Annotated in this window: 98 protein-coding genes (1 of these 98 only partly in view); 54 read left to right on the top strand and 44 right to left on the bottom strand. The window is 59.9% G+C overall.

Annotated elements, in window-relative coordinates:
* The 7 genes in view from GIW69_RS06795 to GIW69_RS06825 are tightly spaced (at most 3 nt apart) and all read right to left on the bottom strand, a layout consistent with a single transcriptional unit that may run on beyond the window.
* On the bottom strand, nt 1-897 hold the 5' portion of the coding sequence (locus tag GIW69_RS06795; RefSeq protein WP_236481364.1) for a glycosyltransferase family 4 protein. 234 nt of this gene lie to the left of the window's left edge; 897 of the gene's 1131 nt are visible here — the first part of the coding sequence; its start codon is at nt 895-897; its stop codon lies beyond the left edge, outside the window.
* Nucleotides 881-2245, bottom strand: a complete 1365-nt coding sequence (locus GIW69_RS06800) for a glycosyltransferase family 4 protein (RefSeq protein WP_236481365.1) — start codon at nt 2243-2245, stop codon at nt 881-883. The genes GIW69_RS06795 and GIW69_RS06800 overlap by 17 nt, the downstream gene beginning before the upstream one ends.
* Nucleotides 2242-3495, bottom strand: a complete 1254-nt coding sequence (locus tag GIW69_RS06805; protein WP_236481366.1) for an ABC transporter ATP-binding protein — start codon at nt 3493-3495, stop codon at nt 2242-2244. The genes GIW69_RS06800 and GIW69_RS06805 overlap by 4 nt, the downstream gene beginning before the upstream one ends.
* Nucleotides 3495-4292 carry an ABC transporter permease gene (locus GIW69_RS06810; RefSeq protein WP_236481367.1) on the bottom strand — a complete coding sequence of 266 codons (798 nt, stop codon included), beginning with the start codon at nt 4290-4292 and terminating at the stop codon, nt 3495-3497. Before GIW69_RS06810 ends, GIW69_RS06805 begins: the two co-directional genes overlap by 1 nt.
* Nucleotides 4293-5735, bottom strand: a complete 1443-nt coding sequence (locus GIW69_RS06815; protein WP_236481368.1) for a mannose-1-phosphate guanylyltransferase/mannose-6-phosphate isomerase — start codon at nt 5733-5735, stop codon at nt 4293-4295.
* A 3-nt stretch (nt 5736-5738) separates the two neighbouring features.
* Nucleotides 5739-6710, bottom strand: coding sequence for a GDP-mannose 4,6-dehydratase (gene gmd, locus GIW69_RS06820; RefSeq protein ID WP_236481369.1), 972 nt, complete (start codon nt 6708-6710; stop codon nt 5739-5741).
* Complete coding sequence (locus GIW69_RS06825) at nt 6707-7621, bottom strand: GDP-mannose 4,6-dehydratase (protein ID WP_236481370.1); 915 nt, start codon at nt 7619-7621, stop codon at nt 6707-6709. The genes gmd and GIW69_RS06825 overlap by 4 nt, the downstream gene beginning before the upstream one ends.
* Before the next feature lie 426 nt (nt 7622-8047).
* Here GIW69_RS06825 and GIW69_RS06830 point away from each other — a divergent pair, with 426 nt between their 5' ends.
* Genes GIW69_RS06830 through GIW69_RS06860 form a run of 7 tightly spaced genes read left to right on the top strand, consistent with a single transcriptional unit; the run spans nt 8048 to nt 17081 of the window.
* Nucleotides 8048-9607 (top strand): glycosyltransferase, encoded by a 1560-nt coding sequence (locus GIW69_RS06830; RefSeq protein WP_236481371.1) that lies wholly within the window; start codon nt 8048-8050, stop codon nt 9605-9607.
* Nucleotides 9601-10893 (top strand): glycosyltransferase, encoded by a 1293-nt coding sequence (locus GIW69_RS06835; protein WP_236481372.1) that lies wholly within the window; start codon nt 9601-9603, stop codon nt 10891-10893. Before GIW69_RS06830 ends, GIW69_RS06835 begins: the two co-directional genes overlap by 7 nt.
* A complete protein-coding gene (locus GIW69_RS06840) occupies nt 10890-11774 on the top strand; it encodes a class I SAM-dependent methyltransferase (protein WP_236481373.1) in 885 nt (294 codons plus the stop codon). The genes GIW69_RS06835 and GIW69_RS06840 overlap by 4 nt, the downstream gene beginning before the upstream one ends.
* Complete coding sequence (locus GIW69_RS06845) at nt 11771-12928, top strand: acyltransferase family protein (RefSeq protein WP_236481374.1); 1158 nt, start codon at nt 11771-11773, stop codon at nt 12926-12928. The genes GIW69_RS06840 and GIW69_RS06845 overlap by 4 nt, the downstream gene beginning before the upstream one ends.
* The gene (locus tag GIW69_RS06850) at nt 12922-13737 is read left to right on the top strand and encodes a class I SAM-dependent methyltransferase (RefSeq protein ID WP_236481375.1); all 816 of its coding nucleotides are present in this window, start codon (nt 12922-12924) and stop codon (nt 13735-13737) included. The genes GIW69_RS06845 and GIW69_RS06850 overlap by 7 nt, the downstream gene beginning before the upstream one ends.
* Before the next feature lie 46 nt (nt 13738-13783).
* Entirely contained in the window at nt 13784-14965 is a 1182-nt protein-coding gene (locus GIW69_RS06855; protein ID WP_236481376.1) for a DUF3142 domain-containing protein, read from the top strand.
* On the top strand, nt 14952-17081 hold the full coding sequence (locus GIW69_RS06860) for a hypothetical protein (protein WP_236481377.1): 2130 nt from the start codon (nt 14952-14954) through the stop codon (nt 17079-17081). The genes GIW69_RS06855 and GIW69_RS06860 overlap by 14 nt, the downstream gene beginning before the upstream one ends.
* Here the strand turns inward: GIW69_RS06860 and GIW69_RS06865 are convergent.
* The gene (locus GIW69_RS06865; protein ID WP_236481378.1) at nt 17078-17707 is read right to left on the bottom strand and encodes a LysE family translocator; all 630 of its coding nucleotides are present in this window, start codon (nt 17705-17707) and stop codon (nt 17078-17080) included. The genes GIW69_RS06860 and GIW69_RS06865 overlap by 4 nt on opposite strands.
* Nucleotides 17708-17850: 143 nt before the next feature.
* Between GIW69_RS06865 and GIW69_RS06870 the strand changes: the two genes are divergently transcribed.
* Complete coding sequence (locus GIW69_RS06870; protein ID WP_236481379.1) at nt 17851-18324, top strand: Lrp/AsnC family transcriptional regulator; 474 nt, start codon at nt 17851-17853, stop codon at nt 18322-18324.
* Nucleotides 18325-18362: 38 nt separating this feature from the next.
* Here GIW69_RS06870 and lpdA read toward each other — a convergent pair whose 3' ends face one another.
* The gene (gene lpdA, locus GIW69_RS06875) at nt 18363-19763 is read right to left on the bottom strand and encodes a dihydrolipoyl dehydrogenase (protein WP_236481380.1); all 1401 of its coding nucleotides are present in this window, start codon (nt 19761-19763) and stop codon (nt 18363-18365) included.
* A gap of 205 nt (nt 19764-19968) precedes the next feature.
* On the opposite strand from lpdA, the gene hflK (GIW69_RS06880) reads away from it, so the two are divergent.
* The 5 genes from hflK (GIW69_RS06880) to cfaB all read left to right on the top strand — a co-directional run bounded on the left by hflK (GIW69_RS06880) (nt 19969) and on the right by cfaB (nt 27331).
* Nucleotides 19969-21927, top strand: coding sequence for a protease modulator HflK (hflK, locus tag GIW69_RS06880; RefSeq protein ID WP_236481381.1), 1959 nt, complete (start codon nt 19969-19971; stop codon nt 21925-21927).
* A complete protein-coding gene (gene hflC / locus GIW69_RS06885; protein ID WP_236481382.1) occupies nt 21924-22958 on the top strand; it encodes a protease modulator HflC in 1035 nt (344 codons plus the stop codon). Before hflK (GIW69_RS06880) ends, hflC begins: the two co-directional genes overlap by 4 nt.
* Nucleotides 22955-24016 (top strand): protease modulator HflK, encoded by a 1062-nt coding sequence (hflK, locus tag GIW69_RS06890; protein ID WP_236481383.1) that lies wholly within the window; start codon nt 22955-22957, stop codon nt 24014-24016. The genes hflC and hflK (GIW69_RS06890) overlap by 4 nt, the downstream gene beginning before the upstream one ends.
* Complete coding sequence (locus tag GIW69_RS06895) at nt 24013-25917, top strand: heavy metal translocating P-type ATPase (RefSeq protein ID WP_236481384.1); 1905 nt, start codon at nt 24013-24015, stop codon at nt 25915-25917. The genes hflK (GIW69_RS06890) and GIW69_RS06895 overlap by 4 nt, the downstream gene beginning before the upstream one ends.
* Nucleotides 25918-26143: 226 nt before the next feature.
* Nucleotides 26144-27331 (top strand): C17 cyclopropane fatty acid synthase CfaB, encoded by a 1188-nt coding sequence (gene cfaB, locus GIW69_RS06900; protein ID WP_236481385.1) that lies wholly within the window; start codon nt 26144-26146, stop codon nt 27329-27331.
* A 1-nt stretch (nt 27332) separates the two neighbouring features.
* On the opposite strand, the gene cls is transcribed toward cfaB, so the two are convergent.
* Entirely contained in the window at nt 27333-28772 is a 1440-nt protein-coding gene (cls, locus tag GIW69_RS06905; protein ID WP_236481386.1) for a cardiolipin synthase, read from the bottom strand.
* 130 nt (nt 28773-28902) lie between these two features.
* On the opposite strand from cls, the gene GIW69_RS06910 reads away from it, so the two are divergent.
* Complete coding sequence (locus GIW69_RS06910) at nt 28903-29424, top strand: DUF3617 domain-containing protein (RefSeq protein WP_236481387.1); 522 nt, start codon at nt 28903-28905, stop codon at nt 29422-29424.
* Between the two features lie 6 nt (nt 29425-29430).
* Here GIW69_RS06910 and GIW69_RS06915 read toward each other — a convergent pair whose 3' ends face one another.
* Genes GIW69_RS06915 through folE2 form a run of 4 tightly spaced genes read right to left on the bottom strand, consistent with a single transcriptional unit; the run spans nt 29431 to nt 32742 of the window.
* Entirely contained in the window at nt 29431-30306 is an 876-nt protein-coding gene (locus GIW69_RS06915) for a metal ABC transporter substrate-binding protein (RefSeq protein WP_236481388.1), read from the bottom strand.
* Nucleotides 30307-30317: 11 nt separating this feature from the next.
* Complete coding sequence (locus GIW69_RS06920; RefSeq protein ID WP_236481474.1) at nt 30318-31184, bottom strand: metal ABC transporter permease; 867 nt, start codon at nt 31182-31184, stop codon at nt 30318-30320.
* Nucleotides 31181-31849, bottom strand: coding sequence for an ATP-binding cassette domain-containing protein (locus GIW69_RS06925; RefSeq protein WP_236481389.1), 669 nt, complete (start codon nt 31847-31849; stop codon nt 31181-31183). Before GIW69_RS06925 ends, GIW69_RS06920 begins: the two co-directional genes overlap by 4 nt.
* Nucleotides 31846-32742 (bottom strand): GTP cyclohydrolase FolE2, encoded by an 897-nt coding sequence (gene folE2 / locus GIW69_RS06930; RefSeq protein WP_236481390.1) that lies wholly within the window; start codon nt 32740-32742, stop codon nt 31846-31848. Before folE2 ends, GIW69_RS06925 begins: the two co-directional genes overlap by 4 nt.
* Nucleotides 32743-32895: 153 nt before the next feature.
* Between folE2 and zigA the strand changes: the two genes are divergently transcribed.
* Together zigA and GIW69_RS06940 are read left to right on the top strand one after the other, a co-directional pair.
* Complete coding sequence (zigA, locus tag GIW69_RS06935; RefSeq protein ID WP_236481391.1) at nt 32896-34101, top strand: zinc metallochaperone GTPase ZigA; 1206 nt, start codon at nt 32896-32898, stop codon at nt 34099-34101.
* Nucleotides 34101-34745, top strand: a complete 645-nt coding sequence (locus tag GIW69_RS06940) for a DUF1826 domain-containing protein (protein ID WP_236481392.1) — start codon at nt 34101-34103, stop codon at nt 34743-34745. The genes zigA and GIW69_RS06940 overlap by 1 nt, the downstream gene beginning before the upstream one ends.
* A 4-nt stretch (nt 34746-34749) precedes the next feature.
* Here the strand turns inward: GIW69_RS06940 and GIW69_RS06945 are convergent, their stop codons facing one another.
* Nucleotides 34750-35106 (bottom strand): NADH:ubiquinone oxidoreductase, encoded by a 357-nt coding sequence (locus tag GIW69_RS06945; protein ID WP_236481393.1) that lies wholly within the window; start codon nt 35104-35106, stop codon nt 34750-34752.
* A 26-nt stretch (nt 35107-35132) separates the two neighbouring features.
* Here GIW69_RS06945 and GIW69_RS06950 point away from each other — a divergent pair, with 26 nt between their 5' ends.
* Nucleotides 35133-36098 (top strand): CobW-like GTP-binding protein, encoded by a 966-nt coding sequence (locus GIW69_RS06950; RefSeq protein WP_236481394.1) that lies wholly within the window; start codon nt 35133-35135, stop codon nt 36096-36098.
* 59 nt (nt 36099-36157) lie between these two features.
* On the opposite strand, the gene GIW69_RS06955 is transcribed toward GIW69_RS06950, so the two are convergent.
* Nucleotides 36158-36571 (bottom strand): DUF3301 domain-containing protein, encoded by a 414-nt coding sequence (locus GIW69_RS06955; protein ID WP_236481475.1) that lies wholly within the window; start codon nt 36569-36571, stop codon nt 36158-36160.
* A 117-nt stretch (nt 36572-36688) separates the two neighbouring features.
* Here GIW69_RS06955 and pdxY point away from each other — a divergent pair, with 117 nt between their 5' ends.
* Nucleotides 36689-37561 carry a pyridoxal kinase PdxY gene (gene pdxY / locus GIW69_RS06960; protein ID WP_236481395.1) on the top strand — a complete coding sequence of 291 codons (873 nt, stop codon included), beginning with the start codon at nt 36689-36691 and terminating at the stop codon, nt 37559-37561.
* 101 nt (nt 37562-37662) lie between these two features.
* On the opposite strand, the gene GIW69_RS06965 is transcribed toward pdxY, so the two are convergent.
* Complete coding sequence (locus GIW69_RS06965) at nt 37663-38145, bottom strand: acyl-CoA thioesterase (protein WP_236481396.1); 483 nt, start codon at nt 38143-38145, stop codon at nt 37663-37665.
* Nucleotides 38146-38426: 281 nt separating this feature from the next.
* Between GIW69_RS06965 and GIW69_RS06970 the strand changes: the two genes are divergently transcribed.
* Nucleotides 38427-40190 (top strand): cation:proton antiporter, encoded by a 1764-nt coding sequence (locus GIW69_RS06970; protein ID WP_236481397.1) that lies wholly within the window; start codon nt 38427-38429, stop codon nt 40188-40190.
* Between the two features lie 21 nt (nt 40191-40211).
* Here the strand turns inward: GIW69_RS06970 and GIW69_RS06975 are convergent, their stop codons facing one another.
* The 3 genes from GIW69_RS06975 to uvrD form a co-directional block, all read right to left on the bottom strand.
* Nucleotides 40212-40619 (bottom strand): SMI1/KNR4 family protein, encoded by a 408-nt coding sequence (locus GIW69_RS06975; RefSeq protein ID WP_003187120.1) that lies wholly within the window; start codon nt 40617-40619, stop codon nt 40212-40214.
* A 137-nt stretch (nt 40620-40756) separates the two neighbouring features.
* Nucleotides 40757-41629, bottom strand: coding sequence for a Tim44 domain-containing protein (locus GIW69_RS06980; protein WP_236481398.1), 873 nt, complete (start codon nt 41627-41629; stop codon nt 40757-40759).
* Nucleotides 41630-41813: 184 nt separating this feature from the next.
* Nucleotides 41814-43997: a DNA helicase II gene (gene uvrD / locus GIW69_RS06985; protein WP_236481399.1), complete on the bottom strand. Its 2184-nt coding sequence runs from the start codon at nt 43995-43997 to the stop codon at nt 41814-41816.
* 257 nt (nt 43998-44254) lie between these two features.
* Here uvrD and GIW69_RS06990 point away from each other — a divergent pair, with 257 nt between their 5' ends.
* The 3 genes from GIW69_RS06990 to GIW69_RS07000 all read left to right on the top strand — a co-directional run bounded on the left by GIW69_RS06990 (nt 44255) and on the right by GIW69_RS07000 (nt 48567).
* A complete protein-coding gene (locus GIW69_RS06990) occupies nt 44255-47128 on the top strand; it encodes a GGDEF domain-containing phosphodiesterase (RefSeq protein ID WP_236481400.1) in 2874 nt (957 codons plus the stop codon).
* A gap of 136 nt (nt 47129-47264) precedes the next feature.
* Complete coding sequence (gene hexR, locus GIW69_RS06995; RefSeq protein ID WP_007927594.1) at nt 47265-48131, top strand: transcriptional regulator HexR; 867 nt, start codon at nt 47265-47267, stop codon at nt 48129-48131.
* 223 nt (nt 48132-48354) lie between these two features.
* The gene (locus GIW69_RS07000) at nt 48355-48567 is read left to right on the top strand and encodes a PA3496 family putative envelope integrity protein (RefSeq protein ID WP_236481401.1); all 213 of its coding nucleotides are present in this window, start codon (nt 48355-48357) and stop codon (nt 48565-48567) included.
* Here GIW69_RS07000 and GIW69_RS07005 read toward each other — a convergent pair.
* Nucleotides 48509-49471, bottom strand: coding sequence for a LysR family transcriptional regulator (locus GIW69_RS07005; RefSeq protein WP_236481402.1), 963 nt, complete (start codon nt 49469-49471; stop codon nt 48509-48511). The genes GIW69_RS07000 and GIW69_RS07005 overlap by 59 nt on opposite strands.
* A gap of 191 nt (nt 49472-49662) precedes the next feature.
* Here GIW69_RS07005 and GIW69_RS07010 point away from each other — a divergent pair, with 191 nt between their 5' ends.
* Complete coding sequence (locus GIW69_RS07010) at nt 49663-51078, top strand: acetyl-CoA carboxylase biotin carboxylase subunit (RefSeq protein ID WP_236481403.1); 1416 nt, start codon at nt 49663-49665, stop codon at nt 51076-51078.
* A 100-nt stretch (nt 51079-51178) separates the two neighbouring features.
* Nucleotides 51179-52987 (top strand): sodium-extruding oxaloacetate decarboxylase subunit alpha, encoded by a 1809-nt coding sequence (gene oadA, locus GIW69_RS07015; protein WP_236481404.1) that lies wholly within the window; start codon nt 51179-51181, stop codon nt 52985-52987.
* Between the two features lie 133 nt (nt 52988-53120).
* Here oadA and GIW69_RS07020 read toward each other — a convergent pair whose 3' ends face one another.
* Nucleotides 53121-55418, bottom strand: a complete 2298-nt coding sequence (locus tag GIW69_RS07020; RefSeq protein WP_236481405.1) for an autotransporter outer membrane beta-barrel domain-containing protein — start codon at nt 55416-55418, stop codon at nt 53121-53123.
* Between the two features lie 201 nt (nt 55419-55619).
* Complete coding sequence (locus tag GIW69_RS07025) at nt 55620-58577, bottom strand: autotransporter outer membrane beta-barrel domain-containing protein (RefSeq protein WP_236481406.1); 2958 nt, start codon at nt 58575-58577, stop codon at nt 55620-55622.
* 204 nt (nt 58578-58781) lie between these two features.
* Between GIW69_RS07025 and GIW69_RS07030 the strand changes: the two genes are divergently transcribed.
* Nucleotides 58782-59060, top strand: coding sequence for a helix-turn-helix domain-containing protein (locus tag GIW69_RS07030; RefSeq protein WP_236481407.1), 279 nt, complete (start codon nt 58782-58784; stop codon nt 59058-59060).
* Nucleotides 59061-59148: 88 nt separating this feature from the next.
* Here GIW69_RS07030 and GIW69_RS07035 read toward each other — a convergent pair whose 3' ends face one another.
* The 3 genes from GIW69_RS07035 to GIW69_RS07045 are packed head-to-tail and all read right to left on the bottom strand — an operon-like array spanning nt 59149 to nt 60912.
* The gene (locus GIW69_RS07035) at nt 59149-59820 is read right to left on the bottom strand and encodes a GNAT family N-acetyltransferase (protein WP_236481408.1); all 672 of its coding nucleotides are present in this window, start codon (nt 59818-59820) and stop codon (nt 59149-59151) included.
* Nucleotides 59821-59831: 11 nt separating this feature from the next.
* Complete coding sequence (locus GIW69_RS07040; protein ID WP_236481409.1) at nt 59832-60278, bottom strand: GNAT family N-acetyltransferase; 447 nt, start codon at nt 60276-60278, stop codon at nt 59832-59834.
* A 10-nt stretch (nt 60279-60288) separates the two neighbouring features.
* Nucleotides 60289-60912: an FMN-binding negative transcriptional regulator gene (locus GIW69_RS07045; protein WP_236481410.1), complete on the bottom strand. Its 624-nt coding sequence runs from the start codon at nt 60910-60912 to the stop codon at nt 60289-60291.
* A 93-nt stretch (nt 60913-61005) separates the two neighbouring features.
* Between GIW69_RS07045 and pdxR the strand changes: the two genes are divergently transcribed.
* Nucleotides 61006-62559, top strand: coding sequence for a MocR-like pyridoxine biosynthesis transcription factor PdxR (pdxR, locus tag GIW69_RS07050; RefSeq protein ID WP_236481411.1), 1554 nt, complete (start codon nt 61006-61008; stop codon nt 62557-62559).
* Nucleotides 62560-62622: 63 nt separating this feature from the next.
* Here the strand turns inward: pdxR and GIW69_RS07055 are convergent, their stop codons facing one another.
* From GIW69_RS07055 to aspA, 6 genes are all read right to left on the bottom strand, one after another.
* On the bottom strand, nt 62623-63723 hold the full coding sequence (locus GIW69_RS07055; RefSeq protein ID WP_236481412.1) for a polyamine ABC transporter substrate-binding protein: 1101 nt from the start codon (nt 63721-63723) through the stop codon (nt 62623-62625).
* Nucleotides 63720-64745 carry a histone deacetylase family protein gene (locus GIW69_RS07060; RefSeq protein WP_236481413.1) on the bottom strand — a complete coding sequence of 342 codons (1026 nt, stop codon included), beginning with the start codon at nt 64743-64745 and terminating at the stop codon, nt 63720-63722. Before GIW69_RS07060 ends, GIW69_RS07055 begins: the two co-directional genes overlap by 4 nt.
* 249 nt (nt 64746-64994) lie before the next feature.
* Nucleotides 64995-65990, bottom strand: coding sequence for an AraC family transcriptional regulator (locus GIW69_RS07065; protein WP_236481414.1), 996 nt, complete (start codon nt 65988-65990; stop codon nt 64995-64997).
* 93 nt (nt 65991-66083) lie between these two features.
* Nucleotides 66084-67088, bottom strand: a complete 1005-nt coding sequence (locus GIW69_RS07070) for an asparaginase (RefSeq protein ID WP_236481415.1) — start codon at nt 67086-67088, stop codon at nt 66084-66086.
* Nucleotides 67089-67233: 145 nt separating this feature from the next.
* The gene (locus GIW69_RS07075) at nt 67234-68685 is read right to left on the bottom strand and encodes an alanine/glycine:cation symporter family protein (protein ID WP_236481416.1); all 1452 of its coding nucleotides are present in this window, start codon (nt 68683-68685) and stop codon (nt 67234-67236) included.
* Between the two features lie 520 nt (nt 68686-69205).
* Nucleotides 69206-70630, bottom strand: coding sequence for an aspartate ammonia-lyase (aspA, locus tag GIW69_RS07080; RefSeq protein WP_007912102.1), 1425 nt, complete (start codon nt 70628-70630; stop codon nt 69206-69208).
* A gap of 180 nt (nt 70631-70810) precedes the next feature.
* Here aspA and GIW69_RS07085 point away from each other — a divergent pair, with 180 nt between their 5' ends.
* From GIW69_RS07085 to GIW69_RS07105, 5 genes are all read left to right on the top strand, one after another.
* Complete coding sequence (locus GIW69_RS07085; protein ID WP_236481417.1) at nt 70811-71719, top strand: LysR substrate-binding domain-containing protein; 909 nt, start codon at nt 70811-70813, stop codon at nt 71717-71719.
* A gap of 330 nt (nt 71720-72049) precedes the next feature.
* Nucleotides 72050-72541, top strand: a complete 492-nt coding sequence (gene purE / locus GIW69_RS07090; protein WP_236481418.1) for a 5-(carboxyamino)imidazole ribonucleotide mutase — start codon at nt 72050-72052, stop codon at nt 72539-72541.
* Nucleotides 72542-72551: 10 nt separating this feature from the next.
* Nucleotides 72552-73634: a 5-(carboxyamino)imidazole ribonucleotide synthase gene (locus tag GIW69_RS07095; protein WP_236481419.1), complete on the top strand. Its 1083-nt coding sequence runs from the start codon at nt 72552-72554 to the stop codon at nt 73632-73634.
* Between the two features lie 111 nt (nt 73635-73745).
* Nucleotides 73746-73991: a GlsB/YeaQ/YmgE family stress response membrane protein gene (locus GIW69_RS07100; RefSeq protein WP_236481420.1), complete on the top strand. Its 246-nt coding sequence runs from the start codon at nt 73746-73748 to the stop codon at nt 73989-73991.
* Nucleotides 73992-74081: 90 nt separating this feature from the next.
* Complete coding sequence (locus GIW69_RS07105) at nt 74082-74618, top strand: DUF3299 domain-containing protein (RefSeq protein ID WP_236481421.1); 537 nt, start codon at nt 74082-74084, stop codon at nt 74616-74618.
* A 63-nt stretch (nt 74619-74681) separates the two neighbouring features.
* Here the strand turns inward: GIW69_RS07105 and GIW69_RS07110 are convergent, their stop codons facing one another.
* Both GIW69_RS07110 and GIW69_RS07115 read right to left on the bottom strand, forming a co-directional pair.
* Complete coding sequence (locus tag GIW69_RS07110; protein WP_236481422.1) at nt 74682-75581, bottom strand: D-hexose-6-phosphate mutarotase; 900 nt, start codon at nt 75579-75581, stop codon at nt 74682-74684.
* 73 nt (nt 75582-75654) lie between these two features.
* A complete protein-coding gene (locus GIW69_RS07115) occupies nt 75655-76059 on the bottom strand; it encodes an acyl-CoA thioesterase (protein WP_003229628.1) in 405 nt (134 codons plus the stop codon).
* A 363-nt stretch (nt 76060-76422) separates the two neighbouring features.
* Here GIW69_RS07115 and GIW69_RS07120 point away from each other — a divergent pair, with 363 nt between their 5' ends.
* The 8 genes from GIW69_RS07120 (at nt 76423) to GIW69_RS07155 (ending at nt 87181) form a co-directional block, all read left to right on the top strand.
* On the top strand, nt 76423-77721 hold the full coding sequence (locus GIW69_RS07120; RefSeq protein ID WP_236481423.1) for an MFS transporter: 1299 nt from the start codon (nt 76423-76425) through the stop codon (nt 77719-77721).
* Between the two features lie 230 nt (nt 77722-77951).
* Nucleotides 77952-78950, top strand: coding sequence for a phosphate ABC transporter substrate-binding protein PstS (locus GIW69_RS07125; RefSeq protein ID WP_236481424.1), 999 nt, complete (start codon nt 77952-77954; stop codon nt 78948-78950).
* A 421-nt stretch (nt 78951-79371) separates the two neighbouring features.
* On the top strand, nt 79372-81405 hold the full coding sequence (locus tag GIW69_RS07130; protein ID WP_236481476.1) for an ABC transporter permease family protein: 2034 nt from the start codon (nt 79372-79374) through the stop codon (nt 81403-81405).
* 16 nt (nt 81406-81421) lie between these two features.
* Nucleotides 81422-83092 carry a phosphate ABC transporter permease PstA gene (pstA, locus tag GIW69_RS07135; protein WP_236481425.1) on the top strand — a complete coding sequence of 557 codons (1671 nt, stop codon included), beginning with the start codon at nt 81422-81424 and terminating at the stop codon, nt 83090-83092.
* Between the two features lie 183 nt (nt 83093-83275).
* Complete coding sequence (gene pstB / locus GIW69_RS07140; RefSeq protein ID WP_236481426.1) at nt 83276-84109, top strand: phosphate ABC transporter ATP-binding protein PstB; 834 nt, start codon at nt 83276-83278, stop codon at nt 84107-84109.
* A 118-nt stretch (nt 84110-84227) separates the two neighbouring features.
* Complete coding sequence (gene phoU / locus GIW69_RS07145; protein WP_236481427.1) at nt 84228-84989, top strand: phosphate signaling complex protein PhoU; 762 nt, start codon at nt 84228-84230, stop codon at nt 84987-84989.
* 175 nt (nt 84990-85164) lie between these two features.
* Nucleotides 85165-86079, top strand: a complete 915-nt coding sequence (locus GIW69_RS07150; protein WP_236481428.1) for a response regulator — start codon at nt 85165-85167, stop codon at nt 86077-86079.
* Between the two features lie 205 nt (nt 86080-86284).
* Nucleotides 86285-87181, top strand: coding sequence for a M23 family metallopeptidase (locus GIW69_RS07155; protein WP_236481429.1), 897 nt, complete (start codon nt 86285-86287; stop codon nt 87179-87181).
* A gap of 39 nt (nt 87182-87220) precedes the next feature.
* On the opposite strand, the gene GIW69_RS07160 is transcribed toward GIW69_RS07155, so the two are convergent.
* From GIW69_RS07160 to phoB, 3 genes are all read right to left on the bottom strand, one after another.
* Nucleotides 87221-88561: a hemolysin family protein gene (locus GIW69_RS07160; RefSeq protein WP_236481430.1), complete on the bottom strand. Its 1341-nt coding sequence runs from the start codon at nt 88559-88561 to the stop codon at nt 87221-87223.
* A 109-nt stretch (nt 88562-88670) separates the two neighbouring features.
* Entirely contained in the window at nt 88671-89957 is a 1287-nt protein-coding gene (gene phoR / locus GIW69_RS07165) for a phosphate regulon sensor histidine kinase PhoR (RefSeq protein ID WP_236481477.1), read from the bottom strand.
* A 137-nt stretch (nt 89958-90094) separates the two neighbouring features.
* Nucleotides 90095-90784: a phosphate regulon transcriptional regulator PhoB gene (gene phoB / locus GIW69_RS07170; RefSeq protein WP_003176964.1), complete on the bottom strand. Its 690-nt coding sequence runs from the start codon at nt 90782-90784 to the stop codon at nt 90095-90097.
* A gap of 151 nt (nt 90785-90935) precedes the next feature.
* Here phoB and GIW69_RS07175 point away from each other — a divergent pair, with 151 nt between their 5' ends.
* On the top strand, nt 90936-91322 hold the full coding sequence (locus tag GIW69_RS07175; RefSeq protein WP_236481431.1) for a COG4315 family predicted lipoprotein: 387 nt from the start codon (nt 90936-90938) through the stop codon (nt 91320-91322).
* Nucleotides 91323-91431: 109 nt separating this feature from the next.
* On the opposite strand, the gene ubiA is transcribed toward GIW69_RS07175, so the two are convergent.
* Both ubiA and GIW69_RS07185 read right to left on the bottom strand, forming a co-directional pair.
* Nucleotides 91432-92322 (bottom strand): 4-hydroxybenzoate octaprenyltransferase, encoded by an 891-nt coding sequence (gene ubiA / locus GIW69_RS07180; protein WP_236481432.1) that lies wholly within the window; start codon nt 92320-92322, stop codon nt 91432-91434.
* Complete coding sequence (locus GIW69_RS07185; protein ID WP_236481433.1) at nt 92322-92885, bottom strand: chorismate lyase; 564 nt, start codon at nt 92883-92885, stop codon at nt 92322-92324. The genes ubiA and GIW69_RS07185 overlap by 1 nt, the downstream gene beginning before the upstream one ends.
* Before the next feature lie 201 nt (nt 92886-93086).
* Here GIW69_RS07185 and GIW69_RS07190 point away from each other — a divergent pair, with 201 nt between their 5' ends.
* The 3 genes from GIW69_RS07190 to GIW69_RS07200 all read left to right on the top strand — a co-directional run bounded on the left by GIW69_RS07190 (nt 93087) and on the right by GIW69_RS07200 (nt 94889).
* Nucleotides 93087-93254: a rubredoxin gene (locus tag GIW69_RS07190; protein ID WP_003437744.1), complete on the top strand. Its 168-nt coding sequence runs from the start codon at nt 93087-93089 to the stop codon at nt 93252-93254.
* A gap of 20 nt (nt 93255-93274) precedes the next feature.
* Complete coding sequence (locus GIW69_RS07195; RefSeq protein WP_236481434.1) at nt 93275-94423, top strand: FAD-dependent oxidoreductase; 1149 nt, start codon at nt 93275-93277, stop codon at nt 94421-94423.
* Nucleotides 94424-94613: 190 nt separating this feature from the next.
* Nucleotides 94614-94889 (top strand): HU family DNA-binding protein, encoded by a 276-nt coding sequence (locus GIW69_RS07200; protein WP_003195589.1) that lies wholly within the window; start codon nt 94614-94616, stop codon nt 94887-94889.
* Between the two features lie 81 nt (nt 94890-94970).
* Here GIW69_RS07200 and GIW69_RS07205 read toward each other — a convergent pair whose 3' ends face one another.
* From GIW69_RS07205 to tssI, 5 genes are read right to left on the bottom strand one after another with little or no spacing between them, the layout of a single operon-like run.
* Entirely contained in the window at nt 94971-97307 is a 2337-nt protein-coding gene (locus GIW69_RS07205) for a lipase family protein (RefSeq protein WP_236481435.1), read from the bottom strand.
* On the bottom strand, nt 97304-98140 hold the full coding sequence (locus GIW69_RS07210; RefSeq protein WP_236481436.1) for a hypothetical protein: 837 nt from the start codon (nt 98138-98140) through the stop codon (nt 97304-97306). Before GIW69_RS07210 ends, GIW69_RS07205 begins: the two co-directional genes overlap by 4 nt.
* Entirely contained in the window at nt 98137-98928 is a 792-nt protein-coding gene (locus GIW69_RS07215) for a hypothetical protein (RefSeq protein ID WP_236481437.1), read from the bottom strand. Before GIW69_RS07215 ends, GIW69_RS07210 begins: the two co-directional genes overlap by 4 nt.
* Complete coding sequence (locus tag GIW69_RS07220) at nt 98925-99779, bottom strand: DUF4123 domain-containing protein (RefSeq protein ID WP_236481438.1); 855 nt, start codon at nt 99777-99779, stop codon at nt 98925-98927. Before GIW69_RS07220 ends, GIW69_RS07215 begins: the two co-directional genes overlap by 4 nt.
* Nucleotides 99776-101743 carry a type VI secretion system tip protein TssI/VgrG gene (tssI, locus tag GIW69_RS07225; RefSeq protein WP_236481439.1) on the bottom strand — a complete coding sequence of 656 codons (1968 nt, stop codon included), beginning with the start codon at nt 101741-101743 and terminating at the stop codon, nt 99776-99778. The genes GIW69_RS07220 and tssI overlap by 4 nt, the downstream gene beginning before the upstream one ends.
* Before the next feature lie 701 nt (nt 101744-102444).
* On the opposite strand from tssI, the gene tssA reads away from it, so the two are divergent.
* The 11 genes from tssA (at nt 102445) to GIW69_RS07280 (ending at nt 115277) form a co-directional block, all read left to right on the top strand.
* Entirely contained in the window at nt 102445-104007 is a 1563-nt protein-coding gene (gene tssA / locus GIW69_RS07230; protein ID WP_236481440.1) for a type VI secretion system protein TssA, read from the top strand.
* 32 nt (nt 104008-104039) lie between these two features.
* Nucleotides 104040-104543, top strand: a complete 504-nt coding sequence (gene tssB, locus GIW69_RS07235) for a type VI secretion system contractile sheath small subunit (protein ID WP_236481441.1) — start codon at nt 104040-104042, stop codon at nt 104541-104543.
* Nucleotides 104544-104571: 28 nt separating this feature from the next.
* On the top strand, nt 104572-106047 hold the full coding sequence (tssC, locus tag GIW69_RS07240) for a type VI secretion system contractile sheath large subunit (protein WP_236481442.1): 1476 nt from the start codon (nt 104572-104574) through the stop codon (nt 106045-106047).
* Nucleotides 106048-106059: 12 nt separating this feature from the next.
* The gene (gene tssE / locus GIW69_RS07245; RefSeq protein WP_236481443.1) at nt 106060-106467 is read left to right on the top strand and encodes a type VI secretion system baseplate subunit TssE; all 408 of its coding nucleotides are present in this window, start codon (nt 106060-106062) and stop codon (nt 106465-106467) included.
* Nucleotides 106468-106478: 11 nt separating this feature from the next.
* The gene (locus GIW69_RS07250) at nt 106479-106982 is read left to right on the top strand and encodes a PAAR domain-containing protein (RefSeq protein WP_236481444.1); all 504 of its coding nucleotides are present in this window, start codon (nt 106479-106481) and stop codon (nt 106980-106982) included.
* 5 nt (nt 106983-106987) lie between these two features.
* Nucleotides 106988-107839 (top strand): hypothetical protein, encoded by an 852-nt coding sequence (locus GIW69_RS07255; RefSeq protein WP_236481445.1) that lies wholly within the window; start codon nt 106988-106990, stop codon nt 107837-107839.
* A complete protein-coding gene (locus GIW69_RS07260; RefSeq protein WP_236481446.1) occupies nt 107836-108225 on the top strand; it encodes a hypothetical protein in 390 nt (129 codons plus the stop codon). Before GIW69_RS07255 ends, GIW69_RS07260 begins: the two co-directional genes overlap by 4 nt.
* Before the next feature lie 93 nt (nt 108226-108318).
* Nucleotides 108319-110106, top strand: a complete 1788-nt coding sequence (gene tssF, locus GIW69_RS07265; RefSeq protein ID WP_236481447.1) for a type VI secretion system baseplate subunit TssF — start codon at nt 108319-108321, stop codon at nt 110104-110106.
* A complete protein-coding gene (gene tssG, locus GIW69_RS07270; protein WP_236481448.1) occupies nt 110070-111077 on the top strand; it encodes a type VI secretion system baseplate subunit TssG in 1008 nt (335 codons plus the stop codon). The genes tssF and tssG overlap by 37 nt, the downstream gene beginning before the upstream one ends.
* Before the next feature lie 11 nt (nt 111078-111088).
* Nucleotides 111089-113746 carry a type VI secretion system ATPase TssH gene (gene tssH, locus GIW69_RS07275; protein ID WP_236481449.1) on the top strand — a complete coding sequence of 886 codons (2658 nt, stop codon included), beginning with the start codon at nt 111089-111091 and terminating at the stop codon, nt 113744-113746.
* Between the two features lie 10 nt (nt 113747-113756).
* A complete protein-coding gene (locus GIW69_RS07280; protein ID WP_236481450.1) occupies nt 113757-115277 on the top strand; it encodes a sigma 54-interacting transcriptional regulator in 1521 nt (506 codons plus the stop codon).
* Nucleotides 115278-115343 lie beyond the last annotated feature (66 nt).

A 115343-nucleotide genomic window follows, 5' to 3' on the forward strand; every position in this document is an offset into this window, starting at 1 on the left:
GCCGCTGGCCATCGCTTCCAGCACCGGCAGGCCGAAACCTTCATACAGTGATGGAAAAACCAGCGCCCGGGCGCCAGCCAATAAGTGCGCAACCTGCTCATCCGGCAGATAGCCGAGCAGGCAGACATGCCCGCAAGCCAACGCCTGATGCAGTTCATCGCTGAATTGATCGCGCTGCCAGCCGGCCATGCCGACGATCAGCAGTGGAAAACACTGACGCACCGCGTCCGGCAGCAAGGCGTGGGCGCGCAGCGCGAGATTCAGGTTTTTGCGCGGCTCCAGGGTGCCGACACACAGGAAATACGCCCTGGGCTCGACGGCGTGGGCCTTCAGCACCGCGTCGAGGGTTTCAGGCTCACGCGGGCGAAATCGCTCGGCCACGCCCAACGGTGCCACCACAAAACGTTCGGCGGGCAGGGCGAAGTAGTCTCGGGCCTCATCGGCGATTGCTTGCGAGTCGGTCAGAATCACCTGCGCCTGTTGCACGCCAGCGGCCAGTCGCCGCTCGATTTCCTTGAGCCGCGCCGCCGGCTGGGTTTCAGGAAAATGCAGGTGCGTCAGGTCGTGCAGGGTGATCACCGTCGGGCCATCGAACGCCAGCGGCCACAAGCTGGGCTCGTGATACAGATCAATGCCTTCGCCCCGGCCCTGATCGAAGCGCTTCTGCTCCAGCCAGCGGCGCGCCTGATAGGCTCCGGGAATCTGCCGCAGCAATGGCGTCAGGCGCGAATAACCTGGCATCGCCGCTTCCGGCAACGCCGAACTCCAGCCCCAGCCGTGGAACAACGCCACATCGACATCGGGTTCGTTGCGCAAGGCGCTGACCAGTTCGGCGACGTACTGGCCGATGCCAGTGCGCGGTGCTTGCAGGATGCGGGCGTTAAGGGCAATGCGCATGGGCCCTCGCGGGTGCCGAGGGCACTTCCAATACATTACGAGCGGTGCGTTCGACGAGTTGTTCACTGGCCTCGCGCCAACCGATCCATTGCCAGTCGGCCACATTCCGCGCGGCCGGAAACCGGCCGCTGCGTTCGAACGTATCAATCAACCCGGCCAGTGTTTGCGGATCATCCAGATCGAAATACGCCATGAACTCCCCGCCGATTTCGCGGAACACCGCAATGTTGCTACCCATCGCCGGCAGGCCGCGCTGCATGGCTTCCACCAGCGGCAGCCCGAAACCTTCGACGAAGGACGGAAACACCAGCGCACGAGCGTGGGCGTAAGCGTGTTCGAGGCTGGTGTCGCTGAGGTCGTTGAACATGAACAGGCGCCGGTTCAGCTCTGGATGATTGCGCACCCGAGCGAGGAGGGCGTCGCACTTCCAGCCGATGCGTCCGGCGATGCACAGTCGCGCCTTGGAACCGCTGGCCCAGGCGCGTTCGAAGCCGTCGAGCAAGTAATCATGGTTCTTGCGCGGCTCGATGGTGCTGACCATCAGGAACACCGGCTCTGGCGTGGTGAACAACTGCTTGAGGCGTGGATCGACGGCTTCGTCGTGGATGCGCAGATCCAGCTCCGAACCCAGGTGAAAGAAATCGAACCAGCGCTGGTCGGCCTGCATTGACCCGAGCCGGCGCTGCATTTCTTCACGCACCTGATTTTGCACCGTGGCCGAAATTGCCATAAAACCGTCGGCAGTGCGGGTGATCCAGTCGAACCACTCAGTGAAAACCTGCACCAGCCGTGTGTCGTAGAACTGCGGATGGGTCAGCGGGATCAGGTCGTAGATGACCGCCACGATGCTCACGCCGTCACGTTTGAGGCGTTCGACGTGACTGCAGAAATCCGAATGCCAGGACGAATCGAGTAGCACCAGTTGATCGCCCGGTTGATGTTGCAAAGGCGTGCAGCGCTTGGGCAATTGGTGACGGTTGATCCGCTCGATCAGGTGCAGCGGCACCCGGAACACAAGCGCCGTCAGGTGATAAGCGACATACAGTCCCCGCCGCCACAGCCTGGACGTGCTGCGGTTATGAAGTTTCTGATGGGCTTGCCAGAAACGGTGCGCCAGACGCTCCAGCCGCTCGCCGAACGAGGCGATGGCATTGAACAGCGGCGAGTCCAGCGCAGCCAGCCGCGTCACCCGGTAGAGCTTGCCCTTGAGCATGACCACCGGCAGGCACTCGACGTCGCCAACACTCGACGGCAATTGTTTGATGACGTTACGCACGACGCGTTGAATGCCCGAATTGACCTTCGGGTGCTTGAACACATGGGTGCATTCCAGCAGCAGACGGGTCAAGGCGCACGCTCCGTGACCCGCTCATCCACGCGGCGGGTGATCACGGTTTTTGCCCCCAGCCACGAACAACCGACAAAGTCTTCGCGACGATTATTGATAACGTGGAACACCAGCCCGTAATCGCGCCATTCGAAATTGCGATCCAGGTGTGAGTCCAGCCGGGACAGGCTCAGGGCCACGGAATAGTTGCCCTTGCCCAGCCCCATCACAAACGCGAAACGGTAAGTGATGCGCTCGCCGGCCCGCAGGTCTTCCAGCGCCAGATCCTGACGATGGGTATTGATGCCGTACATGGCCTGGCCCAGGCGATCCTTGATCATGAAACCGAGCACCAACCGTTCGATGTCCTGACGGATGTCGACCTCCACCTCCAGCACCACCGGTTGCCCGACCTCGGCGGCGTCGATGGAACGTTCGTCTTCATCCAGCAGGCGCACGCTGAAAATGCCGGCCTCACCGGTGCCGGACACGGTGCGGACCTGGCCGCCGGCGAGCATTTCCTGGCGCACGGTCTGGCCTTCGCGCTCGGCGAGCAGGGCGTTGTAGTAATCCATCACCGCTTCGGGCTTGTCGTGCATGACCATGCGTCCGCCTTCGAGCAGGATCGCCGAATCGCAGATCGACTGAATCGCCGAGCGATCATGAGAAACGATCAGCAGTGTTGTGCCGGCCTTGCGGAAGCTGCGGATGCGATCAAAGCTTTTGTGCTGGAAGTAGGCGTCGCCTACGGATAGCGCTTCGTCGACGATCAGGATGTCCGGACGCCGCGCGGTGGCGACGCTGAAGGCCAGGCGCATTTGCATGCCGCTGGAATAGGTGCGTACCGGCTGATCGATGGCTTCACCAATTTCCGCGAAGCGTTCGATTTCGGGCATCAGTCCTTCGAGTTCTTCGAGCTGCATGCCCAGCAGTTGTCCGGCCATGATTGCGTTCTGGCGGCCGGTGAAATCCGGGTGAAATCCCATGCCCAGTTCCAGCAGCGCGGCGACTCGACCGTCAAGTTGAATCTGCCCGCAAGTCGGTTGGGTGGTGCCGGTGATCATCTTCAGCAGTGTACTTTTGCCCGCGCCGTTGACGCCGACAATGCCCACGGATTCACCGGGGGCGATCTCGAAATCGACGTCCTGCAACACCCAGTGTTGGCGATGTCGGATCGGCGAAAACGGTATCAGCCATTCCGCCAGACGACTCCAGCGTGTCGGGTATTGCTTGTAAGCCTTGCCCAGGCCGGTGACGCGAATGTGCCCCATCAGAGTTCATCCACCATTTCGCCGACCCGTTGACGGAACAGGCGCAAGCCGATCACGCAGAACAGCAGGCCGATCACTAAGATCGGCAGCAGCGAACGCCACACCGGCCATTGGCCGTAGAGAAACACGTTCTGATAAGCGCCGATGAGATTGGTCAGCGGGTTGAGTTGCAACAGGCGCTGCACCCAGTCCGGCAGGATAGTCACGGGGTAAACGATCGGCGTCAGCCAGAACCAGAATTGCAGGCAGATGGCGAAAAATTGCCCGACGTCGCGAAAAAACACGTTCAGCACGCCAAGAATCATCCCCAACCCGGCACAGAACAGCACTTGCAGCGCCAACAGCGGCAGCAACGCGAACAACGCCATGCCCGGCCAGCGCCCGCTGATCAACAGGAAGCCAAGAAACAGACCGATGATGATCGCGAAATTGATCCCGGCATTGAGCAGCACAATCACCGGCAGGCAGATGCGCGGGAAGCTGATTTTCTTCAGCAGGTTGGCGTTTTCCAGAAACATGTTCTGGCTGCGTAACGTGATTTCCGAGAACAGCCCCCAGGTCAGCAGGCCGGCGCACAGGTAAACGCTGTAGGCCATGCCGTCGTCCACACCGGGCAAACGCGCGCGCATGATGTGGGAAAAGATCACCGTGTACACGACGATCATCGACAGCGGGTTGAGCACCGTCCACAGCGCGCCGAACAGTGAATTGCGATACCGCGCTTGAAACTCGCGCTGCACGCTACCGAGGATGAATCCCCGGTAACTGCGCAACGAGCGGTACAGGGAAAGCAGCATTCACTGAGTCCTGCCGTATTGGTCTTCGAAGCGGACGATGTCGTCCTCGCCCAGGTATTCGCCGCTTTGCACTTCGATGATGACGAGGTCGATCACGCCGGGGTTTTCCAGGCGATGCTTGTGCCCGGCGGCAATGAACGTCGATTCGTTTTTCGCCACCAGGTGCGTGCCGGTGCCGTTGTTGGTGACCTTGGCCATGCCTTCAACCACGACCCAGTGTTCATTGCGGTGGTGGTGCATTTGCAGCGACAGTTTGGCGCCAGGCTTGACGACGATGCGCTTGATCTTGAAGCGCGGGCCTTCCTCAAGCACGGTGTACGTGCCCCACGGCCGGTTGACCGTGCGATGCAGGCGATAGGCTTCGTGGGATTTATCCTTGAGCTGCTTGGCCACGCGCCGCACATCCTGAGCGCGGTCGGCATGGGCCACCAACACGGCGTCGGCCGTGTCGATGATGATCAGGTTCTCCACGCCCACCGCCGCCACCAGGCGTTCTTCGCTCTGGACAAAGTTGTTTTTGCTGTCGATGAAAATCGCTTCGCCGCTGGCGCGGTTATGGTTGGCATCGGCCGGCACCAGAGCGGCGACGGCGCTCCACGATCCGATGTCGCTCCAGTCGAAACCGGCGGGCACCACCACGACTTTGTCCGAGCGCTCCATCAGCGCGTAGTCGATGGAGATGTCGGTGATTTCAGCGAACAGCGTTGCCGACAATTCTTGTTGCAGACAACCGACTGTTTCCACCGGGGCGCTGGCGGCCATGCAGACGCGGGTTTGTTCCAGCAGTTCGGGGGCGTGCAGTTGCAGTTCGGCCAGCACGGTTGCGGTGCTAAAGCAGAACATTCCCGAGTTCCACAGGAAGTTGCCGCTTTCCAGGTAGTGGGTGGCGGTTTGCTGGTCGGGTTTTTCCACGAAGCGCTGCACCATGGCTGCGCCTTGAGCGTCCAGCGGCGCGCCGGTTTCGATGTAACCGAAACCGGTTTCCGGGGCAGTCGGCACCACGCCGAAGGTCACCAGATAGCCATCCTTCGCCAGATTCACGGCATGTTCGACGGCCGTCTGCAAAGCGTCTTCGTTAACGATCAAATGGTCAGCGGGCATGACCACCATGATTGCGTCATCGCCATGCAGCGCCTGCAGCGAAAGGGCCGCCGCAGCGATGGCCGGTGCGGTATTGCGCCCGGTCGGTTCGAGCAAGAAATGCCCGCGATGTCGGCCCAGGTGTGCCTCTTGATAGTGATCCTTGCTCTGGAAGTAGTACTCGCGATTGGTCACCGTGACAATGTCGCCCCAGCCGTCCAGCAACCCGGCAGCGCGCCGGTAAGTCTTGCCCAGCAGCGACTGGCCGTCGGGCAGGATCATGAACGGTTTCGGATGGCCCTCGCGAGACACCGGCCACAGACGGGTGCCGGCGCCGCCGGACAGGATCACGGGAATCAGCATGGCCTACTCCTTGGCGACGCGTTTCATGTCCGCATCCATCATCATGCGGATCAGGGTGTCCAGGTCGGTTTTCGGTTTCCAGCCCAGCACGCGCTGAGCCTTGGCCGGGTTGCCGAGCAGTACTTCCACTTCTGCCGGGCGGAAAAACGCCGGGTCGATCTTCACGTAATCGCGGTAATTCAGACCGACATGTTCGAAGGCGATGCGGCACATTTCGCGCACCGTGGTGGTCACGCCGGTGGCGACCACGAAATCGTCAGGCTTGTCCTGTTGCAGCATCAACCACATGGCCTCGACGTAATCGCCGGCAAAACCCCAGTCGCGCTTCGCATCGATGTTGCCCAGGCTCAGTTCCTGTTGCTTGCCCTGCTTGATACGGGCGGCGGCGTCGGTGACTTTGCGGGTCACGAACTCGATGCCGCGCAGCGGTGATTCGTGGTTGAAGAGAATGCCGCTGCTGGCGTGCAGGTTGAAACTTTCGCGGTAATTGACGGTGATCCAGTGGCCGTAAAGTTTGGCCACGCCATAGGGGCTGCGCGGATAGAACGGGGTGTTTTCGTCCTGTTGCTCGGCCTGGATCAGACCAAACATTTCGCTGGTGGACGCCTGATAAAAACGTGTGTGCGGACTGAACTGGCGGATCGCTTCGAGCAGATGGGTAACCCCCAGGCCGTCGACGATGCCGGTGGTCACCGGTTGATCCCACGACGCGGCGACAAAGCTCTGCGCGGCGAGGTTGTAGATTTCGTCCGGCGTTGACTTGATTACAGCACGTTGCACCGAGCAGGCATCGGCCATATCACCGTCCAGATAAACGATGTCCGCCTCGATGCCCATCTCGCGCAGACGCCAGCGCGAATCGCTGCTGCGCCGCGCCACGAAGCCGTAAACGGTGTAGCCCTTGTCGAGCAACAGTTTGGCCAGATAAGCGCCGTCCTGGCCGGTGATCCCCGTAATCAATGCACGTTTAGTCATTGTTGTTTTACTCGCATCTCCCAGTCGGACAGGATCGCCCGCAGGGATTGTTGTGTAGTGATTTGCGGTTTCCATCCTGTGGACTGGGCCAGCCGTTGATGGCTGCCGCAAACGCGACGCTGATCGGCCCGCCGCAGCCGCGCCGGATCCTGAACCAGTTGCAGGTCGACTTCGGCCATGTCCGCCAGTTGCTCGATCAGGCTGCGAATACTTTGCTCGCGCCCCGAGCAGATGTTGTAAACCTTGCCCGGCTCGCCTTGTTCCAGCAGGGCGAAATAGGCCGAGATGACATCGCCGACATCGAGGAAATCGCGGGTGACGTCGATGTCGCCCACTTCCAGTTGCGGCCCTTGCAGGCCCTGTTTGATCCGGCTGATCTGGCGCGCGGCACTGGCGATGACGAAGCTGTCTTTTTGCCCGGTGCCGATGTGGTTGAACGGCCGCGCCACCAATACCGGCCAGCCTTCGCTCAGGCCCCATTGCAGGCTGAGGAATTCCGCCGACAGTTTGCTCACCGCGTAAGGGTTGCGCGGGCAGGGTGGCTGTTGTTCGGTGATGGGCAGATCGGCCTCCGCGACCTGACCGTAAACGTCGCCGGAGCTGACATACAGAAAGGTGCCCGCGAACCCGCGTGCCTTGAGGGCCTGCAACAGATTCAGAGTGCCGATGAGGTTGATGTCGAGGGTGCGCGCCGGGTCACGAAAGGCTTCAGGGACGAAGGTCTGGCCGGCCAGATGAATGACGGCATCGGGCAGCTCGGGCCACAGATCGACAAGACTTTGCGGTTTCGTGAGGTCGTACGGCGTGGCAGCGATCAGCAAATTCCAATGCGTGTCAGTTTGTGACAGACGCGACTGGAGGTGTTGCCCCACAAAACCATTCAGACCGGTGATGAACAGCTTTCTTTTCAACCAGCGACCCCTTGGTCTTCAGCTTGGGCGCTTTCCCACAGGCTTCAGGGGAATGTCTGTCAGACGTCAGGAAGAACCCGAATGACAATGCGCCAAAGTCGTTGTTGTAATTATTTGGGTACCAATCTGTTCCAATTTTTCGGCAATTTCAATAAGCCAAATCGTGACTGGTCAGTTCTCGTCAGCGTAGTCCGTTTTTTCACACCCGACGGTTCCCGTATCCCTAACGGATGTGTTTAGAATGCCCCTCGTCGCGATCACCCAGGCTCCCCATACGAGTGTCGCAGCCGGGTAGAACTGACCACTAAAACAAGAACAAAAGACGATCTCCAAGACGCAGGACGAGTGCCGGCAGAGCCGATCCGATCCCACGCTTGGCGGTCATAGTGTGAGGCCGCCGGGATGGCGGTTTTGCGGCGGGGTGCCATGAATTTCATTCTTTATTCGGACGTCAACGACGCCTCCATCAGCCAGAGTCTAGGGCGTGCGGAGTACAGCTATTACTTCGTCCTCAAGGCTTATCGCCCGGTGCTTGAAAGCCTTGGGCGCGTGCACGTGGTGTCGTCCATCGCCGAGGTCGATCCGCTTTATCGACAATTGCTCGCCGCCGGTGAAGACAGCCTGTTCCTGTCCTTCACGCCCCCGCAGAAAACCCCCGACGATCTTGAGTGCCCGACGATTTGCGTGGTGGCCTGGGAGTTCGATTCGATCCCGGACGAGGAGTGGGACAACGACCCGCGCCAGAACTGGACGCGCATGCTCGCACGGCAGGGGCGGGTAATCACACTGTCGAGCCACACCGCCGGCGCCATTCGTCGGGCCATGGGCGACGAGTTTCCGGTGCTGGTGCTGCCGACGCCGTTATGGGAGCGCTTTGCCGACATTCGTGAGCGTCACGTCAGCGCGCCGGTCAATCGCGGTGCGACGCTGGCGATCAAGGGCTGCATTTTCGACAGTCGGGCGCTGGGGTTGTCTGCCGATGACCTGTTGCCCAAACCGCTGACGGCGGAGCAACTTGCCGAAATCGAAGCGCTGCGCCCACCACCGTTGACCCTGAAACGGCGATTCATCATTGCCCGCCATTATCTGCACCTGTGGATTGGTAATCCGCAGCGCAGGGAACCGGCGTCGCGAGTGAAATATCTGCATCACTGGTATTGGGAAGGGATTCGCGATCTCGTTTCGGACACGGCTCACGCCTGGCTTGCACAACGCTTGCCGGCCATTGCCGGTGTGCATGAAGTGCCGGTGGCCGAAACGCTGCCGCTGGATTTACCCGACACGTCAAACGTGGTCGAAACCACTGTCGACGGTGTGGTGTATGTCTCGGTGTTCAACCCGCGCGACGGTCGCAAAAACTGGCATCACCTGGTCACCGCGTTCTGCTGGGCGTTTCGCGAAACCGCTGATGCGACGCTGGTGTTGAAGATCACGCAAAACGATCTGGCGTCCTATTACACCGAGCTGATGACCCTGCTCGCGCAGCTTTCACCGTTCGCTTGCCGGGTGGTGGTCATGCACGGTTATCTGGACGACGAGCAATACGCCCGGCTCTACGAGGCCGCCAGTTTCTATGTGAATGCTTCGCGCTGCGAGGGTTTGTGCCTGCCGTTGATGGAGTTCATGTCCAGCGGCAAACCGGTGATCGCCCCCAATCACACGGCGATGGAAGACTATATTGATGGCGCCGTGGCCTTCGTCGTCGCGTCCAGTGAAGAGCTGACCATCTGGCCTCAGGACACCCGCATCGTATACCGCACCCTGCGGCACCGACCGGATTGGGGTTCGCTGAAAAACGCCTATGAAGCCAGTTACCGGATGGCGAAAAACCAGCCTGAGGATTACCGGCAAATGTCCGTTGCGGCCATTGAACGAATGAACAGTTATTGCGGGTTCGCCCCGGTTCAGCAGCGTATGGCAGATTTTTTCGGACTGGCTCCGCTGCCCGCCGACACCGCACCTGTGATGGATAACGCGTCATGCTGATCATTATTCATTCGGAAACCAACCAGCACACGATCGCCCAAAACCTCGGTCGTTCGGAGTACAGCTATTACTTCGTGCTCAAGGAATACCGTCCGGTGCTTGAACGCCTCGGCCGGGTGGTGGAAGTCGCCGATCCGCAACGCGAAGTCGATGCGTTGTATCTGGAGTGCCTGGGCCGTGGCGAGCCTTGCGTGTTTTTGTCTTTCTCGCCGCCACATCGCACGCCGGTGCATCTGGCGTGCCCGACGCTGCCGGTGTTTGCCTGGGAATTCAGCACCATTCCCAACGAGCCCTTCGACGGCGAGCCGCGCAACGATTGGCGCACGGTGTTGCGCGCGTGCGGCGCGGCGATCACCCATTCCACCTACACGGTCAATGCTGTGCGTGAAGCCATGGGGCGGGAATTTCCGATTGTCGCGGTGCCAGCGCCGGTGTGGGATCGCTTTGCTGCCCGGGGCGCGCAATGGCTGGACGGTCCGGTCAGTTTGAAGATCAAAGGCCTGGTCGCCGACAGCCGTCAGCTCGACGTAAATGCCTTCGGCCCCGCGCATTTGCGACGGGGCCGGGGGATCGATTTTGCTGCGCCAGTGAGTGAACAGGAGCTGGTTCTCGACGGCGTCGTCTACACCTCGGTGTTCAATCCCGGGGACGGGCGCAAAAACTGGGAGGACATGCTCAGTGCTTTTTGCGTGACGTTTCGCGACGTCGAGGACGCCACGCTGGTGCTTAAGCTCACGCACCACGACGCCGAACTGGCAATGGCCGACATCCTTCATCACCTGTACAAAAACCAGCCTTACCGCTGCCGCATCGTGTTGATTTACGGCTATCTCGCCGACGCCGACTACGAGCGTCTGGTGCAGGCCACCCGGTTTGCGGTCAACAGCTCCTATGGCGAAGGCCAGTGCCTGCCGCTGATGGAATTCATGTCCTGCGGCAAACCGGCGGTGGCACCGCGTACTACGGCGATGATTGATTATCTGGATGCGGATAACGCTTTTCTGATCGAATCCACCGACGAACTCACGGCGTGGCCTCACGACCCGCGCAAGGCGTTCCGCACGTTGCGCTACGTGACCAATTGGGCGTCGTTGTGCGCGGCGTATCGCGCCAGTTATGAGGTGGCTAAAAACGATCCCCAGCGTTACGCGCAAATGTCGGCGCATGCGGTCGACAGCCTGCAAGCGTTTTGCAGTCAGGCCGTGGCGGAGCGGCGGCTGAGTGATTTTCTCGCGCAGTTGTTCGAGCTTCGCGCGGTGTCTGCTGTGGATGCCCCCGGCGCATGATCCGCGCATGGCTGAGGCGGTTATTGCCCGCCGCGCAACCCGCGCCGATTTCCACGCCGACGCCGTTGACCGCGAACGTTTCGCCCCGGGACGTCGGCCTGCATGACGCCGTACTCGACGGCTGGTTCCGAGGCGACAGCGGGGAATTGCTCAAAGGCTTCGCGATCACGGCGCACGACACCTTGCTCGACGTCGGTTGCGGCGAAGGCGTGGCGACCTTGTTTGCCGTGCGTCAGGGCGCTGCGGTGATCTTCACCGACAGTGAACACGACAAGGTTCGCGACCTCGCACGCCAGGTCGAAGCCCAAAGCACGCGATCCAATCTGGGCCTGGTCAGCAACAGCTTGCCATTGCCGCTGGCCGATGCGTGCGCGAGCAAAGTGGTGTGCATGGAAGTGCTGGAGCACATCGATCACCCTGAGCCGTTTATGGCCGAACTGGTACGCATGGGCAAACCCGGTGCGCAATATTTGCTCAGCGTGCCGGCCCCGGTGGGCGAGCACCTTCAGCAGGGCATCGCCCCGGCCGGCTACTTCCAGTCACCGAACCATGTGCAGATTTTTACGCCGGAGCGTTTTGCCGCGCTGGTGGAAGATGCCGGGCTGGTGATCGAGCATCGGCAGGCCACGGGATTTTTCTGGGTCATGGGCATGATCTTTTTCTGGGCCAGTGAGCGCGCCGCAGGTCGTGATCTCGGCGGCGCGGTGCGTGACCGGATCCAGGCGCCATACCCGCCGCTGATGGAGAGCTGGGCGCGCACCTGGCAAGACTTGCTGGCACAACCGGACGGCGTGGCGATCAAGCAGGTGCTCGACCGGTTCATGCCCAAGAGCCAGGTCATCATCGCGCGCAAGCCGCTGGATTCCAGGAGTGAAGCATGACGGCCAGTAAACGGATCATGGACATCGAAGTGCTGCGTGCCATCGCAGTGCTCGGCGTGTTGTTCCATCACATGCAGGGCAGTTTGTTCACCGACCCGGTGCCGTTGCTGGAAAAAATCCACGCGTGGGCACAGCCGTGGTGGGGCGTGGATCTGTTTTTTGCGATCTCCGGATTCGTCATCGCCCGTAGCCTGATTCCGGCGCTGCGCGGTTGTGAATCCCGTCAGGAATATTGGCAGCAGACGCGCAATTTCTGGCTGCGCCGGGCATTCCGGTTGTTGCCGTCGGCGTGGTTGTGGCTGGCGCTGATGCTGCTGGCGTGCGTGTTTCTCAATCGCTCCGGCGCGTTCGGCACGCTGCACGCCAACCTGCAAGCGACGCTGGCCGGGCTGTTGCAGTATGCCAATTTCAGGTTTGCCGACAGCTTCTTCCATTACGAATACGGCAGCAGTTTTGTCTACTGGAGCCTGTCGCTGGAAGAGCAGTTTTATTTATTGTTCCCGCTGTTGATTCTGGTCTGTCGCAAGCATCTGGTGTGGGCTTTGCTGGCGCTGGTCGCGGTGCAATTGTTTACCCTGCGAACGCCGTTGCTGATGGTGGTTCGCACGGATGCACTGGCGCTCGGTGTGTTGTTGGCCATGTGGAGCGCGCAGCCGAGCTATGCGCGGTGGGAGCCTAGACTCTTGCGCCATCCGTGGCTGGGCATGTCGGCGCTGCTGCTCATCGCGGCACTGCTGAGCTTTATGGCCACGGATCGTTTTACCTTCGCCAGTTACCGCATCGGTTCGATTGCCGTGCTCGGTGCGGTGTTGGTGTGGATCGCTTCGTACAACCGCAACTATTTGCTGCCGGCCGGCGCTTTACAGCGGCTGATGGCTTGGGTCGGCAGTCGCTCGTATGGCATTTATCTGATCCACATCCCGGCCTATCAATTGGTGCGCGAAGTGATTTTTCGTTTGCAGAGCGCCGGTTTGCCAAGCCCGGCCGGGCATCCAGTGATCACCTTGCTGTTCGCGTTCGGCCTGATCGTGTTGCTGAGCGAACTCAATTACCGCTTCATTGAAATGCCCATGCGCAACCGCGGCGCCGCGTTGGTCAAACGCCTCGGTACGTCCCGCACCGCCGTCACAACCTCTGGAGCCACCTCATGCTGAGCCTTTTGAAGAAACTCACGGCGACGACACCCGCGCAGCCCGCCACCCCGGTGGCCAACAAGGTCGATCCGTACATGCTCGGCCTGCACGATGCGATGCTCAGCGGCTGGTTCAATCAGGAGACCGGCGAGCTGTTCAAAGGCTTCCCGTTGACGGCGGATGACACGTTGCTGGATGTCGGTTGTGGCGACGGTGGCAACGTGCACTTCTGCGGGATGCGCGGGGCGAAGATCATCATCGCCGACATCGACGGCGCCAAAGTCGAAGCGACTCGCCAGCGTTTGAGCGACACCCCGGCGCGCAGCGTCGAGTGCCACGTCACCGACTGCAACCCTTTGCCGATCGCCGATGGCACCGCGACACGCGTGGTGTCCACCGAAGTCATCGAGCACGTCGACGACCCGGCGCAGTTTCTCGCCGAACTGGTGCGCGTCGGGCAGTCGGGGGCGCTGTACCTGCTGAGCGTGCCGCACCCCAGCTCCGAAGACCTGCAAAAAGACATCGCCGCGCCGGAGTATTTCCAGAAGCCCAACCACATTCGCATCATCAGCGAAGAGCAGTTCAAAACGATGGTCAGCGAGGCGGGGCTGGAGATCATCAGCCATAGCCAATACGGCTTTTATTGGTCGATGTGGATGCTGTTGTTCTGGGAAGCCAAGGTCGATCTCAGCAATCCCGACCATCCGTTGCTCAATCACTGGGCCGACACCTGGCAAGCGGTGCTCGATTCGCCGCGTGGCGCGCAAATCAAGCAGGCACTGGATGCTGTAGTGGCGAAGAGTCAGGTGATCATTGCCCGCAAACCCTGATCGCTACATGCTGCGATCAGCCACGGCTTCTGTAGGCAGGGCTTCCATGCGGTTGTTTGTTTTTCTGACAGTGCTGATACTCGGCGGCTGTGAGCACCCTCCCGCGCCGCCGCTCGATCAGCAACTCTATGTCTGGCAGCGGCAATGGACGCCGGCCCATGAGGCGGCGTTGCGGGACAGTCGCCCGGACTTTTCAACCCTTCGGGTGTTGGCGTTACAGGCCTTTCCGGGCGCGGGATGGAGCCGGGCATGGATCAACCCGGCGCTGCTGAAAGCCGACGGTCGACCCTTGGTTGCCGTGGTGCGCCTCGACGGTCAACTCAAGTCGCTGGATCAGCGCGAAGTCACCGCGCAGATCTTGCAAATGCTGGCCGATTGGCAAGCGCAGGGGCTAACGCTGGCCGGCGTCGAGATCGATCACGACGCCGGCAATGCGCGGCTGTCGGCCTATGCCGAATTCCTGAAACATCTGCGCGCCGCGTTGCCGGCCGACTTACCGCTTGGCATCACCGCGCTACCCGCCTGGCTCAACAGTGCGCAATTGCCCGCGCTGTTGGCCGCCGTCGACAGTAGCGTGCTGCAAGTCCACGCAGTCAGCGACCCTCGGCGCGGTTTGTTCGATCCGCAGCAGGCGCTTAACTGGGCGAAGGCCTGGAGTCGAATCACCGACAAACCGTTCTACCTGGCCTTGCCGGCCTATGGCGTGGCGTTGATGGCTGACGCTGATGGCGCGCCGGTGGTGGAAAGCGAAGTGCCCCTGGAGCGGGGCGGCGAACGGCGGGAATTGCTCGCCGATCCGCTGCAACTCAGTCACCTGGCAACAGCGCTGCGCGACGACCGCCCGGCACATCTGGCGGGGCTGATCTGGTTCCGCTTGCCGTTGGCCAATGACCGTCGCGCCTGGAGCCTGACGACTCTCGGCGCCGTTGCCCGAGGTGAAGCATTGTCGACCCGACTTGCGCTGACGGTCAGCGAAAAAGACGGCCTCTATGACATCAATCTGGTCAATCAGGGTAACCTCGACAGCGCCTGGCCACAGCGTTTGACCCTGACTGCGCAAGGCTGCGAAGGCGCCGACGCGCTGGCCGGTTACGCATTGCAACAGGACACGCGCAGGCTTACCTTCACCCGCCTGCGCGAAGGCCGATTACCGGCGGGCGGGCAGCGTGCCATCGGTTGGGCGCGTTGCGCTCACATTGATCAAGGAGGTTCGCATGTTGACCCGTAACTGGCCGCGCCATCTGCTGTGCCTGAGCCTCAGTCTGCCGCTGGGTTCGGCGCTGGCGTGCGGGCCGGATTTTCCGATGCGTTTGCTTGATGACCGTGGGCAATCACTGGCGGAGTTGCCGGAGGGCAACTTCAGGTTTGAGATCAGTCGTCTCGGCCATGCCATTGCCGGTTTGAAAAAGCTCGCGCCCGTCAGCCAGAGTGATATCTACGCTGAGCCGATCGATCCTGCCGCCGAACGTGACAAGGCCGAATTGTCCGGGCTGTCCAGCGAGCAGCAAGCGCTGATGACGCATCTGCGCGGCCTCACTGATGCACAGCAAGCCGAAGCGCAAGGCGCCGGGCTGCCGACAGAACTGCGTTTATACATGGCCGGTGCCGTGGCGTTCAGTGCCGGCGATCTGCAGGTGGCCGCCGACTATTTCCGCAAAGTGCTTGCGCTGCCGGCTAACCAACGACCGTTGCGCAGCACCTGGGCTGCGTATTCGCTGGGGCGTACGTTGTTTGCCATGAGCACCGGCGAGCATGCCGTCGATGCACTGGAGCAATCGCGCGCGGCGTTCCGCCAGGCGCGACAACTGAGCATCGACGGCTTCAGTGATCCATTGGAACTGGGCGTCGCCAGTCTGGGCGAAGAAGCGCGGGTGCTGCGCACGGGCGGAGACTGGAACGGTGCGATTGAGTTGTATGCCGCGCAAAACCTGCACGGTTCCAGCGTGGGCTACACCTCGTTGAAGCAATTGGTTAACGAACTGGCGACGCTGCCGGAAAACCAACTGTCGCCATTGCTGCAACAGCAAGCGGTGCAGCAATTGGTCACGGCGTCACTGATCAGCCGTCTCGGCTGGTCGTTCGGGGATGAACCACCCAATCAGAAAAAATTGATCAAATTGCTGCAAGACAACACGCGCGGCAGCCTCGATAACGCCGATCGCCTGGCGGCGGTGAATTATCAACAGGGCGATTACGCCAGCGCCAAGGCGTTCCTCGAACACGCCGGGGACGGCGGATTGGCGTGGTGGTTACGGGCCAAACTGGCCGTTCGCGAAGGGGATAAAAACGCCGCGGCCGCTGCGTACTCCAAAGCGGCGCAGGCGTTTCCTCAGGACGAATCCTGGGGTGATCGACGCACGCCGGGGTGGGCTCTGGAAACCGTCCAGCCCAAGTGTCGGGTCGAGGGCGAAAGTGCCATCCTGGCATTGCAGCGCGGTGAGTATCTGCAAGCGTTCGATCAACTCTACCGCAGCCAGCGTATTTATTGGTTCGATGCGGCCACAGTCGCCGAACGCGTGCTGACCGTCGAAGAGCTCAAGCAATATGTCGACTCCAAAGTGCCGGCGCCGCCGGTAATGAGTCAGCAGGATCGCGACAATTATGTGCCGCTGCCCGTGGCGGCGAGCCTGCGCAATCTTTTGGGTCGGCGTTTGTTGCGTGAAGGGCGCTACGAGGAAGCGGTCGGTTATTTCGACAATCCGGATTTGCAGAAAAAGGCGCGGCTCTACGGGGAGCAACGTCTCGCGGCGGATGGCGCTTGGTGGCCGACCAAGCGGGCTGGAGCGCTGTTCAATGCGGCGTGGATCGCGCGCGAGTGGGGTCTGGACATTCTTGGTTACGAGATGGCGCCGGATTACGCCACGCTCGACGGCAACTACAGCCTGGAAAACACGGAACTGACCGTCGGCCCGCTGCTTGGCGACGCCGAACTGCAACGCCAGAAGGCCAGCGAGGCGCAACCGGATCAGCGTTATCACTACCGCTTCGTCGCCACCGAACTCGCCAGCCGCGCCGCCGACAATTTGCCGCACACCAGTCAGGCGTTCGCCGCTGTGCTGTGCTCGGCGGCCGGTTGGAACACCAGCCTGGAAAATCAGCGTGCGTTGTATCAGCGTTACGTGAAAGAAGGGCCTTACGTGACTTGGGCCGTCGACTTCGGTAACCAATGCCCGTACCCGGACTTTGAAAATGCCGACAAGCGCTATGTAACGCAGATCACGGATGCGATGCGATCAACCCTGCGGCCGTACAAATGGCCGGTGCAAATCGGAGCGATCGTGGCGTTCGCCGGCATTGCCTTGCTGATGATCACCCGTCGCCGGCGCAAGACGCGCAAAGCCTAAGCTTGCTGCACAAAGGTCAGGCGGACCGCAAAGCCGATCAACAGGCTGGCGAACAGCCATTGTTGCAGGCGTTGGGCCGCAGGACTGCGTTGCAGCCAGCGGCCCAGCGCGGCGCCGGTCAGGGCGTAGGCGCTGTCGAATAGCAAGCCGACGCCGACCAGCACGGCGCCGAGGGTCGCAAACTGCGTCAGCACCGGTGGGCCGTTGGTGACGATGAATTGCGGCAGCAGCACCGAGCAGAACAGCAGCGCTTTCGGGTTAAGCAGGTTGGTCAGAACGCCGCGCCCAATCGCCTCGCGCCATTGTGTGCGGGTGCCTGCCACGCCGGTAGCGGTCAGGTTCGGCAACAGTGTGCTGCGCAGGCATTGAATGCCGATCCACAACAAATAAGCCGCGCCCGCCAGTCGCACTATCTCGAATGTCCACGGTGCAGCCTTGAACAGCGCCGCCAGCCCTAATCCCGCCAGCGCTACATGAACGCCGCGAGCAATTGCCAGCCCCATTGCCGTGGCCAACGCTGCGCTGCGTCCCTGTCGTGCACCGGTCTGTAGCAGCAGAATCATGTCTGGGCCGGGCAATAAATAAACCACTGCCAGCGCCAGAAAAAACAGCCAGAGACTCGCCACGTCGCACCCCACTCGTTGTCGATTCGGTAGGGTCAGTCTAAAGGCGCGGGCGTAGGCAGGTGCTTGCGTAGTTTGCTTCAAATACCTCGCTTGTTGGCATAACCTGCTGGGCTTAGCGAGCAAACTATCAGGATCTGCCAATCATGAAACTCGATGCCTTTGACCGAAAGATTCTCGCCGCGCTGCAACGGGACGGACGCCTGAGCAACGTGCAGTTGGCGGACGAAATCGGCCTTTCCGCTTCGCCGTGTTTGCGCCGGGTCAGGATGCTGGAAGAAGCAGGGGTGATTCGCGGTTATCAGGCCAACCTGGATCGCGATGAAGTGGGGTTGGGGCTGACGGTGTTTGTCGGGGTCAAGGTCGAGCGGCACAACGATGCGCAAGCGGAGGCGTTTCGTTCGGCAGTCACGGCGCTGCCGGAGGTCATTTCGGCATTTCTGGTGTCAGGGGAGTCCGACTTTTTGCTGCAAGTGGTGGTGCCGGATCTACGCGCCTATGACCGTTTTCTCAGCGGTTGCCTATTGAAGCTGCCGGGAGTGAGCGACATCCGCAGCAACTTTGCGATCAACACCGTCAAGACGCCGGGAGCGCTGCCGCTGGCTCATTTGCCGGATTGACACCGCGTCGCCGGCGGGGCGACGCGGCTCTTTGGTCGTTACATCTGCGTCGCCATCCCCTCGACATTCATGGCCGCCTGACGCAATGCCTCGGAACGTGTCGGGTGCGGATGGCAGGTGAGGGCGATGTCCTCGGCCGAAGCGCTGAACTCCATGGCCACGCAGCATTCACCGATCATTTCACTGACACTCGGGCCGACCAGATGCACACCGAGCACTTCGTCGGTGCGCTCGTCGCTGAGGACTTTGGCAAAGCCTTCGGTTTCGTGATTGATCTTCGCCCGGCTGTTGGCGGTAAACGGGAATTTGCCGACCTTGTAGGCGCGACCTTCAGCCTTGAGCTGTTCTTCGGTCTTGCCGACGCTGGCCAGCTCCGGCTGGGTGTAAATCACATTGGGGATCAGGTCGTAATTGACCTCCGCAGCCTTGCCAACGATTTGCTCGATGCAGGCCATGGCCTCGTCTTCCGCCTTGTGCGCAAGCATCGGCCCGGACGTGACGTCACCGATCACCCAGACGCCGGTGGCTTCGGTGCGGTGGCGATTGTTGGCGAGCATGCCGCGTTTGTCGGTGCTCAGGCCGACGTTTTCCAGGCCCAGGCCTTGGGTATAAGGGCGACGCCCGATGGCCACCAGCACATAGTCCGCTTCGAGTAATTCGCCGGTGCCGCCGGCGGCCGGTTCGACGCTGAGCTGCACACCACTGGCCGAAGAGGTGGCGCTGGTGACTTTTGAACTCAACTTGAACGCAATCCCTTGCTTGCTCAACGAACGCTGCAAGGTTTTACCGGCCTCGCCATCCACGCCGGGACAAATGCGGTCGAGGTATTCAACGACCGTCACTTGCGCACCGAGACGCCGCCACACCGAACCGAGTTCGAGACCAATGACGCCGGCGCCGATCACCACCAGGTGTTTCGGCACTTCACTCAGTGACAGCGCGCCAGTGGAATCGAGGATGCGTTGGTTATCGATCTCGACACCGGGCAGGGGAGTGGGCTCGGAGCCGGTAGCGATGACAATATCCTTGGCCGTCAGCTCGATTTTACTGCCGTCGCCAGTGACTACGCTGACCTTGCCCGGCCCGTCGATATGACCCCAGCCCTTGATCCATTCCACTTTGTTTTTGCGAAAGAGAAATTCGATGCCCTTGGTCAGGCCGCTAACGCTTTCATCCTTCTGCTTCATCATTTGCGCCAGATTCAGCGTCGGTTTGACTTCAATACCAAGGTTGGCGAACTCCGCGCCCATGGCCGCACTGTAAAGCTCCGATGCATGCAGCAGCGCCTTGGATGGCATGCAACCGACATTCAGGCAGGTGCCGCCGAGCGTTGCGCGCCCCTCGACACACGCGGCCTTGAGGCCGAGCTGGCCGGCGCGAATGGCAGCGTTATAGCCACCGGGGCCGCCGCCGAGAATCACCACGTCATAGTTGCTCATGCGCTTTCTCCAGAAATGAATGCCGATGGGTAACGGTAGTTGCGATCTAAATTATGGCCGTAATATGTGCGTTTCCATGTATTTCGGTCAAGGCTTCAGGCAAGCGACAGGTTGTACATCCTTAGATAGCGCAATTGAGTACGAATATTTCACGGAGTTCGTTATAGAGTAACGAACACGATGCGAGTCAACGGGCTGGGGTGGTATGCAAATCGATCTGGATATCGAGGGCACGCAAGTGGCCGGGTTGCCACGTTTTCAGCAGGCGGCGATGCAGCAGCGGCGATTGCGTCGGCTGACTATTGCGCTGGGAGTGCTGGCGGGAGGCGGATGGTCGCTGGCGTTTTTTGTCGGATTGTTCGCGCCGTTTTCGCTGTGGCCGGCGTTGCTGGTCAATGTGGGGGCGGCGTTGCTGGTTTTGCTGGCCGGTGCACAGTCGGCGGGCTGGGTGGCGCAATGGCGAGCACGCGCGATCACTCCTCTGGCGGTTATCACTGCGGTTGAAGAAAGCGGAGCAGCGATCGGTTGGTACGAGCGGCTGCTGGATCGGCTGAGCCAACGCAGTCTGCACACATTGAGGCTCATTGGCGCCTCGACGTTATGGCTGGGCGGTTGGGCGCTGCTGGTGCTGATCGGTGTCGTGCAGGTGTGGAACCTCGACTTGCCGGCTGCGGCTGTCGGTGTGTCCGCGACGGTCGGCGCCGCGCTGGCGTTGTTACTCGCCTTCGGATTGCTGGTGCTGGAGCGTCAACTGGCGCAGGAACACCCAGGGCAATGGCCGGAAGCAGGGGCGCTGTCGCAATTGACGCGCGTGGCTATCGTTTCTCTGGTCGCAGGCGCGCTGTGTCTGTTGTTTGCCACCGACAGCGCAATCTGGCCGGTGCGGCTGGCCGTATTGGTCGGCATCTTGCCGGGGCTGGTTGCCCTGGAACTGTTGCTGCGTGCGGTGTTGTCGTTGTTCAGTCCACGACGGCCAACACTGGAGCCCACCTTGCTGGCCCGCAGCTTTATCGCTGATCTGCTGCGGTGGCCGCCACAACCGTTACTCGCATTGCAGCATGAGTTACGCAACCGTTTCGGCATCGATTTGCGCCAGATATGGGCATTCAGTTACATGCGCCGCGCCTTTTTTCCAGTGCTGGCGCTGGTGGCTGCGGTGGGCTGGTTGCTCACGGGCATCCATGAAATTCCGCTACAAGGTCGAGGCGTCTACGAGCGATTCGGTAAACCGGTGGAGGTATTTGGTCCGGGGCTGCACGCCGGTTTGCCCTGGCCGTTGGGCCGCGTGCTAGCGGTGGAAAACGGTGTAGTGCATGAGCTGGCCACCAGTGTCGGCGACGGCAGTGCCGTTGTCGCGGCGGAACCGGCAGAAGGCCCGGCGCCGATGACGGCCAATCGTCTGTGGGACGCCACTCACGTCAACGATAAATCCCAGGTCATCGCCAGCAGCCGTGGCGATCAGCAAAGCTTCCAGATCGTGAACATGGACGTGCGTTTCGTTTATCGCATCGGGCTCAGTGATCAAGCCGCATTGGCGGCGACGTACAACAGTGCCGATGTGCCGACGCTGATTCGCAGCACCGCCAGCCGAATTCTGGTGCATGACTTTGCCTCGCGCACCCTCGATGGATTGCTCGGCGCGGACAGGGCAGGGCTGGCGGAAGAAATCGGTCAGTCTGTGCAAAGTGATCTGCAAAAGCTCGACAGCGGCGTGGAGATACTTGCCACGGTTGTCGAAGCGATACACCCGCCGGCAGGCGCGGCCAATGCCTATCACAGCGTGCAAGCGGCGCAGATCGGAGCGCAAGCAATGATCTCCCGTGAGCGCGGTGCGGCGGCCGAGGCGAGCAATCAGGCGCAATTGCAGGCAAGCCTCGCGCACGACGAAGCCAGCGCCAACGCTCACGAGATCAACTCAACGGCAAAGGCGGCCGAGCTGAAATTCAGTGCCGAACAAAAAGCCTACGCCACGGCCGGTCAGGCCTTTGTACTGGAACAATATTTCGCACAGCTCACTCAGGGTTTGAGCATGGCCAAACTGCTGGTGCTCGACCATCGTCTCGGCGGCAGCAGCAATGCGCCGACCATCGATCTGCGAACCTTCTCGCTGCCGGCCGACCCGACGCCTGCGCGCAACAACGCTCGACCAGGAGTCGCCCATTGAGCCAGTCGCACACTCACGACCACGCCGGTCACGAAGGCCACGACCACAGTCATGGCGGACATCATCACGGTCATCATCACCACGGCGCGCCCGAAGAGGCGGGGCCGTTTCCCTGGCGGCAGATGAGTTGGGCGGCGTTGCTGGTGGCGTTCGCCATCGCGGCGGCGAGCCTGGTACAAGTGCGCTCTGGCGAAGCGACCGTCATCACTCGCTTCGGCAATCCATCACGGGTTCTGCTGGCGCCTGGACTGAACTGGCGCTGGCCCGCGCCTTTCGAAGCGGCGATTCCGGTAGATCTGCGCCTGCGCACTACGTCCAGCGGCTTGCAGGATGTTGGCACTCGCGATGGTTTGCGCATCATTGTTCAAGCTTACGTCGCGTGGCAGGTGCAGGGTGACCCGGACAACGTCCAGCGGTTCATGCGCGCCGTGCAAAATCAGCCCGATGAGGCGGCGCGGCAGATTCGTACCTTTGTCGGCTCGGCACTGGAAACCACGGCGGCCAGTTTCGACCTCGCCAGTTTGGTCAACACCGATGCCGGGCAAGTACGTATCGCCGATTTCGAAGCGCAGTTGCGCCAGCAGATCGATCAGCAGCTGCTCGCTACCTACGGGGTTCGGGTGTTGCAGGTTGGCGTCGAGCGACTGACCTTGCCTTCCGTCACGCTCACCGCGACTGTGGATCGCATGCGCGCCGAGCGTGAAACCATTGCCACCGAACGCACGGCCATTGGCAGACGCGAAGCAGCGCAAATCCGCTCAGTCGCCGAGCGTGACGCGCGAATCCTGCAAGCCGATGCGACGGTAAAAGCAGCGGACATCGAAGCTCAATCGCGGGTTGAAGCGGCGCAGATTTATGGTCGCGCTTACGCCGGATCGCCGCAGCTCTACAACCTGCTGCGCTCGCTGGACACGCTCGGCACGATTGTTTCGCCGGACACCAAGCTGATTCTGCGTACCGATGCTGCGCCTTTTCGCGTGCTGGTTGATGGCCCGCCGACGCTGGACAGCAAAAGCGGATCGCAACCATGAGCGAAGAAGTTCCACGTGGAACACATGCGTTGAACAGTCCCTGGGTCCAGGCCGGACGCCTGGCTTTTTTTGCGCTGTACGCCGTTACGGTTCTGGCTGCGCTGGTGTGGGCTTTTTCCAATGTCCGGCAGATTGATCCACAGAACCGCGCGGTGGTTTTGCACTTCGGTGCGCTGGATCGCATTCAAAATGCCGGGTTGTTATTGGCCTGGCCGCAGCCGTTTGAGCAGGTGATTTTGCTGCCAGCTGCGGATCGTGTAATTGAGCGTCACGTGGAGAACCTGCTGCGCAGCGATGCGGCCAGACAGGCAGATCGAGTGGCGACATTCGCGACGCCACTCAGTGACGCACTGGCGGGCTCCGGTTATCTGTTGACGGGTGATGCCGGCGTGGTGCAACTGGATGTGCGCGTGTTCTACAAAGTCACCGAGCCATACGATTATGTGCTTCAAGGCGAACACGTGTTGCCGGCGCTTGATCGATTGGTCACGCGCAGTGCAGTCGCCCTGACCGCCGCGCGTGATCTCGACACCATTCTCGTCGCCCGTCCTGAGTTGATTGGCAGCGACAATCAGGCGGCCGAACGCCGTGAGCGTCTGCGAGGTGATCTCGTGCAGGGCATCAACCGCCGTTTGAGCGAACTGAAAGCGGCAGGGCAGGGTGTCGGCATAGAGGTGGCGCGGGTTGATGTGCAATCAAGTCTGCCTGAGTCGGCGATAAGTGCTTTTAACGCGGTGCTGACCGCCAGCCAGCAAGCCGATAAAGCCGTGGCCAACGCCCGTACCGAAGCGGAAAAACTTACCCAGGCCGCCAATGAACAGGCCGACCGCACGCTGCAAGTTGCTCACGCTCAAGCCGGCGAGCGGTTAGCCAAAGGGTCCGCCGATACCGCCACGGTGGTGAGCCTCGCCAGGGCCCAACAACAAAACACCGACCCGCAAATGCTCCTGCGTTTGTACCGCGAACGGATGCCGAAAATTCTCGGCCAGGCTGGCTCGGTGACCACGGTTGATCCGAGAGACGATTCGCGATTGATCATTCAGGGAGCCAGTAAATGACCGCGACCACTGCCGCACCGAGTCTGTTGTCCTCGGCCGAACAACGTCGCGCAGCGCGGCAATTGACCCTGGCCATGCTTGCGCTGGGCTTGTTGAGTCTGGGGTTGATCTGGCGTTGGCTGATGCCGGAGCAAACCGGGGTCAGCCAGTTGCTGCTCGGTTTCGCATCGCTGTTGGTGGCGCTACCGGTGATACGCTCGGCCTGGTACAGCCTGCGTTATCCGAGTCTGCACGGCATTACCGATCAACTGATTGCATTGGCGATGCTGGGTGCATGGGCCACCGGCGATCTATTAACCGCTGCGTTGCTGCCGATCATCATGATATTCGGCCATGTGCTGGAGGAGCGCAGCGTTATCGGTTCCCAGGAAGCGATTCGCGCCCTCGGCCAACTGACGCGCAGCCATGCGCGAAAACTTCAGGCCGATGGTTCGATCATCGAAGTCGACAATGGCACGCTCAGCCCCGGTGACACCGTTGAGGTGCGTGCGGGTGATCGGGTACCGGCGGATGGCCGGGTACTCTCCGGTCAGGCCAGTCTCGATACCGCGTCGATCACAGGCGAGTCCGTGCCTGTTGAAACGGGCGTCGGCATGGCGGTGTTCGGCGGCGCGATCAATCTCGATGGTTTGCTGCGCATCGAGGTGACCCGCACCGGTGAGCAATCGACCCTCGGCAAAGTCATCGCGTTAATGCAAAACGCGGAACGTTCGAAACCGCCAATCACACGGCTGCTTGAACGCTACGCGGGTGGCTACATGGTGCTGGTGTTGCTGCTCGCCGCCGTGACCTGGTTTATCACCAACGATGCGCAGGCGATGCTCGCCGTTCTGGTGGCTGCGTGTCCGTGTGCGCTGGTGTTATCGGCACCGGCCACGGCAATTGCGGGGGTGGCGGTAGCCGCGCGGCACGGGATCCTGATCCGTAGTTCGGCATTTCTTGAGGAGCTGGCGGATCTCACTTCGCTGGTCGTCGACAAAACGGGCACCCTGACTTACGGCACATTGCGGTTGCAGTCGATTGACGGTTTGGCCGATCACCAACAAGTCCTGCAACTGGCCGCAAGCCTTGGTGCGGCCAGCAGTCATCCGGTCAGCCGCGCATTGGCGGGACTGGTCGCGCAGGAGCAAACATTACCGCTGACCGACATCCACGAGCGCCAAGGCCTCGGCGTGGTAGCCGCGACCGGTCATGGAGACGCGGCGCTGGGTCGTCCCGAGCTGTTTGCGCAACTGGGCATCGCCACGACGACCGTACCGGACCACGACGGCCCGATTGCCGGGCTGGCACTCGATGGCCGATTCCTGGCCTGGTTGCTGTTGGCCGACACGGTCAAACCGGAAGCGCGGTTTGCCTTGGACGAGTTACGCGAATTGGGCCTGGGTCGGCAGCTACTGTTAACCGGTGATCGCCAGAGCGTCGCACATCACCTTGCCGACGAGGTCGGCTTGCAGGAAGTCCAGGCCCAAGCGTTACCCGAGGACAAGCTCAACCGCGTACTCAAGGAAATCGACAGCGGCTTCCGGCCGATGGTGGTTGGCGATGGCATTAACGACTCGTTGGCACTGAAGGCAGGTGTGGTCGGCGTCGCGATGGGGGCGGGCGGTGCGGACATCGCCCTGGCGTCGGCAGACATCGTGCTGATCGGTAGTGACCTGCGGCGTCTCGGCACCTGCGTGCGGCTCAGTCGCCAGTGCCGACGCACATTGCAAGTGAACGTGATCATCGGTCTGGGCTGGACGTTGGCCATCGTCGTGTTTGCCGCGTTCGGCTGGCTTGGCGCGGCGGGGGCGATGATTGCCGCGCTGCTGCATAACCTGAGTACGCTGTTGGTGCTGGGCAATGCCGGGCGACTGCTGCGCTTTCAGGAGCCGTTGCTCAAGCTCAGGGACGTGGAATGACAACGCGCCGGCGCCGTGACTGAATGAAGGAATCTTCATCGAACTGTGATCAAAATTGTCAGTCATTTAGGATGAGGGCGCATCACTTCAAGCGGTGACCTGGCTGGAACAGTAGGTGCGCAATTGTGCGTCTGGAATCATAAGGAAGGCTAATGACATCGATAGCCTGCTATTTTTCAGGGATGGTCTACCCTCAGATCTGACGTCTGAAACAGGGGGATTTTCCATGCTCGCGCAACTTCCACCGGCCTTACAGAATTTGCAATTGCCGCTTCGCCTGCGACTCTGGGACGGCCATGAGTTCAATCTGGGGCCGGCCCCGAGTGTCACCATCGTCGTGAAGGATCCGCAGATGGTTACGCAGTTCACCCATCCCAGCCTTGATGCGCTGGGGGCGGCCTTCGTCGAAGGCAAGCTTGAACTGGAGGGGTCGATCAGCGAGGTTATCCGGCTCTGCGACGAGTTGAGCAGTGCGCTGCTTGATGAGGATGAGGGCAATCAACCCTCGCGGCTGGTACACGACAAAGAGACCGACGCTAAAGCCATTTCCTACCACTACGACTTGTCCAACGCGTTCTACCAGTTATGGCTGGACAGCGACATGGCGTATTCCTGCGCCTATTTCGAAACGGGCAGCGAAACCCTCGAGCAGGCCCAGCAAGCCAAATTCCGTCACCTGTGCCGCAAGCTCCGTCTGCAACCGGGCGAATATCTGCTGGATGTCGGCTGTGGCTGGGGTGGTCTGGCGCGTTTTGCGGCGCGGGAATTTGGTGCGAAAGTATTCGGCATCACGTTGAGCAAGGAACAACTGGAACTCGCTCGCGAGCGGGTGAAGGCTGAGGGCCTGGAAGATCAGGTTGAATTGCAACTGCTCGATTACCGCGATCTGCCCCAGGACGGGCGTTTCGACAAAGTCGTCAGCGTCGGCATGTTCGAGCATGTCGGCCACACCAATCTTGCCGAATACTGCAAAATCCTGTTCGGCGCGGTGAAGGATGGCGGCCTCGTCATGAACCATGGGATCACCGCCAAACATACCGATGGACGGCCGGTGGGTCGCGGTGCCGGGGATTTTATTGAGAAGTACGTGTTTCCCAACGGCGAGCTGCCCCATCTGGCGATGATCTCGGCCGAGATCAGCGAAGCGGGGCTGGAGATTGTCGACGTTGAAAGCCTGCGCTTGCATTACGCGCGCACGCTGGATCACTGGAGTGAACGTCTCGAGGACAACCTTGAGGCTGCCGCCGCACTGGTGCCGCAGCAAGCGCTGCGGATCTGGCGTTTGTACCTGGCCGGTTGCGCCTACGCGTTCGCCAAGGGCTGGATCAATCTGCATCAGATTCTTGCCGTGAAAGCCCACGCCGACGGCAGTCATGAACTGCCGTGGACGCGAGACGACATTTACCATCCCTGATTTATAAAATTGGCGATATCAGCCGGGCGATCCGCATGCCGACCTGTTGCAGGCGGTGGATCTCCCGGCTTTCTTCCTTGGCGATTTCGTAGGCCTGGGCAAAGTCATCGCTGAGCATCTGTTCCACGTGGCTGGCGAACTCACTGTCGACGGTGAGCAGCATCACTTCGAAATTCAAACGAAATGAACGGTTATCCATATTGGCGCTGCCGATGGCGCTGATCTCGCTGTCTATCAGCACGACTTTCTGGTGCATGAAACCCGATTCATAACGGAATACGCGCACCCCGGCGCGCACGGCCTCGAAGGCGTACAGGCTCGACGCAGCGTAGACGATGCGATGGTCAGGGCGAGATGGCAGCAGCAGGCGCACGTCGACACCGCGCAACACGGCGAGGCGCATGGCTGCGAACACGGCTTCGTCCGGGATGAAATACGGGCTGGTGATCCACACTCTGTCGGTCGCGGCATGAATCGCTTCGACGAAAAACAGCGAGCAGGTTTCATAAGTGTCCGCCGGACCGCTGGCAAGCAATTGGCAGAGCACGCCGTCTTCCGGATACGCGTCCGGCAGGATCAGCGGCGGCAGTGACCGTGCGGCCCAAAACCAATCCTCGGCGAACGATTCCTGCATGCTCGCCACGACAGGGCCGCGCACCTGAACATGAGTATCGCGCCACGGCGCCAGCGGTGGTTTTTCGCCCATGTATTCATCGCCGACGTTATGCCCGCCGACAAAGCCCATCAGCCCGTCGACAACCACAATTTTTCGGTGATTGCGGAAGTTCACCTGAAAACGGTTAAGCCAGCCGCTGCGCGTGGCAAAGGCTTTGACCTCGACGCCGCCATCGCGCAGCGACTGCACGTAGCCGTGGGGCAGGGCATGGCTGCCGATGCGGTCGTAGAGCAAATGGATAGTCACGCCTTCAGCGGCTTTCTTCAGCAACAACTCGTGCAGGCGCTTGCCGAGGCGATCGTCGTGAATGATGAAGAACTGAATCAATACCGCTTGCCGGGCTTCGTTGATCGCTTCGAAGATGGCCTCGAAAGTGGCGCTGCCGTTAATCAGTAACCTGACTTCATTGTTGGCCAGGCATGGCGTGCGCCCGAGTTTGGGCATGGCTCGCAGTGATGCGTAGGCTGCTGAGGCGCGTGCAGCCAGCGCCTCTTCCACCCAGGGGCGCCAGTTCAGTTCGGACACTGCTTGGCGCATTTGTTCGTTGGCCTGACGCCTGGCTTTGATATAACCGTCGAACGTGCTGCGGCCGAACACCAGATACGGAATGAGCGTGAGGTAAGGAATGAAAATCAGCGAGAGTGCCCAGGCGATCGAGCCTTGTGCCGTACGCACTGTCAGCACCGCATGGACGGCGGCGATGAGTCCGAGGGTGTGGATCAGGGCGATCAGATAGCCGAAGATGTGCGGTCCAAAATAATCCATGGGGCAGCCTTGCTCCTGAAGATTCAATGCCTAACAGACCATGTTCGGCCGCGAATGTCGCTATTTAATTGGGCATGAACCGAAGACAACGGCCAGCGTCTAACGGCCACTACTGATCAGGAGTTTCTCGATGAACGTTCGTCTGCTGGGTTTGGCGCTGGGCCTGGGTTTGGTATTGCCGCTGGTTGCTCAGGCGCAGATGCTCCAACCGGGGTTGTGGGAAATGACGTCTAGCAACATGAAAGTCGATGATCAGAACATGCCGGATCTGCAATTGATCCTCGGTCAGATTCAGGGTCAGATCACGCCGCAGCAACGGGCGATGCTGGAGAAGCAAGGTATCAATATCGGCGGCAAAGGTATCCGTGCCTGCCTGACGCCGGAGCAAGTGGCGACCAACGATATACCGCTGGCCGATCCACAGTCGGGCTGCAAGCAGGAGATCACCGATCGCACCGGTAATCAGTGGAAATTCCGTTTCAGTTGCCCGAAAGCGCAGGGCACGGGCATCGCCACTTTCCTCAGTGATCGTGAATTCACCACCAAGGTCAACGGCACGTTCAACGCCACCGGCATCCAGCGGAAAGGCAGTCTGGACACCCGGGCGGTATGGTTGGGTCAGGATTGCGGCGCCGTGAAGCCACGGGCCTGATTGTTTTCAAGGCTGGCTCAGTGCGTCGCAAAGGGTTTTCAGGTTGTAACTGAACAACCCGATAAACGTGCTGGCCGGCCCGCTGGCTGCGAGCGCATCCGAATACAACGTCCCGCCGATGTGTGCGCCGCTTTCGTCGGCAATTTGTTTGAGCAGGCGCGCGTCCTTGATGTTTTCCATGAACACCGCTTTGACCTTGGCCTGGCGAATCTGGGTAATCAGCGCCGCGACCTCGGCAGCGGAAGGTTCTCGCTCGGTGGACAGACCTTGCGGTGCCAGGAAGTCAATGCCGTAGGCTTGACCCAAATAGCCGAACGCATCATGGCTGGTGACGATCTTGCGATTGCCTGGAGGCAACGCGCTGAACCGGGTTTTGGCTTCGGCGAGCAGGACATAAATCTGCTTCAGATACGCCTGGCTGTTGCGTAGGTAGTCGTCTTTATTCGCCGGATCGGCGGCCACAAGCGCCTTGGTGATGTTGGCGACATACAGCTCGGCGTTCGCCAGGTTATGCCAGGCATGCGGGTCGGGAACGGTTTCGCCGTCCTCATCCAGCGAGCGCGGGATTACGCCGCGACTTGCCGTTACCACGGTCGCTGTGCTTTCCGTACTGGTCACCAGGCGGTCAAGCCACGGTTCGAAACCCAATCCATTCTTGAAGATCAGCTTGGCGTTGAGCAGCGCTTTGGCGTCGTCCGGCGTCGGCTCATAAGTGTGCGCATCGGCATCGGGCCCGACCATGTTGGTGATCTGTATATGCTCGCCGCCGACCTGCTGCACCATATCGCCGAGGATGCTGAAACTGGTGACCACCGGCAGCTTTTGTGCTGCTGACACCGACATCGATAACACCAGACTGAACAGCACGAGAAGAGCGCGCATCGAGAACCACCTCATAGGGATGTAAGCGAAGGAGGGCGGCGCAGCAAACCATGCACCGGCCCGAATACCACGGACAGCAGATAGCTGGCACCGGCGACCAGCACAATTGCCGGGCCGCTGGGCAGCGAGTAATGGAACGACAGTAACAATCCCATCCATACCGATAGGCTGCCGATCAATGCAGATATAGCGATCAGCGCCGGTAAGCGGCGACTCCAGAAGCGTGACGCGGCGGCAGGCAACATCATCAAGCCGACCACCATCAGAGCGCCGATGGCCTGGAATCCGATCACCAGATTGAGTACAACGAGGGTCAGAAAAACAGCGTGCGCGAAGGGGCCGAGGCGGCTGACAGTTTTCAGGAACAGCGGATCAAGGGTGTCGAGCAGCAGTGGTTTGTAGATCAACGCCATCGCGATCATGCTGATCCCGGAGACCCACAACATGCCGTTTAGCGTGGCGCCGTCCACGGCCAGAGCGGAGCCGAACAAGAGGTGCAAGAGGTCCAGACGCTTGCCGGCGATGCCGAGAATCAACACGCCGCTGGCGAGGGATATTGGATAAATCGCGGCGAGGCTGGCGTCTTCGCGCAGACCAGTGCGGCGGGTAATCCATGCGGCAAGCCCGGCCATGCCAAGGCCCGCGCCAAGGCCGCCGAAAGTCAGCGCTGGCAGACTCAAACCGGCGAACCAAAAGCCTAAAGCCGCGCCTGGCAAAATTCCGTGGGCGACTGCATCGCCAATCAGGCTCATGCGCCGCAGAATCAAAAAAACGCCCAGCGGTGCCGTGCTGCAAGCCAGCACCAGACCGCCAAGCAAGGCTCGACGCATGAATACGAACTCGTGGAATGGCAGCCAGAGTTGTGCGGCGATCATCAGGCCACCTGCATGGGCAAGGCCGGCTGAATCAGTTCGCGACTGGTTCCGAAAACGCAGCCACTGCTTTTGATAAGCAGTGTTTGAGGGATGTGTTGTCGCACGGCAGCGAGATCATGACAGACCACCACTAGCGTTCGGCCTTCTTCATGCCAGGCCTTCAAGTGATCCCAAAGCAGCGCCTGGCCCAATTCATCCAGCGCAGCGTGAGGTTCGTCGAGCAAAAACAACGGCGCGTCGGCCAGGCTCATGCGCGCCAGTAAAGCGCGTTGTAGTTCTCCGCCCGACAACGCCATCAACGGGCGCTGCTCCAGTCCGTTCAGGCGCCAATCCTTGAGTACGGATTTCAGGCGTTGCGCACGCAACTCGGCGGATAGCTTTCGTCCCCAGAATCCAGCGGCCACCAGCTCTACGAGGTTGATAGGAAACTGCCGATCCAGGTATTGCTGCTGCGGCATGAAAGACACCCGGCCTTTGCGTGGAACACTGAGCGTCACCTTGCCGGCCAATGGGCGTTGCAACCCGCCAATGACTTTAAGCAGTGTGCTTTTACCGGAGCCGTTTGCTCCGATGATCGCAGTCATGCTGCCTTTGACCAGCTCAAGATCCAGCGGCGGCGTGAGTGGGAACCCCGGCGTGCCCCAACTGAGGGTTTGGCAACGGATCATACGGTCTCCCTTTGCCAGTGACTTACGGCGACCGCGTCGTGGGCGTGAAGGCTTTCGGCGTGGATGACCCGCAAGTTGAAACCGCTTATGCCGGGCGAACGCTGCAGCGCTAGATTGAGTCGGCGCGCGGCGTCTTCGCAAAACATCAAATTCTGTCCGTTTGCGAGGGCAAAGGCTTGCTCGTCTGCGCGTTTCACAGCGGTCTGCACAGCGGTTCCCAATGCAGCTTCTGCGTCGTTAATGAGGCTGATCAGCGGCAGTTCGGCAATCGATTCATCCAGATGAACGTGAAGCTGTGCGGTGCTGCGTTGACTATGAGGCGTGGCGACGATGCCGTTAGTTGAGCCGAGCCAGGCCAACATATCGGCATGCTGTAGCGATTTATTGGCAAAGTCGTCGATGAATTGCCGCTGGATCAACTGTCTCGCCAGTGCTGCTGAGCAGGGACAAGTCGATGAATATTGCACGTCAATCTTGAGTTCCACGTGGAACACTTTGTTATTCAATTGGGCGTTTATGCTTACTGGATAGCTTTTCCAGCCGGCTAGAAAACTGACTAACGCGGGTCGCTTCACCAGAAAATCGAAATGGATTTTTAATGAGGCGCTGTTCGACAAGCCCTCATGCGTTTCGAGGAAACGCTGAAGGACACCTCTTAAAAGTGCGGGGGTGAGGTTTTCCGTTTCCAACATCTCCAGCGCCAGATAAAGCCGAGACATATGGATGCCGCGTGCAGCTTCATCATCAAGGCTAACGCCAGCATCAACGCTCGCGCTCCATCGCTGGTCTTCCAGCAAAACCGGCAAGGCGATTCCGCTCATGCCAACCCATTCCAACGGAAGAATTTGGTGAGCTGCTTGCGCAGCGATATCGGGCAGCGTCAACGCGTTCATCACGGGATCCATTGTCGAAGTCGTTTTTTAATGTAACATTATAACAATTCAAGCGGCGACGGATTTTTATGAAAAGGTCTTCACGTGATCTTCAGAAAAAGACCAGCGCAGCGATTAAGGCCCGAAACGGCTCCCTGATGAGAGGATTACCCAATGTCTAAGCCGCTGCCCGTGACCGTTCTTTCAGGCTTTCTGGGCGCTGGAAAAAGTACGCTCCTGAATTACGTACTACGTAATAGAGACAATTTGCGTGTCGCTGTAATCGTTAATGATATGAGCGAGATCAATATCGATGGCAGCGAAGTCCAGCGTGATGTCAGCCTGAACCGCGCTGAAGAGAAACTCGTCGAGATGAGCAATGGCTGTATCTGCTGTACGTTACGCGAGGACTTGTTGAAAGAGGTCAGCGCGCTGGCCAAGGAGGGACGCTTCGACTATCTGCTGATTGAATCCACCGGAATTTCCGAGCCATTGCCGGTGGCCGAGACATTCACCTTTCGTGATGAACACGGGCAAAGCCTGGCAGACGTCGCCCGCCTCGACACCATGGTCACCGTCGTCGACGGCGTGAATTTCCTGCTCGATTTCCAGGCCGCCGAGAGCCTGGCCTCCCGTGGCGAAATCCTCGGCGAAGAGGATGAACGCTCCATTACCGACCTGTTGATTGAGCAGGTCGAATTCGCCGACGTCCTGTTGGTCAGCAAGATCGACCTGATCAGCCAGGCCGAACGCGACGAACTGATGGCGATCCTCAAGCGGCTCAATGCTCACGCGCAAATCATTGCGATGGTGATGGGGGAAGTGCCCCTGGATCGGATCCTTGATACCGGATTGTTCGATTTCGACAGAGCCGCTCAGGCACCGGGCTGGCTTCATGAGTTGCGCGGCGAACACATTCCTGAAACCGACGAGTATGGCATTGCCTCAAGCGGCTATCGCGCGCGTCGGCCATTTCACCCCGAGCGTTTTTTCAGTTTCATTGATCGTCCGTGGCTGAACGGAAAGCTGCTGCGCTCCAAAGGTTTTTTCTGGCTGGCCAGCAAACCCTCGGACGCCGGCAGTTGGTCACAGGCCGGTGGCCTGATGCGTCATGGTTTTGCCGGGCGCTGGTGGCGGTACGTCGCGAAAAACCAATGGCCGCAGGATCAGGAAAGCATCGCCGCGATCATGGAAAACTGGACAGCCAGCGTCGGTGATTGCCGTCAAGAACTGGTGTTCATTGGTCAAAACATCGATTTCGAACAACTGACAGAGCAACTCGACAGCTGTCTGCTGACCGACGAAGAAATGGCCCTCGGCGTGGAGGGCTGGCGAATGCTGCCGGATCCGTTCGGTCCTTGGCATGAAGAGGCCGCTTGATGCGCCCTCTGAAAAAGCTGGATAGCCGATTTCAACATCACGGGCCGACACCGGACGCGCTGGCGAAAATTCTTGAGGATCAGATAAACCTCGCGGTCTGGCAGCGACAGTTGCCGGTTCACATCGCTGATTTCGCTCATCTGCTGCTATCGCTCAACGAGCCTTTGGCCGAGTCCCTGTGTGTGGAACTGCCTGGTGAAGACGCGGAGCCCGAGCTCATCGGACTCGCGACGCAATACCGCGACCTTCAGGGCTACGAGGGCTTCATCGCGGATCTCGAATGGTTGGTCAGCGCCTTCGCCTGCCTGCTCGGTGCGCAACGGATCGGCCTGCGTCTACGGGTGTTGGACAAGGCCATGTGTCCACGCTTTCATGTCGATCATGTGCCAGTGCGGTTGATCACGACGTACGCCGGTGTCGGCAGCCAATGGCTCAAGGAAGGTGCAATGGAACGCAGGCAATTGGGCAGCGCCGAGGCCGAGCCGCAGGACGCCAAGCTGATCCAGCAGATGGCCAGTAGCGACGTGGCGTTGCTCAAGGGTGAGAAATGGCACGGCAACGAGGGCTTCGGCCTGATCCATCGCTCGCCGCAACTGGCACCCGGCGAGCGGCGCCTGTTGCTGACGCTCGACTGGCTCGGCTAAGCACTCAGGGCTTGAGCCAGTTGCCCTGTCTCTGGCCTTCGCAGAACGGCTGCAAATACGCAGCATCGGTGGCGACGCCGTAATAGTGGATATCCTGGCGATAGGGCATATTGGCGACTTGCGCGTTGCTGCACACGCCGAATGCGCCGGTCGGGCACTGATCGACGTACTCGACTTCGACTTTTTGCCCGACCAGGGTCGGTTGGCAGAACCCGTCGCTGAACAGTTTTTCCGGAATGTTGCGGTTTTGCTGGCAGACTTTCACATCCAGCCGCTCGGCCTGGCTGTGTACCACGCAGGCTTGGGCCAGCGCCTCGCCGGACATCAGCATCAGCGACAACGACCATCCCATCCACCGCATCGTTACCTCCCCAGACTTTCTCGACCATGTTGAAGAACATTCCCACTCACGTCATCGCAGGCCCGCTGGGCGCCGGCAAGACCAGCCTGATTCGCGACCTCATGTCCCAGCGACCGGCCGGTGAACGCTGGGCGGTGCTGATCAACGAGTTCGGCCAGATCGGCCTCGATGCCGCCCTGCTGACGCGCGATGCCGATGGTATCGCACTGGGCGAAGTGGCCGGGGGGTGTTTGTGTTGCGTGAATGGCGCGCCGTTCCAGATCGGACTTGGGCGTTTGCTACGCAGTGCGAAGCCGGATCGGCTGTTCATCGAGCCTTCCGGGTTGGGCCATCCGCTGCAATTGCTCGAACAGTTAAATGACGCGCCGTGGCTGGGCGTACTCGCGGTGCAACCGAGCGTTCTGGTGCTGGATGCGCAGGCATTGGCGGCGGGGAAAATAATGCCCAGGGCACAGCAGGAAGCGCTGCCCGGTGCCGGGCTGTTGTTGCTCAACAAGTCGGAAGATCTGGATGAAACCGCCCGTCAGAAAATCATGGAACAGCTGCCTCCCGTGCCATTGCTCTGGACACAACAGGCGCAACTTTCGTTAAGTCAGTTGCCCGGTGTCGACGCACAGGGCAGCGCCGGTGTGGATAGCCTGGTCGTGCCGAAGGGGTTGGCGCAGATGCCAGCGGTATGGACTGATCCGGCGCTGCCGATTTGCCTGAGTCAGGCGCAGGACGATGGCTGGAGCATTGGCTGGCGTTGGCATCCGGGGCAGGTTTTTGATTCGGCGCGAGTCAATGAGTGGCTGCAAAGCCTCACTTGGCGACGGGCGAAGCTGGTTATCCACAGCCATGAAGGGTGGGTGTCGGCGAATGCTTTGGACAATGGCGAGGTGGAATGGCGGGAAAGTGAGTGGCGACGGGATTCGCGGGTCGAGCTGATTTTCAGTGATACACAGGATGTGGAGCAGTTGAAGGTGGGTTTGGCGGCCAGTCGAGTTGGATGAAAATCAAAAAATCGCCCGAATGCGGCCCGAGCCTGCGGCAGCTCCTGCACAGAAGTGATTCAGGGGCGCCACTTGGTGTGTTCCTGGCGCCATTGGCTCAGCTCAATGACCTCGGCCCGCGGCTTGGCGACGTCGACGACGGGCGGGGTGTCATCGAAAGGCGCGGGGTAGGGAGCCAGCTCAATGGCGGCGCTGTGGGCGCCGAACTGGGTGATGGTGCCGTTGTGGCGGGATTCGCCGGTCACGGTAAATTCGAATCCGTATACCCGCGCCAGGCGACGGCGTCCCTTGGCGTCCTTGATGAAGCCGATCTTCTTCAATGCCACGTTACCGTCGAGCAATTCGACGCCAACATTGGTGCAATGCTGTTTGACTCGCTCCAGCGCGCGCTCGCGCAAGCCGTGGTTGTGCCATAGCCATGCGCCGGCAGCGGCGAACAGGATCAGCACGAAAATGTTTTCCAGGGTCAGCATCAACGAAAACTCCAAATGATGGCGCCAGCTTAACTGCGTCGCCGGCCTGTCGTACAGGCTGTGTTTCGTCGCATACTGCGCGGCTTGAATTTCAATCGTTTTACGGAAGTCCGCCGCATGAAACGTACGCCACATCTGCTCGCCATCCAGTCCCACGTGGTGTTCGGCCACGCCGGCAACAGCGCTGCGGTTTTCCCGATGCAGCGGGTCGGAGTGAATGTCTGGCCGCTCAACACCGTGCAGTTTTCCAACCACACGCAGTACGGCCAGTGGACGGGCGAAGTGATGTCGCCGCACCAGATCCCGGATCTGGTCGAAGGCATCGCGGCCATTGGCGAGTTGGGCAATTGCGACGCGGTGCTGTCCGGTTACCTCGGCAGTGCGGCGCAGGGCCGGGCGATTCTCAGTGGTGTCGAGCGGATCAAATCGGTCAATCCCAAAGCGTTGTACCTGTGTGACCCGGTGATGGGCCATCCGGCGAAAGGCTGCAGCGTACCGGCCGAAGTCAGCGATTTCCTCTTGGAGGAAGCGGCGGCGGTAGCGGACTTCATGTGCCCGAATCAACTGGAGCTGGACAGCTTCTCGGGACGCAAACCGCAGTCGCTGTTCGATTGCCTGGCGATGGCGCGTGCATTATTGGCACGCGGGCCGAAAGCCGTGCTGGTCAAGCATCTGGACTACCCGGGCAAACCGGCCGATGGCTTTGAAATGTTGCTGGTGACGCCGGAGGGCAGCTGGCATCTGCGCCGTCCCCTGCTGGCGTTTCCGCGTCAGCCGGTGGGTGTTGGCGATCTGACGTCTGGGCTGTTTCTGGCGCGGGTCCTGTTGGGCGACAGTCTGGTAGCGGCGTTCGAGTTTTCGGCGGCGGCCGTGCATGAAGTGCTACTGGAAACGCAGGCATGTGCCAGTTATGAGCTGCAACTGGTGCGGGCGCAGGATCGGATTGCGCATCCTCGGGTGAAGTTCGAGGCCGTGCCGATCAGTCTGTAAACCGTGTTACGCCCATTCGCGAGCAGGCTCGCTCCCACAGAAGCGTGCATTTCCGTGTGGGAGCGAGCCTGCTCGCGAAGGCAATCTAACGGACGAAACGATCAGGCGTCGCCCTTGATCTCTTGATAACGCTTTTCCAGCTCCTGACGAATCTGTCGACGCTGCTGGGCCTGCATATAGCGGCGTTTGTCTTCGCTGTTCTGCGGCTGCAACGGCGGCACGGCGGCGGGTTTGCGATTGTCGTCCACCGCAACCATGGTGAAGAAGCAGCTGTTGGTGTGACGTACCGAGCGCTCGCGGATGTTCTCGGTCACCACTTTGATGCCGACTTCCATCGACGTGTTGCCGGTGTAGTTCACCGAAGCGAGAAAGGTCACCAGTTCGCCGACATGGATCGGCTCGCGGAAAATCACCTGATCCACCGACAGGGTCACCACGTAGCGGCCGGCATAACGGCTGGCACAGGCGTAAGCAACTTCATCGAGGTATTTGAGCAGGGTGCCGCCGTGGACATTGCCTGAGAAGTTGGCCATGTCGGGGGTCATCAGTACCGTCATCGACAGCTGGGCGTTTCCGGGTTCCATAACGTTCTCACGGGTAAGGCAGGTTGCTGGAAGAGCACCTCTGCGGGTGCCTGGTCGCTTTTCAAAACCACCGTTATCGGGACGCCGCATAACTGGCCGCCGTCACGCCCGGATCGATCTGTTTCCATATATTGCACCGCCTTTCTCCCGGAAGTCGCGGTGGTAACCTGCAAAAGCCCTGCCTCAGGGCAATTCCCACACGAAAAGCGGATTTTTACCCAGCTTTTACAGGCAATTTCCGACGTCTGCCTGTAGCAATGTCATTCAAGGAGCGCCACGCCATGCATGCCATCAGTTTCATTCAGGATCTGGCAGTGATCATGTTGGTCGCAGGCGTGGTGACGGTGCTGTTTCACCGTTTCAAGCAACCGGTGGTGCTCGGCTATATCGTCGCCGGCTTCATCATCGGCCCACACACGCCACCCTTCGGCCTGATTCACGACGAAGACACCATCAAGACGCTCGCCGAGCTGGGGGTGATCTTCTTGATGTTCTGCCTTGGCCTGGAATTCAGCCTGCGTAAATTGTTCAAGGTCGGTGCCACGGCGTTTATCGCCGCGTTCCTGGAAATCGTGCTGATGATCTGGATCGGCTACGAAATCGGCCAGTGGTTCGACTGGAACACCATGGATTCGCTGTTCCTTGGCGCGATCCTGGCCATTTCCTCGACCACCATCATCGTCAAAGCGCTCAACGACCTGAAGATGAAGAACGAGCGCTTCGCCCAGTTGATTTTCGGCGTGCTGATCGTCGAGGACATTCTCGGCATCGGCATCATCGCGTTGCTCTCCAGCATTGCGGTCAGCGGCACCGTCAGCTCGGGCGAAGTATTTTCCACGGTCGGCAAACTGTCGCTGTTCATGATCGTCGCACTGGTCATTGGCATTCTGCTGGTGCCACGCCTGCTGGCCTACGTGGCCAAATTCGACAGCAATGAAATGCTGCTGATTACCGTGCTGGGCCTGTGCTTTGGATTCTGCCTGCTGGTGGTCAAGCTTGAATACAGCATGGTGCTCGGCGCGTTCCTGATCGGCGCGATCATGGCCGAATCCCGGCAACTGCTGAAAATCGAGCGATTGATCGAGCCGGTTCGCGACCTGTTCAGTGCGATTTTCTTCGTCGCCATCGGTTTGATGCTCGATCCGATGATCCTGTTGCAATACGCATGGCCGATTGCGGTGATTACCGTGGCTGTTGTGCTGGGCAAGATGGTGTCCTGCGGCCTCGGCGCGTTTATCGCCGGCAATGACGGACGCACCTCACTGCGCGTGGGGATGGGTCTTTCGCAGATTGGCGAATTTTCCTTCATCATCGCCGCGCTCGGCATGACCTTGCAGGTCACCAGTAACTTCCTGTATCCGGTGGCTGTAGCGGTTTCGGTGATTACCACGCTGCTGACGCCGTACCTGATTCGCGCCGCCGATCCGCTGTCGATCAAACTGTCCGCCGCCATGCCCCAGCGACTCGGCCGAGTGTTCGGGATGTACGGCGAATGGCTGCGCAGCATCCAGCCTCAAGGTGAGGGCGCGCTGCTGGCGTCGATGATCCGGCGGATTCTCTTGCAGGTGGGGGTGAATCTGGCGCTGGTGATCGCGATCTTCTTTTCCGGCGCGTTCTTCGCCGAGCGCATCTCGGCTTATGTGCAGGACTGGGTCAGCGATCCGAGCTGGCAGAAAGCTTTGATTTGGGGCGGGGCGTTGCTGGTGTCGCTGCCGTTCCTGATCGCCGCGTATCGCAAGCTCAAGGCACTTTCCATGCTGCTGGCGGAAATGGGCGTGAAGCCCGAGATGGCCGGTCGTCACACGCAGCGAGTGCGCCGGGTGATCGCCGAAGTGATCCCGCTCATCTCGCTGCTGGTGATTTTCCTGCTGTTGGCAGCCTTGTCGGCCAGTATTCTGCCGACCAACAAGTTGCTGGTGCTGATCGCCGTGGTCGCGGCCGCTGTGGCAGCGGTGCTGTGGCGCTGGTTCATCCGCGTGCACACGCGGATGCAAGTGGCCTTGCTGGAAACCCTCGACAACCACAAGGAGTCGTCGGGGCACTGACCATCCGGGGCGTTTGGTTGATCAGCTTTCCAGCCAGACGTCCCGCGCCCAATGCCACACCGACTCCCAGGTTTCCTCGGCGATCAGCTCTTCTTCTGCCTGCCACAACACCACAGTGCCGTCTTCTTCGACGCAGTAGTAGTCGTCGCCATCCTGGCAGATCGGGATCAGGCTGCGATCGACGCCGGCATCCCATGCGTTGGCGGCAACATCCGGCAGATACGTGTGCGATTGCGGGTCGGTGACGGTGACCGGCTCCAGGCTGCCGTAGACCACGTCGCTGACGGTCAGCAAAAACTCTCTGAATACAAACGGGATGTCGATGAACAGCTGTTCTTCGATTTCGACCAGCAGGTCTTCGTCTGGCAACTCCAGGGGAACCGGCACGGGTTCGTTGGCTTCGCGCAGTTGTTCGATGATTTCTTCCACGTCCGGGATCCTCTTGTGCGTATGCCGCGGTTTAGATGGGGCGGTTTATACAGTAGCTTGCTATAGATGCAACCGCGAAATAGAAAACCCCGGACAAGTCCGGGGTCTTCGTTACAGCATGCTTATCGCAGAGTGGATCAGCCGTTCTGGCGGATACCGGCCACCAGCCAAGGCTGGTTTTCGCCCTGCGGACGCTCCATGTTCCAGCTTTCGCTGAACACTTCGCCCTGATCGAAACGCGAGGTCTTCGACACGCCGCTGAAGGTCAGGGTGGCGATGGTCTTGTCCGCACGGTCATCCACGCCGTCCAGTTGCACCTGGAGGTTGTCGATGTAGGTCGACTGGAAGCCGTCGCCCAGATCCGCACGCTCGCGCTTGAGGAACTCAAGCATTTGCGGGGTCACGAACTCGGAGATCTTGTCCATCTCGTTGGCGTCCCAGTGCTGTTGCAGCGACTGGAAGTGATTGCGCGCGGCTTCAAGGAAGCTTTGTTCGTTGAACCAGGCTGGTGCGTTGATCACCGGACGGGCGGCAGCAGGTGCGGCCGAGCCACCGAAGATCGAACCCATCGCTGGCTTCTGTTCAAAGGTTTCGCGCTGCATCGGCGCATGACCGGCCGGAGCGAATTGCTCCTGCTGCTTGCGGCGACGGGCGGCGATGAAGCGGAAGATCACGAACGCGATGATTGCCATGATCAGGATGTCGAAGATCTGCATCCCCTGGAAACCGTCACCCATGAACATGGAAGCGAGCAAGCCACCGGCGGCGATGCCGGCGAGAGGGCCGAGCCAGCGCGAAGCACCGCCGGCCTTGGCAGCAGCGCCAGCGGCACCTGCAGCACCGGCGGTCGCCGCAGCGCCGCCCGCAGCGGATGAAGGAGCCATTTGGCTGGTTTGGTGCGAAGGCGCGGAGCCTGCGCTTTTACCGCCGCCAAAACGCTTGGCGTTGGCATCGAGGCTCATCGTCAGGCCAATGCACAGCGCCATGGCGATGCTGAGAAAACGTTTCATAAAGGAAATTCCCGTTTGTGAAGGGCACGCGCGCCATGTTGCACAGCTGAAGTGTTACTGGCTAGCGGCAGAGTGTTTCGGGCTTTTGCCTGACAGGTCACGTTCAGCTCTGCCGAGGCAATAAGGCTATGTACTTTTGTCTGTAGGAAATCGGGATAGGTTCAGCCGGAAATATGCTCGGCTCCTACAAGGCTTCCAGTTTCGCATAGCCGAGCATCAGCCACTTGCTGCCTTCGCTGAAATTGACCTGCACCCGCGCCTGCGCCCCGGCACCTTCGAAATTGAGGATCACGCCCTCGCCGAAGATCGAATGCCGCACCGCCTGGCCAAGGCTCAAGGCAGTGTCCGGAATCTCACTGCCGCTGAACAGATTGCTGCCGCCCATCGTCTGGTTGCCGCCGAACGGCCGGCTGACGCTGTTGGACAGGCGCACTTCCTGAATCAGACCTTTTGGCACTTCCCGTACGAAACGCGAAACCTTGTTATAGGTCTCGCTGCCGTACAGGCGCCGGGTTTCCGCATAGGTCATCACCAGATTCTGCATCGCCCGGGTGATGCCGACGTACGCCAGACGCCGTTCTTCTTCAAGACGACCCGGTTCTTCCAGGCTCATCTTGTGCGGGAACAGGCCTTCTTCCATGCCGACCAGGAACACGTAAGGAAATTCCAGGCCTTTGGCGCTGTGCAGGGTCATCAACTGAATGCTGTCTTCGTGTTCGTCGGCCTGCGTGTCGCCGGCCTCCAGCGAGGCGTGGCCGAGGAACGCCGCCAACGGCGTCAGGTCTTCGTCTTCTTCGCTGTTTTCGAAGTTGCGCGCGGCGCTGACCAGTTCTTCAAGGTTTTCCACCCTGGCCTGGCCTTTCTCGCCTTTTTCCGCTTCGTGATAAGCGATCAAACCGGATTGCTCGATGACGGTTTGAGTCATCAGGTGCAACGGCATCTGCGCGCACTTGGCTGCGAGGTTCTCGATCAGCTCGATGAAGGCGCCCAAGGCACCCGCCGCGCGTCCGGTCAGACCTTTATTGGCCACCAACAGGCGCATCGCTTCCCACATCGATACATCGCTGTGGCGTGCATGCTCGCGAATCGCCTCGACGGTCTTTTCGCCTATGCCACGGGTCGGAACGTTGATCACCCGTTCAAGCGCCGCATCGTTGCCGCGGCCTTCGAGCAAACGCATGTACGCCATGGCGTTCTTGATTTCCGCCCGCTCGAAGAATCGCTGGCCGCCATAGATTCGATACGGAATGCGCTCGCGCAGCAAGGCTTCTTCCAAAACGCGGGATTGGGCGTTGGAGCGGTACAGAATCGCGATATCGCTGCGAGCGAGGCCGGTTTTCAGCGCGCTTTCGATGGTTTCGACAACGTAGCGTGCTTCATCGTGTTCATTGAACGCGGCGTAGAGGTTGATCGCTTCGCCGTCGCCGCCATCGGTCCACAGCTCTTTGCCCAGACGCCCGGTGTTGTTGGCGATCAGGGCGTTGGCTGCCTTGAGAATGCCGGCGGTGGAGCGGTAGTTCTGCTCCAGACGAATGGTTTCGGCGTCCGGGAAGTCGGCGGAATACTGATGGATGTTTTCGATCTTCGCGCCCCGCCAGCCGTAAATCGACTGATCGTCGTCGCCGACCACCATCAGGCTGTCGCCGCCATGGCCGAGCAGACGCAACCAGGCGTACTGCACGGCGTTGGTGTCCTGGAATTCGTCGACCAGAATGTGCCGGAAGCGTTTCTGATAATGCGCGAGCAGGCCCGGATGGTCGCGCCACAGGTCGAGGGCACGCAGTAACAGCTCGGAAAAATCGATGACGCCGGCGCGCAGGCACGCGGCCTCATAGGCCTCATAGATGCCGCGCATGGTCGCCAGGAACAAATCGCCCCCGGCCTGAATATGTTGCGGACGCAGGCCTTCGTCTTTCTGTCCGTTGATGAACCATTGCGCCTGACGCGCCGGCCAGCGTTGCTCATCCAGCCCCAGCTCGCGGATCACCCGCTTGACCAGCCGCTGCTGATCGTCGCTGTCGAGAATCTGGAAGGTCTGGCTCAGTCCGGCTTCCTGCCAATGCGCCCGCAGCAAGCGGTGCGCCAGGCCGTGGAAGGTGCCGACCCACATGCCGGCCGGGTTGATACCCATCAACTGCTCGATGCGGTGACGCATTTCGGCAGCGGCCTTGTTGGTGAAGGTCACCGACAGGATGGAGTGGGGCGAGGCGTTTTCGACCTGGATCAACCAGGCGATACGGTGCACCAGCACTCGGGTTTTACCGGAGCCAGCACCGGCCAGAACCAACTGACGGCCGACGGGGGCCGCTACGGCCTGACGTTGGGCATCGTTGAGGGAGTTCAGCAAAAGGGAGAGATCATCGCGCATCGGCGCATTCTAGGGTGCGCCGCCAGCCCGGGCAAACCGAGCTTTGCATTAGCCGATGAAAGTGCTGCCAATGACGACCGGTCGGTCATTGCCTGCAAGCGGCGACCGGTCTGGCCTGAGGGCGTTTTGGTTGCGCCGGGGGGCGGGAAAATCCGATGAAATTATGACCCCCGGCAGTTTGGCAAGCGCCGTGGCTTGTGTATGCTCCGTCCACGTTTCGGGCGCATGCTCCTCTTATAAGAACAACAACATTGCCTATGTCCCTCAGCTCCGACCTGTCGGGCCCCATCGTGGAAACCCGGGTCATCCGCAAGCAGTACGCCATGCAGATAGCGGTCGAACGCACTCGACTGCTGTATCAGGGTTCACTGCTGCCTACGCTGTTCATGTTGATCAACGGTCTGGTCTGCGCCGCTTTGCTTTGGAGCCCGCAGCGCTACTTCGTGGTCAGCGTCTGGCTGGTATGGCTGCTGTCGCTGGTGGCGCTGCGGGTGATTCAGGTCGCGGCCTTCGATTCGGCGATTCCCGACCGCCAGGCACAACCGATCTGGCGGCGCATGTTCCTGCTCGGTTCGACCCTGACCGGTCTGACTCTGGCTGGCGCCGGTATCGCCTTGGTGCCTGCCGACAATTTTATGCAGCAGGCCTGGGTATTCGGCCTGATCGGCGCCGCGACCCTGTCGGCCAGCGTGGCGTATGCGGTGAGCCTGCCAGCGTTCCTGTCCTTTACCTTGCCGTGTCTGCTGCCGGCCATTGGTTATCTGTTCTGGGGTGGCGACGAACAGGCTCGTGGCTGGGGATGGCTTGGACTGATCCTGCTGGGTTCCCTGAGCGTGGTGGCTTGGCAGATCAATCGCTTGATCGATCGCGGCTTGTTGCGGCGCTTCCAGAACCAGGCCTTGATCGAAAATCTGCAACAGGCCCAGGCCCGCAGCGATCAGCTCAATCAGAAACTGGCCAAGGAAATCGAACACCGCCGCTGCGCCGAGGGCAAATTGCGCGAGGCTCAGGTCGAACTGGAAAATCGTGTCGCCCTGCGCAGTCAGGAATTGGACGCTGCCAATCAGGCGCTGAGCAAAAGCGAAGCGCGGCTGGAACTGGCGCTCAAGGCCAGCGAACTGGGTTTGTGGGACTGGAATCTGCAAACCGACGAAGTCCATCACACGCAGATCAAGGAATTGTTCGGTCTCGCACCGGAATACGTCACTGCGCTGATCCGCCACCTCAAGCCGCGCCTGCATCCGGATGATCTGCCGACGCTCAAACACACGCTGATCGAACATCTGAAGGGGCGCACGGAGGACTATCAGATCGAGTACCGCGTGCGTCACGGCGACGGTCACTGGGTCTGGATCGAAGACCGTGGTCGTGCGGTGGAACGGGGCGCAAACGGCCGGGTGATCCGCATGGTCGGCACCCGGCGCGACATCAGCGCCAGCAAAAACCTGGAAGCGCAACGGCAATTGGCGGCGACAGTGTTTGAAGCTGCGAGTGAGGGGATCGTGATTCTTGATCCCAATTACTCGTTGATTGCGATTAATCAGGCATTCAGCCGCGTCACCGGTTACGACATCGATGACATGCTCGGTCGCAACGTGGTCGAACTGCCGTGCAGTCGCGACGCCCGGCGCCATTACCTGGCGATCCGCCAAGCGCTGGAACAGCATGGCCATTGGCAGGGCGAGTTGGTGGAGACGCGCAAGAATGGCGAACTCTATCCGCAATGGCTGCAACTGACCGCAGTGTGCGATGACCGAGGACATGTCAGTCACATTGTCGGCTTCTTCGCCGATTTATCTGCGCGACGCGAATCAGAAGAACGCATGCGCTATCTGACCCATTACGACGAACTCACCGGCCTGGCCAACCGCTCGATGTTCCGCGAACGGCTCAGCGAAGCGCACCAGCGCGTGCGACAGGGCAGCCATCGCAACCTGGCGCTGTTGCACATCAATCTGGATCGGTTCAAGCAACTCAATGACAGCCTCGGTCACGAAGTCGCGGATCAGTTGCTGCAAAAAATGTCTCGTCGACTGGTCAATGCGCTGCCCGAAGCAGACACCATTGCGCGATTGTCCGGCGATGAATTCGCGGTGTTATTCACGGCTTACGGCAACCTTTCGAGCCTGGCGCGCGTGGCGACGCGCCTGGCGGGCAAATTGCGCGTACCGGTCACGGTGGAAGGGCATGAGCTGGTCGTCAGCGCTTCGATGGGTATCAGTTTGCTGCCGGACAACGCCCGGGAAATCTCCGCGCTGGTCAGCCAGTCGAACATGGCCATGCAACATGCCAAGCACCTGGGCGGCAACAATTTCCAGTTCTATACCGACAGCCTGCAAGCCACCACGCTGGAGCGCCTGCAACTGGAAAACCAGCTGCGCAAAGCCATTGAAGAACAACAGCTGAACGTCTTCTACCAGCCCAAGTTGTGTCTGGAAACCGGGCGTTTGAATGCCGCCGAAGCCTTGGTGCGCTGGGATCATCCGACCATGGGGCGGGTGCCTCCGGGGGAGTTCATCGGCCTCGCCGAGGAAACCGGCCTGATCGGGCCGATCGGCGAATTCGTCTTGCGTCAGGCTTGCTGGCAAGCGTGCGAATGGCAGCGTCAGGGGCTGGCACCGATTCGGGTGTCGGTGAATCTGTCAGTGCATCAATTGCGTCAAGGCAAACTGGTCAGTCTGGTGCGGCAAGTGCTGGAGGAAACCGGTCTGGCGCCGCAATACCTGGAGCTGGAGCTGACGGAAAGCCAGTTGCTCGACAGCGTCGAACACATCATCGCGACCTTCCAGCAGTTGCGCGATCTGGGGGTGAAACTGGCGATCGACGATTTCGGCACCGGTTACTCATCACTGAGTTACCTCAAGCGTATTCCGGTGGATTACGTGAAGATCGATCAGGCATTCATACGCGGTCTGGGGGAGGGCGGTGAGGACGCGGCGATCACTCGGGCGATCATCGCCATGGCCCACGGCTTATCGCTGAAGGTCGTCGCCGAAGGCGTGGAGCGGCAGGAGCAACTGGAGTTCTTGCGGGTCGAGGGCTGCGACGAAGTGCAGGGCTATCTGATCAGTCGTCCGGTGGCTGCTGAAGGCTTGGCCGGGCTATTGCGTGCGCAGGAACGTACGCGTTAAGGGCTACACGCAGCCGATGTCTCATGAAACGGGGACATCGAGTTACGCATTGGACGGGCAAAAAGAAGATTCATGTAGTATAACTACAAGCTTGCTACATCCCTGGCATCTGCCCAATAACAAAGAGTCCAGCCCTTTGAATCTGCTGCAACATATTGCCCAGTCACGTCACCTGTTACGCAAGTCGGAGCTCAAGGTCGCCGATCACGTGCTGCTTGACCCTGCGGCCGTCATGCACAGTTCCATGGCCGACCTGGCCCACAGCGTCGGCATCAGTGAGCCGACCATCGTGCGCTTCTGCCGCGCCATCGGTTGCTCCGGTTTTCAGGATCTCAAGCTCAAGCTGGCCCAGAGCCTGGCCGCTGGCGCGAGTTTTGGTCAGTTCGCGATCCATGAAGACGATTCGGTCGCCGACTACAGCCTGAAAATTTTCGACACCACGTTGCACACGCTGATGGAGGTTCGCGAGAAGCTCGATCCGGTGGAATTGCAGCGCGCGGTGACGCTGATGTCTCAGGCCCAGCGCGTCGAGTTCTATGGCTTCGGTGCTTCGGGCGCCGTCGCGGCGGATGCGCAGCACAAGTTCTTTCGATTATTGCTGACGGCGGCGGCGTATTCCGACCCGCACATGCAGGCGATGTCGGCCGTGACGCTGAAACCCACCGACGTGGCGATCTGTATTTCCCAGTCCGGCCGCTCAAAAGATTTGCTGATCACCGCCAATCTGGTGCGCGAGAGTGGCGCGTCGCTGATCACCTTGTGTCCGAGCCAGACGCCGCTGGCCGAACTGTCGACCGTCAACCTGGCGATCGATGTGCATGAAGACACCGAAATCTACACGCCGCTGACGTCGCGCATTGCTCACCTCGTAGTGATCGACGTGCTGGCGATGGGCGTGGCCATGGCGCGCGGGCCGAGCCTGGTCAACCACCTGAAGAGCGTTAAGCGCAGCCTGCGCAGCTTACGGTTGTCGCCCAAATCAGTGAAAGCGCTGGACGACTGACGTCGTCCAGAGCCGCGGGCAATCCCGGCTCTTACAGGTGTCAGCTATGTCCACAGATTTGTGTGCAGCACCAAAACCTGTAGAGCCGGGCTTGCCCACGAAAGCGTTCTCAAAAGCAGCGAAGTTTTATAAAAATGTTCATCAGTCTGTAACCCCGACACCGCCAAACCGTCATCCCCGCCGCCTATCGTGAAACTCCCGTACTCGCCTTGGGAGACTCGAAATGGCTCAGCCCTACGAAGAACGCAACAGCGCCGCGAAAACCCGTCGTCAGCAAGAAGACCAGCGCCGCATGGAATTTCGCCGTGCAATCGAAGATCGCTTCGAACAACGCCAGCTTCTCGCCGAGATCGGCGATTTTTCAGCAGAACTCGAACTCAACTGTTGGCAGGTAACACCGGCAATTTCCCGGCGAACCGCTCAACCAGCGCGCTGATCTGCACGCGTTCGTTGCGGATAAACGCCAGGAAGGCGTGCGCCACCGGTGACAGGCGCTTGGCCTTGGCCTGCACCAGGCACCAGCTGCGAAACAGCGGCAATTCCTCGATCGGCAACTCGATCAATCCGCCGGTCGCCAGCTCCAGGTTCAGGGCATGGCGCGTCATCAGCGCCAGGCCCAAACCCGCCACCACACATTCACGCTGGGCTTCGGCCGAGGCCACTTCCTGGGTCTGGGTGAAGTGCACGCGCTTCTCTTTGAAATATTCTTCGCAGGCCAGTCGCGTGCCGGAACCAGGCTCGCGGATCAGCAGCGTATAGGGCTCCAGATCCTGCAAGCGCAGCGGGCCCATGTGTGACAACGGATGATCCGGCCGCGCAACGGCCACAATGGGGTTGTTCAGGAACGGCAGAAACTCCAGCCCCATGTCCTGCGGCACCATTGACATGATCACCAAATCATCGCGGTTATCCGACAGGCGCCGAATGACTTGCCCACGATTGACTACAGTCAGCTGCAAATTTACCTCAGGGTGCTGACGCTTGAACGCGGCGAACAAATGCGGCACGAAGTATTTGGCGCTGGACTCGACGGCCAGCTTCAACTGGCCCTGCAGCGAACCTTGCATGTCCGAAAGCTGCATATCGAGGTTTTCCAGTCGGCCAAAAATGTCCCGGCTGGCGCGTTGCAGTGCTTCGGCGGCCTCGGTCATGTAGAGTTTTTTACCGACGTAATCGAACAGCGGCTGCCCAATCAGCTCTTCGAGCTGACGGATCTGTAGGCTGACGGCCGGTTGTGTGAGAGACATTTCCTCGGCTGCTCGACTGTAAGAACGTAAATCGCACACTTCATTGAAGATCTGCAATTGACGCAATGTCATACGCATCAATGACTTACGCATTTTATGAAGACTCTTGCCATAGGCTGTAGCGCTGACTATAAGTGTTTACTTATGGCTAACCCAATAATTATTCATTTTTGTTAATCCCTTGCGAGGGCTAGTGTGAAGACGCGACCAAACTGAAACATTTGGTCACGCGTCGGCCTGGGTCTAGCAGGTCGTTAGGTACCACCGGCTCAAGGAACCTCCAAGTGATAACAAAGATCCTGATCGCCAACCGTGGTGAGATTGCCGTACGAATCGTGCGTGCTTGCGCCGAGATGGGCATTCGCTCGGTCGCGATCTATTCCGATGCGGATCGCCATGCCTTGCATGTGAAGCGCGCGGACGAGGCCCACAGCATTGGCGCCGAGCCACTGGCCGGTTACCTGAACCCGCGCAAGCTGGTGAACCTGGCGGTTGAAACCGGTTGTGATGCGCTGCACCCCGGCTACGGCTTCCTTTCGGAAAATGCCGAGCTGGCAGACATCTGCGCCGAGCGTGGTATCAAATTCATTGGCCCGTCGGCGGAAGTCATCCGCCGCATGGGCGACAAGACCGAAGCGCGCCGCAGCATGATCAAGGCCGGCGTGCCAGTCACTCCGGGCACCGAGGGCAATGTGTCGGGCATCGAAGAGGCGCTGACCGAAGGCGATCGCATCGGTTATCCGGTGATGCTCAAAGCCACCTCTGGCGGTGGCGGTCGCGGTATCCGTCGCTGCAACAGCCGTGAAGAACTCGAACAGAATTTCCCCCGAGTGATCTCCGAAGCCACCAAGGCATTCGGTTCGGCGGAAGTCTTCCTGGAAAAATGCATCGTCAATCCCAAGCACATCGAAGCGCAGATCCTCGGTGACAGTTTCGGCAACGTGGTGCACCTGTTCGAGCGTGACTGCTCGATCCAGCGCCGCAACCAGAAACTGATCGAAATCGCGCCGAGCCCGCAGCTGACCCCGGAACAGCGCGCCTACATCGGCGACCTGTCGGTGCGTGCAGCCAAGGCTGTGGGTTACGAAAACGCCGGCACCGTGGAGTTCCTGCTTGCCGAGGGCGAGGTGTACTTCATGGAGATGAACACCCGGGTGCAGGTGGAACACACCATCACCGAAGAAATCACCGGGATCGACATCGTTCGCGAACAGATCCGCATCGCCTCCGGCCTGCCGCTGTCGGTCAAGCAGGAAGACATTGTCCATCGCGGTTTTGCGTTGCAGTTCCGGATCAACGCCGAAGACCCGAAAAACAACTTCCTGCCGAGCTTCGGCAAGATCACTCGCTATTACGCTCCCGGCGGTCCGGGCGTGCGCACCGACACGGCGATCTACACCGGCTACACCATCCCGCCGTTCTACGATTCGATGTGCCTGAAACTGGTGGTCTGGGCGCTGACCTGGGAAGAAGCGATGGATCGTGGCCTGCGCGCGCTCGACGACATGCGTCTGCAAGGGGTCAAGACCACAGCCGCGTACTACCAGGAAATCCTGCGCAACCCGGAATTCCGTAGCGGCCAGTTCAATACCAGCTTCGTTGAAAGCCACCCTGAACTGACCAACTACTCGATCAAGCGCAAACCCGAAGAGCTGGCCCTGGCCATCGCCGCCGCCATCGCCGCCCACGCAGGTCTATGAATGAAGCAGCTGCAAGCTTCGAGCTGTGAGTGGCAAGTAAAAGCTTCCTGCTTTTACTTGCCGCTTCTAGCTCGCAACTTGCCGCTTTGAGGAGCTACTAATGACTAAGAAGATCTTCGTTACCGATACCATCCTGCGCGACGCTCACCAATCGCTGCTCGCCACCCGCATGCGCACCGAAGACATGCTGCCGATCTGCGACAAGCTCGACAAAGTCGGCTACTGGTCGCTGGAATGCTGGGGCGGCGCGACGTTTGACGCCTGTGTACGTTTTCTGAAAGAAGACCCGTGGGAGCGTCTGCGCCAGTTGCGCGCCGCGTTGCCTAACACGCGTCTGCAAATGCTTCTTCGGGGCCAGAACCTGCTGGGCTACCGCCATTACAGCGACGACGTGGTCAAAGCCTTCGTTGCCAAGGCTGCGGTCAACGGCATCGACGTGTTCCGTATCTTCGATGCGATGAACGACGTGCGTAACCTGCGCGTGGCCATCGAAGCCGTAAAGGCCTCGGGCAAACACGCTCAGGGCACCATCGCCTACACCACGAGCCCGGTGCATACCATCGACGCGTTCGTGACCCAGGCCAAACAAATGGAAGCCATGGGGTGCGACTCGGTGGCGATCAAGGACATGGCGGGTCTGTTGACGCCGTACGCCACTGGCGAACTGGTCAAGGCACTGAAAGCCGAGCAATCCCTGCCGGTCTTCATCCACTCCCACGACACGGCCGGTCTGGCGACGATGTGCCAACTCAAGGCCATCGAGAACGGCGCCGACCATATCGACACGGCTATCTCCAGCTTCGCCTCGGGCACCAGCCACCCGGGCACGGAGTCGATGGTCGCGGCCCTTAAGGGCAGCGAGTTCGACACTGGCCTGAATCTGGAATTGCTGCAGGAAATCGGCCTGTACTTCTATGCCGTGCGTAAGAAGTACCACCAGTTTGAAAGCGAATTCACGGCGGTCGATACCCGCGTGCAAGTCAATCAAGTGCCGGGCGGCATGATCTCCAACCTGGCCAACCAGCTCAAAGAGCAGGGCGCGCTGAATCGCATGGGCGAAGTGCTCGCGGAAATCCCGCGCGTTCGCGAAGACCTCGGCTTCCCGCCGCTGGTGACGCCGACCTCGCAAATCGTCGGCACTCAGGCTTTTTTCAACGTGTTGGCCGGTGAGCGCTACAAAACCATCACCAACGAAGTGAAGCTCTACCTGCAAGGTGGCTACGGCAAAGCACCGGGCATGGTGAACGAGAAGCTGCGTCGTCAGGCCATCGGCAGCGAAGAGGTCATCGATGTACGTCCGGCCGACCTGCTCAAGCCGGAAATGACCAAGCTGCGTGCCGAAATCGGTGCTCTGGCCAAGTCGGAAGAAGACGTGCTGACCTTCGCCATGTTCCCGGACATCGGCCGCAAGTTTCTCGAAGAGCGTGCCGCCGGCACCCTCGTGCCTGAAGTGCTGCTGCCGATCCCGGAAGCCGGTGCGGTGGCGTCGGCCGGCGGCGAAGGCGTGCCGACCGAATTCGTTATCGACGTGCATGGCGAAACCTATCGTGTCGACATCACTGGTGTAGGCGTCAAGGCCGAGGGCAAGCGTCACTTCTATCTGTCTATTGATGGCATGCCGGAAGAAGTGGTGTTCGAACCGCTCAACGAATTTGTCAGCGGCGGCAGCAGCAAGCGCAAGCAAGCCTCGGAGCCGGGCCATGTCAGCACCACCATGCCGGGCAACATCGTCGATGTGCTGGTCAAGGAAGGCGACACCGTGAAAGCCGGCCAGGCCGTGCTCATCACCGAAGCGATGAAGATGGAAACCGAAGTCCAGGCGGCCATCGCCGGCAAGGTCACCGCCATCCACGTCGCGAAAGGTGATCGGGTAAATCCGGGCGAAATCCTGATCGAGATCGAAGGTTGAAATAACAGCCGCGATACAACGTTTTAAACCTCGGGGGGGCATGTGCTCCCCTTTTTTTGTTCAGTATTTGGCTCGTGCGGGAAGCCACCGGTAGGCGCTGCCGCAGGCTGCTCCTACCGGGGTAGCGTTTTGGTCAGAACACCATGCGCCATTGGCCGGTTACGCCATGGGTGCGGCTGTCGGTGGCCCTTTCGCCGGTCAGTGCAACGCCCAGGGTGTGGTTGGCAGATAGCCCGAGATCAAGCCCGGCATCCAGCGCGAAGCTATTGCGATCCAGCGCCGCGCCGTAGACGTTGTAGTCGCGGCCACCGGTCGCCAGGCGTTGGCGACTCTTGCTGTCGACGTCGCCGTAGGTGTGTTTCCAGCCTGCGCTTAAGCGCGGCGTCAGGCGCATGCCGTTGGTCAGCGTGTTGATCTTCGCCATGCGCAAGCCGAACGTGCTGTTCATGTTGCTTTGAGCTTGCCGATGGACTTTCAGCGATGCGGCTCCGCCTTTTTCGGTATAGCCGTCACGCTGATAGTGCTGATAGCCGAGGCCGGCAAACGGTTCGATGCTGACGTTGTTGCGGCCAAGGTTGTAGCCGACTTCGGCGAAGGCCTGTTGAGTGCTGGCGTCGTAACTGGCTTTCGGGCGGTCGCGGAAACTGGCGAAGGCCACCGGGCGGGCGTGTTTGCCGTCATGACTGCTGTACGTCGCGCCAAGCCGAAGCGACATTGGGCCGTTTTGCCGCAAGGCGTAGGCGCCGAAATGCCAGCTGTCGAGATCGCCGTCCAGTTCACGACTGTCCAGCCGCGTCCGCGAAGTACCGGCCATCAACCCCAGATGCCATTTTTCATCCAGACGCCAATCGCTACCCAGCAACAGGCCCTTGGTGGAATGTTGCAAGGGTTCGATATCACGATCCAGTTTGCCGCCGTGCCCCAGCGCCTGTAGCCAGACGCGACCGTTTTCTGCATTTCCGGCGGCGTAGCGCGGTGTGTTGCCTTGCGGGCGCGCGCCGGTGGCTCCGTCGAGCTGACGCATGGCCGAAAGCAGGCTGGCGCTGACCGGTGTGGTGCTGTTGAGCGTGGCCTTGGCCAGGTTGGCAGTGCTGGCGCCAGCCAGTTGTTCGAGGGCGATGGCGGCGGTGGCTTTGTTGGTCGTGAGCAGCGCAGCCACGGCGGCGTTGGACGGCAGCTTGTTGGCTGGCGTGGGTTTTGGAGTTTGGGGCGGCTGCCGATTGTGCTGAGGTTTTGGCGTTGCTGCCTGAGCTGTAGCGTCAGCTTTAATTGGAGCGTGAGCCTGAGTCGTAACGTCGGTCTGAATGGGCACAGAATTTTCGCTCACAACCTCTGCCAGATCCTGTGTTACAGGCTCGATAGCCGACATCTGAACGTCAGGCGGGATCGGTTGGGGTGGGATTGAAGTTTCCACAATACTTTCGCCGAAGACACGACCGCTCTCCGTGTTCGCAGCGCTCCCAAGCGCTTCATCATTGCGCGTAAAAGTCAGGCCAACGCGTTGCTCTTCGTAGTCCAGCGTCGGTGTCATGTACGCCAGATCGTTCAGGACAGCCCCAAACTTACCCTCGACTTTCCCCGCTTCGAAAATCGTGTGCTGACTGGTTTGCAGATAGTCGCCTGCCTTGATCAATTTCAGCGTCGCATCGCCAAGCAGCGCTGTGCCATCGACCTTGATGGTTGGGCTGCCGCTGGCAGGATCGACCGCATAGGCGAGCACGGCTGACGATGTCATGGTCAGGTCGCCCGTAACATGGGGCGCGCCATAGACATCATCGACGGACAGTCGGCCTCTCAGATTCAGCGCACCGACGCTGCCGCGCCCTGCGAAATGGCCTTTTTCATCAACGTCCACCGTGCCCGCTATTGCTCCCGAGTTGGACAGATCCCCACCGGAAAGCACGGTGACGTCGCGCCCGACCCGGTTCTTGTTAACGAAGATGCCCTGAATGACCGCGTCTCCGATAATGTCGCCTTCGTTGATCAGCGTGGCTTTGGGACGGATCAGCACCCCCGTTTCGAAATCACCGGGGCCTGTACGTGTCCAGGTGCCTCGTTTGACTTCCAGCCCCTGGAAATTGCGGGATTCCCCCAGCGCGTTTTCTTTAGCAGCGTTCAATTGCAAAACATTGTCACCGCCGCCGCCATCCGCCACACCGGCCAAATCACTGCGCTGCAGGATGACCAGATCGTTCGCGTCACCCAGCGAGACTCCACCTTTTGCCGATTTTTGAGTGTTGATGGTGTGTTTGACGGTTGCCGGATCATTGATGAAAGCGTCGAGCGCGGATATCTGTTCCGTCGCCGTTAGCCGGGGCGCCGGGTCAAAATCCAGTGACAACGGTTGCGCGAGCGACAGTTCGCTGTAGCCAAGGGTCAAGGCAATAGCGGCGGCCAAATGGTGAAGACGGTGTCTGTGTCGAGCAAGCATCGGATCAAACCTCCTTGTTTTGGAGGTTCAACCTTAAGACGCATGTCCTGAGCGCCGATGTCAGGCAGATCCGGCTTTCGTGCGGGGCGGATCGATTGAATCTGTAGAAAAGAAGCCCGTGGTTTTCGACGGGCCGCTTTTACATTCACGACGAAACGAACGTGCCTACAGCGAATACAGATGAACCTGCTTGCGCAAAGATCAGAAACTCATCTGCCACTGACCGATCAACCCATGATTGCGGCTGTTGCTGCCCATTTCGCCGCTGTAACCCACGCCTAGCGTATGACGTGCGGATATCCCCAGATCCAGCCCGGCTTCAAGCACCAGACTGTCGCGATCCAGCGAACTGCCATCGACACTGAACGCGGTGCCGCCGGTGACGAAAGCCTGACGGGTCGAGCTGCTGACGTCTCCGTAGGTGTGTTTCCAGCCGACACTCATGCGTGGTGTCAGGCTCATGCCGTTATCCAGTGAGCTCAGATGCGCCAGGCGCAGACCGAAGGTGCTGCTGAAGTTGTCCTGAGTCTGTCGGTCGACCTCCAGAGCGGCGGCGCCACCCTTTTCCTGGTAGCGATCGCGGTGATAACGCTGATAGCCGAGGTTGGCGAACGGTTCGGCGCTGAGGCGACCGTTGCCCATGGCGTAGCCGAGTTCGGCGAAAGCCTGTTGGCTGTCGGCATCGTAATCGCCCCGGGGACGGTCGCTGAAGCCGTTGAAGGCGATGGTGCGTTTGCTCTCGCCCTGATGACCGCTGTACGCCGCACCGAGGCGCAAGGCGAGCGGGCCGTTTTGATGCAGCGCGTACACGCCGGCATGCCAGCTTTCGACAGTGCCATCGACGCCGGTCGCGTCCAGATCTGTCTTCGAATAGCCGCCGAGTACACCAAGGCGCCATTGCGGACTCAACGACCAGTCGGCACCGATGACGCTGCCCTTGGTGTGCTGCTCCAGACCGCTGCTGCCGTGTTCACCATCGAGCTTGCCGTAGCCGCCGATGGCTTGCAGCCAGAGTCGGCCGCGAGCGTTCGGGTCGTTCAGATTTCGTGCCTCGGACGGCACGCCATTGGCGGCGAGCACCGGAGTGTCATGCTGATCGAGGCCGGCCATCAACCCCGAATTGCCGCCCATCTGCTGCATCGCTGAAAGCATGCTGGCGCCGACCTGACTGCTGGCGCCGAGGGTGGCGCTGGTCAGGTTGGCGTTGCTGGTGCCGGCGAGCTGTTCGATTGCCGCGCCGGCGCTGCTTTGCGTGGTGTTGAGCAAAGCGTTGTACAGCGCATTGTTTTTGCCGAGCGAGGCCAGGCTGTTGGCGGCTTTGCTGCCGTTGCCGGTCACGGCGAACTCATTGAAGGCGACATCGTTGCGGGTATACGTCAGATCGACTTGAGTGGGCGTGTAGGCCAGGGTCGGCGTGAGAAATGCGTAGTCGCTGGTGACGGTGCCGAACGTGCCGTTGATGCGTGCGGCTTGCAGCACGGTGTAATGGCTTTGCCACGGATACGTCCCGGCGCCGGGATTGACCGCGAGCGTCGCGCCGTTGAGGTTGGCCGTACCGCCGACGATCACCGGGGCGCTGCTGCCATCGGCGTTGACGCCGTAGGCGAGGGTCGAATTACTGCCCATGTTCAGGTCACGAACAATGGTTGCGGAGCCGAAACCGGTGTCGGTGCGCAAGGTGCCGTTGTTCGTCAGCGACCCTACCGAACCGCCACCGGCGTACACACCGCCAACGTCCACTGTCATATCGCCCGCGATGCCTCCCCGGTTGATCAGCGTTGCGCCATTGCGCACCGCGCCACCGTCGCTGAAATCGCCGCTGCCGTTGAGCGTCCACGCGCCTTGCTTGACCTCCAGCCACTCGAAGTGGCGACTGGCACCAAAGCTGCCGCCCGCTGCGTCGTCCATCACCACGCGGTCATAACCGGTGCCGCCATCGACGACGCCGATAAAGCGGCTGCCGTTGCGCAAGGTCAGGCTGTCGTTGCCGCCGCCGAAATCCAGTGCCAGGCCATTGCTGCCACTGATGGTGCCGCCGTTGATCACGCTGTCGGCGAACTCTCCCACGAACTTCACGCCGAAGCCGTCAAGCCCTTGGATGGTGCCGAAGTTTTCCAGTGTGGTGGCGGCAAGTCCGGTGTTGCCGCTGCCATCGTCGACCAGAATCGCCGCGTTGGCGCCGCTGATCAGCGCGCCGCCGGCGTTGAGAATGTAGCCGCCGCCCAAGGCAATGCCTTCGCTGCCGTTGGCGAATCCGCCCTTGTCCACACCGCCCGCGCCGACACCTTGAATGACGCCGTAGTTTTCGATGTGGGCAATGTTGTCGATGTCCACCCCGTCGCCGTCGCCATTGGGTTGCAGCCCGGAATACGCACCGGTGATGGTGCCGTGGTTGATGACGGTGCCGTCGCCATCCGAACCGAAGCCGGAACCGTTGCGCCCGGTAATCTGCCCATAGTTGACCAGCGTCGCGCCGAGGTCGGTGGTGATGCCGTGACGTCCGCCGGAAATGACGCCGTAGTTGGTCACGCTGACGCCGGTCGCGGTGTCGATATCGATGCCGTCGAACTTCTCGTCGGCGTTGTGCGAATCGCCCGTCGATATCTCGCCGTAGTTGGTAATCGTCGCGTTGGCGCCGGTCTTCATGCCGTCACTGGCGTCGCCACGAATCAATGCGCCGGCGCGGTTGATAACCGTGGTTTTAACCCCGTCACTGCGCAACGCATCCAGATCCAATCCCTGGCCGGTGGTGGAGCGAATGACGCCGCTGTTGTCGATCAACAGGCTGCCGCTGGCGAAATTGCTGTCGATGCGCAACGCATCGTTGAACCCGAGAATCTGCCCGCCGCTGCGATTGTAGATCGCGTAATTGCGCGCTTGCGTCAGGTCACCGCTGCTGTCGATAGCCCGGCCACCGCTGGACACAATCTTGCCGGCGTTATCGATCACCACACCGACGCCGCTGGTGCTGTCCTTGAGGCTCACAGCCTTGCCGCTGTTGGTGATACTGCCCGGTGCCGAAACAGTCAGCGTGTCGCTGCCGCCCAGGGTTTGCGACGCCGTGGTGGCGGTGTCGATCTGCACGGCTTTACCGTGGGCGGCGGTGGCACTGATCAGCAAGGCAATGGCAAACGACAGACGTTGGGGCGCGAAGGGCATGGGTTGGACAGCCTTGTTGTTATAGGTGGGGCGTCCTGTATAGCGGAGGGTTTTTACAGAATGATGTCTGAGGCAATCTTCATCGGATCTGTATTTCGTTACAGATGAGACCGCTTGTTGGTCATCGGATGTGCACTATATTGCGTTTCTTAAAGAAACCATGGGTGAAAAAGTGCAATTAAATGCAGCTGTAAGGGATTTGCGATGACCCTCTCAGTATCTGATCGTGGAGCGCTCATCGAAAGCATCCAGCAAGCCATGGCTCAAGGAACACTGGAAATCGGCGAAGCCGTTCGGCGCTTGCGGGTGGAAGTGACCGGGCTGCACCAGACTCAGTTCGCCAGGATGTGCAAGATTTCGGTACGTACGCTGGTGCATATCGAGCATGGCGAAGGTAATCAGACGCTGAAGTCTTTGAACGCGGTGTTCCGTCCGTTTGGATTGAAGATGGGCGTGGCGCGGGTTCGGCGTGACATTAATTGAAGATCAAAAGATCGCAGCCTGCGGAGATCGGTGTAGGAGCTGCCGCAGGCTCGGGCCGCGTTCGGACGATCTTTTGATTTTGGGGCTGTTAACCCCGGCATTCAGAGAGGGTTTTTACCTGCGCCGAACCACTCTGATTCTCATCACTCAACCACTGCTCAAACCCCGCCGCTACCTTCGGCCATTCCGCATCCAGAATCGAATACCACGCCGTATCCCGGTTCTCCCCCTTGACCACCATGTGCTGGCGGAACACGCCTTCAAAGCTGAAGCCCAAACGTTCGGCCGCGTATTTGGAACGGGCATTGCCGTTGTTGCATTTCCATTCCAGGCGACGGTAGCCGAGGGCGAAGGATTCCTTGGCGAGCAGGTAAACCGCTTCGGTGCTTTTCGGCGAACGCTGCATCGGTGCGCCGAAGGTGACGTGGCCTATTTCGATGCGGCCCTGAGCCGGGACGATCGACATCAGGCTGAGAATGCCTTGCACCTGGCCGGTGGCGCGGTCGATGACGCTGAAGAAATACGGGTCGCTGCTGGCGGCGTGATTGTTCAGCCAGTCGTTGAATACGCTGCGCTCGGGGAACGGGCCGTAGGGCAAATAATCCCAGAGTTTCGGGTCGGCACCGGAGCCCTGCAAGGCGTTGAACAAGTCATCGCCGTGGCGCGCCGGGTCGAGTCTTTCCAGACGAATGAAGCGTCCTCCGATCAATGTGGTCGACGGCGGCGGGACGCCTTTCCAGTCAGCAAGTGAAGCGGTCATTGGCATTCCCCTTAAATGGCTTTGCGAAACTGAATGAAACCCGGGCGCTCGGCGATTCGCTCATAGAGCTGGATCGCGGTGGTATTGGTTTCGTGGGTCAGCCAATGCACCTTGCAGCATCCGTCGGTCTTGGCGGTGGCGTAGACGTGCTCGATCAGCAACCGGCCGACGCCAGTGCCACGGGTTTCAGGCACCACCAACAGGTCTTGTAGATAGCAGGAGTTTTCGATGCTCCAGTTCGAGCGATGGTAGATGAAATGCACCATGCCGACGGCCTTGCCATCGGCCCATGCGAGTGCCGCGTGAGTCGGTTCGCTCGGGTCGAGGAAGCGTTGCCAGGTGCTTTGGCTAACGGCATCGGGCAATTCGGTGTTGTAGAAGCGCAGGTACGCCTGCCACAACGGCAACCACGCTGCGTGGTCGTCGGCGCTGACCGGGCGGATGTCGATCTGATTCATGGTGATTTCCTTAACGCATCAAGTGGGCGAGGGTCTGGTCGTTGATGTCCGGGCTGGCGGCCAGGCCTTCGCGTACGCCGGCAATGTCGGCGGCGCTGCGGTTCTGGCTGAGCTTGCGCTTGCCTTCGATACGATCGATGGGAATGGCAAAGCCGACGATGGCCTTGAGCATGCCGTCGATGTAATCGGCGGGAGCGTCATCGACGCTCCACGGTTGCGCGCGGCCGGCTTCATGGCGGTCGGTGAGGGTGCTGACGATGTCGAGCAGGCGCCCGCCATCGCTGAACGTTTCGGCATGGCCATAAGCATGCACGGCGACGTAGTTCCAGGTCGGCACGACTTTGCCGTGCTCGGCTTTGCTCGGGTAGAAACCGGGGCTGACGTAGGCGTCCGGCCCGGTAAAAATCAGCAACGCTTCGGCGCCGTCACGCAGGTCTTTCCATTGTGGATTGGCCTTGGCCAGATGCCCGTACAGCGTGCCGTTTTCGCCTTGTTCGCAATGCAAAAGCACCGGGACGTGACTGGCCTGCAAACCCTGTTCGCCATGGGTGACCAATACCGCAAGACGGCTGGCGAGGATCAGTTCATGCAGTTGAGACAAGTCATCGATGGCAAAGGCGCGGGGCGTGTACATGGTGAAATTTTCCTTGGCGAATGCCCTGCATCGTAGGCAGGCTATTGGTCTGTTGTAAGAGCCATTGACGACCAATTTCATAGGTCCATTGCCATGCCCGATCCGTCCTCACTGTCCTTGTCGTTCAATCCGGCCGGCATCGAACTTGACCGCCGCCAGGGTTTGAGCCGCCAGCTCTATCAGGCATTGCGCCTGCGCGTGCTGGACGGCCGGCTCGCAAGTGGCACTCGACTGCCGGCCAGTCGTGATCTGGCGGTGGCGCTGGCGATCTCTCGCAACAGCGTGGTGCGTGCCTACGATCAACTTTACGCCGAAGGCTTTATCGAAGGGCGGGTGGGCGATGGCACCTACGTTGCTCACTTGCCACAAACGAAGGTCGCGACGAAAAAACTATCCACAAATCTATCCACAGGCTTTTCAACAGGGTTACCCACAGCTTTATCCACAAAATCGTCAGTTTTACCTGTGATTTCATCCAGTAAAGTTATCCACAGCGATGCGCTGCAACGCCTGGAAAACAACCATTTGCCCCGTCCACCAAGTGGGCCGCCACGAGCATTTCGCGTGGGCGTTCCGGCCTTCGATCTGTTCCCGTTCGACGTCTGGGCCAAGCTCAACGCGGCTTTCTGGCGCAAACCGGACATGCAGCAGCTGTGTTACGGCGACCCGGCCGGGGATGCGCGTCTGCGCGGTTTGATCGCTGCTTATTTGCGCAGCTCCCGAGGCATGCAGTGCACGGCTGAGCAAATTGTGATCACCAGTGGCGCACAGCAAGGGATTAGCCTTTGTGCACAGTTGCTGGTGGAGCCGGGCGACGGCGTCGGCATTGAGAATCCGGGCTATCGCGCGGCCGGGCACGCCTTTGCCGTGGCGGGGGGGCAGTTGCGCGGGATTCCAGTGGACGAGGAGGGCATGGATTGCTCAGCTCTCAGCGCCGCCGCCGATTGTCGGGTGGCGTATGTGACGCCCTCTCATCAATACCCGACCGGTGTGGTGATGAGCCTGGCGCGGCGTCTGGAATTGCTGGCCTGGGCCGAACGCACCGGTGGCTGGATCATCGAGGACGATTACGACGGCGAGTATCGCTACACCGGTGCCCCGTTGGCGCCACTGGCTGCGCTCGATCGGCAAGGACGGGTGTTGTATGTCGGCACGTTTGGCAAAGTCGCTTTCCCGGCGCTGCGTTTGGGTTATCTGGTGTTGCCGCCGGGGCTGGTCGAAGCGTTTTCCCGGCGTCGGGCGGTGGATGTCCGGCATTCCGAAGTCAGCACCCAAGCGGTGATGGCCGAGTTCATGGCGGCCGGGCATTTTCAGCGGCACATTCGGCGGATGCGTCGCGCGGCGTTGAGTCGGCGCAACGCGTTACTTCAGGGTTGGCCGACGGACATTGCTGGCATTGGCAGCTTGCCGGCGGTGTCCGCTGGCCTGCATTTAACGGTTGCAGTTGAAACCGTGGAGCGGGAGCGTGAACTGATCGAAAAAGCGCAAAGCGTTGACGTGGAAATCAACGGTTTGAGCCATTATTGGCTGGCGGACTCCCTGACACCGCCAGATCAGCGGGCCGGACTGGTGCTGGGTTTCGCCGCTGTGCCGGAATCGGCAATCAAATCGGCACTGGCGCGCCTGCGTCAGGTTTGGCGGCCCTGAGCCACGCACATATCGCGGGCAAAAAAAGACCCGCGTGTGCGGGTCTTCTGAGGCTCGATCAAATCAGGTGCCGGACTTGATCTTCGTCCACGCCCGGGTCCGCGCACGTTCTGCATCACGCGGCAACGGTTGCAGGGTGTAGAGCGTGCCCATCGCGGCGTCGGTCGGGTACAGGTTCGGGTTGTTGCGAATCGCCGGATCGACCCGTTCGGTGGCGTCCTTGTTCGGGTTCGGATAACCGACAAAGTCGCTGACCGGCGCGATCACTTGGGGTTGCAGCAAGTAGTTGATGAAGGTGTAGGCGTCCTCGGTGTTCTTTGCACCTTTCGGGATGGCGAGCATGTCGAACCAGATCGGCGCACCTTCCTTCGGCAAGCGCATGTCCACGACCACGCCGTTCTTGGCTTCCTTGGCGCGATTGGCCGCTTGCGAGAAGCTGCCGGAATAACCGACCGCTACGCAAATGTCGCCGTTGGCAATGTCGGCCATGTATTTGGACGAGTGGAAGTACGTCACATAAGGGCGGATTTTCATCAGCAGCGCTTCAGCCTTGGCGTAATCCGCCGGGTTCTTGCTGTTCGGATCGAGGCCGAGGTGTTGCAGGGCCAGCGGCAGAATCTCCGACGGCGAGTCGAGAAGCGCGACTCCGCACTGCTTGAGCTTGCTGAGGTTTTCTTCCTTGAAGATCAGATCCCAGCTGTCTACCGGCGCGTTGTCACCTAGCGCAGCCTTGATCTTGGCCGGGTTGAAGCCGATCAGGATGGTGCCGTACATGTAAGGCACGGCGAACTTGTTGCCCGGGTCGTTGGCTTCGATCAGCTTCATCAGTTTCGGGTCGAGGTGATTCCAGTTCGGCAACTTGCTGCGATCCAGCGGCTGGAACACGCCAGCCTCGATCTGCTTGGCGAGGAACACGTTGGACGGCACCACCACGTCATAGCCGGAGTTGCCGGTCAGCAGCTTGGCTTCCAGGGCTTCGTTGGTGTCGAAGATGTCGTAGACCAGTTTGGTCTGGGTGTTCTGGGATTTGAAATCTTCCAGCGCCTTGGGCGTGATGTAGTCGAACCAGTTGTAGACGCGCAACGTGCGTTCTTCTGCGTGTGCGGCAGTGCTGAGCCACGCCGCACACAGCGCGGGTGCGATCAGGTGCTTGAGTCTGTTCATTGTTCGAAACCTTCCAGCACGTTTACCGCGTTGATGCCGATTTCTTCCACCGCGTAGCCACCTTCCATGACGAACAGCGTCGGTTTTCCAAGCGCGGCGATACGCTTGCCCATTGCCAGATAATCCGGGCTGTCGAGCTTGAATTGCGAGATCGGATCGTCCTTGAACGTGTCGACGCCGAGGGACACGACAATGATGTCGGCGCCGTAGCGGTCGATCTCGTTGCAGGCCTGATCCAGCGCGGCACTCCAGGTGTCCCACCCGGAACCGGCCGGCAGTGGGTAGTTGAAGTTGAAGCCTTCACCGGCGCCTTCGCCCAGCTCATCTTCGTAGCCGAGGAAAAACGGAAACTCCGCTTCCGGGTGGCCGTGGATCGAGGTGAACAGCACGTCGCTGCGCTCATAGAAAATCGATTGGGTGCCGTTGCCGTGGTGGTAATCGACGTCGAGGATCGCCACTTTCTTATGGCCCTGATCGAGGAATGCCTGTGCGGCAATCGCGGCGTTGTTGAGGTAGCAATAACCGCCCATCAAATCGCCGGCGGCGTGGTGCCCCGGTGGACGGCACAGCGCGAAGGCGCTGCGCGCTCCGCGCTGAATTTCGGCCTGGGCGGTGAGGGCAACTTGCGCTGCGCTGTATGCCGCTTGCCAGGTGCCGGCGGTAATCGGGGCGCCGCCGTCGAAGCTGTAATAACCGAGTTGGCCGTGCAGGCTGGTGGGTTTGATCTGGCGCAAAGTGCGGGCAGGCCAAGTGTAGGGCAGCAAGTCGCCGTCGGTATTGAGCTCGGCCCAGCGTGCCCAGGCTCCTTTGAAGAAATCGAGATAGTCGCGGCTGTGGATGCGGGCAATCGGTTCGAGGCCAAAATCTGTCGGCGCTTCGACGGCGCCAAGGTTCTGGTTTTTGACCCGCTGCAACACATGGTCGGCGCGCGAGGGCATTTCAAAGCAAGGCTTGAGTTGCCCGTCGATCAATTCGCAGCGGCCGTGATGCAGGTGGTGGTCATCCGAGTAGATGGTCAGCATGTTGTTGTTCTCCGCAGGGCTGATTCGGTTGCCTCCAGTGTTGCGCCGGATGCGATTTGGGAGAACGACGGGAGCGGCCAAAAGGGGATCAATGTGGCCAAAAAGTTTGACCGCAATTCGCCCCTTCATGGCGCGACCCACATCAGTCGCTGTAGGAGCCTGGCTTGCCAGCGATGGCGGCGGCGCCGTCAGCATCGTCGTCGGCAGAACTGATGCCATCGCGAGCAGGCTCGCTCCGACATCGGGTGATCAATGGGGTCTGAATTGACTCGGCGCCACCCCACTCCAGCGCACGAACGCATGGCGGAAACTTGCGGTTTCGCTGAAGCCCAGGGTTTCGGCGATGCGATAGATCGGCAATTGATCTTCGCAGAGCATTTGCTTGGCGCGTTCGAAGCGTAGTTCGTCGAGCAGTTCCTGATAGCTGCTGCCCATTTCCTTCAAGTGCCGACGCAAAGTGCGTGGCGAGCACTTCATCTGTTGCGCCAGCCCGTCCAGCCCCGGCGCCGCGTTGAGCTGTGCGCTGAGCAATTGGCGGATCCGTCCCAGCCAGGCTTGGCGTCCGGTGAACTCAGTGTTCTGTTTTCGGCAGCGTTCGGCCATGGCTTGGTGGGTGATGGCGTCCGCCAGCGGCAGCGGTTGATCGAGCCAGCGGCGATCGAAGGCGAACGCGTTGTCCTTGGCGTCGAAATGCAGCGGGCAATCGAAATGCTCGGTATAGCTTTCGCGGTAATCCGGCGCGGTGTGTTCGAACCGTGCAGCCAACAGCGGCAATGGGTGACCGAGGAGGTCATTGCAGATCACATTCAGCGACACCAGACAGAATTCTGCGTTGAACGCCGCCATCGCCGGGCTTTCACGATAATCGGCGGCGACGAACCAGACACGCTCGCCGTCGTCTTCCAGGCTCAGTTCGAAAAGTGTTCCCAGTAGCGCCGGATAACGGATCGCCAGGCGCAAAGCGTCACCGAAGGTGGCACAGGTGAGGAGCGCGTAACCGAGAATGCCGTAGCAGGAAACGTGCATCCGCCGGCCGAGTTCCAGACCAATGTCATGCTTGAGCGCGACCGCGTTGGCGCAGACCTGCATCTCTTGGTTTGTCGTGATGCGCGTGTCGGCACGGCTGAGATCCGCCGCGCTGATGCCACTGCCGGCCAACAATGCGTCGCTCGGCAAGCCTTCGGCCTTGAAGGTGTTTAGCACCAGAGAAACGGCGTTGAGCGTGGTGAGGTGGGAGTGGAGCATCGGGTCTTCCAGCCTTGGGATGCTGGAAAGGGCAGCAAGTTACATGCCCACCACAACCCCCCTGCAGGAGCTGCGGCAGGGGGGCGGGGAATGTCAGATGAGTTCGCCGCAGAGGTCGAGTTCGATCAGTCGGCGGACTTCTTCCGTGGCGAGCCCTGCGCCGAGCAGTGCATGCAACTTGCCAAACACCGCCTCGCGGGTCATGCCGCCGCCGGACAGCACGCCCACACCGCGCAAACGGCTGCCGGCTTCGTAAACGTCGAGTTCAACGCCACCTTCATGGCACTGCGTCACCGCAACCACCACAACTCCGCTGTCCCGCGCACGTGCGAGGCTGGCGAGGAAGCCTGGGTCGTCGCTCGGCCCGGTGCCGCTGCCGTAGCATTCCAGCACCAGACCCTGAATGCCGCTGTCGATCAGACCATCGAGCGCTTGCGCACCGATACCGGGAAACAGCGGCAGCACCGCGACGTTCGCCACTTGCTTGGGCTGGTTGTACGTCAGCGCAACCGGCAGAGAAGACGTCTTCACGCCGCCGCCCTGACGCTCAAGACGTTTGAACGGATGACGACCGAAGCTGCGCACTTTGGCGCAACGGGTTGGCGCCAGCAGTTCGCCGTGAAAATACAGATGCACACCCGGCGCCAAGCCCTGGCCCAGAGCGACCAGCGCGCAGCCAAGGTTTTCCCAGGCGTCGCTGTCGGTGACACCAGCCGGCAGCATCGAGCCGGTGAAACACACCCGTGCGTGCAGACCGAGCAACTGGAAACTCATGGCGGCAGCGCTGTAGGCCAAAGTGTCGGTGCCATGCAGGATCAGCACGCTGTCGCAACCTTGTACATCCACAGCATCGACCACCGCTTCACGCAGCTGCTGCCAGTAGTCCGGGGTCATGTTGGCGCTGTCGATCAGCGGCGACATTTCGCGAAAACGCCACTGCGGCACGACGAGTTCGGGCTGGCTGTGCAGGTAATCACGCATCCGCGCTTCGAAACCGGAGGCCGGAGCCAGACCGTTGGCGCTGGCCTGCATGCCGATGGTGCCACCGGTGTAGAGCACCATAACGTGCTGGGCGGCGGGGTAGGTCGAAGGGTTCATAGCATTCTCCGAAAAGGATGAGTTCCTGTAGGAGCGAGCCTGCTCGCGAAAGGGCGTCACATTCAACGTCAATGTTGAATGATCCACCGCTACCGCGAGCAGGCTCGCTCCTACAGTTTTCCGCACTTTACCTGACGGAAGCCGATCAGCGTTGCGCTGCGGGCACACCCTGCGGCGCGGCTTCTACCTTGCCGGCAGCCGCTGGCGGATTCGCCGGCCAGGCCTGGCGATCCAGATCCAGATCCGGGAACTTGCTCGAATCGAACACTGGCGTCTTGATCCCGGCGGCACGCTGATCATCGTAGTCACGCAGAATGCGCATGCCGATCTTGAACAGCAGGAACAGTGCGATCAGGTTCACAAACGCGAGCATCGTCATGGTGATGTCGGCGAAGGCGAACACCGTGCCGAGGTTTTCGATGGCACCCCAGAAAATCAGCACCAGCACCAGGGCGCGATAACCGATCAGCGCCTTGCGGTTTTCACCGATCATGAAGCGCAGGTTGCTCTCGCCCAGGTAGTAGTTGTAGAGAATCGAGGTGAACACGAACAGCGACAGCGCCACGGAAATGAACATCCGCCCCCAGTCACCGACCACGGCGGCCAGCGAGTTCTGGGTCAGGGCAATGCCGTCGCCTTCGAAGCCGGGCGTGTAGAAACCCGAGAGCAAAATCAGCAGCGCGGTGCAGGTACAGATCACGAAGGTATCGAGGAACACGCTGAACGCCTGCACCACACCTTGAGCCACCGGGTGCTCGACCGCCGCCACGGCCGCGACGTTAGGCGCACTGCCCAAACCCGCTTCGTTGGCAAACACGCCGCGCTTCACACCCATGACAATGGCGCTGCCGATCAGGCCACCGAAGGCTTGATCGAGGCCGAATGCGCTCTTGACGATGGTCGTCAGCATGGCCGGCACTTGATCGAATTGCAGCACGATCACGTAGATCGTCACGCCGATGTACACCAGGGTTTTCACCGGCACCAGCAGGTCGGCGACCTTGGCGATGCGCTTGATCCCGCCGATGAACACCAGACCCAGCAATACCGCCAGACCGAGGCCGGTGTAGGTGGTGTCGAGGCCGAACGCGTTGTTCAGCGAGTGAGTCACGGCGTGGGCTTGCAGGCCGTTGAACGCGAAGCCGAAGGTCACCAGCAGCAGGAACGCCATGACCATGCCCAACCAGCGTTTCTGCAAACCATGCTGGATGTAATAGGACGGGCCGCCACGGTAAGTGCCGTCGGAATCGCAGCGTTTGTAAAGCTGGCCAAGGGAACATTCAAAGAAGCTGCTCGACATGCCGACCAGCGCGGTCACCCACATCCAGAACACCGCGCCCGGGCCACCGAGGGTCACGGCGATGCCGACACCGGCGATGTTGCCCGCACCGACACGACCGGCGAGGCTGAGCATCAGGGCCTGGAACGAGCTGAGCTGTCCGGCGCTGCTTTTGAGGCTGTCACGGAACACCGCGAACATGTGGAAGAAGTGACGCAATTGAACGAAACGCGAGCGAATCGTGAAGTAACCGCCGAGCCCGACAATGAGCACGATCAGTACTTTCCCTGAGAGGAAGTCGTTGATGACTTCGAGCATGGATTTTTCCTCGCTGTTTTTTGTGTAAGCAAATGCTGGAGGAGAAGAAACATCGAGTTACATCGCTGTGCGTGTGGCACAACAGGTGAGCCGACGTATCGTCCCGCTTCCAAATCGCGGATTTTGTTATGAGTTCGGGTTTCGCATGACGATGGTCTCGCTACCGACGACCGCTCACGCGAAGAGGGGCGGCACTATACCGATCAGTGCGGTGCCCGTCTGCACGGTTGTGGTGCGAGCGACGGAACGAAGCTTTGAAACACCCGACGTAGCGACGCCGGGCTAGTGCAGAAGCTGCTTTCCTGTGGGAGCGGGCTTGCTCGCGAAAGCGGTATGTCAGACACATTCATGTCAATTGACACGACGCCTTCGCGAGCATGCCCGCTCCCACATTTTTCGGCTTCCAGACATACGGGTCTCAGGATCAAAAGTTAAAAAAAAGGGCCTGGAGATAAAACCTCCAAGCCCTCAAAAGGTGAGAGGTGTCTAGTCCCTCGACCTGGTGAGCGGTGTTACAACGTCAGGCCTTCAGCGGCACCAGACGTGGAGCAATCATGTTTTCCGGGCGCAGGATGTCGGCGAGCATGGCTTCGTCGAGCAGACCTTCTTCGCGCACCAGTTCCAGCACGCCCCGGCCGCTTTCAAGGGCAAGGCCGGCGATACGGGTGGCGTTTTTGTAGCCGATGTAAGGGTTCAGTGCGGTGACCAGACCGATCGAGTGTTCGACCAGTTCACGGCAGCGCGCTTCATTGGCGGTGATGCCGACGATGCAATGCTCGCGCAGCATGTCCATGGCGCGTTGCAGCAGGCGGATCGAGTCGAAGATCTTGAACGCGATCAATGGCTCCATCACGTTCAGTTGCAGTTGGCCGCCTTCGGCCGCCATGGTCAGCGCCAGGTCGTTACCGATGACCTGGAACGCCACCTGGTTAACGGCTTCCGGGATCACCGGGTTGACCTTGCCGGGCATGATCGAACTGCCTGGCTGACGTGCCGGCAGGTTGATTTCGTTGATGCCGGTGCGTGGGCCGCTGGACAGCAGGCGCAGGTCGTTGCAGATCTTCGACAGCTTGACCGCGGTGCGCTTGAGCATGCCGGAGAACAGCACGAAGGCACCCATGTCGGACGTCGCTTCAATCAGGTCGGCAGCCGGCACCAGCGGTTGACCGCTGATCAGCGCCAGACGCTGAACGGCCAACGCTTGGTAACGCGGGTCGGCGTTGATGCCGGTGCCGATGGCGGTGCCGCCCAGGTTCACTTCAGTCAGCAGTTCCGGGGCCAGCGTCTTCAGACGGGCCAGGTCTTCGCCCATGGTGGTGGCGAAAGCACGGAATTCCTGGCCGAGGGTCATCGGCACGGCGTCTTGCAGTTGGGTACGGCCCATTTTCAGGACGTGGTCGAATTCTTTGCCCTTGGCCGCGAACGCCTGAATCAGGCTGTCGAGGCTGGCCAGCAGCGTGTCGTGACCCAGCAACAGGCCCAGGCGAATCGCCGTCGGGTAGGCGTCGTTGGTCGACTGCGCCATGTTGACGTCGTCGTTCGGGTGCAAATACTGGTATTCGCCTTTCTGGTGACCCATCGCTTCGAGCGCAATGTTGGCGATCACTTCGTTGGCGTTCATGTTGGTGGACGTACCGGCGCCACCTTGGATCATGTCGACCACGAACTCTTCGTGGTAATCACCGCGGATCAATCGGGCACAGGCTTCGCTGATGGCAGCGTGCTTGGCTTCGCTCAGGTGACCCAACTCGCGGTTGGCGTCAGCGGCGGCCTGCTTGACCATCGCCAGACCGACAACCAGTTTCGGGTAATGCGAAATCGGAACGCCGGAGAGACGGAAGTTGTTTACCGCTCGCAGGGTCTGGATGCCGTAATACGCTTGAGCCGGTACTTCGAGGGCGCCAAGCAGGTCGTTTTCTGTGCGGAAAGATGCAGCGGAGGACATGATAGAAATCATCTCGATATGAACCCGGTCGATGCCGGAACGCTGTGAATGCTAGGCTTGTGGGAGTTTTTGGGCCAATGCTGTTAAGCACTGCCCTATGCACATTCGGCATAATGCCGATGTGACGCCGCGTGTGTGGCGAACGTGTGACCTGTTTTGGTGCGTGTCCGGGAGGACGTGATGAATCTGGAAAGCAAATGGCTTGAGGACTTCAGTGCTCTGGCCGCCACCCGCAGCTTCTCGCAGGCGGCCGAACGACGCTTCGTGACGCAACCGGCGTTCAGCCGGCGGATCCGCAGCCTCGAAGCGGCGCTGGGGCTGACGCTGGTGAATCGCTCGCGCACGCCTGTTGAACTGACGGCGGCGGGGCAATTGTTTCTGGTGACGGCGCGCACCGTGGTTGAACAGCTCGGTGAAGTGCTTCGGCATTTGCATCATCTGGAAGGTGGCCAGGGCGAAGTGATGCAGGTGGCGGCGGCGCACTCGCTGGCGCTGGGTTTCTTTCCGCGCTGGATCGCGCAGTTGCGCAACGAAGGGCTGAACATTGCCACGCGGTTGGTGGCGACCAACGTGGGCGATGCGGTGCACGCGTTGCGCGAGGGTGGCTGTGATTTGATGCTGGCGTTTTATGACCCGGATGCGGCGATGCAGATGGATCCGGAAATCTTCCCGTCGCTGCATCTGGGCCAGACGGAGATGCTGCCAGTCTGCGCGGCGGATGCTGACGGCAAGCCGTTGTTTGATCTGGAGGGCGAGGGCAGTGTGCCTTTGCTGGCGTATAGCGCCGGGGCCTTTCTCGGGCGTTCGGTGAACGGACTGTTGCGTCAGCGTCAACTGCGGTTCACCACGATCTATGAAACCGCGATGGCCGACAGCCTGAAAAGCATGGCGCTGGAAGGCCTGGGGATTGCCTGGGTGCCGCAATTGAGCGTGCGTGCCGAACTGGCTCGTGGCGAACTGGTGGTCTGCGGCGGCTCGCAGTGGCACGTGCCATTGGAGATTCGCCTCTATCGCTGCGCCCTGGTGCGCAAAGCCAACGTGCGTCTGCTCTGGCGCAAGCTTGAAGGCGGTGCTGCCCAAAGCTCTTGAACCCAGCCAATACCCCTGTGGAAGCTGGCTTGCCAGCGATTGCGGTGGGTCAGTCACCTTCCCTGCTTACTGGTCTGACGCCATCGCTGGCAAGCCAGCTCCCACAGGGATCGGGTGATGACTTGGCGCTGACCTTAAAGTCAATAAAACCAGCCCCTTCGCCCATATGACAGATGGTCGCGACGGGGGCTGTTTATTGCCTTCTTTACGGTATACTGCGCGGCCTTCGGCCGGTTCGTCCGGCCATTTTTCCTACAAACAAGCCACGCATTCTGCGTGGCTTGTTGTTTTTGACGCGCCTGCGGGCGCCCAGAGAGAAGAGGCGCGACGATGAGTGCACTGGTTGGCGTGATCATGGGCTCCAAGTCCGATTGGTCCACCCTTAGCCACACCGCCGATATGCTGGAAAAGCTCGGCATTCCTTACGAGGTGAAAGTGGTCTCTGCCCACCGCACCCCGGATCTGCTGTTCCAGTACGCCGAAGAGGCCGAAAGCCGTGGCATCGAGGTGATTATCGCCGGTGCCGGTGGCGCGGCTCATTTGCCAGGCATGTGTGCGGCCAAGACCCACTTGCCGGTGCTGGGCGTGCCGGTGCAGTCGTCGATGCTGTCAGGTGTCGATTCGCTGTTGTCGATCGTGCAGATGCCGGCCGGTATCCCGGTCGCTACCCTGGCCATCGGCAAAGCAGGCGCGATCAACGCCGCCCTGCTCTCGGCGAGCATTCTCGGCGCCAAGCACCCGCAATTTCACACGGTACTGAAAACCTTCCGTGCCGAGCAGACAGACAGCGTCCTGGACAATCCAGACCCACGTATTGCCTGAGGTTGTTGAAATGAAGATCGGTGTAATCGGTGGCGGCCAGTTGGGTCGCATGTTGGCCCTGGCGGGCACTCCGCTGGGCATGAACTTCGCGTTTCTCGACCCTGCGCCGGACGCCTGTGCGGCTGCACTGGGCGAACACCTGCGGGCCGATTACGGCGACCAGGATCACTTGCGTCAACTGGCCGATGAAGTCGATCTGGTGACGTTCGAGTTCGAAAGCGTTCCGGCGGAAACCGTGGCGTTTCTGTCGCAGTTCGTGCCGGTCTATCCGAGCGCCGAAGCCTTGCGCATCGCTCGTGATCGCTGGTTTGAGAAGAGCCTGTTCAAGGATCTGGGCATACCGACCCCGGCCTTCGCCGACATTCAGTCGCAAGCTGACCTGGATGCCGCCGTGGCGTCGATCGGTCTGCCGGCCGTGTTGAAAACGCGCACGCTGGGTTACGACGGCAAGGGCCAGAAAGTCCTGCGCAAGCCTGAAGATGTGGTCGGAACCTTTGCTGAACTGGGCAGCGTTGCCTGCCTGCTGGAAGGCTTCGTGCCGTTCACCGGCGAAGTGTCGCTAATCGCCGTGCGTGCCCGTGATGGCGAGACCAGGTTTTATCCATTGGTGCATAACACCCACGACAGCGGCATTCTCAAGCTGTCGGTCGCCAGCACCGATCACCCTTTGCAAGCCCTGGCCGAGGACTATTCCAGCCGTGTGCTCAAGCAACTGGATTACGTCGGCGTGATGGCCTTCGAGTTCTTTGAAGTCGACGGTGGCCTCAAGGCCAACGAAATCGCCCCGCGCGTGCACAACTCCGGGCACTGGACCACTGAAGGCGCCGAGTGCAGCCAGTTCGAAAACCACCTGCGCGCCGTGGCCGGCCTGCCGTTGGGCTCGACGGCCAAGGTCGGCGAGAGCGCGATGCTCAACTTCATCGGCGTGGTTCCGCCGGTGGAAAAGGTCATAGCCATCGCCGATTGCCATCTGCATCACTACGGCAAAGCGTTCAAGGCCGGGCGCAAGGTCGGTCACGCCAACCTGCGCTGCGCCGACAAAGCGACGTTGGCGCAGCAGATCCTCAAGGTCGAAGCGCTGATCGCCGAGTAACGACAGTTTCATGTGACGGCGGCGGAACCATTAAGGCGCCGCCGATCTCTCATGGCAGGATGCGAAAGTCTGGCTAGGCTACGCATATCGTCCAATTCAGAGGGAAATGTCATGGGAATTATCGGAACCATTTTTATCGGCCTGATCGTCGGATTGCTGGCACGGTTCCTCAAACCGGGCGATGACAGCATGGGCTGGATCATGACCATCCTGCTGGGTATCGGCGGTTCGCTGGCAGCCACCTACGGCGGCCAGGCGCTGGGTTTCTATCAGGCTGGCGAGGGCGCGGGTTTCCTCGGTGCCCTGGTCGGTGCGATCGTGCTGCTGGTGATCTACGGCCTGATCAAAAAGAACTGATCCAAAGCGACAAAGCCCCCTCGGCCAATCCGGCCGGGAGGGCTAGAATGCTCGGCGACTTTTCGTCCCCTTCTTATCCCGAGCAACTTCATGCGCCGTCTCGTATTGACTCTCCTTTTTTTGGGCAGCGGTTTGGCCCACGCTAGCGAACTGCCGGAAACCGACTGGCTCGAACTGATGCCCAAGTCGGATCAAAAGGCCCTTGAGGCCATGCCTGAAATCGATCACAACTCTCCGGAAGCCACCGGCACCTTCACGGAGAAGGGCGGGATGAAACAGGCCAAAGGTCTGCCGGCGGTGATGTATTCGACCAGAACCGTGGCGTCGATGAACGACAAACACATCCGCATCGGCGGTTATCCGGTGCCGCTGGAGTCAGACGCCAAGGGCCGCAGCACGCTGTTCTTCCTTGTGCCTTACCCGGGCGCGTGCATCCACGTGCCGCCACCGCCGCCGAATCAACTGGTGCTGGTGCGATATCCGAAAGGCTTGAAGCTGGACGACATCTACACGCCGTTGTGGGTGACGGGCACGCTGAAGATCGAAAAGGTCAACAACGACCTGGCTGACGCGGCGTATGCGCTGGAGGCGGACAAGGTCAGGGTGGTGCAGGAATCTGATCTCTAACAGCCCCCCCGAACAACTGTGGGAGCGAGCCTGCTCGCTCCCACATTTTGTATTGCGGTGCTGTTAGAGCGGTTTGCTGCCGACGCTGACGCCCATTGTGTGGCTAGCGCCCGGCGCCAGATTCACCACGTCGTCCATCACGTTCGCCGTCTCAATGCACAGCATGCGCTGCCAGCCATCGTTATCCATGTCGGCCAGCGCGGCGGCGCGGTCGTTCCATGGGTTCCAGATCACCGCCGTACGCGAACCGGTAGCCGTCAGCACAATGCGTCGCTCCCAGGCCGGATCGACGATGCTCAGTTGTGGTGGAGCATCGAGGTAGATGCGGTCGGTCTCTCCGGCAAAATGCAGAGCACTTTGCTGACGGGTGGTTTTCCAGTCATCCAGCGTCTCGATGTAATTCAAACCATCCACGCCATCGACATGCACATTGCGCACATCACTGACCGCGAAGTAAGTGTGCAGCGCCTGGCTCAGGCTGACGCTGTCACTGCCACGGTTATGGCTGGTCAGGCTGAAACTCAGTTGCTCGGACAAATGCAGGGTCAGGGTCAGATCGACCTGATGCGGCCAGCCCGGCAGGCCACCTTCGGGGTAAGGCAGCTTGAATTCGACCTTTACGCCGTCAACCTCCGATTCAATACCTCCCAGCTCCCAATCCATCGCCCGCACCAGACCATGCGCGGGTGCCGGTTGCTCGCCGGTGTACATGGCCTGCACGCTCTGCGGGTTGCGTTCGAACTTGCCGAACCACGGCCAGCACACCGGCACACCGGCGCGAATGCTTTTGCCCGTCTTGAAGTCGGCCTTGTCGTTGAGCCAGATGATCGGCGGCTGGCCGTCGATCTGATAACTGAGGATATGCGCGCCTTGCTGGGCCACCAGCACTTCGGCCTGACCGTGGCGGATGCGCCAGCAGTTCAGTTCATCCAGTTTGATGGCTTCGACATTGGGCGTGTTCATGAGACGGCTCTCGATCAGTATCGTGGACGACTATCGACCGCAAAACGGCCGCGAGGTTTAACGCGGCGCCGTTTCAACGGGCTCGCGGCGGAACCGAGCGGGTGCGACCGCTGCCGTCGATGGCGACGAACACAAACACGGCTTCGGTGACTTTGCGCCATTCGCTGGACAGCGGATCGTCGCTCCACACTTCGACCATCATCTGGATCGAGCTGCGGCCGATTTCCAGGGTCTGGGTATAGAAGGACAATTGCGCGCCGACGGCGACAGGCACGAGAAACGCCATGCGGTCGATGGCGACCGTTGCTACACGGCCACCGGCAACACGGCTGGCCATTGCGGTGCCGGCCAGATCCATTTGCGCGACCAGCCAGCCGCCGAAAATATCGCCGAAGCCGTTGGTTTCGCGAGGAAGTGCGGTGATTTGCAGGGCCAGGTCGCCTTGCGGGATCGGATCTTCTTGTTCGAGTTCTATCATGCCGGGGGGCCTCTGACCCGTGACGCTTCGTGGGTATTGCGGGTGGTAGCCGTCTTCAGGAAAAACGATTCAGCACCGAACATACACGTTCGTCACGTTTTTCATAAGGCGCCTAAAGGGAAACTCTGCGAAACCGACTGACAACGGCCAGCAACGTTTTCGCACAGCAACCCCCTACAAACCGGAGCAAGGTTGCGAGTATATCGATCGATAGACTCCGAGACGACCGTCGGGTTCTGCTTTTGACCGTCAAATACGCGTATCCATGTGCTTTTTCGAACAATTTGCTATCTTGCCGAACCCGCCCGAGCCGCAGCCAGCGTTGTTGTGGCGGCAGATCCGACTATAAGAGAAGCCCTTGCCATGACCCCAGCGCCCTCGAGCATCGCGCAGCCCGGCCAACCCGCACGTCCGTTGACCCGTAACGACTACAAGACTCTGTCGCTGTCCGCCCTCGGTGGCGCGCTGGAGTTTTACGATTTCATCATCTTTGTTTTCTTCGCCACCGTGGTCGGCAAGCTGTTCTTCCCGGCCGACATGCCCGAGTGGCTGCGCCTGATGCAAACCTTCGGCATCTTCGCCGCCGGTTACCTCGCGCGGCCGCTGGGCGGCATCGTGATGGCGCACTTCGGCGATCTGTTGGGCCGCAAGAAAATGTTCACCCTGAGCATCTTCATGATGGCCGTGCCGACCCTGATCATGGGCCTGCTACCGACCTACGCGCAGATTGGCATGTGGGCGCCAATCCTGCTGCTGTTGATGCGGGTGATTCAAGGTGCGGCCATCGGCGGTGAAGTGCCGGGCGCCTGGGTCTTCGTTTCCGAACACGTGCCGCAGCGGCACATGGGCTACGCCTGCGGGACGCTCACCAGCGGCCTGACCGCCGGCATCCTCCTTGGCTCACTGGTCGCCACGGCGATCAACAGCATCTATACGCCAGTGGAGGTCGCGGATTACGCCTGGCGGATTCCGTTCTTGCTCGGCGGTGTGTTTGGGCTGTTTTCGGTCTACCTGCGTCGCTGGCTGCACGAAACCCCGGTGTTCGCTGAACTGCAATTGCGCAAGGCACTGGCCGAAGAAGTGCCGCTGCGTGCCGTGCTGCGTGACCATCGCGGGGCGATTGCGATCTCGATGCTGCTGACCTGGTTGCTGTCCGCCGGCATCGTCGTGGTGATCCTGATGACCCCGACCGTGCTGCAAACGGTCTATCACTTCTCGCCGACCGAGTCGTTGCAAGCAAACAGTCTGGCGATTGTGTTCCTGAGCATCGGCTGCATCATTTCCGGCGCGCTGGCGGATCGCTTCGGTGCCGGCCGCGTCTTTGTGTTTGGTTGCCTCGGCTTGTTGATCAGCTCCTGGACCTTCTATCACAGCCTCGCCGATCACCCGAACTGGCTGTTCCCGCTGTATGCGTTGACCGGTTTTCTGGTCGGCACCATCGGCGCGGTGCCGTACGTGATGGTCAAGGCGTTCCCGCCCGTGGTGCGCTTTAGCGGGTTGTCGTTCTCCTACAACGTGGCCTACGCGATCTTCGGCGGCCTGACGCCGATGGTGGTCAGCCTGTTGCTGAAGGAAAGCCCGATGGGGCCTGCCTACTATGTGGCGGTGCTGTGCGGGATGGGCATGCTGGTGGGGGCGTGGCTCTGGAAGAGGGGTCGCTGATCCAGAATCCTGTCTGGATTCACCGTCCCATCGCGAGCAGGCTCACTCCTACATTTGGAACGCGTTTCAATTGTAGGAGTGAGCCTGCTCGCGATGGGGGCGCCGCGAATCATCCGGTAAAACTCGATACTGGCCTTTCATCCAATTGTCATATTTCAGCCATAGAGTGTTCACACGGCCTGCTGATACTTGGCCCCGACTTAACACACCCTATCTGCTAGGAGTAAGGCATGAAACTGAAGCGTTTGATGGCGGCAATGACCTTTGTCGCTGCTGGCGTTGCGACTGCCAACGCGGTTGCCGCTGTTGACCCTGCTATCCCGAGCTACACCAAAACCACCGGTGTGTCGGGCAACCTGTCCAGCGTTGGTTCCGACACTCTGGCCAACCTCATGACCCTGTGGGCCGAGAACTACAAAAAGGAATACCCGAACGTCAACATCCAGATTCAGGCCGCCGGTTCTTCGACCGCGCCACCTGCGCTGACTGAAGGCACCGCTAACCTGGGCCCGATGAGCCGCAAGATGAAGGATAACGAGCTGCAAGCCTTCGAAACCAAATATGGCTACAAGCCAACCGCTATCCCGGTTGCCGTGGACGCCCTGGCTGTATTCGTACACAAGGACAACCCGATCAAGGGGCTGACCATGGAGCAAGTTGACGCGATCTTCTCGTCCACTCGCCTGTGCGGTGCTAAAACCGACGTGAAAACCTGGGGCGACCTGGGTGTGACCGGCGACCTGGCGAACAAGCCGGTTCAGCTGTTCGGTCGTAACTCGGTATCGGGCACCTATGGCTACTTCAAAGAAGAAGCCCTGTGCAAAGGCGACTTCAAGCCAAACGTCAACGAACAACCTGGTTCGGCTTCGGTCGTGCAGTCGATCAGCTCCTCGCTGAACGGCGTTGGTTACTCGGGTATCGGCTACAAGACCGCAAGCGTGAAAACGGTAGCGCTGGCCAAGAAAGGCAGCACCGATTTCATCGAAGACACCGAAGAAAACGCCCTGAACGGCAAGTACCCGCTGTCGCGTTTCCTCTACGTTTACGTCAACAAAGCCCCGAACAAGCCTCTGGCCCCGCTGGAAGCCGAGTTCGTGAAACTGGTGCTGTCGAAACAGGGCCAGGAAGTGGTTGTGAAGGACGGTTACATCCCGTTGCCAGCCAAGGTTGCTGCCAAAGCACTGGCTGACCTGGGTCTGCAAGAAGGCGGCGCTGTCGCCAAGAAGTAACAAATTGAGTCAAAGGTGAACGCCACCGGACTCAGGTGAAAGGCCGGATCTGCCCGCAGACCGGCCTTTACACACCTCAAATTTTTGATCCTCTGCCAGCCCCGCTGGCGGTGGATTTGCTGCGTCACTGCATTGTCATCTTTCTGTCATACAGGATCGCTAGGGTGAGCGCATGAATGATCTGGCCAATTCCCAAATGACTACGAATCCTCCCAAGCGCATTGATTTCAATACGCCTGAGCTGCAACGCAAGCGCCGCATTCGCGCGCTCAAGGATCGCTTCACTCGCTGGTACGTCCTCGTTGGCGGTCTGGCGGTGCTGGCAGCCATCACCCTGATTTTCTTCTTCCTCGCTTACGTGGTCGCGCCACTGTTTCAGGGTGCTGACCTGACGGCGAAAGACTCGATCACTCCGGCCTGGATGCAGGACGCCGGCAAGCCGCTGATGATTTCGCTCGAAGAGCAGAATCAGGTGGCCATGCGCGTTTCCGACAAGGGCCAGGCGTTGTTCTTCGATATCGACAGTGGCGCTGAACTGAAGCGCGTCGATCTGCCGCTGCCGGCAGGTAGCACCGTGACCTCCATTGGTGAAGATCAGCCAGGTCATCCGCTGGTGGCCGTGGGTCTGTCCAATGGTCAGGCGCTGGTGTTCCGTCACACCTATAAAGTCAGCTACCCCGATGGCAAGAAAACCATCACCCCGGCCATCGAATACCCGTACGGCGAGGCGCCAATCGCGCTGAACGAAGCCGGGGGTGCGCTGGAGCATGTGAGCCTCAACGCCACCGATACGACGCTGATGCTCGTGGGTTCGACCGGTTCGCAACTCAATGTGCTGTCGCTGACCAGCGAAGAAAACATGATGACTGGCGAAGTCACCAACGAGCAGAAGCGTATCGATCTGCCGCAAATGACTGAGCCGGTGAAAAACATCTTCGTCGACCCGCGCCAGCAATGGCTTTATGTGGTCAACGGTCGTGCCCAGGCCGACGTATTCAGCCTGCGCGACAAGAGCCTCAACGGTCGCTACAAACTGCTGGAAAACGCCGATGCTGAAGTCACTGCGACCACCCAATTGGTGGGCGGTATCTCGCTGATCGTCGGTGACTCCAAGGGCGGGCTGGCCCAGTGGTTCATGGCCCGCGACCCTGATGGCGAGCAGCGCCTGAAGCAGATTCGTACGTTCCAGATGGGCAAGTCGCCGATCATTGAGATTACCGCCGAAGAGCGCCGCAAGGGCTTCCTCGCGCTGGATGCCAGCGGCAAGCTCGGCGTGTTCCACAGCACCGCGCACCGTACTTTGCTGGTTGATCAGGTCGTTGAGGGCCAGGGCCTGTTCGGTCTGTCGCCGCGCGCCAACCGAGTGATCGTCGAGGCTGGCGGCAAGCTGCAACCGCTGCTGCTTGATAACCCGCACCCGGAAGTTTCCTGGAGCGCGCTGTGGAGCAAGGTCTGGTACGAAAACTACGACGAACCTAAGTACGTCTGGCAATCGACTGCGGCCAACACCGACTTCGAACCGAAGCTGAGCCTGTCGCCACTGACCTTCGGCACCCTGAAAGCCGCGTTCTACGCGATGCTGCTGGCCGCTCCACTGGCCGTTGCCGCCGCGATCTACACCGCGTATTTCATGGCCCCGGGCATGCGCCGCAAGGTCAAGCCGGTGATCGAACTGATGGAAGCAATGCCGACGGTGATCCTCGGTTTCTTCGCCGGTCTGTTCCTCGCGCCTTATGTCGAAGGGCATTTGCCGGGCATCTTCAGCCTGCTGATGTTGCTGCCGATTGGCATTCTGGTCGCCGGTTTCGCATTCAGCCGTCTGCCTGAGTCGATCCGCCTGAGAGTTCCGGATGGCTGGGAAAGTGCGTTGCTGATTCCGGTGATCCTGTTTGTGGGCTGGCTGTCGCTGTACATGAGCCCGTTCATGGAGAACTGGTTCTTCGGCGGTGACATGCGCATGTGGATCTCCCACGACCTGGGCATCACCTACGACCAGCGCAATGCACTGGTGGTTGGCCTGGCCATGGGTTTCGCGGTGATCCCGAACATCTACTCGATCGCTGAAGACGCCGTGTTCAGCGCACCGCGTGGCCTGACCCTGGGATCCCTGGCCCTCGGTGCCACGCCGTGGCAGACCATGACCCGCGTGGTGATCCTCACCGCCAGTCCGGGCATCTTCTCGGCGCTGATGATCGGCATGGGCCGTGCGGTCGGTGAAACCATGATCGTGCTGATGGCTACGGGTAACACCCCGGTCATGGAAATGAACCTGTTCGAAGGCCTGCGCACCCTGGCCGCCAACGTCGCGGTGGAAATGCCCGAATCGGAAGTCGGCGGCAGCCACTACCGCGTGCTGTTCCTCTCGGCGCTGGTGCTGCTGTTGTTCACCTTCGTCATGAACACCCTGGCAGAACTGATTCGTCAGCGTCTGCGCAAGAAATACTCGTCGCTTTAAACAAAGGTAGAAGTCTGTGAAACAGAACTCCCTGAAAGGATGGTTCAAGAGCGGCGCCCCGGGCGTCTGGATCAGCGGTGGCGCGGTGTCCATCGCGGTCATCATGACCATTGGCCTGCTGGCGGTGATTGCCGTGCGTGGTCTGGGTCACTTCTGGCCGGCGGATCTGATCCATGCCAGCTATGACGTACCGGGCCAGGCCAATCACCTGGTGGTCGGCGAAGTGGTACAGAAAGAAGAAGTGCCGCGTGCCCGCCTGAAAAGTGCTGGTTTGCCAGTGCCGGACGAAGGTCCGGAGTTCATGACCCGCGAGCTGATCAAGGTCGGCAACCGTGACCTGAACGGCAACGACTTCACCTGGATCGTCGGCGAGTGGCTGACCAACCAGAAGACGCCGCTGGAACTGATGGCGCTGGAGCGTCGTGAGTGGGGCAACTTCTACGGCTATCTGGTCAACGTCAAGCAGGACGGTAAGGTCATCGCCGAGGGCGAAGCCGCATGGCCTGAGCTGCAGGCGCGGATCGACCGTGTGAACGGACTTGCCAAGCAACTGAAGTCGCTGGAAAAGACCGACATCGGTGCGATCAACGCAGGGCTGGAACGTATCCGCCTGCACGGTCGCAAACTGGAACTCGAAGGCAAACTCGACGCCACCGCACAAGCGGACATGGAATCCGAGCGCGCCGAGCTGAACGCGCGTTATCAAGACATCGAAGCGCGTCTGGCCGACCTGCATGCGCAGTTCAACCGCGATGCCCTGACGGCTCGCGATGCCAACGGTAAAGAGATTGAAATCGGTCTGGGCAAAGTGGTTCATGCCTACCAGCCGAACGCCATGAGCACCTTCACCAAGGTGGGTTTCTACTTCAGCAAGATCTGGGAGTTCCTCTCGGATGACCCGCGTGAAGCGAACACCGAAGGCGGGATCTTCCCGGCGATTTTCGGCACCGTGATGATGACCCTGATCATGGCGATGATCGTCACTCCATTCGGCGTACTGGCGGCGGTGTACCTGCGTGAATACGCCAAACAGAACACCCTGACGCGGATCATCCGTATCGCGGTGAATAACCTGGCGGGCGTTCCGGCGATCGTTTACGGCGTATTTGGTCTGGGCTTCTTTGTGTATGTGTTGGGTGGTTCGGTCGACCGCTTGTTCTTCCCCGAAGCACTGCCGGCACCGACCTTCGGTACGCCGGGCCTGCTCTGGGCTTCATTGACCCTGGCGCTGCTAGCGGTGCCGGTGGTGATCGTGGCCACTGAAGAAGGTCTGGCACGAATCCCGCGCACCGTGCGTGAAGGCTCGTTGGCCCTCGGCGCGACCAAGGCTGAAACGCTGTGGAAGATCGTGATCCCGATGGCCAGCCCGGCCATGATGACCGGCATGATCCTCGCCGTGGCCCGTGCCGCCGGTGAAGTGGCGCCGCTGATGCTGGTGGGCGTGGTGAAGCTGGCGCCGTCGCTGCCGGTGGATGGCAACTACCCGTACCTGCACCTGGATCAGAAGATCATGCACCTGGGCTTCCACATCTATGACGTCGGCTTCCAGAGCCCGAACGTCGAAGCGGCGCGGCCGCTGGTGTACGCCACGGCGTTGTTGCTGGTGCTGGTGATCGCGACCTTGAACCTGTCAGCGGTCTACATCCGTAACCACCTGCGTGAAAAGTACAAAGCACTGGACAGTTGATACGAATCCTGTGGGAGCTGGCTTGCCAGCGATTGCATCATCGCGGTGTAACTGGCAGACCAAGTCGCCTGCATCGCTGGCAAGCCAGCTCCCACAAGGGTCGGCGCAGCCATAGATTTGAGTAACCCATTGGCTATGCCAGTGGTTCATAGAACCGAATTTGTTAGCACAGGGGAGCCTCCCATGCAGCACGAAGCACACACCCACGGCATCAACATGTCAGCGTTGGGTCGCGACAAGCAGAGCCTGAATCTTGAGCAGGAAACCGTGGCCATTGAAGTCCCGGGTTTGAATCTGTTCTACGGCGATAAACAAGCGCTGTACGACGTCAGCCTGAACATCCCGAAACAGCGCGTGACCGCGTTCATCGGCCCGTCTGGCTGCGGCAAGTCCACACTGCTGCGTACCTTCAACCGCATGAACGATCTGGTTGACGGCTGCCGTGTTGAAGGCGCGATCAACCTGTACGGCAACAACATCTATCGCAAGGGCGAAGACGTTGCCGAACTGCGTCGTCGCGTCGGCATGGTGTTCCAGAAACCCAACCCGTTCCCGAAAACCATCTACGAAAACGTGGTTTACGGTCTGCGCATTCAGGGCATCAACAAGAAACGCGTTCTCGACGAAGCAGTCGAGTGGGCGTTGAAAGGCGCGGCACTGTGGGACGAAGTCAAAGACCGTCTGCACGAATCGGCCCTCGGTCTGTCCGGTGGTCAGCAACAACGTCTGGTGATCGCGCGCACCATCGCCGTGGAACCGGAAGTGCTGCTTCTCGACGAACCGTGCTCGGCCCTCGATCCGATCTCGACCCTGAAGGTTGAAGAGCTGATCTACGAGCTGAAATCCAAGTTCACCATCGTTATCGTCACCCACAACATGCAGCAGGCGGCGCGGGTGTCCGACTACACGGCGTTCATGTACATGGGCAAACTGGTGGAATTCGGCGACACCGATACTCTGTTCACCAATCCGGCCAAGAAGCAGACCGAAGACTACATCACGGGGCGGTACGGCTAGCCGCACAGCTGCAAGCCGCAAGCTTCAAGCGGCAAGAAAGATGCGGTGCGATATCAGGACTTATACATAACTGCTTGAAGCTTGCAGCTTGAAGCTTGCAACTTTCGCGGAGCGAACAATGATTTCGAAAGAAGGCCTTACCCACCACATTTCTGCGCAGTTCAACGCCGAACTTGAAGAAGTGCGCAGCCACCTCCTGGCCATGGGCGGGCTGGTGGAGAAGCAGGTCAACGACGCCGTGACGGCGCTGATCGAGGCCGATTCCGGTCTGGCTCAGCAGGTGCGTGAGATCGACGACCAGATCAACCAGATGGAACGCAACATCGACGAAGAATGCCTGCGCATTCTGGCCCGTCGTCAGCCTGCGGCGTCTGACCTGCGTCTGATCATCAGCATCTCCAAGTCGGTGATCGACCTTGAGCGCATTGGCGACGAGGCGACCAAGATCGCTCGCCGCGCCATTCAACTGTGTGAAGAAGGCGAAGCGCCGCGCGGTTACGTCGAGGTTCGCCACATCGGCGACCAGGTGCGTAACATGGTTCGCGATGCGCTGGACGCGTTTGCCCGCTTCGACGCCGATCTGGCCCTGTCGGTGGCGCAGTACGACAAGATCATCGACCGCGAATACAAAACCGCCCTGCGCGAACTGGCCACCTACATGATGGAAGACCCGCGCTCGATCTCGCGGGTCTTGAGCATTATCTGGGTGCTGCGTTCGCTGGAGCGCATCGGCGACCACGCGCGCAACATCTCGGAGCTGGTGATTTACCTGGTTCGCGGCACCGACGTGCGCCATATGGGCCTCAAGCGCATGAAGGCAGAAGTTGAGGGCACAAGTGGCGAAACCGCTAATGTTCCGGACAATGCTGACGATAAGTAAGATGGCCTGAGAAAAACGCCCGGTCTTTTGGCCGGGCTTTTTTTTGAGCCGTTTTTGAGTAGGACAGAATTAAAAAGCAGCACCCGCGAACGAAAAGTCCCGGCGTGACTGAAGAGTTTTGGCAATGTGCCATCAGCCAGCGTTATGCTTGCCGGGATTTTAATAGGGGTGTTGGATGAGCAAGATCAGTGTGTTGGTCGTGGACGATGCTTCGTTCATTCGTGACCTGGTAAAAAAGTGCCTGCGTAATTACTTCCCGGGCATCCGCACCGAGGACGCCGTCAACGGCAAAAAGGCTCAGGCCATGCTCGCCAAGGAAGCATTCGACTTGGTGCTGTGCGACTGGGAAATGCCGGAAATGTCCGGCCTTGAGCTGCTGACCTGGTGCCGCGAGCAGGACAACCTGAAGACCATGCCGTTTGTCATGGTCACCAGCCGTGGCGACAAAGAAAACGTCGTGCAGGCGATCCAGGCCGGCGTTTCCGGTTACGTCAGCAAGCCGTTCACCAACGAGCAATTGCTGACCAAGGTCAAGCAGGCGCTGAACAAGGTCGGCAAACTCGACACCCTGATGAACGGCGCGCCGACCAAGATGAACTCGGCGTTCGGTAATGATTCCCTGAGCGCGTTGACCGGCGGCAAACCGGCCGTGGTCGCGACTGCTCCCGTTGCGGCACCTGTTGCCACGCCGGCCCGTGGCCTGCTCAACAGCCCGCCGGTCAAGGCGCCTGCGGCATCCACCGCCCCGGCCGGTGGTCGCGGCCAGGGTCAGTTGCGCCTGCCGAGCGGCACCCAGCAATGCGTGATCAAGGCCTTGAGCATCAAGGAAGCACTGCTGGTGGTGAAGCGCACCGACAACCTGCCGCAGATCCTCGACAGCGCCGTGCTTGATCTGGAGCAGGGTGACAACGCCGAAATTGCACGCCTCAACGGTTACCTGCACGCTGTCGTCGCCCACGAGCCGAAACCCGACAGCGACTGGTTGCAACTGACCTTCCGCTTCGTCGACCAGGATGCGCAGAAGCTCGATTACATCTCCCGCCTGATCGCGCGCGGCACGGCGCAGAAGCACTTCGTTCCGGGCGCGTGATCTGCGTCGCCTGAACGTTCGACTTCGCGAGCAGGCTCGCCCCACATCTGAAATACATTCCAGTGTGGGCGCGAGACTGCTCGCGAAGAGGCCGGCAAAAGCACCACCCATCTCTCGCGCCGCCCATTTTGAAACATCTGCCCACTGCTCGGGTCTGTCTCAACTGCTAGGCTCTTTCCAAGCCTCACTTCGACAGATTTTGCCCATGCTCGCGCGCCTGCTGTTTTTCTGTGGTCTCTTCATGGCCTCCACCTCGGCTGTGGCCACGACTATTTACAAATCCACCGACGCCCACGGCGTGGTCTCGTACAGCGACCAGCCGAGCAAGGGCTCGAAGGTGTTTGTGTTCCGGGATCGGATGGTCGAGCACCTGGAGCGCCAGGTGTACCTCGACATCAAGAAGCAGCAGGGCATGGACGTGGTGTTCGTGCGCAACGATCTGTATGCGCCGGTGGAAGTCGAGTTGAGCTTTGCCGGGTTGAACAATGTTTACGGTGTATCGGGCCAGCCGATCCGCCGGGTGTTGCCGGCGCGCAGCAATTCGCGTGTGGCGCTACTGACGGCGATCAGCGCGGGCAAACCGCTGGTGTACACCCCGAAGTTCCAATATTCCCTTGGCGACCCCTCTGGCGTCGCTCAGGGCTATCGATACCCGTTGCCCTGGCGCGGTGGGCCGTTTCGCCTGTCACAGGGCGCGAACGGCCAATACAGCCATTTCGGGCCAAAAAGCCGCTATGCGATGGACATCGCCATGCCGGTGGGCACGCCGATCATCGCGGCGCGAGCCGGAAGGGTGGTGAAAACCGAAAATGCGCAGACCGGGCGCGGCACCGATCCGTCGGGCAACTTTGTGCGGATATTGCACGACGACGGCACGATGGGCGTGTATCTGCACCTCAAGCAGGGTTCGGTGAGCGTGCGCGAAGGGCAGCGGGTGATGGTCGGCAGTCCACTGGCACTGTCCGGCAACACCGGCAACAGCAGCGGCCCGCACCTGCACTTCGTGGTGCAGCGCAATACCGGGATGGGGCTGGTGTCGATTCCGTACCAGTTCAATCAGCCGCTGGGAGCGTTGCCCAATTTTGCGTTGGGCAAGCAATAGGGGGGAATCTGTCGGCCCTTCGCGGTCTCGATCAGCCCATCAGTCCAGCATCAACACCTTGGCCAGGATGATCTTCGGCCCTTTCATCTTCTTGATGATGATCCGCAGGCCTTCGACTTCCAGCACTTCTTCCTCTTCCGGTACCCGTTTCAGGGTTTCGTAGACTAGCCCGGCGAGGGTTTCCGCTTCGATGTGATCGAGATCGATGCCGAGCAAGCGCTCGACCTTGAACAACGGCGTGTCGCCACGCACCAGCAGTTTGCCCGGCTGATAGGCGAGGATGCCGCGTTCAGCCTTGCGGTGTTCGTCCTGGATGTCACCGACCAGCACTTCCAGCACGTCTTCCATGGTCAGGTAGCCGATGATGTTGCCGTCGGCCTCTTCGACCACGGCGAAGTGCGAGCCACCCTTGCGGAACTGCTCAAGCAACTGCGACAGCGGCATGTGCCGCGACACGCGCTCCAGCGGTCGGGTCAGTTCGGCCAGGTTGAACGACTCGGGAATGTGATCGAGCGCAGCCAGTTCCAGCAGCAGGTCCTTGATGTGCAGCAGGCCGACGAACTCCTGGCGCTCACTGTCGTACACCGGATAACGGCTGAACTTGTGGCGCCGGAACATCGCGAGGATTTCCTTCAGCGGTGCGTTGAACTCAAGCGTGATCAGGTCTTCCCGGGAGTTGGCCCAGTCGACCACTTCCAGCTCACCCATTTCCACGGCCGACGCCAATACGCGCATGCCCTGATCGCTCGGATCCTGGCCACGGCTGGAATGCAGAATCAGTTTCAGTTCTTCACGGCTGTAATGGTGTTCGTGATGCGGGCCAGGCTCGCCCTGGCCGGCGATGCGCAGGATGGCGTTGGCGCTGGCGTTGAGCAGGTAAATTGCCGGGTACATTGCCCAATAAAACAGGTACAGCGGCACGGCGGTCCACAGCGACAGCAGCTCGGGTTTGCGGATCGCCCAGGACTTGGGCGCCAGCTCACCGACCACGATGTGCAGGTACGAAATCACGAAGAACGCGGCGAAGAACGAGACGCCTTTGATGACTTCGGCCGACTGCACGCCGGCGGCTTCCAGCAGCGGTTCGAGGATGTGCGCGAACGCCGGCTCGCCTACCCAGCCCAGGCCAAGGGAGGCGAGGGTGATGCCGAGCTGGCACGCCGAGAGGTAGGCATCGAGCTGACTGTGCACGGTGCGCAGGATGTGCCCGCGCCAGCCGTTTTGTTCAGCGATGGCCTCGACCCGGGTCGAGCGCAGTTTGACCATGGCGAATTCCGCCGCAACGAAAAAGCCGTTGAGCAAAACCAGGATCAGAGCGAAAAGGATCATGCCGAAATCGGCGAAGAGTGTTGCCAGGGACAAGCCAGGGGAAGGATCCATGATGGAGTTTTGCGGGTTCCGTGTATTCGAGGGATAGAAAATCAGCGCCTGAAAGGCAGGCACAAGTCAGCCAATGTAGCGGCTGACTGGGCGATTGCCTAGTGGGTGGTTACTCAGCGGCATCGATCGCCCGCGATCGCGCGACCTGCGCAGGGGCGAAATGGCAGGTGAACGTGCTGCCGTGGCCGGGCACGCTGCTGATCTCCATGCGTGCGCGATGGCGCAGCAAAACGTGTTTGACGATGGCCAGGCCGAGCCCGGTGCCGCCGGTGTTGGAGTTGCGGCTGGAGTCGACGCGGTAGAAGCGTTCGGTCAGGCGTGGCAGGTGTTTGCTGTCGATGCCAATGCCCGAATCCTGCACGCTCAGGTGCGCGCCCTGATCGTCACACCACCAGCGAATGCGGATATTGCCTTCGGCCGGGGTGTATTTGACGGCGTTGAATACCAGGTTCGAAAACGCGCTGCGCAACTCCGCTTCACTGCCCTTGAGCAGGATCGTCGCGTCGGCCTCCAGCGTGATGCGCTGGTTTTTCTGTGCGGACAGTTGCTCGGCGTCGCTTTTGATCGACTGCAACAGCGAATCGATCGGCACAGGCTGGTTGTCCGACGGGTAATCGGTGGCTTCCAGTTTGGCCAGCAACAACAGGTCGTTGAGCAACGTCTGCATGCGCCCGCCCTGTTGCTGCATCTGCGTCAGGGCGCGGCTCCAGCGTGGATTCACGTCATCAACGTTGTCGAGCAGGGTTTCCAGGTAGCCGCAGATCACCGTCAGCGGCGTGCGCAATTCGTGGGAGACGTTGGCGATGAAGTCTTTGCGCATCTGCTCCAGCTGATGAATGCGTGTGACATCGCGCACCAACATTAAATGCTCGTTGTTGCCGTAGCGGGTGATGTACAGCTGAATACGCACGCGGTCGTTGGTCGGTGAGGGGATGTCGAGCGGCTCGACGTAACTGCCTTGCTCGAAATATTCCTTGAAGCGCGGATGCCGCACCAGATTGGTCACCGGTTGGCCGCTGTCCTGTGGAGTTTTGAGACCCAGCAGGGTTTCGGCGGCGCGGTTCCACCATTCGAGGTTGCCTTCGCTGTCGAGCATGATGACAGCGTCTTTCAGCGCGGCGGTGGACTCCTGCACTCGATCAATCACCGCTTGCAGACGTCCGCGCACACGTTGGTCTCGGCGTTGCAGGTGATAGATGCTGTCGAACACCTCGCCCCACAGCCCGTAGCCGTCGGGCGGCGCTTCATCGGGTTGATGCAAACGCAGCCATTCGTGCAAACGAAGTAACTGCTTGAGCGTCCATGCCAGATAAAAACCCAGACCCGCCGCCAGACTCCAGCCGTAATAGCCGGTAATCAAACCCACCACCAGACAAGCAGTGACCAGCAGCAACATGTGGCGAATCAGAGTGCCATGCCAGTTTTGATTCAAGGGGGCGTCCTTAACGCAGCGTCGAGTGTCGAGCTGCAAGCTGCAAGAAAGAGCTGCGGTGCGTTTGCTTGCCGCTCATGGCTTGAAGCTCGCCGCTGTTTTTATCCCTTCGTTGAAAAGCGGTAGCCGGTGCCGCGAACGGTTTGTACCAGATTTTCATAAGCATCGCCGAGGGCTTTGCGCAGGCGACGGATGTGTACGTCGACGGTGCGTTCTTCGACGTAGACGTTGCCGCCCCAGACTTGATCAAGCAATTGGCCGCGCGTGTAAGCGCGTTCCTGATGGGTCATGAAGAATTGCAGCAGGCGGTATTCGGTCGGGCCCATCTCGGCGGGTTTGCCGTCGATGGTCACGCGGTGGCTGATCGGGTCGAGCAGCAAGCCACCGACTTCAATCGGCGCTTCGCCATCGGTCGGGCCGGCACGACGCAGCACGGCTTTAAGGCGCGCAACAAGTTCACGAGGAGAAAACGGTTTGGTGATGTAGTCGTCGGCGCCGACTTCAAGGCCCTGGATCTTGTTGTCCTCTTCGCCCTTGGCGGTGAGCATGATGATCGGAATGTCGCCGGTCAGCTCGTCACGCTTGAGGCGCCGGGCCAGTTCGATGCCAGACGTGCCGGGCAGCATCCAGTCGAGCAGGATCAGGTCCGGCTTGCGGTCGACAATGATGGCGTGCGCCTGCTGCGAGTTCTCCGCTTCGAGGCAGTCATAGCCGGCCATTTCCAACGCAACGGCGATCATCTCGCGAATGGGCGCCTCGTCGTCGACGATCAGAATGCTCCTGCCAACCATGCGTTAATCCTCTTGTCATTTAACTGTCTTGCGCCGCATTAGATAACGGAATTATTGCAGTCGTGTGACAGTCATTCAGTCTGGCAGCGATTGTACATATCCTCGACTAAGCTCTAATTCCGAACCCTGACAACCACAAAAGAAGGTTTCCATGAAGCGAATGACAGTTTCCTTCAAGACCCTGCTGATGGCTGCAGCCCTGACCCTGCCTGGTCTGGCGATGGCCGCCGATCCCGCCATGTCGAAAAACGGCATGATGGTCGATCACGGGGGCATGACGCTGTACACGTACGACAAGGACACGGACGGCAAGTCGATGTGCAATGGCGACTGCGCCAAAAACTGGCCGCCAATGATGGCGCCGGCCGATGCCAAGGTTGAAGGCAAATGGAGCACCATCAAGCGTGACGATGGCACGATGCAATACGCCTACGACGGCAAGCCGCTGTACACCTTCGTGAAAGATGAAAAACCCGGAGAAATGAAGGGCGACAAGATGAGAGACGTCTGGCACGTCGTTCACATGTCACAGAAATAATCCTGTTCCTGTGGGAGCGGGCTTGCTCGCGAAGACGGTGTGTCAGTTCCCGTAAGAGCGACTGATCTGCCGCTTTCGCGAGCAAACCCGCTCCTACAGGATTTGTGTCTTACCGCAGCGCGTAATCCAGCACGATCCCGACAAAAATCGCCAACCCGGCCCAGTGGTTGTGCAAAAACGCCTTGAAGCAGCGCATCCGATCCTTGCCCCGGGTGTACCAGAACTCCCAGGCAAAACATCCGGCCGCCACCAGCAAGCCGAGGTGGAACCACACGCCAAGGCCGAATTTCGAACCGGCCAGCAACAGGCAGGCCAGGGCCAACGCCTGTAAGGTCAGAATGATCACCCGATCCGCCTCGCCAAACAGAATCGCCGTGGATTTCACGCCGATCTTCAAATCGTCGTCACGGTCGGTCATCGCGTAATAGGTGTCGTAACCCACCGTCCACAGCAGATTGGCGATGTACAGCAGCCACGCGGCGGCGGGCAGATTGCCGGTCTCGGCGGTGAACGCCATCGGCATCCCCCAGGAAAATGCCGCGCCCAGTACCACTTGCGGGTAGTAGGTGTAACGCTTCATGAACGGATAACTGAACGCCAACGCCAACCCGCCCAACGACAGCCAGATGGTCGTGGCGTTGGTGCACAGCACCAGCAGGAAACTGATGCCCATCAGTACGGCAAAAAACACCAACGCCTCTTTCGAGCTGATTTTGCCGCTGACCAACGGCCGCTGCTCGGTGCGTTTGACGTGGCCGTCGACCTTGCGGTCCGCCCAGTCGTTGATCACGCAGCCGCCAGCGCGGGTCAACACCACGCCGAGTACAAAAATCACGATATTGGCCAGGGATGGCGAGCCTTCGCCGGCAATCCACAAGGCCCACAGCGTCGGCCACAGCAGCAGATAAATGCCGATCGGCTTGTCCATGCGCGTCAACTGAATGAAATCCCAGGCGCGCGGGTTCAAGCGATTCATAGACTTGAGCAGGCTTTGGTACATCAGCATTTCTCCGGATGGGCGCGGACGGCGTGCCACAGGGCCGGCAGGAAAACCTCCGCCACCAGCACGCTCAGCGCGCCGCGATCAAAACGCGAACGGCGGCCCCATAGTTGCGGTGCGCGCGCGGCCTCGGGCAACCATTGTTCAGGGTAGTGGCAGACCTCGATGGCGCGGCGCTCGAACGCACGGTCGCAAAACAGCAGTTCACCCAGCGAGCGGCTGCCGAGTTCATCCATGTGCAAGCCGTCGCCCTGCAAGGCGCTGCGCGAGGCAACGCTGCGAGCGAACACCCAGGCCTCGCCATGGCCACGCAAATACACTTCGCGCACCCAGCCTTCGCTGCCGTCGGCCAGATCCAGTGCCGCACATTCGTCGGCGCGCAACGGTTGCCAGCCTTCGAATAGCGGCAACACGCTGAAACCATCGTCGGACAAACGGATCAACCGTCGTGTCAGCGAGCCTTCATCGAACAGCCAGTCGAGGGTGGACGGAGCGGGCAAGGGCGCCAGTTGCTCGCGGACGAACCAGCGTGGGGCCGGGGAGAGGGATTTTAAGTGCGGCACAGTGCGTCGTTATTGGCAGCAAATGAGGCGGCGAGCTTACCATGTCGCTCCGCGAGATTGATCGATCCGCCCGTGCCGCTGCGCCGAACAGACTTGCAACCTGACGCATCGATCAGTACAAAACGCCCTGAGCCGGATGGCAGCGCACTACCCATCGACCATTCGCGCCAGTCCAATGCCTGAACCTGAGGAAATACCTGAATGAAGAAGTGGCAATGTATTGTCTGCGGCCTGATCTACAACGAAGCCGACGGCTGGCCGGATGACGGCATCGCGCCGGGCACTTTGTGGCAAGACGTGCCGGAAGACTGGCTGTGCCCGGACTGCGGCGTCGGCAAAATGGATTTCGAAATGATCGAAATCAACTGAGAACAACAAGGGAGTAAGGCATGAACGCACCTGTCGTAATCGTCGGCACCGGCCTGGCGGGCTACAACCTGGCCCGGGAGTTTCGCAAACTCGATGGCGAAACCCCGCTGCTGCTGATTACCGCAGATGACGGCCGTTCCTACTCCAAACCGATGCTCTCCACCGGCTTCGGCAAAAACAAGGACGCCGACGGCCTGAGCATGGCCGAACCGGGCGCCATGGCCGAGCAGTTGAAGGCCGAAGTGCGCACCCACACGCGCATCAGCGGCATCGACCCGGGCCATAAACGCCTGTGGATCGGCGAAGAAGCCGTGCCTTATCGCGATCTGATTCTTGCTTGGGGCGCGGAAACCGTGCACGTGCCGGTCGAAGGCGATGGCGCTGATCTGGTGTTCCCGATCAATGATCTTGAGGACTACGCACGGTTTCGTGCGGCCGCGGCGGGCAAGCGCCGGGTGCTGCTGCTCGGCGCCGGGCTGATCGGCTGCGAATTCGCCAACGACCTGATCCTCGGCGGTTATGAGGTACAACTCGTGGCGCCGTGCGAGCAGGTCATGCCGACGCTGCTGCACCCGTCCGCCGCCGCTGCCGTGCAGGCCGGGCTGGAGAGCCTGGGCGCGCGGTTCCACCTCGGCCCGGTGCTGACCCGTCTGCAAAACGTCGACGATGGCCTGGAAGCGCACCTGTCCGACGGTCAGGTCATCCCGTGCGATGTCGTGGTGTCGGCCATTGGCTTGCGCCCGCGTATCGACCTGGCGGCGGCGGCCGGCGTGCAGGTCAACCGCGGCGTGATGGTTGATCGTCACCTGAAGACCTCTCACGCGAACATCTACGCCCTGGGCGACTGCGCCGAAGTCGACGGGCTTAATTTGCTGTATGTGATGCCCCTCATGAGTTGTGCGCGAGCACTGGCGCAGACACTGGCGGGTAACCCTACGGCGGTGAGTTATGGCCCGATGCCAATCACCGTGAAAACCCCGGTTTGCCCATTGGTCGTCTCCCCGCCGCCGCGTGGCAGCGAAGGTGTGTGGACGGTCGAAGGGCAGGGCGCCGATATCAAGGCGCTGTGCCGTGACGCCGAGGGCCAATTGCTGGGCTACGCCCTGACGGGTGCGGCGGTGATGGAAAAACTCGCCTTGAACAAACAGCTTCCGCCCTTGCTGGCGTAAATAGCGGCCGTTCTGTCGGAATCAGCACGCCTTTGCCCCTACAAAGGTCGTGTGGAGACTGGCGCCGGCCTTGTCCGCGTGCCATTCTCACTCCCGTCTGCCGCAGCGTAGAGCCTGCGGCGCCTTGGGCGCTGTTCCAACGAGAACAGCACGGACATAACAACAAAAAACCGTCAAAGGGGCTTCACTAATGCGTAAACCAGACCTCGCCGCTGCAATTGCTGAAAAAGCAGATCTGACCAAAGAACAGGCCAACCGCGTTCTCAACGCCGTTCTCGAAGAAATCACCGGCGCCCTGCACCGCAAGGACAGCGTCACCCTGGTGGGTTTCGGCACCTTCCTGCAACGCCATCGCGGCGCCCGCACCGGCAAAAATCCGCAAACCGGTGAACCCGTCAAGATCAAGGCCAGCAACACCGTTGCCTTCAAGCCAGGCAAATCATTGAAAGACAGCGTCAATCCATAATCACGGCGATTTCCCCGAGGGGAACACCGTATTGGAAAAATGGGCACGCCGATTGAGTCGGGTGCCCATTTTTTATGGCGATCACGCAATTGAGTCGATATCCAGGTGAAACGGCGCGCCGACGGCATGCCCTCCGGTGATCGCCGCAATCGCTGCGTCGGGGTCTGCGGCCGCTTTGGGGATCATTGCCAATTGCTCCTCAACCCGGTTTTGCGGGTGAGCGTTCCAGCGTCGCAGGCTTGCTTCCAGCCACTCGGTGTTTTCGGCGTGGCTGCCATAGACATGCGCAGCGGTGACTTGCTGTTGATGCAGGGCTTTCAGACGCTCGTGGGTCATTCGCAACTTGTCGATTTCCGTATCGAGCACATTGGTTTTATGAATTCTTTCCTGATGGCGGCCATATGCGTTGGGGTGCTCTCTGATCCTCCTGTTGACGGCGTCCAGCTGCACTTGAAGTTTTTTCAACGCGTTACCGACCCATTCAAATTCACGAAACGTCACCAGTGAGCGATTCAACCGCTGCGATTCCTGCCAGCGCCGCAGGCTCGCCCAGCAGCCGGGAATGTAACTGCCGACCATCGAGTGGTCGCCGGCCTGAAACAGTTGCAACAAAAACGGCGCGCGGTCGGGCAGGCCGTCGACCTGCTTCAGCGCCGCCGCGCAACCGTGATCGTTGATCGTGCTGCAACCCGGTTGCCACAGAATCGAGGACCGGTGCCCCTCGCCAAACTCAACCGGCATGAAGTGACGCAACTCACCGTGATGCCCATAACGGTCACCCATGAAATTAGTCATGCCCCAGACCAGCAAACCGAAACCGGCGACCGGGTTGACCGCCAGCACGGCCGCGTTTGTGACGTACATGGGCTTGGGTTTGGCAAACGTGTTCATCCACGTGGCGGGCACGCCGGGGACGGGATCGTTCTGGTTGACGATGCGGTGATGGATCAGCGGCTTGGCGCAGTCGATGAAGGTGGTGTCGCCGGCACGAGGGGCGCCGTAGGTGTAGAGGACGATGTCGGTGGCGTATCGACTGTTGCGTCGTAGCATCTCAGCCAGGATCAACGCGACTGCGCCGCCGAGGCTGTGGCCGGTGATCAGGACTTTTTGTCCGCTGTAGAATTTTTCCAGATAGTTCACAACAAACGGATAAACCGCCTTGGCGCCGCCGTAGAAGCCGCGATGAACCTTGCCTTCTCCTTCTTCGAAAGGAACCTGATAGGCATCGCCATCACGCATGCCATCGGCCAGCAGTTCGCTGGTGCCGCGCACGCTGATCAATATCAAGCCGTCGTGATGGGTGATAAACGCCTGTGTATCCGAGCTCTTGGTCTGTTTGCGATCATCAAAAAAATGCAGCTTGGCCGGATGCTCCTGCTCTCCGCCCAGCTCAGGATTATTGACCTCCGGGTACAGCTGCGGATCGAACGGCACCACTTCGAGGCGTTTGGAGTAGGGCACCTCTTCATACAGCGGGAAATACTTGTCGGTTTGTTTGCCATCGACTTGCCACAGCTCATCGAATTGCGGCAACGCATGACCGAACCAGTTGCCGCTGGTGGGTTGCAAGGGGAACGCCACACTGTCCGTTTCCACGGGCTGGGTATTCGGATCCTGACCAAAGTCGGTGTAGCTCAACGTCGCCATCAGTGACAGTTGATAAAGATTGAGTGCGCAAAATTCGTTGTCGGTTGACAGCATCGGGCGCAACGCTCGCATTGGCCGCACTTCCAGCACGTGGTGCTGGTTGGGCAGCAGGGCGATGCCCTCCGCTTTGGGTGGCGGCGGACCGAATCCCAGCTCGGCCATGGCCGCATCTTCGGGACGAATGACGTCACTCATACCCACAGCCGGTATCGCCGTTTTCGAGGTTGTGAATGTTCTGGTTCTGGCTGGCTGGCGAAACAGTTTGTGCACCATCATGCAGGGCGGATCGTTTCGCGTGACTAGGGGCGGTAAATGCGCGACGTGTTTGACCAGTTCGCGCACTTCGATCTGGTAATAGGCATTGGGTGCAGCGAGGTCCTTTGCCGGGTTGGCCTGGGTTCGTTGGCCTGAGTCGTTGAAGAAACGGGTTTTCTCGGCGCGGACTTGGAGTTCGGTGATGGGGAGCGGGTAGTCCGGTCTTTTTCTTAAATCCTGATAAAGCTTTTCGGTGCCCTGAAATAGGAGGTTTAGTTTGAGCACTACTGGGCCACAGAAGTGGTTGTCTACCTTGCCAGCACCCTTTGCATCTAGCTTCCCGGTGTAGACCGTGTCTTCGTAATCGGTAATTTCGTATGCCAATCCAGCATAGGGTTTGCCGCTCCCGAACTCATCCACTAACTGAAAAGTTGTCGAATGACCACGCAGGGGACAGGCGTGAATGGTTCCCTTCATAAACGGCACATCATTTGCGGCTAAAGGTTCAATGCTCATGGGGTTTCATCCTTGTTCTCCGTGCAACCTGGATAAATGGTGCAGATCCGTTCATCCACCATCCTGAAAGTGCTGAAGTCTTTGTGATTTCCATTGCAATAGCCGCTTTGATCTTCTAGGCCATTGCCCATGCACCGCTTCCAGCCACCGGGAACCTGAACCCATGTGTCACCCCAGCCGGGTTCTTCTTCATCTGCCAATTTGATTTTCAGCGTTACAGTTTTTCCCGGAAGTTGTGCCAGTGTGTATGCCGTAAACGGGCGGCTTCGGATGACATTTCCCTGTTCATCCATTTTTTTACATCTAAGAAGTTTGATTAGGTATCGCTTGGGTCCGACGGTGCGGAACATCCACCGACATTCACCGAAGAACTCAGCAATCCCGTCATCACCAACAGTGCCCATCTGCCGCTCCAGCAACTCCGGGCGTACGGCGAATGAGGCGAAGTCATAGCTTTGGTCGCTTCTTTGCGGGCCAAAAATGCCTATGACCTTGATCTCGACACGATGCAACGCCAGCGGGCAATTACTCACGGTTCTATAAAGCGGTATCTCAGACGTGCCCTCGTACTCCATGTTGGTTTTGTTAAAACCAAGCTCAGTGTTTTTCCCACCTGGGACGGTGCACGTCTGACCTTTAGCGGGTACATAGGCGGCCGTCAGGTCGTATTTGAAGTCAGGCGGAAAGTCGGGAACGAAGGTGAAACTGTCCCCCTTGCCAAGAACAGAACAGCCCACGATCATGGACAGGAAACTGCCGAGGATCAGGCTTTTAATGATTCGTTTCGCGCGTGGGGACACTGTCCTTACAAACCACGATTGATATTGCTTCATGGGATTTCGTCCTTGTTTTCCGTACATCCTGGATAAATAGTGCAAGTCCGCTCATCCACCATCTTGAAGCTGCTAAAAGCTTTGTAGTTGCCGTAGCAAAAGGCGTACTGGTCTTCAAAGTTTTTTCCAAGGCAACGCTTCCATCCACCGGGCACTTTCACCCAGGTATCACCGATTGCTGGTTTCTCCTCATTCGCTAAGTTGATCTTCAGCCTTACCGTTTTTCCCGGTAGCTGCGCCAGCGTGTACGCCGTAAAAGGACGATTTCGGGCCACATTGCCCTGCGCATCCATTTTTTTGCAGGTGAGCAATTTTATAAGGTAGCGATGGCGTCCAACGGTGCGGAACATCCACTGACATTCACCGAAGAACTCAGCAACGCCGTCATCACCAACAGTGCCCATCTGCCGCTCCAGCAACTCCGGGCGTACGGCGAATGAGGCGTAGTCATAGCTTTGGTTACTTCTTCCCGGGCCAAAAATGCCTATGACCTTGATCTCCACGCGATGCAACGCCAGCGGGCAATTACTCACGGTTCTATAAAGCGGTATCTCAGACGTGCCCTCGTACTCCATGTTGGTTTTGTTAAAACCAAGCTCAGTGTCTTTCCCTCCCGGGACGGTGCACGTCTGACCTTTGGCGGGTACGTAGGCGGCCGTCAGGTCGTATTTGAAATCAGGCGGAAAGTCGGGAACGAAGGTGAAACTGTCCTGCTTCCCAAGCACCGAACAACCCGCGGTCAAAGACAAACAGCCCACCACCACGGCAAATCGAAAATACCGCGTCATACGGACTGACTCCCAACCCCATGCAACGCCCACTGATACACCCGCTGGAACTGCGCCGCCGGCTCCTCTCCAGGTCTGGGTTGCCATGAATCGGGTAGCCGGTAACCCGGTAAGTGCAAACTTTGCGTCAGTAAAAAATGCACTTGCTCGGGCTGTTGCCAACCCCATGCGCGGGCCAGTTCGATTTGCTCCCACAGCCAGTCGTCCATGTTCACGTGCGTGGCCAGGGCCAGCATGGCTTGGGTGTGCTGGCCAACGAGGTAGCGGCGGGTGTTATCGAACTGGATGTTCGCGTGGACGAGATCCGGCGTTGGGGTTTTCAGCCACGGCGGGTCGGGCGGTAGTGGATGTGCGCCGGGATTGGGGTTGTCGGTGACGGTCCATTGCCCGCCCTGCCAGTAACAGACACTGGTGATCGGCCCGAGATAGTCGGCGTGTTGCTCTGTTCGCAGCCAGGCGAGGGCACGTCCCAGCACGCGGCTGTCGTGGAAGCGGTAGATCGCCTGAGCGGGACGTTCGCCGATGATCAGGCGCGCGCGCCAATGCGCGGCGAGGGCATCAAGGTTCGTGTCGCTGGCGCTGGCGCTGGCCAGCCAGCCCCAATGTCGTGCGGGGCTGGCGAACAGGTTTTGAAGAACCGGATGAGCGACGGAGCCGATCTGGAACAGATGAGGCCCGGCATGAGCCAGTGAATCCGCCGTCGTGCCCAGATACAAATTGCGGACGTACTCGGCGCCCAGCTCCTTGGACAGCGCCGTGCATTCGCTTTGCTGGCCGTCGGTGTCGAGCATCAGGTAAAGGTTGCGCCCGAGCCGGGGTTGTTCGTGCAGCCATTGTTGAAGGGGGCTCATGCGACCTCCCCGATGTTGCATTGACCGGCGAGGCACGCTTCGCAAAGCGGGCAGTAATCCGCCGCCTGTTGCCGGGCGGCGCTGACGATGGACGCCGGGCTGGCAATGACCGCGGGAACGCTGGCCGAGGCTTGAAGCGGCAGCAGACCGGGCATGGGGGCGCCGCCATCGACGATGGGCACGCTGCTGAAAATCCCGGCGGCGTTGATGACGATATGGTGCCCGCCGGCCTTCAATGTCAGGCTCATGCCCGCATCGATCACTACGTGGGGGCCGGTGACATGTGTCTGCTGGCCAGACCGAATCACCAGTGAGCCCTGCGCCGATGTGCTGCTGTTGCCGCTGATGGTGATCAACTCATTACCGCCAATCACCGTGTTCCGCGCACCTTCAGTTGAGTGCAGCTCCGTGCCTTTGATCAGGCAGGTGCTGTCGTTGAGGATCAATTGCTCGATATCACGCTGGGCGCGCAGGTAGATTTTTTCCTGGCCGGCGCGATCCTCGATCGACAACTCGTTGTAACCGCCATTGCGCGGCGAGCTTTGACTGCGCAGCACGGTGCGCGTCTTGTGCTCGGGTAACGGATGCGCAACAGACATGACTTTGTTCGCCACGCACCCGGTGATCAGCGGTTGATCCGGGTCGCCTTCCTGGAACGTCACGATCACTTCCATGCCGACGCGCGGAATCGTCACCGCACCAAAACCTTCACCTGCCCAACTCGTGGCAACGCGCAGCCAGCAACTGCTTTTGTCACTGCCCAGTTCTGCCCGATCCCAGTGGAACTCGACACACACCCTGCCGTATTCGTCGCAGAAGATTTCCTCGCCGGGAGGGCCGGTGACGCGCGCGGTCTGGCAAACCAGTGCGGGCCGTCGCGGAGGTAGAGCGGGGCGAAAAATGACGTCCGCCGGGATGGCGGTGAAGCGGTTGCGATAACCTTGGGTCAGGCCGTCGGCGGATTGAGCGGCGTCGCCGCCAACCTCCTCGAGTGATTGTGGCTGTGCGCCCGTGTGCTTGAGACTCACCAGCAACCACAGGCCGTTGCAGTCCCTGCGCGGATGTCCGCTCAAGTCAAACAGATGACCACTGCGCAGGGTCGGCTGATCGCTTTCACCCTCAATCGATTGATAGTCGAAACGGTGCCGCTCAAGGGTCTGGCGTATTCGCTGCCGTCCCTGTTTTTCGGTCCTCATTGGCAGCGGGTAGCGATAGTCTTCCAGCGTCGGCGTGAACTCGGCGGTAAAGCGATTTTCCAGAAGCAGGCTCGGGCGGCTGAAGTCATAGTCGCGACGCGTCACTGAACTGGTGCGCGTCCTGAAACCCATGGAAAACCTGTTAACGACCGGATGCTCCGCAACCATGCCGGTGTCTTGTTGGTAGGGGGTGACGCCCAGCGTAGGAAAAAACACCGAATCGTCGGTGAACACCAGCACATGCCTGTCATTGAAGTGCTGGTGATGCCACGCAATCCCATCCTCGGCGCACAGGCGCTGAATCAAATCGAAATCGGTTTCACCATATTGCGTGCAGTATTCGCGTACTGCGCTGCTGCTGACATGGAAGGTAAACACGTCCGTCTGGATGCCATGCCGTTGAAGCACCCGAGTGATGATTTGCGGCACGGTCAGGTTCTGGAAAATCCGTTGATCCTGGCTGAATTGCAGATAGTGCAGGTCGGGCACCAGGCTGAGGTGATAGTGGGTCAGGCGCTTTCCTGATTTGCCGACACTCACGTCGTCAATGCGGCCGTGAATGCCTTCGCTGTTGAAGCCGAACTGCAGAAACGCGGGTTGGCTGAGCAGGGTTTCCAGATCGAATTCGCGGCGCTCGCTGACCAGTTCGATGCGAATGCAATAAAGCTGACTCAAGGCCTCGGTACCCTCGAAGGCGAGCACCTTGAAATCGTGGCGAACAGAAGGGATCTGCAACGTAAAGCGCACGCCGTTGGCGGGTCTGAACATAGGCTTGTCCTTAAGCAAAAAAATCTGAAGCGCGCCGATCGTCCTTGATCATCCGCGCGAGAAAGACTGCCAAGACACGCTAGCAAGGCGAGAAATAAATTGATGTACGAAGTATCCCGGCTATATGTCGGATCGTTCCGTGTCTGGAGGTGTCGGGAAGAATGCAGGAAAAGGCTGTAGGCAATGATTCCGGTATTAATCGCCAGCGTGATTCAAACGGCGCGCGGGAATAACCCTAATCATTTTCTGCTATCAAGATGATGGCACTTTTAATGGAGGCCGGTGTTTCCAATGATTTCTTTGGAACTTTCTGAAGTTTCAGATGTTTCCTACTTCTTTTTTTTTCAAGAGTTGTCATCCTTCTCGCCGAGTCACACAGGTACAATCCGCCGCCTGCCGGCATTTTCGGGATGGAAGGCTCTGGATCAAGGGTTTCATCGGGGTTCGAAGCGCGCGGGCAATATAAGTCGGCATCGGGGAAACCCCTGTCACATATAGGGCAATGTCTTACAGGCTTCAAAGTACAGTTCGTCTTGTTGATTAATCAGATGCTTGCTAGTGGCCATCATAGTGATTACGATGCGCCCACTTGAAAGAGCCAAAACTCAATTGGATGAGTCTCATCATCGCTCTTCGATACAGTCCCGTGTCATCGGAATTATCGATGAACGTATGACCGTCATCTTAACTAAAGGCCATGGATGTCCTACTCAAGCAAACTTTCCGCCCATTACCTTGAACTCGCAAAAGCCTCTGTTTCCAAAGAGAATTTCGCGGGCGAGGATGTTCGCTTTTCGAGCGAATTCGAGGCGTTGGAAAGTGAGCTGGCCAAGGCTTCGTCGATGCACGAAAGCGGGCAGATCGACTGGCTGAAAATCCGCGAAAACAGCGAAAATCTGCTCCGTACCCAATCCAAGGATTTGCGCGTTGGCGCTTGGCTGACCTGGTCGTTGTACCAGCGTGAATCCTTCCCCGGACTGCTCGCCGGGCTCGGTTTGCTGCACCACTTGTCGGAAAACAACTGGGCCGACATTCATCCGCTCAAGGCCCGCACCCGAGCCGCCGCTGTCGGCTGGCTGGTGCCGCGCCTGGAGCAGGTGCTCACCGAAAACGTCGCGATCAAAGAACAGCTGCCGATGTTCCGACAGTTGTCCGAGCATCTGGAAGGGCTTGACGCGGCGTGCACCGAACACCTGGGCGATGACGCGCCACTCCTGCTGCCGATCAGCCGTCGTCTGAAGACGATGATTCAGCGCGCCGCCGACAACCAGCCAGCCCCCGGCGTGATGGGCTCGGCGGTGGCGCAGGTCAAACAGGCCGCCACTCAGCTGTTCACCCCCGGCGCCCCAATCGATAACGAAAAAGAAGCTCACAAAGCCCTGCGCGCCCAGCAGGAAAGCGCGCGGCCCTTGTGTGCGTGGTGGCTCAAGCAGAAGGCCACCGATCTGCGCGCGTTGCGTCTGAACCGCACCTTGCTGTGGCTGCCGATCGACGCGGTGCCCGAGCGCAACGCCGACAACATCACGGTGCTGCGCAATCTGCCGCCGGACAAACTCAAGGCTTATCAGGATCGTTTCGATCAAGGCAAATACGCCGATCTGTTGGTGGAACTGGAGGCGAGCCTGGCGAAGGCGCCGTTCTGGTTCGATGGCCAAAGGCTGGTCTGGGAATGCCTCCAGGGGTTGAACGCCGAGATGGCAATGCGCGAAGTGGAGATCCACTTCGCGCTTTTGGTTCAACGCTTGCCCGGCATCATCGAGCTGCGATTCCACGACGGCGCGCCGTTCGCCGACCCTGCCACCCGTGCCTGGATCGCCGGCAATGTCATGCCGCACCTGCAAAGCGCCAGCGCGCCGCGCAAGGTCGAATCCGACGACGTCGAGTCGCAACCGGCCTGGGAAAAAGCCCTCGAAGAGGTGCTGCCGATTCTGCGCAAGGAAGGCCTCAAGACCGCCGTGCAGATTCTCAAGCAAGGCCTGCAGGCCGCTCAGGGTGGCCGCGTGCGGTTTTTTTGGCAGTTCGCTTTGGCACGTTTGTGCTTCATCGCCAAGAAGTACGAACTGGCCAAGAACCAGCTCGAAACCCTCGATCAGACATTACAGGACTCAGGCCTGCACGCCTGGGAGCCCGATCTTGCATTGGAAGTGCTGCATTTACTGCATAGCTGCTGCGAGTTGTTGCCGCAGAACCATGCCGTACGTGAACGCAAGGAAGAGATTTATCGCAGGCTGTGCCACCTCGATCTCGAAGTGGTACTCGAATAGGCCCCAGGGCCACAACCGCAAGGAGAAAAGCCATGGCCAAAGAAGGCTCGGTAGCCCCCAAGGAACGCATCAACGTCACCTTCAAACCCGCCACCGGCGGTGCTCAGGAAGAGATTGAACTGCCGCTGAAACTGCTGGCAATCGGTGACTACACCCACCGCAAGGACGAGCGCAAGATCGAGGATCGCAAGCCGATCAGCATCGACAAGATGACCTTCGACGAAGTGCTGGCCAAGCAAGAGCTGGGTCTGACGCTGAGCGTGCCTAACCGTCTGCAGGAAGACGGCGAAGCCGACGAGCTGGCTGTGCAACTGCGCGTCAACTCGATGAAGGACTTCAACCCGGCCAGCCTGGTCGAGCAAGTGCCTGAGCTGAAAAAGCTGATGGAACTGCGCGACGCGCTGGTGGCCCTCAAAGGTCCTCTGGGTAACGCACCTGCGTTCCGTAAAGCCATCGAAGGCGTGCTCGCCGACGACGAATCCCGCGGTCGCGTACTCGGTGAGCTGGGCCTGAACGCCGCAGCCCCGGACGCCTGAGACCACAGCAGCCAAGGAAGCCAACACAATGAGCACTAGCGCAGCACAAGAGAAAAGCGCCGAGAACGGCGAATACAGCATTCTCGACAGCATCATCGCCGAAACCCGCCTGACCCCGGACGACGAAGCCTACGACATCGCCAAGCGTGGTGTGTCGGCCTTCATCGAAGAGCTGCTCAAGCCGCAGAACAACGGTGAGCCGGTCAAGAAAGCCATGGTTGACCGCATGATCGCCGAGATCGATGCCAAGCTCAGCCGCCAGATGGACGAAATCCTGCACCACCCGGATTTCCAGGCGCTGGAATCGTCGTGGCGTGGTCTGCAACTGCTGGTCGACCGCACCAACTTCCGCGAAAACATCAAGATCGAAATCCTCAACGTCTCCAAGGACGACCTGCTGGACGATTTCGAAGATTCGCCGGAAGTCATGCAGTCGGGCCTGTACAAGCACATCTACACGGCTGAATACGGCCAGTTCGGTGGTCAGCCGGTTGGCGCGATCATCGCCAACTACTACATGTCGCCAAGCTCGCCAGACGTGAAGCTGATGCAGTACGTTTCCAGCGTCGCCTGCATGTCTCACGCGCCATTCATCGCCGCTGCCGGTCCGAAGTTTTTCGGCCTGGAAAGCTTCACCGGCCTGCCGGATCTGAAAGATCTGAAAGACCACTTCGAAGGCCCGCAATTCGCCAAATGGCAGAGCTTCCGTACTTCGGAAGATTCCCGCTACGTCGGCCTGACCGTGCCGCGTTTCCTGCTGCGTAACCCGTACGACCCGGAAGAAAACCCGGTCAAATCGTTCGTGTACAAGGAAACCGTTGCCAATAGCCACGAGCACTACCTGTGGGGCAACACGGCCTACGCGTTCGGTACCAAGCTGACCGACAGCTTCGCCAAATTCCGCTGGTGCCCGAACATCATCGGCCCACAGAGCGGCGGTGCCGTTGAAGACCTGCCTCTTCACCACTTCGAAAGCATGGGCGAAATCGAAACCAAGATTCCTACCGAGGTTCTGGTTTCCGACCGTCGTGAATACGAACTGGCCGAGGAAGGCTTCATCTCCCTGACCATGCGCAAAGGCTCCGACAACGCGGCGTTCTTCTCCGCAAGCTCGGTGCAGAAGCCGAAGTTCTTCGGCATCAGCGCGGAAGGCAAGGCAGCTGAGCTGAACTACAAGCTCGGCACTCAACTGCCGTACATGATGATCGTCAACCGCTTGGCTCACTACTTGAAAGTGCTGCAGCGCGAGCAACTCGGTTCGTGGAAGGAACGTACCGACCTCGAACTGGAACTGAACAAGTGGATCCGTCAGTACGTCGCCGACCAGGAAAACCCGAGCGCCGAAGTGCGTGGCCGTCGTCCGCTGCGCGCTGCGCAAATCATCGTCAGCGACGTTGAAGGCGAGCCAGGCTGGTATCGCGTCAGCTTGAACGTGCGTCCGCACTTCAAGTACATGGGTGCCGATTTCACCCTGTCGCTGGTTGGCAAGCTGGACAAAGAGTAAGCGGAGCGACTCATGACTGGATACGGCAGCCTTTTCGAACGCCTGAACGGCGACGCGGACAAACGCGTCGGCTGGAGCCGCGAGGTTTCCGCCATGGCGTCCGTGGCTGCCCATCTGGCCAAGATGCTCAGCACCCGTGCGGGCAGCGTGCAGACGCTGTCCGATTACGGGTTACCCGATCTCAATGACATGCGCCTGAGCCTGCACGACTCTTTGAGTCAGGCCCGGCAGGCCATCGAAAGCTTCATCGAAGCCTACGAACCGCGCCTGAGCAATGTGCGTGTCATTTCACTGCCGCGTGATCACGATCAGCTTCGTCTGTCCTTCAGCATCGAAGGCCTGCTGGAAGTTGATGGTTTCAAGCGACAGGTCAGTTTCGCCGCGCGCCTGGATGGCAGCGGTCAAGTGAAGGTCACCTAAGGAGAACCCCGATGTCTGGCAAACCCGCAGCACGTGTATCCGACCCCACCGCTTGCCCGCTCCCCGGTCACGGCACCAACCCGATCGCCGCCGGTTCCGGCGACGTGTTCTTCGACGGCCTCGCGGCCGCCCGCCAAGGCGATGCCTCCGCGTGTGGTGGTGCGATGTCGGGTGGCTTGGCGACCACCGTGTTGATCAACGGCAAGCCTGCTGCGACGGTTGATTCGGTAGGTACCCATGGCAACAAAGTCACTGCCGGTTCCGGGACGGTGATTATCGGCAATTCGCATTCGCCGGCGCCGTTTGTGCCGCCGAAGCCGGTCATCATTCCTGGAATATTCAATCGTGTCTTTGAATTCAAAACCGCAGATGGAAGGACGGTTAAAAATTTAAACTACACCGTGCGCTCCGAGAGCGGGATTGAAAAAACAGGCTCAACGTCTACAGGTATGTCAGGTGGTTTTTCAACTGGAAAAACGGCAGAGCCTGTCACTCTATATATTTCGGCGGACTAATAAACATGGAGACCATAATCAATATTGATGGTGTCGCTTACACGTTTGTGACGCAGGAAGAGGTGACTACGCTTAAAGTTCTTGCTGAAACAACTGAAAGCAAAGATACGAAGCCAAAGAAAGTAGATCTCCCTTCTGTGTGGATTATTACCAGGAAAAGTGGAGTTCCTCTCTTCGCTTTGAAACCAGGCAAGGATGACTCTGCATTCAGAATTATCACCGCAGAAAAGCTATACGCAGAAAAAGGTCAGTGGTTTGAACCGTTGGCTAGGTATTACAGAGAACTTATCTGGCTTAATCCTGAGACAATGCAGGCTGGAACAGAATCAAATACCGCATATAAACATGTCACTTGGCAGGAGCTGATTGACTTTGCTGTGGTTGATCGTTTTTCTTTTACCTTTCACTCCGGACTGCCAGGCGACTGGAAATTCCAGAGCTCTGGTGGTGACGAATTCCTGATGGTGTTCATGGAGGATAAACCCTATTGGACTGACGGAATCGGCCAAGTCCCTTTTGCGGTTAATACCTACAGAAAATATCTGCGAGAAACAAAGCAGGTAGATATCGCAATAAAGATGGCTGGCGAAACGGGTGTGAAGTGGGGGGACGGCAAAGCTTATACTGGCGCAGAGAGAGGGCCGAAAGACGTTTACGACAACTTCATAATATTGCGAGGAATATTGTGGGCGAAGGAAAACTGTAAGTTAGTGGTAAAAAAAGACACGGTATATGATAAAGGTATTCCTCGCGCAATTGAACTCGCTGACGCACCTTACGTGCCTGTGTCTAATGCGAAGTTGGTAAATTCGATTTCGCAAGCCGATATGGATCAATATGGGACATGGAATAAATGAATACTCGTCGCTGGATTGGTCTTGTGCCACATTTGATAGTGTGTGTCATTTACATCCCATTGCATAATTATGGTGTCGATTTGTATATAGATATGTATGGTGGGCTGACATCTAGAGGTGTCGGTATTGGAATGACGCCGGATCTGATGGTTCAGTATTTTGTATTGATGAATGCTATAACTTTTTTTATTTCCAATCTTAAGTTAAAACTTGTTTTTGTCGCATTTATGCTGGCACTTATTTTGTTTTATTTTTTGCCACACTATCCCGTCCGTGCGATGGCGTACACATTAATGGGCGGCATTCTGACTTTTTCAGCGATATTCGCTGGTCAGTTAATTGATCGCCATTTTTTTTCGAAAGGAACAGTTGAAACACGACAGTAGGGCGTCATCGCCGACGTTGCCCGCGGGGATTTCTTAGCCCGCATGAGTCGTTCTGCTGTTTTTTAATGAGTTCCACTACCAGGCAGGTAACCCGTGTCCTTTAACCACTACTACCAAAGCGAACTCACCGCACTGCGCCAGCTCGGTCGCCGTTTCGCCGAGCGTAGTCCGGCGCTGGCGCCGTATCTGGGGCAGACCGGACGGGATCCGGATGTGGAGCGGTTGCTCGAAGGCTTTGCGTTTCTCACCGGGCGCCTGCGCCAAAAGCTCGATGACGAGTTGCCGGAGCTCAGCCATTCGCTGATGCAGCTGCTGTGGCCGAACTACATGCGCCCGCTGCCGGCGTTCAGCATTTTGCAGTTTGATCCGCTCAAGCGTTCGGGGCCGGCGCTGCTGGTCGAGCGCGATACGCCGATCGAGAGCAAGCCGATCGATGACGTGCGTTGCCGCTTCCGCACCTGCTATCCGACCGAAGTGCTGCCGCTGGACTTGGCTGCGCTGAATTACTCGGTGAAGGGCGATGGCTCGCTGCTCAGCCTGCGCCTGGAAATGAGCGCCGACGGCCACCTCGGCGAGCTTGAACTGAGCAAGTTGCGCCTGCACTTTGCCGGTGAACGCTACATCAGCCAGATGCTTTACCTGAGCCTGCTGCGCAACCTCGACGGCATCGAACTGATTCCCCTCGACGGCGCCGGCAAGCCCATCGACGGCGTCAGCGGTAAGCCGATGGCGTTCAAGATTCCCGGCGACCGGGTCACTCCGGTGGGCTTCGCCGAAGAAGAGGCGTTGATCCCGTATCCGCTGAACACCTTCCGTGGCTATCGCTACCTGCAGGAATACTTTGCGTTCCAGGACAAGTTCCTGTTCGTCGACGTCAACGGTCTGGACATCCTCAAGGCGCTGCCGGAAGACACGCTCAAGCAGATGCGTGGCCTCGAGTTGCGCTTCGACATTCGCAAGAGCGGCATCATGCGCATGCGCCCGACGCTGGATAACGTGAAGCTGTTCTGCACGCCCATCGTCAATCTGTTCAAGCACGACGCGCTGCCGATTCGCCTCGATGGCAAGCAGGACGAATACTTGCTGCTGCCGGCGGAGTACGACCTGGAAAACTGCGGCGTGTTCTCGGTGGAAACCGTGACCGGCTGGAAGCCCGGCGGCCTCGGTTATCAGGAATACGTGCCATTCGAATCCTTCGAGCACGACCCGAGTTTCGACGTGCCCAACAGCCGCCCGCATTACAGCATTCGCCAGCGTTCGTCCTTGCTGCATGACGGCCTCGACACTTACCTGAGCTTCGGCATCCGCCACACCGAAGCCCACGAAACCCTGTCGATCGAGCTGATCTGCACCAACCAGAACCTGCCGCGCAAGCTCAAGCTCGGCGAGATCTGCATGGCCTGCGAAGAGACCCCGGAGTTCCTCAGTTTCCGCAACATCACCCCGGCCACGTCGAGCTTCGCGCCGCCGTTGAACCGCGACTTCCTGTGGAAGTTGATCAGCAACATGTCGCTTAACTATCTGTCGCTGGCGGACGTCAATGCGTTGAAGGTGATTCTGGAAACCTACGACTTGCCGCGCTACTACGACCAGCACGCGGAAAAGGTCAGCAAACGCCTGCTTGGCGGCATCAAGCACATCAAGCATCACCACGTGGATCGGTTGCACCGTGGCTTGCCGGTACGCGGCTTGCGCACCGAGCTGACCATCGACCCGGAAGGGTATATCGGCGAGGGCGACCTGTTCGTTTTCGCTTCGGTTCTTAACGAGTTTTTTGCGCTTTACGCCAGTCTCAATTCGTACCACGAGCTGCGGGTAAAAAGCACACAGGGAGAGGTGTACCAATGGACACCACGTATGGGCCTGCAGCCCCTGCTTTAAGCGGGCTGACGAAGGTAATACGCGAGTACTCGCTGTTTCAGGCCGTGCTGCTGGTCATCGACCGGCTGCGCGCGGCGCACCCGCACCTGAGCGAAGACGATCTTTACGATCACGTGGAGTTCCAGGCCAACCCGAGCCTGGGCTTTCCGCGCAGCGATGTCGATCGTGTGGAGTTTTTCGAAGAGCACGGGCAGATGCGTGCGCGTATGCGGTTCAACCTGATAGGCCTCGTCGGTTCCGGTTCGCCGCTGCCGGCGTTCTACGGCGAACAGGCCTTGGGCGACAGCGAAGACGGCAACCCGACGCGCAATTTCCTCGACCTGTTCCACCATCGCCTGCAACGCCTGATGCTGCCGATCTGGCGCAAATACCGCTACCGCGCCAGCTTCCAGAGCGGCGCGGTCGATCCATTCTCCTCGCAGCTGTTTGCGCTGATTGGCCTCGGTGGAGAAGAGATCCGCAAGGCCAAGGAACTGAACTGGAAACGCCTGCTGCCGTACCTCGGTTTGCTCAGCTTGCGGGCGCACTCGGCGGCCCTGATCGAAGCGGTGCTGCGTTACTACTTCAAACACGAAAACCTGGTCATCGAGCAGTGCATCGAGCGTCGTGTGGAAATTCTCGACGAACAACGCAATCGTTTGGGACGCGCCAACAGCTTGCTCGGCGAAGACCTGGTGCTGGGCGAACACGTGCGCGACCGCAGCGGCAAATTCCGCATCCACATCACCGAACTCGACTGGCAGCGCTTCCACGAATTCCTGCCGATCGGTTTCGGCTACCAGCCGCTCTGCGCGCTGGTGCGGTTCACCCTGCGTGACCCGCTCGACTACGACATCCGCCTGGTGCTGCGCCAGGAAGAAATCCGCGAACTGCGCATTGGTGAGCAGAACGCCTGTCGCCTCGGTTGGACCAGTTGGCTGGGCCGCGAAAAAGCGGACGGCGTGGTGACCCTGGGCAGCAAAATTCATTAAGGACGTGAACCATGATCAACGTTGACCTGCAACAACTCATCCAGGCGCTGGACGCCGAAACCCGCCGTGATCTGGAGCGTTCAGCCGAGCGTTGCGTCGCCCGTGGCGGCAGCAAGATCCTCGTCGAAGACTTGATGCTCGGCTTGCTGGAACGCCCGAACGGGCTGCTGTCCCGCGCCCTGCAAGACGCCGATGTCGATGCCGGTGAGCTGAGCGCCGCCCTGCAATCGCGGGTTGAACACAGCGCTTCGCGCAACCCGGTGTTTGCCCCGGAACTGGTGCAATGGCTGCAAGACGCTTTGCTGGTGGCCAACCTTGAACTGGGCCAGACCCAGGTCGAAGACGCCGCGTTGATCCTCGCGCTGCTGCGCAATCCGATGCGCTACGCCGGCAGCCGTTATCAACCGCTGCTCGCCAGGCTGAACATCGATCGCCTGAAAGAATTCGCCCTGTCGCAACAGGAGCAACCGGCGGCCAACGGCAAACCGGCCGCCCAAGGTGAATCGCTGCTTCAACGCTTCACTCACAACCTGACCCAGCAGGCCCGCGACGGCAAACTGGACCCGGTGCTGTGCCGTGACGGCGCGATCCGTCAGATGGTCGACATCCTCGCCCGTCGCCGCAAAAACAACCCGATCGTGGTCGGTGAGGCTGGTGTCGGCAAAACCGCCATCGTCGAAGGCCTGGCCTCGCGCATCGCTGCCGGTGAAGTGCCGCAAGTGCTCAAAGGCGTCGAACTGCTGTCGCTGGACATGGGCTTGTTGCAGGCCGGCGCCAGCGTCAAAGGTGAATTCGAGCGTCGTCTGAAAGGCGTGATCGACGAGGTCAAAGCCTCGCCAAAACCGATCATCCTGTTCATCGACGAAGCCCACACCCTGATCGGCGCTGGCGGCAATGCCGGTGGCTCCGATGCGGCCAACCTGTTGAAGCCGGCGCTGGCGCGGGGCGAGTTGCGCACCATCGCGGCGACCACCTGGGCCGAATACAAGAAATACTTCGAGAAAGACCCGGCCCTGGCTCGTCGTTTCCAGCCGGTGCAATTGCATGAGCCGACCGTCAGCGAAGCCGTGACCATCCTCCGTGGTCTGGCCCAGGTCTACGAGAAAAGCCACGGCATCTACCTGCGTGACGACGCTGTGGTCTCTGCCGCCGAGCTGTCCGCTCGTTATCTGGCCGGTCGGCAACTGCCGGACAAGGCTGTCGACGTGCTCGACACCGCGTGCGCCCGCGTGCGCATCAGCCTTGCCGCCGCGCCGGAGAGCCTCGAACGCCTGCGTGGCGAACTGGCCGAAGGTGGCCGTCAACGTCAGGCGCTGCGCCGCGATGCCGAGGCCGGTCTGCTGATCGACCACGAAGCGCTGGAGGCGCTGGAAGCGCGACTGGACGACGCCGAAAGCGAAATGGTCGCGCTGGAAACTTTGTGGACTGAACAGAAAGCATTGGCCGAGCGTCTGCTGGAGCTGCGTCAGCAACTGGCCAAGGCCCGCGAGGCTGCAGCTGTTGAGCCGACCGTCAGCGTTGAAGAAGACGCCGAAGGCACCGTGATTGAAACTATGGTCGCCGAAGTCGAAGAAGGCCAGAGCGTCGAAGCGCTGGAAGCTCAGCTGCATGAAACCCACGCCGCGTTGACCGCTGCGCAAGTCAAAGAACGCCTGGTCAGCTTCGAAGTGTGCCCGCGTCTGGTTGCCGAAGTGATCAGCGCCTGGACCGGCGTGCCATTGGCGCAACTGGCCCGCGAGCACAACGCCAAGGTCGCCAGTTTCGCCAGCGACCTGCGCACGCGCATCCGTGGTCAGGAACAAGCCGTACACGCGCTGGATCGCTCAATGCGCGCCACTGCCGCCGGTCTGAACAAGCCTGATGCCCCGGTCGGCGTGTTCCTGCTGGTCGGCCCGAGCGGCGTCGGCAAGACCGAAACCGCCTTGGCGTTGGCCGACTTGCTGTACGGCGGCGACCGCTTCATCACGACCATCAACATGTCCGAATTCCAGGAGAAGCACACCGTCTCCCGCCTGATCGGCGCGCCGCCAGGCTACGTCGGCTATGGCGAGGGTGGCATGCTTACCGAAGCCGTGCGCCAGAAGCCGTACTCCGTGGTGCTGCTCGATGAAGTCGAAAAGGCTGATCCGGACGTGCTCAACCTGTTCTACCAAATCTTCGACAAAGGCGTGGCCAACGACGGCGAAGGTCGTGAAATCGACTTCCGCAACACGCTGATCCTGATGACCTCGAACCTCGGTAGCGACCGCATCAGCGACCTCTGCGAAAACGGCGCGCGACCGACCGCCGAAGTGCTCGAAGAAACGATTCGCCCAGTGCTGAGCAAGCACTTCAAACCGGCATTGCTGGCGCGCATGAAAGTGGTGCCGTACTACCCGGTCGGCGGCCCGGTACTGCGCGAGCTGATCGAGATCAAACTGGCTCGTTTGGGTGAGCGCCTGAACCGCCGACAGCTGGATTTCTCGTGGTGCCAGAACCTGGTCGATCATTTGTCCGAGCGCTGCACCCAAAGCGACAGCGGCGCGCGCCTGATCGATCATTTGCTCGATCAGCATGTGCTGCCGCTGGTGGCCGACCGTTTGCTCGATGCCATGGCCACCGGTGAAAGCCTCAAGCGCGTTCATGCGACGCTCGATGGCGACGCCAGCGTGACGTGCGAGTTCGCCTGAGGTGGGTGTGATGTTCACTCAAGTGCCGCAGCCGCTGGCCTATGCCGAAGCCTTGCTGGCGCAGTTCGCCAGCCTGTCGCGGGCGTCGGACGGTGCTGCGCTGCTGGGTGACTTCGTGCGCGGGCTGGCCGATCTCAGCGGTTGTGAACTGACGCAGTTGTATCTGCTCGACGCGACTCACACGTGCCTGGGGATGAATGCCGAATGCCTGGACGGCGTTCTGCAACCCCGGGAAGCAGCAAGCCTTCCGGCGGACTACAACGGTGAGCAGTTGCTGCAATTCGCCCTGTGCCAGAACCGCGTGGTGGCCCTCGACGATTTGAGCGCCAGCCTGCACGAAACCAGTTTCCTGCCGGCAGCGGCGACGCCGTGGCAGTCGCTGCTGTGCGTGCCGCTGGTCAACCGGCAAAAAGCGGTCGAAGGTTTGCTGCTGTGCGCCAGCCGCCGCCATGTCGACTTGCAAGGCTTCGCCGACTCCCTCGGCCAGCTCGGCTCGTTCGTGCTCGGTCAGTTGCATCTGCTGCAGCGTTTGCGGCAGCCGGCCGGCGTCGCGGCCCCGGTGTCGCGCAACCTGCCGAGCGTCAATGGGTATGGTTTGATCGGCAAAAGTGCGGCGATGCGCCAGACCCATTCGCTGATCAGCAAGGTCCTGCACAGCCCCTACACCGTGTTGTTGCGCGGCGAGACCGGCACCGGCAAGGAAGTCGTGGCCCGGGCCATTCACGATTGCGGCCCGCGTCGTTCACAGGCGTTCATCGTGCAGAACTGCGCGGCGTTCCCGGAAAACCTGCTGGAAAGCGAGCTGTTCGGCTATCGCAAAGGGGCTTTCACCGGTGCCGACCGTGATCGCGCCGGGCTGTTCGACGCGGCCAATGGCGGCACCCTGTTGCTCGATGAAATCGGCGACATGCCGTTGTCGTTGCAAGCCAAGTTGCTGCGTGTTTTGCAGGAAGGTGAAATTCGTCCGTTGGGCTCCAACGACACCCACAAGATCGATGTGCGCATCATCGCTGCAACCCACCGGGATCTCTCAGTGATGGTCAGCGAAGGTAAATTCCGCGAAGACCTGTTCTACCGCCTCGCGCAGTTCCCGATCGAGTTGCCGGCGTTGCGTCAGCGTGAAGGCGACATCCTTGATCTGGCCCGGCATTTTGCCCACAAGGCCTGCGACTTTTTGCAACGCGATGCCGTGCAGTGGTCACAAGAAGCGCTTGAGCATTTGTCGGGTTATGCCTTCCCCGGCAACGTGCGCGAACTCAAAGGCCTGGTCGAACGCGCGGTGTTGCTGTGCGAGGGCGGAGAGTTGCTGGCCGAGCATTTTTCCCTGCGCATGGAACCAGTGCCCGAAGACAACAACGGTCTGAACCTGCGTGAACGGCTGGAGAAAGTCGAACGCAGTCTGCTGCTCGATTGCCTGCGCAAGAACGACGGCAACCAGACTCTCGCCGCCCGCGAACTGGGCCTGCCACGCCGCACGCTGCTGTACCGCCTCGGGCGGCTGAATATCAATCTGGGAGATTTCGATGGCTAGGCAAACGCCCCTCGTTTTCACCCTGTCCGCTAATAACAGCGCCGCCCGCAAGGGCTGGCGCTTTGT

Origin of the sequence: Pseudomonas syringae (assembly GCF_021605415.1) — a bacterium.
Lineage (GTDB): Bacteria > Pseudomonadota > Gammaproteobacteria > Pseudomonadales > Pseudomonadaceae > Aquipseudomonas > Aquipseudomonas syringae_S.

Coding starts and splice junctions, on each gene's coding strand:
- GIW69_RS06805 (WP_236481366.1), bottom strand. CDS start 3,495: ATGGGGCACATTCGCGTCACCGGCCTGGGCAAGGCTTACAAGCAATAC.
- GIW69_RS06810 (WP_236481367.1), bottom strand. CDS start 4,292: ATGCTGCTTTCCCTGTACCGCTCGTTGCGCAGTTACCGGGGATTCATC.
- GIW69_RS06815 (WP_236481368.1), bottom strand. CDS start 5,735: ATGCTGATTCCCGTGATCCTGTCCGGCGGCGCCGGCACCCGTCTGTGG.
- gmd (WP_236481369.1), bottom strand. CDS start 6,710: ATGACTAAACGTGCATTGATTACGGGGATCACCGGCCAGGACGGCGCT.
- GIW69_RS06830 (WP_236481371.1), top strand. CDS start 8,048: ATGAATTTCATTCTTTATTCGGACGTCAACGACGCCTCCATCAGCCAG.
- GIW69_RS06835 (WP_236481372.1), top strand. CDS start 9,601: ATGCTGATCATTATTCATTCGGAAACCAACCAGCACACGATCGCCCAA.
- GIW69_RS06840 (WP_236481373.1), top strand. CDS start 10,890: ATGATCCGCGCATGGCTGAGGCGGTTATTGCCCGCCGCGCAACCCGCG.
- GIW69_RS06845 (WP_236481374.1), top strand. CDS start 11,771: ATGACGGCCAGTAAACGGATCATGGACATCGAAGTGCTGCGTGCCATC.
- GIW69_RS06850 (WP_236481375.1), top strand. CDS start 12,922: ATGCTGAGCCTTTTGAAGAAACTCACGGCGACGACACCCGCGCAGCCC.
- GIW69_RS06855 (WP_236481376.1), top strand. CDS start 13,784: ATGCGGTTGTTTGTTTTTCTGACAGTGCTGATACTCGGCGGCTGTGAG.
- GIW69_RS06860 (WP_236481377.1), top strand. CDS start 14,952: ATGTTGACCCGTAACTGGCCGCGCCATCTGCTGTGCCTGAGCCTCAGT.
- GIW69_RS06870 (WP_236481379.1), top strand. CDS start 17,851: ATGAAACTCGATGCCTTTGACCGAAAGATTCTCGCCGCGCTGCAACGG.
- lpdA (WP_236481380.1), bottom strand. CDS start 19,763: ATGAGCAACTATGACGTGGTGATTCTCGGCGGCGGCCCCGGTGGCTAT.
- hflK (WP_236481381.1), top strand. CDS start 19,969: ATGCAAATCGATCTGGATATCGAGGGCACGCAAGTGGCCGGGTTGCCA.
- hflK (WP_236481383.1), top strand. CDS start 22,955: ATGAGCGAAGAAGTTCCACGTGGAACACATGCGTTGAACAGTCCCTGG.
- GIW69_RS06895 (WP_236481384.1), top strand. CDS start 24,013: ATGACCGCGACCACTGCCGCACCGAGTCTGTTGTCCTCGGCCGAACAA.
- cfaB (WP_236481385.1), top strand. CDS start 26,144: ATGCTCGCGCAACTTCCACCGGCCTTACAGAATTTGCAATTGCCGCTT.
- cls (WP_236481386.1), bottom strand. CDS start 28,772: ATGGATTATTTTGGACCGCACATCTTCGGCTATCTGATCGCCCTGATC.
- GIW69_RS06910 (WP_236481387.1), top strand. CDS start 28,903: ATGAACGTTCGTCTGCTGGGTTTGGCGCTGGGCCTGGGTTTGGTATTG.
- GIW69_RS06915 (WP_236481388.1), bottom strand. CDS start 30,306: ATGCGCGCTCTTCTCGTGCTGTTCAGTCTGGTGTTATCGATGTCGGTG.
- GIW69_RS06925 (WP_236481389.1), bottom strand. CDS start 31,849: ATGATCCGTTGCCAAACCCTCAGTTGGGGCACGCCGGGGTTCCCACTC.
- folE2 (WP_236481390.1), bottom strand. CDS start 32,742: ATGAACGCGTTGACGCTGCCCGATATCGCTGCGCAAGCAGCTCACCAA.
- zigA (WP_236481391.1), top strand. CDS start 32,896: ATGTCTAAGCCGCTGCCCGTGACCGTTCTTTCAGGCTTTCTGGGCGCT.
- GIW69_RS06940 (WP_236481392.1), top strand. CDS start 34,101: ATGCGCCCTCTGAAAAAGCTGGATAGCCGATTTCAACATCACGGGCCG.
- GIW69_RS06945 (WP_236481393.1), bottom strand. CDS start 35,106: ATGCGGTGGATGGGATGGTCGTTGTCGCTGATGCTGATGTCCGGCGAG.
- GIW69_RS06950 (WP_236481394.1), top strand. CDS start 35,133: ATGTTGAAGAACATTCCCACTCACGTCATCGCAGGCCCGCTGGGCGCC.
- GIW69_RS06955 (WP_236481475.1), bottom strand. CDS start 36,571: ATGCTGACCCTGGAAAACATTTTCGTGCTGATCCTGTTCGCCGCTGCC.
- pdxY (WP_236481395.1), top strand. CDS start 36,689: ATGAAACGTACGCCACATCTGCTCGCCATCCAGTCCCACGTGGTGTTC.
- GIW69_RS06965 (WP_236481396.1), bottom strand. CDS start 38,145: ATGGAACCCGGAAACGCCCAGCTGTCGATGACGGTACTGATGACCCCC.
- GIW69_RS06970 (WP_236481397.1), top strand. CDS start 38,427: ATGCATGCCATCAGTTTCATTCAGGATCTGGCAGTGATCATGTTGGTC.
- GIW69_RS06980 (WP_236481398.1), bottom strand. CDS start 41,629: ATGAAACGTTTTCTCAGCATCGCCATGGCGCTGTGCATTGGCCTGACG.
- uvrD (WP_236481399.1), bottom strand. CDS start 43,997: ATGCGCGATGATCTCTCCCTTTTGCTGAACTCCCTCAACGATGCCCAA.
- GIW69_RS06990 (WP_236481400.1), top strand. CDS start 44,255: ATGTCCCTCAGCTCCGACCTGTCGGGCCCCATCGTGGAAACCCGGGTC.
- GIW69_RS07000 (WP_236481401.1), top strand. CDS start 48,355: ATGGCTCAGCCCTACGAAGAACGCAACAGCGCCGCGAAAACCCGTCGT.
- GIW69_RS07005 (WP_236481402.1), bottom strand. CDS start 49,471: ATGCGTAAGTCATTGATGCGTATGACATTGCGTCAATTGCAGATCTTC.
- oadA (WP_236481404.1), top strand. CDS start 51,179: ATGACTAAGAAGATCTTCGTTACCGATACCATCCTGCGCGACGCTCAC.
- GIW69_RS07020 (WP_236481405.1), bottom strand. CDS start 55,418: ATGCTTGCTCGACACAGACACCGTCTTCACCATTTGGCCGCCGCTATT.
- GIW69_RS07025 (WP_236481406.1), bottom strand. CDS start 58,577: ATGCCCTTCGCGCCCCAACGTCTGTCGTTTGCCATTGCCTTGCTGATC.
- GIW69_RS07030 (WP_236481407.1), top strand. CDS start 58,782: ATGACCCTCTCAGTATCTGATCGTGGAGCGCTCATCGAAAGCATCCAG.
- GIW69_RS07035 (WP_236481408.1), bottom strand. CDS start 59,820: ATGACCGCTTCACTTGCTGACTGGAAAGGCGTCCCGCCGCCGTCGACC.
- GIW69_RS07040 (WP_236481409.1), bottom strand. CDS start 60,278: ATGAATCAGATCGACATCCGCCCGGTCAGCGCCGACGACCACGCAGCG.
- GIW69_RS07045 (WP_236481410.1), bottom strand. CDS start 60,912: ATGTACACGCCCCGCGCCTTTGCCATCGATGACTTGTCTCAACTGCAT.
- pdxR (WP_236481411.1), top strand. CDS start 61,006: ATGCCCGATCCGTCCTCACTGTCCTTGTCGTTCAATCCGGCCGGCATC.
- GIW69_RS07055 (WP_236481412.1), bottom strand. CDS start 63,723: ATGAACAGACTCAAGCACCTGATCGCACCCGCGCTGTGTGCGGCGTGG.
- GIW69_RS07060 (WP_236481413.1), bottom strand. CDS start 64,745: ATGCTGACCATCTACTCGGATGACCACCACCTGCATCACGGCCGCTGC.
- GIW69_RS07065 (WP_236481414.1), bottom strand. CDS start 65,990: ATGCTCCACTCCCACCTCACCACGCTCAACGCCGTTTCTCTGGTGCTA.
- GIW69_RS07070 (WP_236481415.1), bottom strand. CDS start 67,088: ATGAACCCTTCGACCTACCCCGCCGCCCAGCACGTTATGGTGCTCTAC.
- GIW69_RS07075 (WP_236481416.1), bottom strand. CDS start 68,685: ATGCTCGAAGTCATCAACGACTTCCTCTCAGGGAAAGTACTGATCGTG.
- aspA (WP_007912102.1), bottom strand. CDS start 70,630: ATGTCCTCCGCTGCATCTTTCCGCACAGAAAACGACCTGCTTGGCGCC.
- GIW69_RS07085 (WP_236481417.1), top strand. CDS start 70,811: ATGAATCTGGAAAGCAAATGGCTTGAGGACTTCAGTGCTCTGGCCGCC.
- purE (WP_236481418.1), top strand. CDS start 72,050: ATGAGTGCACTGGTTGGCGTGATCATGGGCTCCAAGTCCGATTGGTCC.
- GIW69_RS07095 (WP_236481419.1), top strand. CDS start 72,552: ATGAAGATCGGTGTAATCGGTGGCGGCCAGTTGGGTCGCATGTTGGCC.
- GIW69_RS07100 (WP_236481420.1), top strand. CDS start 73,746: ATGGGAATTATCGGAACCATTTTTATCGGCCTGATCGTCGGATTGCTG.
- GIW69_RS07105 (WP_236481421.1), top strand. CDS start 74,082: ATGCGCCGTCTCGTATTGACTCTCCTTTTTTTGGGCAGCGGTTTGGCC.
- GIW69_RS07110 (WP_236481422.1), bottom strand. CDS start 75,581: ATGAACACGCCCAATGTCGAAGCCATCAAACTGGATGAACTGAACTGC.
- GIW69_RS07115 (WP_003229628.1), bottom strand. CDS start 76,059: ATGATAGAACTCGAACAAGAAGATCCGATCCCGCAAGGCGACCTGGCC.
- GIW69_RS07120 (WP_236481423.1), top strand. CDS start 76,423: ATGACCCCAGCGCCCTCGAGCATCGCGCAGCCCGGCCAACCCGCACGT.
- GIW69_RS07125 (WP_236481424.1), top strand. CDS start 77,952: ATGAAACTGAAGCGTTTGATGGCGGCAATGACCTTTGTCGCTGCTGGC.
- GIW69_RS07130 (WP_236481476.1), top strand. CDS start 79,372: ATGCAGGACGCCGGCAAGCCGCTGATGATTTCGCTCGAAGAGCAGAAT.
- pstB (WP_236481426.1), top strand. CDS start 83,276: ATGCAGCACGAAGCACACACCCACGGCATCAACATGTCAGCGTTGGGT.
- phoU (WP_236481427.1), top strand. CDS start 84,228: ATGATTTCGAAAGAAGGCCTTACCCACCACATTTCTGCGCAGTTCAAC.
- GIW69_RS07150 (WP_236481428.1), top strand. CDS start 85,165: ATGAGCAAGATCAGTGTGTTGGTCGTGGACGATGCTTCGTTCATTCGT.
- GIW69_RS07155 (WP_236481429.1), top strand. CDS start 86,285: ATGCTCGCGCGCCTGCTGTTTTTCTGTGGTCTCTTCATGGCCTCCACC.
- GIW69_RS07160 (WP_236481430.1), bottom strand. CDS start 88,561: ATGGATCCTTCCCCTGGCTTGTCCCTGGCAACACTCTTCGCCGATTTC.
- phoR (WP_236481477.1), bottom strand. CDS start 89,957: ATGTTGCTGCTGGTCACTGCTTGTCTGGTGGTGGGTTTGATTACCGGC.
- phoB (WP_003176964.1), bottom strand. CDS start 90,784: ATGGTTGGCAGGAGCATTCTGATCGTCGACGACGAGGCGCCCATTCGC.
- GIW69_RS07175 (WP_236481431.1), top strand. CDS start 90,936: ATGAAGCGAATGACAGTTTCCTTCAAGACCCTGCTGATGGCTGCAGCC.
- ubiA (WP_236481432.1), bottom strand. CDS start 92,322: ATGTACCAAAGCCTGCTCAAGTCTATGAATCGCTTGAACCCGCGCGCC.
- GIW69_RS07190 (WP_003437744.1), top strand. CDS start 93,087: ATGAAGAAGTGGCAATGTATTGTCTGCGGCCTGATCTACAACGAAGCC.
- GIW69_RS07195 (WP_236481434.1), top strand. CDS start 93,275: ATGAACGCACCTGTCGTAATCGTCGGCACCGGCCTGGCGGGCTACAAC.
- GIW69_RS07200 (WP_003195589.1), top strand. CDS start 94,614: ATGCGTAAACCAGACCTCGCCGCTGCAATTGCTGAAAAAGCAGATCTG.
- GIW69_RS07205 (WP_236481435.1), bottom strand. CDS start 97,307: ATGAGCATTGAACCTTTAGCCGCAAATGATGTGCCGTTTATGAAGGGA.
- GIW69_RS07210 (WP_236481436.1), bottom strand. CDS start 98,140: ATGAAGCAATATCAATCGTGGTTTGTAAGGACAGTGTCCCCACGCGCG.
- GIW69_RS07215 (WP_236481437.1), bottom strand. CDS start 98,928: ATGACGCGGTATTTTCGATTTGCCGTGGTGGTGGGCTGTTTGTCTTTG.
- GIW69_RS07220 (WP_236481438.1), bottom strand. CDS start 99,779: ATGAGCCCCCTTCAACAATGGCTGCACGAACAACCCCGGCTCGGGCGC.
- tssI (WP_236481439.1), bottom strand. CDS start 101,743: ATGTTCAGACCCGCCAACGGCGTGCGCTTTACGTTGCAGATCCCTTCT.
- tssA (WP_236481440.1), top strand. CDS start 102,445: ATGTCCTACTCAAGCAAACTTTCCGCCCATTACCTTGAACTCGCAAAA.
- tssB (WP_236481441.1), top strand. CDS start 104,040: ATGGCCAAAGAAGGCTCGGTAGCCCCCAAGGAACGCATCAACGTCACC.
- tssC (WP_236481442.1), top strand. CDS start 104,572: ATGAGCACTAGCGCAGCACAAGAGAAAAGCGCCGAGAACGGCGAATAC.
- tssE (WP_236481443.1), top strand. CDS start 106,060: ATGACTGGATACGGCAGCCTTTTCGAACGCCTGAACGGCGACGCGGAC.
- GIW69_RS07250 (WP_236481444.1), top strand. CDS start 106,479: ATGTCTGGCAAACCCGCAGCACGTGTATCCGACCCCACCGCTTGCCCG.
- GIW69_RS07255 (WP_236481445.1), top strand. CDS start 106,988: ATGGAGACCATAATCAATATTGATGGTGTCGCTTACACGTTTGTGACG.
- GIW69_RS07260 (WP_236481446.1), top strand. CDS start 107,836: ATGAATACTCGTCGCTGGATTGGTCTTGTGCCACATTTGATAGTGTGT.
- tssG (WP_236481448.1), top strand. CDS start 110,070: ATGGACACCACGTATGGGCCTGCAGCCCCTGCTTTAAGCGGGCTGACG.
- tssH (WP_236481449.1), top strand. CDS start 111,089: ATGATCAACGTTGACCTGCAACAACTCATCCAGGCGCTGGACGCCGAA.
- GIW69_RS07280 (WP_236481450.1), top strand. CDS start 113,757: ATGTTCACTCAAGTGCCGCAGCCGCTGGCCTATGCCGAAGCCTTGCTG.